Source organism: Candidatus Merdisoma sp. HCP28S3_D10, assembly GCF_052065835.1.
Lineage (GTDB): Bacteria > Bacillota > Clostridia > Lachnospirales > Lachnospiraceae > Laedolimicola.
In genome coordinates, this window is the sequence record NZ_JBQHTG010000001.1 from 745522 (window position 1) to 860864 (window position 115343).

106 protein-coding genes, 1 tRNA gene, 2 pseudogenes and 1 riboswitch (2 of these 110 only partly in view) are annotated in these 115343 nt (G+C 47.9%); of the genes and pseudogenes, 26 read left to right on the forward strand and 83 right to left on the reverse strand.

What is annotated here, in order from left to right; translation table 11 throughout:
* A protein-coding gene (coaBC, locus tag ACTNCH_RS03390) for a bifunctional phosphopantothenoylcysteine decarboxylase/phosphopantothenate--cysteine ligase CoaBC (protein ID WP_441014761.1) crosses the window boundary here: on the reverse strand, nucleotides 1-1122 show its 5' portion. Its footprint begins 90 nt before the window's first position; only the first 1122 of its 1212 coding nucleotides appear in the window; it begins with the start codon at nucleotides 1120-1122; the stop codon falls past the left edge of the window.
* A 174-nt stretch (nucleotides 1123-1296) separates the two neighbouring features.
* Here coaBC and ACTNCH_RS03395 point away from each other — a divergent pair, with 174 nt between their 5' ends.
* Together ACTNCH_RS03395 and ACTNCH_RS03400 are read left to right on the forward strand one after the other, a co-directional pair.
* Entirely contained in the window at nucleotides 1297-1905 is a 609-nt protein-coding gene (locus ACTNCH_RS03395) for an ECF transporter S component (protein WP_441014759.1), read from the forward strand.
* A gap of 151 nt (nucleotides 1906-2056) precedes the next feature.
* Nucleotides 2057-2827, forward strand: a complete 771-nt coding sequence (locus tag ACTNCH_RS03400; protein ID WP_441014757.1) for a type III pantothenate kinase — start codon at nucleotides 2057-2059, stop codon at nucleotides 2825-2827.
* A gap of 168 nt (nucleotides 2828-2995) precedes the next feature.
* Here the strand turns inward: ACTNCH_RS03400 and ACTNCH_RS03405 are convergent, their stop codons facing one another.
* On the reverse strand, nucleotides 2996-4669 hold the full coding sequence (locus tag ACTNCH_RS03405; RefSeq protein WP_441014755.1) for a DUF2142 domain-containing protein: 1674 nt from the start codon (nucleotides 4667-4669) through the stop codon (nucleotides 2996-2998).
* A gap of 111 nt (nucleotides 4670-4780) precedes the next feature.
* Between ACTNCH_RS03405 and ACTNCH_RS03410 the strand changes: the two genes are divergently transcribed.
* Entirely contained in the window at nucleotides 4781-6235 is a 1455-nt protein-coding gene (locus tag ACTNCH_RS03410; RefSeq protein WP_441014753.1) for a GDSL-type esterase/lipase family protein, read from the forward strand.
* A gap of 71 nt (nucleotides 6236-6306) precedes the next feature.
* Here the strand turns inward: ACTNCH_RS03410 and ACTNCH_RS03415 are convergent, their stop codons facing one another.
* The 3 genes from ACTNCH_RS03415 to ACTNCH_RS03425 form a co-directional block, all read right to left on the reverse strand.
* Entirely contained in the window at nucleotides 6307-6540 is a 234-nt protein-coding gene (locus ACTNCH_RS03415; RefSeq protein WP_087163641.1) for a polya polymerase, read from the reverse strand.
* A gap of 94 nt (nucleotides 6541-6634) precedes the next feature.
* A complete protein-coding gene (locus ACTNCH_RS03420; RefSeq protein ID WP_441014751.1) occupies nucleotides 6635-7471 on the reverse strand; it encodes a CvfB family protein in 837 nt (278 codons plus the stop codon).
* Nucleotides 7472-7637: 166 nt separating this feature from the next.
* Nucleotides 7638-8339: an acyl-ACP thioesterase domain-containing protein gene (locus tag ACTNCH_RS03425; protein WP_178039974.1), complete on the reverse strand. Its 702-nt coding sequence runs from the start codon at nucleotides 8337-8339 to the stop codon at nucleotides 7638-7640.
* Between the two features lie 187 nt (nucleotides 8340-8526).
* On the opposite strand from ACTNCH_RS03425, the gene ACTNCH_RS03430 reads away from it, so the two are divergent.
* Genes ACTNCH_RS03430 through ACTNCH_RS03445 form a run of 4 tightly spaced genes read left to right on the forward strand, consistent with a single transcriptional unit; the run spans nucleotide 8527 to nucleotide 11218 of the window.
* Nucleotides 8527-9273 carry an energy-coupling factor ABC transporter permease gene (locus ACTNCH_RS03430; RefSeq protein WP_441014748.1) on the forward strand — a complete coding sequence of 249 codons (747 nt, stop codon included), beginning with the start codon at nucleotides 8527-8529 and terminating at the stop codon, nucleotides 9271-9273.
* On the forward strand, nucleotides 9274-9573 hold the full coding sequence (locus ACTNCH_RS03435; protein WP_441014746.1) for an energy-coupling factor ABC transporter substrate-binding protein: 300 nt from the start codon (nucleotides 9274-9276) through the stop codon (nucleotides 9571-9573).
* On the forward strand, nucleotides 9570-10346 hold the full coding sequence (cbiQ, locus tag ACTNCH_RS03440; RefSeq protein ID WP_441014744.1) for a cobalt ECF transporter T component CbiQ: 777 nt from the start codon (nucleotides 9570-9572) through the stop codon (nucleotides 10344-10346). The genes ACTNCH_RS03435 and cbiQ overlap by 4 nt, the downstream gene beginning before the upstream one ends.
* Before the next feature lie 32 nt (nucleotides 10347-10378).
* On the forward strand, nucleotides 10379-11218 hold the full coding sequence (locus tag ACTNCH_RS03445; protein ID WP_440320802.1) for an energy-coupling factor ABC transporter ATP-binding protein: 840 nt from the start codon (nucleotides 10379-10381) through the stop codon (nucleotides 11216-11218).
* A gap of 211 nt (nucleotides 11219-11429) precedes the next feature.
* On the opposite strand, the gene ACTNCH_RS03450 is transcribed toward ACTNCH_RS03445, so the two are convergent.
* The 16 genes from ACTNCH_RS03450 to ACTNCH_RS03525 all read right to left on the reverse strand — a co-directional run bounded on the left by ACTNCH_RS03450 (nucleotide 11430) and on the right by ACTNCH_RS03525 (nucleotide 25289).
* Nucleotides 11430-11837, reverse strand: a complete 408-nt coding sequence (locus ACTNCH_RS03450; protein WP_441014742.1) for a HEPN domain-containing protein — start codon at nucleotides 11835-11837, stop codon at nucleotides 11430-11432.
* A complete protein-coding gene (locus ACTNCH_RS03455; RefSeq protein WP_441014741.1) occupies nucleotides 11834-12166 on the reverse strand; it encodes a nucleotidyltransferase domain-containing protein in 333 nt (110 codons plus the stop codon). The genes ACTNCH_RS03450 and ACTNCH_RS03455 overlap by 4 nt, the downstream gene beginning before the upstream one ends.
* Before the next feature lie 42 nt (nucleotides 12167-12208).
* On the reverse strand, nucleotides 12209-12592 hold the full coding sequence (locus tag ACTNCH_RS03460) for a nucleotidyltransferase domain-containing protein (RefSeq protein WP_441014740.1): 384 nt from the start codon (nucleotides 12590-12592) through the stop codon (nucleotides 12209-12211).
* Nucleotides 12573-12746 carry a hypothetical protein gene (locus ACTNCH_RS03465; protein WP_441014739.1) on the reverse strand — a complete coding sequence of 58 codons (174 nt, stop codon included), beginning with the start codon at nucleotides 12744-12746 and terminating at the stop codon, nucleotides 12573-12575. The genes ACTNCH_RS03460 and ACTNCH_RS03465 overlap by 20 nt, the downstream gene beginning before the upstream one ends.
* A gap of 107 nt (nucleotides 12747-12853) precedes the next feature.
* Complete coding sequence (locus tag ACTNCH_RS03470; RefSeq protein ID WP_441014738.1) at nucleotides 12854-13195, reverse strand: nucleotidyltransferase domain-containing protein; 342 nt, start codon at nucleotides 13193-13195, stop codon at nucleotides 12854-12856.
* A 120-nt stretch (nucleotides 13196-13315) separates the two neighbouring features.
* Nucleotides 13316-14092, reverse strand: a complete 777-nt coding sequence (locus ACTNCH_RS03475; protein WP_441014737.1) for a hypothetical protein — start codon at nucleotides 14090-14092, stop codon at nucleotides 13316-13318.
* 50 nt (nucleotides 14093-14142) lie between these two features.
* Nucleotides 14143-16392 (reverse strand): AAA family ATPase, encoded by a 2250-nt coding sequence (locus tag ACTNCH_RS03480; protein ID WP_441014736.1) that lies wholly within the window; start codon nucleotides 16390-16392, stop codon nucleotides 14143-14145.
* 146 nt (nucleotides 16393-16538) lie between these two features.
* Nucleotides 16539-16715 (reverse strand): hypothetical protein, encoded by a 177-nt coding sequence (locus ACTNCH_RS03485; protein ID WP_441014735.1) that lies wholly within the window; start codon nucleotides 16713-16715, stop codon nucleotides 16539-16541.
* A gap of 49 nt (nucleotides 16716-16764) precedes the next feature.
* Nucleotides 16765-18129, reverse strand: coding sequence for an AAA family ATPase (locus ACTNCH_RS03490; RefSeq protein ID WP_441014734.1), 1365 nt, complete (start codon nucleotides 18127-18129; stop codon nucleotides 16765-16767).
* 164 nt (nucleotides 18130-18293) lie between these two features.
* Complete coding sequence (locus tag ACTNCH_RS03495) at nucleotides 18294-19193, reverse strand: DUF5688 family protein (RefSeq protein WP_441014733.1); 900 nt, start codon at nucleotides 19191-19193, stop codon at nucleotides 18294-18296.
* A gap of 11 nt (nucleotides 19194-19204) precedes the next feature.
* The gene (locus ACTNCH_RS03500; protein ID WP_441014732.1) at nucleotides 19205-19897 is read right to left on the reverse strand and encodes a hypothetical protein; all 693 of its coding nucleotides are present in this window, start codon (nucleotides 19895-19897) and stop codon (nucleotides 19205-19207) included.
* 20 nt (nucleotides 19898-19917) lie between these two features.
* Nucleotides 19918-20850 (reverse strand): DUF932 domain-containing protein, encoded by a 933-nt coding sequence (locus tag ACTNCH_RS03505; RefSeq protein WP_441014731.1) that lies wholly within the window; start codon nucleotides 20848-20850, stop codon nucleotides 19918-19920.
* Nucleotides 20851-21153: 303 nt separating this feature from the next.
* Nucleotides 21154-22713: a hypothetical protein gene (locus ACTNCH_RS03510; protein ID WP_441014730.1), complete on the reverse strand. Its 1560-nt coding sequence runs from the start codon at nucleotides 22711-22713 to the stop codon at nucleotides 21154-21156.
* 24 nt (nucleotides 22714-22737) lie between these two features.
* On the reverse strand, nucleotides 22738-24054 hold the full coding sequence (locus tag ACTNCH_RS03515; protein WP_441014729.1) for a hypothetical protein: 1317 nt from the start codon (nucleotides 24052-24054) through the stop codon (nucleotides 22738-22740).
* Nucleotides 24055-24065: 11 nt separating this feature from the next.
* Entirely contained in the window at nucleotides 24066-24872 is an 807-nt protein-coding gene (locus ACTNCH_RS03520) for a hypothetical protein (protein ID WP_441014728.1), read from the reverse strand.
* A gap of 9 nt (nucleotides 24873-24881) precedes the next feature.
* Entirely contained in the window at nucleotides 24882-25289 is a 408-nt protein-coding gene (locus ACTNCH_RS03525) for a hypothetical protein (RefSeq protein WP_441016150.1), read from the reverse strand.
* Between ACTNCH_RS03525 and ACTNCH_RS03530 the strand changes: the two are divergent.
* Nucleotides 25243-25512, forward strand: a pseudogene (locus tag ACTNCH_RS03530) (transposase); the annotation flags it as partial. The gene ACTNCH_RS03525 and the pseudogene ACTNCH_RS03530 sit on opposite strands and share 47 nt — an antisense overlap.
* 163 nt (nucleotides 25513-25675) lie before the next feature.
* Here the strand turns inward: ACTNCH_RS03530 and ACTNCH_RS03535 are convergent.
* The 7 genes from ACTNCH_RS03535 to ACTNCH_RS03565 all read right to left on the reverse strand — a co-directional run bounded on the left by ACTNCH_RS03535 (nucleotide 25676) and on the right by ACTNCH_RS03565 (nucleotide 32325).
* Nucleotides 25676-25879 (reverse strand): hypothetical protein, encoded by a 204-nt coding sequence (locus ACTNCH_RS03535; protein WP_441014727.1) that lies wholly within the window; start codon nucleotides 25877-25879, stop codon nucleotides 25676-25678.
* A 518-nt stretch (nucleotides 25880-26397) separates the two neighbouring features.
* Nucleotides 26398-27222, reverse strand: coding sequence for an amidohydrolase family protein (locus ACTNCH_RS03540; protein WP_441014726.1), 825 nt, complete (start codon nucleotides 27220-27222; stop codon nucleotides 26398-26400).
* Nucleotides 27223-27234: 12 nt separating this feature from the next.
* Nucleotides 27235-28188: an ABC transporter permease gene (locus tag ACTNCH_RS03545; RefSeq protein WP_441014725.1), complete on the reverse strand. Its 954-nt coding sequence runs from the start codon at nucleotides 28186-28188 to the stop codon at nucleotides 27235-27237.
* Between the two features lie 13 nt (nucleotides 28189-28201).
* The gene (locus tag ACTNCH_RS03550) at nucleotides 28202-29680 is read right to left on the reverse strand and encodes a sugar ABC transporter ATP-binding protein (RefSeq protein WP_441016113.1); all 1479 of its coding nucleotides are present in this window, start codon (nucleotides 29678-29680) and stop codon (nucleotides 28202-28204) included.
* Between the two features lie 113 nt (nucleotides 29681-29793).
* Nucleotides 29794-30807 (reverse strand): ABC transporter substrate-binding protein, encoded by a 1014-nt coding sequence (locus ACTNCH_RS03555; protein ID WP_441014724.1) that lies wholly within the window; start codon nucleotides 30805-30807, stop codon nucleotides 29794-29796.
* 69 nt (nucleotides 30808-30876) lie between these two features.
* Complete coding sequence (locus ACTNCH_RS03560) at nucleotides 30877-31905, reverse strand: LacI family DNA-binding transcriptional regulator (RefSeq protein ID WP_441014723.1); 1029 nt, start codon at nucleotides 31903-31905, stop codon at nucleotides 30877-30879.
* A gap of 87 nt (nucleotides 31906-31992) precedes the next feature.
* Nucleotides 31993-32325 carry a hypothetical protein gene (locus ACTNCH_RS03565; protein ID WP_441014722.1) on the reverse strand — a complete coding sequence of 111 codons (333 nt, stop codon included), beginning with the start codon at nucleotides 32323-32325 and terminating at the stop codon, nucleotides 31993-31995.
* A 257-nt stretch (nucleotides 32326-32582) separates the two neighbouring features.
* Between ACTNCH_RS03565 and xylB the strand changes: the two genes are divergently transcribed.
* The 5 genes and pseudogenes from xylB (at nucleotide 32583) to ACTNCH_RS03590 (ending at nucleotide 38881) form a co-directional block, all read left to right on the forward strand.
* A complete protein-coding gene (gene xylB, locus ACTNCH_RS03570; RefSeq protein WP_441014721.1) occupies nucleotides 32583-34085 on the forward strand; it encodes a xylulokinase in 1503 nt (500 codons plus the stop codon).
* A 29-nt stretch (nucleotides 34086-34114) separates the two neighbouring features.
* Complete coding sequence (locus ACTNCH_RS03575) at nucleotides 34115-35746, forward strand: FAD-dependent oxidoreductase (protein WP_441014720.1); 1632 nt, start codon at nucleotides 34115-34117, stop codon at nucleotides 35744-35746.
* 13 nt (nucleotides 35747-35759) lie between these two features.
* A complete protein-coding gene (locus tag ACTNCH_RS03580) occupies nucleotides 35760-37475 on the forward strand; it encodes a C-GCAxxG-C-C family (seleno)protein (protein WP_441014719.1) in 1716 nt (571 codons plus the stop codon).
* 326 nt (nucleotides 37476-37801) lie between these two features.
* A pseudogene (locus tag ACTNCH_RS03585) lies at nucleotides 37802-38044 on the forward strand (IS1182 family transposase); the annotation flags it as partial.
* 345 nt (nucleotides 38045-38389) lie between these two features.
* Nucleotides 38390-38881: an ExeA family protein gene (locus tag ACTNCH_RS03590; protein ID WP_441016110.1), complete on the forward strand. Its 492-nt coding sequence runs from the start codon at nucleotides 38390-38392 to the stop codon at nucleotides 38879-38881.
* A 323-nt stretch (nucleotides 38882-39204) separates the two neighbouring features.
* Here the strand turns inward: ACTNCH_RS03590 and ACTNCH_RS03595 are convergent, their stop codons facing one another.
* The 7 genes from ACTNCH_RS03595 to ACTNCH_RS03625 form a co-directional block, all read right to left on the reverse strand.
* Nucleotides 39205-40464 carry a tyrosine-type recombinase/integrase gene (locus tag ACTNCH_RS03595; RefSeq protein ID WP_441014718.1) on the reverse strand — a complete coding sequence of 420 codons (1260 nt, stop codon included), beginning with the start codon at nucleotides 40462-40464 and terminating at the stop codon, nucleotides 39205-39207.
* Nucleotides 40465-40511: 47 nt separating this feature from the next.
* Nucleotides 40512-40685, reverse strand: a complete 174-nt coding sequence (locus ACTNCH_RS03600) for a helix-turn-helix domain-containing protein (protein ID WP_441014717.1) — start codon at nucleotides 40683-40685, stop codon at nucleotides 40512-40514.
* A 5-nt stretch (nucleotides 40686-40690) separates the two neighbouring features.
* Entirely contained in the window at nucleotides 40691-42742 is a 2052-nt protein-coding gene (locus ACTNCH_RS03605) for a hypothetical protein (RefSeq protein WP_441014716.1), read from the reverse strand.
* 91 nt (nucleotides 42743-42833) lie between these two features.
* Entirely contained in the window at nucleotides 42834-44213 is a 1380-nt protein-coding gene (locus tag ACTNCH_RS03610; protein ID WP_441014715.1) for a hypothetical protein, read from the reverse strand.
* A 317-nt stretch (nucleotides 44214-44530) separates the two neighbouring features.
* Nucleotides 44531-45049, reverse strand: a complete 519-nt coding sequence (locus tag ACTNCH_RS03615) for a hypothetical protein (protein WP_441014714.1) — start codon at nucleotides 45047-45049, stop codon at nucleotides 44531-44533.
* A gap of 588 nt (nucleotides 45050-45637) precedes the next feature.
* Nucleotides 45638-45709, reverse strand: a tRNA-Gln gene (locus ACTNCH_RS03620).
* Between the two features lie 87 nt (nucleotides 45710-45796).
* Nucleotides 45797-46975 (reverse strand): cation diffusion facilitator family transporter, encoded by a 1179-nt coding sequence (locus ACTNCH_RS03625; RefSeq protein WP_441016107.1) that lies wholly within the window; start codon nucleotides 46973-46975, stop codon nucleotides 45797-45799.
* A 276-nt stretch (nucleotides 46976-47251) separates the two neighbouring features.
* On the opposite strand from ACTNCH_RS03625, the gene ACTNCH_RS03630 reads away from it, so the two are divergent.
* On the forward strand, nucleotides 47252-48706 hold the full coding sequence (locus ACTNCH_RS03630) for a nicotinate phosphoribosyltransferase (RefSeq protein WP_441014713.1): 1455 nt from the start codon (nucleotides 47252-47254) through the stop codon (nucleotides 48704-48706).
* A 42-nt stretch (nucleotides 48707-48748) separates the two neighbouring features.
* Here the strand turns inward: ACTNCH_RS03630 and ACTNCH_RS03635 are convergent, their stop codons facing one another.
* Nucleotides 48749-49684, reverse strand: a complete 936-nt coding sequence (locus ACTNCH_RS03635; protein ID WP_441014712.1) for a LysR family transcriptional regulator — start codon at nucleotides 49682-49684, stop codon at nucleotides 48749-48751.
* Between the two features lie 136 nt (nucleotides 49685-49820).
* Between ACTNCH_RS03635 and aspA the strand changes: the two genes are divergently transcribed.
* Both aspA and ACTNCH_RS03645 read left to right on the forward strand, forming a co-directional pair.
* Entirely contained in the window at nucleotides 49821-51248 is a 1428-nt protein-coding gene (gene aspA, locus ACTNCH_RS03640) for an aspartate ammonia-lyase (protein ID WP_441014711.1), read from the forward strand.
* Nucleotides 51249-51378: 130 nt separating this feature from the next.
* Complete coding sequence (locus ACTNCH_RS03645) at nucleotides 51379-52752, forward strand: sodium-dependent transporter (RefSeq protein ID WP_441014710.1); 1374 nt, start codon at nucleotides 51379-51381, stop codon at nucleotides 52750-52752.
* 151 nt (nucleotides 52753-52903) lie between these two features.
* On the opposite strand, the gene malQ is transcribed toward ACTNCH_RS03645, so the two are convergent.
* From malQ to ACTNCH_RS03695, 10 genes are all read right to left on the reverse strand, one after another.
* Complete coding sequence (gene malQ / locus ACTNCH_RS03650) at nucleotides 52904-54370, reverse strand: 4-alpha-glucanotransferase (RefSeq protein WP_441014709.1); 1467 nt, start codon at nucleotides 54368-54370, stop codon at nucleotides 52904-52906.
* Between the two features lie 6 nt (nucleotides 54371-54376).
* Nucleotides 54377-54616, reverse strand: coding sequence for an HPr family phosphocarrier protein (locus ACTNCH_RS03655; protein ID WP_158362543.1), 240 nt, complete (start codon nucleotides 54614-54616; stop codon nucleotides 54377-54379).
* Between the two features lie 34 nt (nucleotides 54617-54650).
* On the reverse strand, nucleotides 54651-55748 hold the full coding sequence (locus ACTNCH_RS03660; protein WP_441014708.1) for an ABC transporter ATP-binding protein: 1098 nt from the start codon (nucleotides 55746-55748) through the stop codon (nucleotides 54651-54653).
* Nucleotides 55749-55836: 88 nt separating this feature from the next.
* Nucleotides 55837-56847: a LacI family DNA-binding transcriptional regulator gene (locus tag ACTNCH_RS03665; RefSeq protein WP_441014707.1), complete on the reverse strand. Its 1011-nt coding sequence runs from the start codon at nucleotides 56845-56847 to the stop codon at nucleotides 55837-55839.
* Nucleotides 56848-56855: 8 nt separating this feature from the next.
* Nucleotides 56856-57698 (reverse strand): carbohydrate ABC transporter permease, encoded by an 843-nt coding sequence (locus tag ACTNCH_RS03670; RefSeq protein ID WP_349164351.1) that lies wholly within the window; start codon nucleotides 57696-57698, stop codon nucleotides 56856-56858.
* Between the two features lies 1 nt (nucleotide 57699).
* Nucleotides 57700-58551: a carbohydrate ABC transporter permease gene (locus tag ACTNCH_RS03675; RefSeq protein ID WP_158362550.1), complete on the reverse strand. Its 852-nt coding sequence runs from the start codon at nucleotides 58549-58551 to the stop codon at nucleotides 57700-57702.
* A gap of 87 nt (nucleotides 58552-58638) precedes the next feature.
* Nucleotides 58639-59985: an ABC transporter substrate-binding protein gene (locus ACTNCH_RS03680; RefSeq protein WP_441014706.1), complete on the reverse strand. Its 1347-nt coding sequence runs from the start codon at nucleotides 59983-59985 to the stop codon at nucleotides 58639-58641.
* 190 nt (nucleotides 59986-60175) lie between these two features.
* Entirely contained in the window at nucleotides 60176-60445 is a 270-nt protein-coding gene (locus ACTNCH_RS03685; protein WP_441014705.1) for a hypothetical protein, read from the reverse strand.
* Nucleotides 60446-60468: 23 nt separating this feature from the next.
* Nucleotides 60469-61017: a stage V sporulation protein T gene (gene spoVT, locus ACTNCH_RS03690; protein WP_441014704.1), complete on the reverse strand. Its 549-nt coding sequence runs from the start codon at nucleotides 61015-61017 to the stop codon at nucleotides 60469-60471.
* Between the two features lie 90 nt (nucleotides 61018-61107).
* Nucleotides 61108-62079, reverse strand: coding sequence for a 2-hydroxyacid dehydrogenase (locus tag ACTNCH_RS03695; RefSeq protein ID WP_441014703.1), 972 nt, complete (start codon nucleotides 62077-62079; stop codon nucleotides 61108-61110).
* A 203-nt stretch (nucleotides 62080-62282) separates the two neighbouring features.
* Here ACTNCH_RS03695 and ACTNCH_RS03700 point away from each other — a divergent pair, with 203 nt between their 5' ends.
* A complete protein-coding gene (locus ACTNCH_RS03700; RefSeq protein WP_441014702.1) occupies nucleotides 62283-63470 on the forward strand; it encodes an acetate/propionate family kinase in 1188 nt (395 codons plus the stop codon).
* Nucleotides 63471-63556: 86 nt separating this feature from the next.
* On the opposite strand, the gene ACTNCH_RS03705 is transcribed toward ACTNCH_RS03700, so the two are convergent.
* The 9 genes from ACTNCH_RS03705 to ACTNCH_RS03745 form a co-directional block, all read right to left on the reverse strand.
* Nucleotides 63557-65566, reverse strand: coding sequence for a GH25 family lysozyme (locus ACTNCH_RS03705; protein ID WP_441014701.1), 2010 nt, complete (start codon nucleotides 65564-65566; stop codon nucleotides 63557-63559).
* A gap of 126 nt (nucleotides 65567-65692) precedes the next feature.
* Entirely contained in the window at nucleotides 65693-66232 is a 540-nt protein-coding gene (locus tag ACTNCH_RS03710; protein ID WP_441014700.1) for a DUF3877 family protein, read from the reverse strand.
* Between the two features lie 7 nt (nucleotides 66233-66239).
* The gene (locus ACTNCH_RS03715; protein WP_441014699.1) at nucleotides 66240-67301 is read right to left on the reverse strand and encodes a hypothetical protein; all 1062 of its coding nucleotides are present in this window, start codon (nucleotides 67299-67301) and stop codon (nucleotides 66240-66242) included.
* Between the two features lie 135 nt (nucleotides 67302-67436).
* Nucleotides 67437-68483: a peptidylprolyl isomerase gene (locus tag ACTNCH_RS03720; protein ID WP_441014698.1), complete on the reverse strand. Its 1047-nt coding sequence runs from the start codon at nucleotides 68481-68483 to the stop codon at nucleotides 67437-67439.
* Nucleotides 68480-71833 carry a transcription-repair coupling factor gene (gene mfd, locus ACTNCH_RS03725; protein ID WP_441014697.1) on the reverse strand — a complete coding sequence of 1118 codons (3354 nt, stop codon included), beginning with the start codon at nucleotides 71831-71833 and terminating at the stop codon, nucleotides 68480-68482. The genes ACTNCH_RS03720 and mfd overlap by 4 nt, the downstream gene beginning before the upstream one ends.
* Before the next feature lie 34 nt (nucleotides 71834-71867).
* Nucleotides 71868-72446 (reverse strand): aminoacyl-tRNA hydrolase, encoded by a 579-nt coding sequence (pth, locus tag ACTNCH_RS03730; protein WP_441014696.1) that lies wholly within the window; start codon nucleotides 72444-72446, stop codon nucleotides 71868-71870.
* Between the two features lie 380 nt (nucleotides 72447-72826).
* Nucleotides 72827-73102, reverse strand: a complete 276-nt coding sequence (spoVG, locus tag ACTNCH_RS03735) for a septation regulator SpoVG (protein ID WP_158362572.1) — start codon at nucleotides 73100-73102, stop codon at nucleotides 72827-72829.
* A 71-nt stretch (nucleotides 73103-73173) separates the two neighbouring features.
* Nucleotides 73174-74292, reverse strand: a complete 1119-nt coding sequence (gene glgD, locus ACTNCH_RS03740; RefSeq protein WP_441014695.1) for a glucose-1-phosphate adenylyltransferase subunit GlgD — start codon at nucleotides 74290-74292, stop codon at nucleotides 73174-73176.
* On the reverse strand, nucleotides 74292-75563 hold the full coding sequence (locus tag ACTNCH_RS03745) for a glucose-1-phosphate adenylyltransferase (protein ID WP_441014694.1): 1272 nt from the start codon (nucleotides 75561-75563) through the stop codon (nucleotides 74292-74294). The genes glgD and ACTNCH_RS03745 overlap by 1 nt, the downstream gene beginning before the upstream one ends.
* A 335-nt stretch (nucleotides 75564-75898) precedes the next feature.
* On the opposite strand from ACTNCH_RS03745, the gene murC reads away from it, so the two are divergent.
* The 4 genes from murC (at nucleotide 75899) to ACTNCH_RS03765 (ending at nucleotide 80875) form a co-directional block, all read left to right on the forward strand.
* On the forward strand, nucleotides 75899-77278 hold the full coding sequence (murC, locus tag ACTNCH_RS03750) for a UDP-N-acetylmuramate--L-alanine ligase (RefSeq protein ID WP_441014693.1): 1380 nt from the start codon (nucleotides 75899-75901) through the stop codon (nucleotides 77276-77278).
* A gap of 354 nt (nucleotides 77279-77632) precedes the next feature.
* Nucleotides 77633-78676, forward strand: coding sequence for a DnaD domain protein (locus ACTNCH_RS03755; RefSeq protein WP_441014692.1), 1044 nt, complete (start codon nucleotides 77633-77635; stop codon nucleotides 78674-78676).
* Between the two features lie 14 nt (nucleotides 78677-78690).
* Entirely contained in the window at nucleotides 78691-79665 is a 975-nt protein-coding gene (locus ACTNCH_RS03760) for an ATP-binding protein (protein WP_441014691.1), read from the forward strand.
* Nucleotides 79666-79684: 19 nt separating this feature from the next.
* Nucleotides 79685-80875, forward strand: a complete 1191-nt coding sequence (locus ACTNCH_RS03765) for a ribose-phosphate pyrophosphokinase (RefSeq protein WP_441014690.1) — start codon at nucleotides 79685-79687, stop codon at nucleotides 80873-80875.
* An 82-nt stretch (nucleotides 80876-80957) separates the two neighbouring features.
* On the opposite strand, the gene ACTNCH_RS03770 is transcribed toward ACTNCH_RS03765, so the two are convergent.
* From ACTNCH_RS03770 to ACTNCH_RS03790, 5 genes are all read right to left on the reverse strand, one after another.
* Nucleotides 80958-81647, reverse strand: coding sequence for a response regulator transcription factor (locus ACTNCH_RS03770; protein ID WP_441014689.1), 690 nt, complete (start codon nucleotides 81645-81647; stop codon nucleotides 80958-80960).
* On the reverse strand, nucleotides 81644-83140 hold the full coding sequence (locus tag ACTNCH_RS03775; RefSeq protein WP_441014688.1) for an ATP-binding protein: 1497 nt from the start codon (nucleotides 83138-83140) through the stop codon (nucleotides 81644-81646). The genes ACTNCH_RS03770 and ACTNCH_RS03775 overlap by 4 nt, the downstream gene beginning before the upstream one ends.
* A gap of 21 nt (nucleotides 83141-83161) precedes the next feature.
* On the reverse strand, nucleotides 83162-84886 hold the full coding sequence (locus tag ACTNCH_RS03780) for a hypothetical protein (protein WP_441014687.1): 1725 nt from the start codon (nucleotides 84884-84886) through the stop codon (nucleotides 83162-83164).
* The gene (gene gatY / locus ACTNCH_RS03785; protein WP_441014686.1) at nucleotides 84883-85734 is read right to left on the reverse strand and encodes a tagatose-bisphosphate aldolase subunit GatY; all 852 of its coding nucleotides are present in this window, start codon (nucleotides 85732-85734) and stop codon (nucleotides 84883-84885) included. The genes ACTNCH_RS03780 and gatY overlap by 4 nt, the downstream gene beginning before the upstream one ends.
* 151 nt (nucleotides 85735-85885) lie before the next feature.
* Entirely contained in the window at nucleotides 85886-87688 is a 1803-nt protein-coding gene (locus tag ACTNCH_RS03790) for an L-fucose isomerase (RefSeq protein ID WP_441014685.1), read from the reverse strand.
* Nucleotides 87689-87887: 199 nt separating this feature from the next.
* Between ACTNCH_RS03790 and ACTNCH_RS03795 the strand changes: the two genes are divergently transcribed.
* Together ACTNCH_RS03795 and ACTNCH_RS03800 are read left to right on the forward strand one after the other, a co-directional pair.
* Nucleotides 87888-88811, forward strand: coding sequence for an AraC family transcriptional regulator (locus ACTNCH_RS03795; RefSeq protein ID WP_441014684.1), 924 nt, complete (start codon nucleotides 87888-87890; stop codon nucleotides 88809-88811).
* 14 nt (nucleotides 88812-88825) lie between these two features.
* Nucleotides 88826-89305 carry a DUF402 domain-containing protein gene (locus ACTNCH_RS03800; RefSeq protein WP_441014683.1) on the forward strand — a complete coding sequence of 160 codons (480 nt, stop codon included), beginning with the start codon at nucleotides 88826-88828 and terminating at the stop codon, nucleotides 89303-89305.
* A gap of 93 nt (nucleotides 89306-89398) precedes the next feature.
* On the opposite strand, the gene ACTNCH_RS03805 is transcribed toward ACTNCH_RS03800, so the two are convergent.
* The 6 genes from ACTNCH_RS03805 to ACTNCH_RS03830 all read right to left on the reverse strand — a co-directional run bounded on the left by ACTNCH_RS03805 (nucleotide 89399) and on the right by ACTNCH_RS03830 (nucleotide 96965).
* Nucleotides 89399-89884 carry a deoxycytidylate deaminase gene (locus ACTNCH_RS03805; protein ID WP_441014682.1) on the reverse strand — a complete coding sequence of 162 codons (486 nt, stop codon included), beginning with the start codon at nucleotides 89882-89884 and terminating at the stop codon, nucleotides 89399-89401.
* 186 nt (nucleotides 89885-90070) lie between these two features.
* Nucleotides 90071-90700: a uracil phosphoribosyltransferase gene (gene upp, locus ACTNCH_RS03810; protein ID WP_441014681.1), complete on the reverse strand. Its 630-nt coding sequence runs from the start codon at nucleotides 90698-90700 to the stop codon at nucleotides 90071-90073.
* 30 nt (nucleotides 90701-90730) lie between these two features.
* The gene (rpiB, locus tag ACTNCH_RS03815; RefSeq protein ID WP_441014680.1) at nucleotides 90731-91165 is read right to left on the reverse strand and encodes a ribose 5-phosphate isomerase B; all 435 of its coding nucleotides are present in this window, start codon (nucleotides 91163-91165) and stop codon (nucleotides 90731-90733) included.
* A 124-nt stretch (nucleotides 91166-91289) separates the two neighbouring features.
* Nucleotides 91290-92033 (reverse strand): N-acetylmuramoyl-L-alanine amidase, encoded by a 744-nt coding sequence (locus ACTNCH_RS03820; protein ID WP_441014679.1) that lies wholly within the window; start codon nucleotides 92031-92033, stop codon nucleotides 91290-91292.
* A 67-nt stretch (nucleotides 92034-92100) separates the two neighbouring features.
* Nucleotides 92101-94299: a YhgE/Pip family protein gene (locus ACTNCH_RS03825; protein WP_441014678.1), complete on the reverse strand. Its 2199-nt coding sequence runs from the start codon at nucleotides 94297-94299 to the stop codon at nucleotides 92101-92103.
* Nucleotides 94296-96965 carry a YhgE/Pip family protein gene (locus tag ACTNCH_RS03830; RefSeq protein WP_441014677.1) on the reverse strand — a complete coding sequence of 890 codons (2670 nt, stop codon included), beginning with the start codon at nucleotides 96963-96965 and terminating at the stop codon, nucleotides 94296-94298. Before ACTNCH_RS03830 ends, ACTNCH_RS03825 begins: the two co-directional genes overlap by 4 nt.
* A 161-nt stretch (nucleotides 96966-97126) precedes the next feature.
* Here ACTNCH_RS03830 and ACTNCH_RS03835 point away from each other — a divergent pair, with 161 nt between their 5' ends.
* On the forward strand, nucleotides 97127-97690 hold the full coding sequence (locus tag ACTNCH_RS03835; RefSeq protein WP_441014676.1) for a TetR/AcrR family transcriptional regulator: 564 nt from the start codon (nucleotides 97127-97129) through the stop codon (nucleotides 97688-97690).
* An 83-nt stretch (nucleotides 97691-97773) separates the two neighbouring features.
* Here ACTNCH_RS03835 and ACTNCH_RS03840 read toward each other — a convergent pair whose 3' ends face one another.
* The gene (locus tag ACTNCH_RS03840; RefSeq protein ID WP_441014675.1) at nucleotides 97774-99561 is read right to left on the reverse strand and encodes a glycosyl hydrolase family 18 protein; all 1788 of its coding nucleotides are present in this window, start codon (nucleotides 99559-99561) and stop codon (nucleotides 97774-97776) included.
* A gap of 581 nt (nucleotides 99562-100142) precedes the next feature.
* Between ACTNCH_RS03840 and ACTNCH_RS03845 the strand changes: the two genes are divergently transcribed.
* Nucleotides 100143-100892, forward strand: coding sequence for an adaptor protein MecA (locus tag ACTNCH_RS03845; protein WP_441014674.1), 750 nt, complete (start codon nucleotides 100143-100145; stop codon nucleotides 100890-100892).
* 78 nt (nucleotides 100893-100970) lie between these two features.
* Here ACTNCH_RS03845 and ACTNCH_RS03850 read toward each other — a convergent pair whose 3' ends face one another.
* From ACTNCH_RS03850 to ACTNCH_RS03865, 4 genes are all read right to left on the reverse strand, one after another.
* Nucleotides 100971-102698: a carbon starvation CstA family protein gene (locus ACTNCH_RS03850; RefSeq protein WP_441014673.1), complete on the reverse strand. Its 1728-nt coding sequence runs from the start codon at nucleotides 102696-102698 to the stop codon at nucleotides 100971-100973.
* Between the two features lie 2 nt (nucleotides 102699-102700).
* The gene (locus ACTNCH_RS03855; protein ID WP_441014672.1) at nucleotides 102701-103225 is read right to left on the reverse strand and encodes a hypothetical protein; all 525 of its coding nucleotides are present in this window, start codon (nucleotides 103223-103225) and stop codon (nucleotides 102701-102703) included.
* A 221-nt stretch (nucleotides 103226-103446) separates the two neighbouring features.
* Nucleotides 103447-104634, reverse strand: a complete 1188-nt coding sequence (gene metK, locus ACTNCH_RS03860; RefSeq protein ID WP_441014671.1) for a methionine adenosyltransferase — start codon at nucleotides 104632-104634, stop codon at nucleotides 103447-103449.
* A 93-nt stretch (nucleotides 104635-104727) separates the two neighbouring features.
* Nucleotides 104728-104829, reverse strand: a riboswitch (SAM riboswitch).
* A 63-nt stretch (nucleotides 104830-104892) separates the two neighbouring features.
* On the reverse strand, nucleotides 104893-106185 hold the full coding sequence (locus ACTNCH_RS03865; RefSeq protein ID WP_441016104.1) for a UDP-N-acetylglucosamine 1-carboxyvinyltransferase: 1293 nt from the start codon (nucleotides 106183-106185) through the stop codon (nucleotides 104893-104895).
* 352 nt (nucleotides 106186-106537) lie between these two features.
* On the opposite strand from ACTNCH_RS03865, the gene ACTNCH_RS03870 reads away from it, so the two are divergent.
* A complete protein-coding gene (locus ACTNCH_RS03870) occupies nucleotides 106538-107338 on the forward strand; it encodes an HAD family hydrolase (protein WP_441014670.1) in 801 nt (266 codons plus the stop codon).
* 62 nt (nucleotides 107339-107400) lie between these two features.
* On the opposite strand, the gene ACTNCH_RS03875 is transcribed toward ACTNCH_RS03870, so the two are convergent.
* The 12 genes from ACTNCH_RS03875 to ACTNCH_RS03930 all read right to left on the reverse strand — a co-directional run.
* Entirely contained in the window at nucleotides 107401-107805 is a 405-nt protein-coding gene (locus tag ACTNCH_RS03875; protein ID WP_441014669.1) for a hypothetical protein, read from the reverse strand.
* Nucleotides 107806-107901: 96 nt separating this feature from the next.
* Nucleotides 107902-108303, reverse strand: a complete 402-nt coding sequence (gene atpC / locus ACTNCH_RS03880) for an ATP synthase F1 subunit epsilon (protein WP_441014668.1) — start codon at nucleotides 108301-108303, stop codon at nucleotides 107902-107904.
* Between the two features lie 12 nt (nucleotides 108304-108315).
* Nucleotides 108316-109710 carry a F0F1 ATP synthase subunit beta gene (gene atpD, locus ACTNCH_RS03885; RefSeq protein WP_441014667.1) on the reverse strand — a complete coding sequence of 465 codons (1395 nt, stop codon included), beginning with the start codon at nucleotides 109708-109710 and terminating at the stop codon, nucleotides 108316-108318.
* Nucleotides 109711-109768: 58 nt separating this feature from the next.
* Nucleotides 109769-110626, reverse strand: coding sequence for an ATP synthase F1 subunit gamma (gene atpG, locus ACTNCH_RS03890; RefSeq protein WP_441014666.1), 858 nt, complete (start codon nucleotides 110624-110626; stop codon nucleotides 109769-109771).
* Nucleotides 110627-110645: 19 nt separating this feature from the next.
* Nucleotides 110646-112175: a F0F1 ATP synthase subunit alpha gene (gene atpA / locus ACTNCH_RS03895; RefSeq protein ID WP_441014665.1), complete on the reverse strand. Its 1530-nt coding sequence runs from the start codon at nucleotides 112173-112175 to the stop codon at nucleotides 110646-110648.
* A 36-nt stretch (nucleotides 112176-112211) separates the two neighbouring features.
* A complete protein-coding gene (atpH, locus tag ACTNCH_RS03900) occupies nucleotides 112212-112751 on the reverse strand; it encodes an ATP synthase F1 subunit delta (protein ID WP_441014664.1) in 540 nt (179 codons plus the stop codon).
* Nucleotides 112748-113251 (reverse strand): F0F1 ATP synthase subunit B, encoded by a 504-nt coding sequence (atpF, locus tag ACTNCH_RS03905; protein WP_441014663.1) that lies wholly within the window; start codon nucleotides 113249-113251, stop codon nucleotides 112748-112750. Before atpF ends, atpH begins: the two co-directional genes overlap by 4 nt.
* A gap of 46 nt (nucleotides 113252-113297) precedes the next feature.
* On the reverse strand, nucleotides 113298-113576 hold the full coding sequence (gene atpE / locus ACTNCH_RS03910) for an ATP synthase F0 subunit C (protein WP_158363459.1): 279 nt from the start codon (nucleotides 113574-113576) through the stop codon (nucleotides 113298-113300).
* Between the two features lie 46 nt (nucleotides 113577-113622).
* Nucleotides 113623-114381 (reverse strand): F0F1 ATP synthase subunit A, encoded by a 759-nt coding sequence (locus ACTNCH_RS03915; protein ID WP_441014662.1) that lies wholly within the window; start codon nucleotides 114379-114381, stop codon nucleotides 113623-113625.
* Nucleotides 114382-114432: 51 nt separating this feature from the next.
* The gene (locus ACTNCH_RS03920) at nucleotides 114433-114849 is read right to left on the reverse strand and encodes a hypothetical protein (protein ID WP_441014661.1); all 417 of its coding nucleotides are present in this window, start codon (nucleotides 114847-114849) and stop codon (nucleotides 114433-114435) included.
* Nucleotides 114850-114864: 15 nt separating this feature from the next.
* Nucleotides 114865-115137 (reverse strand): AtpZ/AtpI family protein, encoded by a 273-nt coding sequence (locus tag ACTNCH_RS03925; RefSeq protein ID WP_441014660.1) that lies wholly within the window; start codon nucleotides 115135-115137, stop codon nucleotides 114865-114867.
* 102 nt (nucleotides 115138-115239) lie between these two features.
* Nucleotides 115240-115343, reverse strand: the 3' end of a protein-coding gene (locus tag ACTNCH_RS03930) for an O-antigen ligase family protein (RefSeq protein WP_441014659.1). The gene runs 1123 nt beyond the window's last position; only the last 104 of its 1227 coding nucleotides appear in the window; its start codon lies beyond the right edge, outside the window; it ends in the stop codon at nucleotides 115240-115242.

Below are 115343 nucleotides of genomic sequence, written 5' to 3' on the forward strand. Positions count from 1 at the left end.
CAGCACCGTCACGCAGTTGGTGTCGGTTCCGAAGCCCGCGCCCGTCTTCCGGAGGCTGTTGGCGCAGATCAGATCGCAGTGTTTGCTCTCCAGCTTTTTCTTCGCGTTGGCCAGCAGATCCTCTGTCTCCATGGCGAAGCCGCAGAGCACCTGGCCTTCCCTTTTGTGCTCGCCCAGATATTTTAAGATATCCCGGGTTCTGGTAAGCTCGATGGAAAGTCCGCCCTCGGCCTTCTTTATCTTATGGTCTGCGGTGGTCGCCGGCGTATAATCCGCCACTGCAGCGGCTTTGATAATCACATCAGACTCCTCCGCACGCTCTTTCACAGCCTCGAACATATCCTGCGCTGAGGTTACACGCACCACATTCACCAGCAGTGGCGCTTCCGCCTCCGTGTGGGCTGCCACCAGCGTCACCTCCGCGCCCCGGAGCATGGCTGCGTGGGCCAGGGCAAAGCCCATTTTCCCGGTAGAATGATTGGTGATAAAGCGTACCGGATCGATGGCTTCCCGGGTGGCTCCCGCAGTCACCAGCACCTTTTTCCCTGCCAGATCCTTCTCGCAGGCAATTTCCTTCAGAATATATTCCAGCAGCAGCCTTTCGTCGGGCATTCGTCCGTCGCCGCTGTCCCCATTGGCCAGCATACCGGTCTCCGGCGGAATGATCTCATAGCCGAAGCGGGCCAGCTTCTCCAGATTATCCTGGACGATCGGATTGTGGTACATATTGTGGTTCATGGCCGGGGAAATGATTTTTTTGCAGGGACAGGCCATGACCGTAGTAGTCAGCATATCATCGGCAATGCCGTTCGCGATCTTGCCGATCACGTTGGCAGAGGCCGGAGCTACCAGCACCACGTCCGCCTGCTTTGCCAGCGCCACATGCTCCACACTGTACTGGAAATTCCGGTCAAAGGTGTCGATGAGGCATTTATTGCCCGTCAGCTGCTCAAAGGTCAGCGGCGTGATAAATTCCGTAGCGTTTTTCGTCATCAGTACCTGCACGTTGGCCCCCAGTTTCCGGAGCATCCGCGCCAGATTTACGATTTTATATGCAGCGATACTTCCTGTTACGCCCAGTACCGCGGTCTTTCCTTTTAACGTATTTTTATCCAATGTCATCTGTCATTCCTCCCGTTTTATTCCCCTTGATTATAGGGGAATTTCGCATTTTTTTCAATACAAAGGCCCCCGAACTTTTTATTTGCTTGAATTACGGATTTTCCTATGCTATCATTACCCCGTAATTGTATTGTATCCGCGTATGCGGAATAATAACAAGGAGGAAAACTGAATATGAAAACATCTAACAAAACACGGCAGCTAACCATTCTCGGACTGCTGACCGGCATCTTACTTCTGATGGCTTATACGCCTCTGGGATACCTGAACATCGGGCCTCTGGCTATCTCGTTCAATGTGATCCCTGTCGCACTGGCTGCCATTACCCTGGGACCTGCAGGCGGAGCTGCCGCGGGAGCCGTATTTGGACTGACCAGCTTTTTACAGTGCATCGGTGTGGGCGGTGTAAGCGCCATGGGTGTCGTACTCTTCGGCATCAATCCCGTACTGGCATTTATCCAGCGTTTTATTCCCCGTCTCCTGGACGGACTTCTGCTGGGTTATATCTTCCGCGGTGTAAAGAAGGCTTCCAACGCGCGCGTAGGCTGCTTCGTAACCGGCTTCTTCTCCGCATTTTTAAATACGCTGTTTTTCATGACCGCACTGGTTGTCCTGTTCGGCAATACCGAATATATGCAGGGACTCATCGGCGGTAAAAATATCATTCTGTTTGTCTGCAGCTTCGTAGGCATCAACGCCGTCTGCGAGATGGTTTCTTCTACCATTATTACAGGCGCCGTGGGCTTCGCCCTTCTGAAGGCAGGCCTCATTAACCGCGATTAAACCCTTTCTATTTAAACTATATCACAGCCTGAAGCACTTGCTGCTGAAGGCGTATAAAAATGATTTGAGAGTGCAAAATCCCATCGACGAAGTCGATTCTCATGGATTTTGCATCATAACTGCGAAGGCACTGAGCAGTTAGGAGGAAATGATGATACTCACCATTGATATCGGAAATACGAATATTGTCATGGGTTGTTTTCACAAAGACCAGCTTCTCTTTCTGGAGCGTTTTTCCACAGAGCAGGATTCTACCTCGCTGGAATACGCTACCATTATCCGGGAAATGCTGGATCTGCATGAAATCGAACCCTCCCGGATCCGGGGCGGCATTATTTCCTCCGTGGTACCTTCCGTGACCAATACAGTCCGGGAGGCAGCCGAGAAATTCACCGGCGCCCGGATGCTGGTGGTGGGACCCGGTATCAAAACCGGAATCAAACTGGCCGTAGACGACCCGGCCCAGCAGGGCAGCGACCTGATCGTAGGCGCGGTGGCAGGCGTCCACAGCTATCCTGTCCCTCAGATTATCATCGACATGGGTACGGCTACCACCGTCTCTGTCATCAACCGGGATAAGGCCTATATCGGAAAAATGATTCTGCCCGGCGTGGCCGTTTCTCTGAACGCCCTGTCCGGGAAGGCGGCCCAGCTGCCCTATATCTCTCTGGAGAAGCCGAAGAAGCTCATCGGAAGCAATACGGTGGACTCCATGAAAAGCGGCATTCTCTACGGAAATGCCGGAGCTCTGGACGGTCTGATCGACCGGATCAACGAGGAGCTTGGAACCACCTGTACGGTGGTCGCCACCGGAGGTCTGGCAGGCGTCATCGCGCCCCTGTGCCGACACCACATGATCCTGGACGATGATCTGCTGCTGAAGGGGCTGCTGATTCTATATTACAAAAATTGCTCAAACTAAAGATATTGTTGCAACAAAATGCGGGCAGATTTCCATATCCCATGTTCGCCCGTTTCTCGTTACATCGGTATGCCTGGCCCGGACTCAAGTCCGTTCCATTCATACCGATGTCTCGAAAAGGCGGACATCTGGATATAGGAAATCTGCCCGTGTTTTTACGCCAACTTTTTATGGTTTTCGCAGCACCACCGAGGTTCCCAGATCTGTCATCTCGTAGCCTGCGTCCAGGTATCTCTGCATCAGCTCCGGCTTTTCCCGCATACTCTCCTCATAATCTGTACAGTACACTACCGTGGGCGTCTTTCGGGGAAAGAAAAACTGATAGACGTCATACAGGGAATCGTAAAACTCACCCCAGCAGGTATAATTGGCCACTGCCGCGTCCGTGCAGAGGTACGCCCATGGCTCCATATTCATGACCAGCAGGACATCCTGCTCTGTCAGCTGCAGAAACTCCAGCTCCCGCACGCGTTCCGAATGAAATTCTGCCATGCCGGAGGTCGTATAGAGGCCTTTGGCAGGACCGTCCGTCACTTTTTCAGTCAGCTCGGACAGCGGCGCTTCATTATAAAAAAACGCAATTCTTAAGCTTCCTGAAATTCCCAGTTGAAGCATTAGAAGCAGCGCAGCACAGACCGCCGCACCGCGGCCCCATTTTCCAAGAGCTTCCCTCTGCTCCTGAATGAACTGTGCCAGAAACAGCGCGCTGACGGAGCTGCTGAGCACGTAACAGGAGGTAATGCAGAGAATTCCCGTATCCGAAGCGAAATGGGAGCACAGGGAATAGAGGATTCCCGGCACAAACCACAGTCCGAGATATCGGTAGTCCTTCTTTCTCAGCAGACGGAAGCACAGAAGTCCTGTCAGGGACAGAGGCACCATGCAGAAGTTTGTCGGCACCCGCTGCTGTAAAAAACCGTGATACCAGAGGTAGAAGCCCGCCAGCGCCGCCACCGGAAGCACATAAGCAAACGCGTGCTCCCGGCACTTCCGATCCAGACAGGAAAGCAGCAGCGCCCCGCCGGTTACCCAGAAGAGATACCTATATTCCGGATATAATTTTCCGAAATAAGAGGTAAATTTCCGCATCCACTGACCCGCGTTCTGCTCGTAGCCGGGAATGTGAAAATTGTAAGAAAATGTCAGCCGCAGCTCACCCAGGGACGCTCTCTGATACAGCATCAGACAGAAAATCAGAAATACTGCGAAGGCTCCCACGCTCATCCAGAAGAACGGAACCAGAAGCTTCTTTTCCCGTCCTACAGCCACCCGTAGTATCTGAACCGCGCCATACAGGAGATACAGCACCAGGGCAAAGGGATTGGCCAGGATACAGAAGGCGGCGCAGATACCGCAAAGCAGCGGATCTCTCACCGGGTGCTTTTCCTCTTGCGTACATAGTATGCAGAAGGAAAGCAGGGCAAAGCCGATTCCCAGTGTATTGTAGGACAGGGACGCAATGTTAAAGGGCGTGAAAAGCAGATAAACCAGGCTCACGAGAAGCGCGCCCCTTTCCCGCTTCCGAAGCCGCAGATACACAAAGCAGGCCACTGCCGTCTGAAAAATCACATACAGAATCCGCAGATACAGGATCACGCCTTCATTGGATTCTCGCACCAGCCGGAACAGCACATAAAACGGATACACCGGGATCATGGACATCAGATGCATCTGCCAGTCCTGCACCAGATACACGTCCCCCCGGTACAGACGGTAAAGACAGTCTGCGTAATACATTTCATCATTATAATTCACGCCGTAAAATGCCCGCCAGATAAGAACCAGGCCCAGAAGCGCCAGCAGAACCGCCGGGGCGTACGCGGCGTATTTTGATTTCTTCATGAATGTGTTTCCTCCCTTAAAGCTTGCCATATTATAACAAAAAAAGAGCTTGAAGTAAACCCGGACGCCCCCTATAATAAAACTCATATCATAGAAAAAGAGGTACTGAATTTGCATCCGTTTTTCACCTGTCTTTTAACCGCGGGACTGACCGTTTCCTCTCTGGGCGCTCCGGCTCTGACCGACGGCAGCGTGCTGGGCTTCTGGGGAGACAGCATTACCCATGCGGAATACTCAGAAATCAATTACACACACGTTTTATATAATTATTATGTAACCCATATGCCGGATACGAAGCTGGAGCTCCGTAATCTGGGCGTGGGCGGCGCGCGGCTGACCCACGCTCTGGATCTGTATCAGGTGGATCCGGCTGCCCGTGGCCTGACGGACGCCGTGGTAGAATACGGAATCAACGATCTGCAAAAATACCTGTACGAGGATCCGGATCTGTATCCGGAAGGAAGCGACGCCCGGGAAGAAAATCTGGTGGATTACCAGGCCAACCTGGAAGCCTTCCTGCATACCCTGGAGCAGGGCGGCGTCCTCGCCGATCACATCGCCATCGCAACCCTCCCTGTTCCGGACGGGCTCCGTTTCGGAACAGACGATGAGGACTACCAGTCCAAAAATGAAGCCCGAGCCCGGGTAGAAGAGGGCTTTACCCGTATCTCTGATGTTATCCGTGATACTGCGGCAGAGGAACAGGTTCACCTGCTGGAGCTGCAATATCCCTTAAATAAACTGGCCGCTTCTCTTTCTGAAGAACAGAAAGCTTCCGATATCATGCTGGAGGATCTGCTTCACCTGAACACTGCGGGACAAATCTATCTGGCTTATCTCATTCTGGAAGAGCAGGGCGCTCTGACGGAGGTTTCACAGGTAAATATTCAGAAGGGAAGTCTCCTTTCCTCCGACGCGGAAGTGTCCCATTTACATTATAAGGACGATTATCTGTATTATGATTACCGTGCAAACCGTCTTCCCATGGGCGTTTCCCACGAATACTTTGAAGCCGACGAGACCCTGCATATTCTGGATCGGATGAACCGGGAAATGATCCGGGTTTCTGATCTGGATCCGGACGCAACCTATGATCTCTATATGGACGGCCGGATTCTTGGCAGCTACACCGGCTCCGATTTTGCTTCCGGCGTCAATATCGCCAATCTCCGGGAGAATCCGACCCAGGAATACGCCCGGGCCATCGAGCAGCTGAACCGGGGCAGGCGGGCCGAAGAGCTCTCTTACCGTAAGCTTGTGCAGAATTATACCGACTGCGGCTCCGGCGCAGTCACCGCCGAAGATATCGCTGCCGGATACGCAGACTGGCAGCCAAAGGACACTGAATACCGGGAGGCTATGTACACCTCAGCCCGGACCTGTATCCAGGCTGTCCACCGGGTGGCCATTGTCCGGCAGGGCATCACGCCCCCGAAAGCGGCTCTGTCCGCGCCGGGCGGTTCTTCCCGGAAGCTGCTTTTTGTAGGCGTCGCAGGAGGATTTGCAGTTATCGTTCTTGTTGTTGGAATTTTCCGGACTGTATATCGGAAACGAAAAACAGATTAACGGGATTTCGTAAAAAAGGGCAGAAAAAAGCGAGGTATTGTTCCAGCGGAACGGATACCTCGTTTTATTCTTTAACCATTGATCATAAATGAAACTAATTTGTCGATGTCTTCCTTCTCGTATGCGATGATCTCAAGCTCCGGAATCTCTCCGTTGGAGAAGATGTTTGCCATAGATACATACTGGGAAAGCTTTGACTTCAGGTTCAGTCTGTCGCCCTCGCCTGTAACCAGCTCAACCTTACCCTTGCAGCTGTCTACTACCTTGAAGAATTTATCGATATCGGTAATGTTCTGTACTTTCATTCTGATTCACCCCTTTCTTTTCTTTCCCTATTATAACCGCAAAATCCGGCTTTGGAAAGCACTATTTTAATTTTTAAAGATTTTTTAACAATTTTTACATTTTTCTGCGGATACTCTTTTCCGTTATCTCTATTTTGCCCTCTTTTAAGAGTCTTCCCACCGCTCTTTTAAACGCATTTTTGCTTAAATGCAGTTCCCGCTCGATCACTTCCGGTGACGCTTTGTCTGTAAAGGGCAAGACTCCGTCAAATTCATCGATCACCTTCAGCACATTTTCCGCGTCCGCATCCATCTGCAGATAGGCTTTTTCCCGGAGACTTAAGTTCAGCTTGCCGTCCTCATGGACGCCGGTCACCCGGGCTTCTACGATATCGCCGATTTTCGCGTCCCCATGGAAATCCTTCCGGGGCACCAGACCGGAATAACGGTTATCTACCGCTACGAACGCGCCGAACTCCTCGCTGATCTCGTAGACGGTTCCTGTGACCCGATCGTCCTTCTTATAAGGAGACGAAAGCTCCAGATATTCGTATACATTCATGGTCGCGCAGAGCCGGCTGCTCTTGTCGATATAGAGGGCCACCAGAACTTCCTGCCCCTCATGTACCCGTCGGGTCTGCTCCCGGAAGGGCAGCAGCAGATCCTTTTCCAGTCCCCAGTCCAGAAAGGCGCCGATTTTCCCTACCTGGGCCACCTTCAAGACCGCCAGTCCGCCCAGCTCCAGTTTTGGCTCATGGGTGGTGGAGATCAGACGATCCTTGGAATCCTTGTATACAAAAACAGTCAGCCGGGAACCGATTTCCGTCCCCTCCGGCACCTGCTTCTTCGGCAGCAGTACGCGCTCCTCCGCGCCCTCCTGCTCTCCGAGATAGACGCCAAACTCTACTCTTTTTATTACGGTTAATTCCTGTTTCTTTCCTAATTCAATCATGTGTGTTTCCGTCCTCCTGTTCTCTTCGTTCACAGGAGACCGCTCCGTAATGCACAGAGATTATGCTATACGCATAATCTCGCGCTGGCATAACTCGGGATTTTGGCATATACATGCCAAAACACCTCGCGGAACAGTGTCCTGTTGAAGTTTACTTAAGTAATATTTACGATAGTTCTACGACCGCGTAGGGCCGGCCCAGCTCGTCGCAGAGCCCCACCGTATAGCGGCCGTCCTCCAGGGCCGTCACCGGGTAAATCATATCCCCCAGCACCGCTGATTTCTTATATTCCGCCCGCAGCTGATGGATCGGGAAATCCTCGGGAATATATTCCCGGGCCATCTGGATATACTGACCGTTGTTCACATGATGGTTGGTGTCCAGATGGTGCTTCTGCACGGGAAACGGCTCTCCGGTCTCTCCCTCCTTCGGCATGGGAACCTTCCGGGAAGCGTACTTCATATCCAGCTTCTCCTCCAGCACGTATGCCTTCTCGATATCCTCCGGCACCCGGACCGGCAGTCCCGTATCTGTGTCCAGGAAGCTCCAGAGACTGTTTCCGTAGGCAAGCCGCTTTCCCTCCTTGTCCTGCATGACAAAATTGCGATAGCCCATAAAATTTTTGAAATGATAGGGCCAGGTGCCTGTCTCGATCTCCTCGCAGAGATCCGGATAACGCTCAATGACGATCTGCCAGGAAGAAAGTACCCAGACCCGGTGCAGCTTCTCCAGACGCTCCACTCCATTGTTCAGCTCCTCCGACTGAAAGGTGCTGCAGTCCTGGAAATAATTAATGATACTGTTCAGCGACAGCTTTTTATCCTCGCCCACCTCGCTGTAGCGGACCCGGCTTTTAAATGAATACATATATTACGCTCCTTCTTATCCGTCTGCGTTTCGTATTTATTATAGCGAAACACCCGCGAAAACACAAGCGCTTCCTCTGTCCCTATACCCCTACCCCTATGGCTTATTGACAAAAATTATCAGTAAGATATACTGGAACAACAGCGTTTCAAAGACATTATTTTATGCTAAAGGAGAACTTTGTGTTATGAAGAAAAGTACCAAACGCTACATTGCCGCTTCCGCAGCCTTCATTCTGGCCTTCGGAATCGCGCCCAGCGCAAATGCCATGCACATCATGGAGGGCTACCTTCCCGCAGGCTTCTGTGTAGCCTGGGGCGTTGTCTGTCTGCCGTTCCTTCTGGCAGGCTTCCGTTCCATCCAGAAGACCTTAAAGGCTGACCGGAAGGCTCTTCCACTGCTTGCCATGGCAGGCGCCTTTGTATTTGTCATCTCATCTCTGAAGATTCCGTCCGTAACCGGAAGCTGCTCCCATATGACCGGAACCGGTCTGGGCGCTCTGCTCTTCGGACCCTCTGCTGTCAGCATCTTAGGTATTATCGTACTGTTATTCCAGGCGATTCTGCTGGCTCACGGCGGACTGACCACTCTGGGCGCCAACACCTTTTCCATGGCTGTTGCCGGCCCCTTCGTGTCCTTCGGTATCTATAAGCTCTGTCAGAAGATAAAGCTGAACAAGAATGTAAGCGTATTCCTGGCTGCAGCCCTGGGTGACCTGTTTACCTACTGTGTAACCGCTTTCCAGCTGGCGATTGCCCATCACGCAGATACTACCATTGGTACCGCCTGCCTGAAATTCCTTGCGGTCTTCGCTCCTACCCAGATTCCGCTGGCAGTCATCGAGGGAATCCTGACCGTTCTCATCATTTCCGCCCTGGAATCCTATGCAAAGCCGGAGCTTCGCGCCATCGGATTTTTAAAGGAGGACAAGTAAATGAAAAAGAGTACCGTAATCGCACTGATCCTTGCAGTCATCCTGATTGCCTTTATTCCGCTGTTCGCGCTGAAGGACGCCGAGTTCGGCGGCTCCGACGACGCCGGAAGCACGGTTGTTGAGGAAGTGGATTCCTCCTATGAGCCCTGGACTGAGCCCATTCTGGAGCGTCTCATCGGCGGCGAGCTGCCCGGAGAAGTAGAAAGCATGCTGTTCTGTGTCCAGACCGGTATCGGCGTAGGCATTCTGGCCTTCTGCATGGGCCGTTTTGTAGAACGTAAGAAATGGGAAAATAAATGATCGTCATTGATAAGCTTTGCTATAATTCCCGGCTGCGCTACGTAAATGCCGGAGAAAAATTTATCTTTGCAGTGCTCACGCTTCTGGCGTGCGTCATCAGCCGCTCCATTGCCGTGGCCTGCATTGTGCTGGCTGTTACAGGGATTCTCACCGTAAAAAAGGGTGGAATCCCTTTTTCCCGTTATCTCCACTTCATGACCGTACCGTTGGTTTTCCTGTTTTTCAGCACTCTGGCCATTGTCCTGAATTTTTCCCGGACGCCCCTTGATCTTTTTGCCTGGAAAATCGGCTCTGTCTGGCTGACCGGAAGCAGGGCTTCCCTCCACTATGCCATACAGCTTATCCTGACTGCCCTGGCCAGCGTATCCTGCCTGTATTTTCTTTCTTTCAATACGCCCATGCCGGATATCTTAAATGTACTGCGGGTTATGCGCTGTCCGCGCATTATCCTTGAGCTGATGCTTCTGATTTACCGTTATATCTTTGTATTGTTGGAGATTGCGTCCAACCTGCGCACCTCCCAGAATTCCCGCCTGGGCAATAAGGATTACCGGACCTCCCTGAAATCCTTCGGCGCCCTGGCCTCGGCTCTCTTTATCCGTGCAATCAAGAAATCCAACGCCCTCTACGACGCCATGGAATCCCGCTGCTACGACGGCACGATCCGGGTGCTCAATGAGACCTATCCGCCCGCAGGAAAGGAAATTACAGCCATTGTGCTTTTCGAGCTGGCCCTTTACGCTTTTTTGCTGGCAGAAAAATTCTGCTTCTAAGCCTTCCATATTAGGAAAGGAATTTCGATACCATGAACGATATTATTTTGAAAGCGGAGAATCTGTACTTCTCCTATGATGATGAAAAAACACATTCCCTGAACGGTCTTTCCCTGGAAATCGGCCGCGGGAAAAAGATTGCCTTTATGGGAGCCAACGGCTCTGGAAAGTCCACCTTTTTTCTCTGCTGCAACGGCATTCACCGTCCCTCTAAGGGAATGCTTTATCTGAACGGCGAACCCTATGACTATTCCCGGCAGGGGCTTTTAAAGCTCCGCCAGAAGGTAGGCATCGTCTTCCAGGATCCGGACAACCAGCTCTTCTCCGCCAGCGTTTATCAGGAAATTTCCTTTGGTATTCTGAACCTGGGCGTTTCCGAAGAACAGGCAAAGGACGAGGTAGAGCGTGTCATCGATTACCTGGAAATCACGCCCTTCCGCCACAAGCCGACCCACGCCTTAAGCGGCGGCCAGAAGAAGCAGGTATCCATCGCCGATATCCTGGTTATGCACCCGGATATCATCATTCTGGACGAGCCTGCAGCGGCCCTGGATCCCAAGCATACCGCCATGGTGAACCACATCGTAGACGAGCTGACCGCCCAGGGTATCACGGTACTGATGTCAACCCACGACGTCAACTATGCCTTCGCCTGGGCCGATGAAATCTTTTTATTCAAGGATGGAAGGGTTCTGAAATCCGGGACGCCGGAGGAGGTCTTTACCGACACCTCTGCCCTTAAGGAGACCAACCTCACCCAGCCTGCCGTGCTGGAGCTGTTCGACAGTCTCTGCGCAAAAGGAATTTTAAAGAAAGAATGGAAAATCCCCAGGAACTTAAAGGAACTGGAAGCCTATATCAGCGCACTGTAAACAGTGCGCTGTCATTTGGCTATATACAACAAAAAAGGAACCTCACAAGAGATTCCTTTTACCAGGGCTACAAGGATTCGAACCTTGAAATGACGGAGTCAGAGTCCGTTGTTCGAGGACCTATCAGCCGTGGATTTTCAATGGTTCGTTTTTTCGGGATAGGGAAATTGACCTATGGATTGACCTATCGAGGTAAAATAACTTTCAGCAGTTATTTTTTCAACACTTCTTTATGCATTAAAAACATTTTTACCGCCTTGTTAATATAGGCGGCTGATTCGATCTGCTGGTGCGCTTCCTCAGCAGATGCTATATAAAAATCATCATAATCGCTTGCTTCCCTCTTTTTCTGCAGCTTAGCAAGCTTCCGTCCACATTCTTTTTCAAATATTTCCGTTGCCACATAATGCTGATTAAAATATGCCACCACATCTTTATGACGCTTAAAATCCACATCCGAAATTGCCAAAACCGCTTTCACCGCATAGAATGCGGAGTAATAGGCTCTGTTAATAGCGTCTTTATAAAACTTCATATTTTCACACAACTGCGCACTCTGTAGTGTTTCCTCTGCCTGTGAAAATCTGTAAACACTTAAATCTCTTTGCTTATCTGTCATGCCACCCGTACTCCCTCTCTTTTAATATTCCGGTAAAACGGCAAGGTATCAGACCAATAATCGAATATTTCCTGATTTTTAATGATCGGAGAAAGGCATTTACCATATTCCAATTCCAAATCAAATGCATAATCTATAACCTGATCTTCGTACTTCTTAATCTCCGTTTCAGAAAGATTGACCAATATCAGAATATCAATATCAGAATTCTCATTATAATCGCCTCTTGCATAAGAGCCAAATACAATCATGCTATTTACGCTGCTTCCCAAACAGCTCTTTACATCTGTTACAAATTGCTCAATAACATTCTTTGTTTCATCTGACAAAACAGCTTCCTCCTTTCCCTTTATCATCCAATTAGCTTATTACTAAATTTGAAAATCAAGTCTATCCGCCCTAAAATAAGGCACTGCATATATCTTTCCTTCTGCTTCAATGTTTTTAAAATAAGGATACCATTCTTTTTTCTCTTCAAATTCCCCATATGGAATACAGATAAAATTTACCACCGCAAAATACTCCATTGCAAATTCTGTTGCAATAGCTGCAAGTCCATCATTATATTTCTGTGACTCTATTCGATTACTCTTTGTAAGAAGGGCTATATCCACATCGGAATCCTCTGTATAATCGCCTCTGGCACAGGAACCATACAGTATTACTTCCACGAGATCGTCTTTCATAAGCTCTTTTACCGCTTCTGTGGTTTCCCACATAATATTATCAATTATTTCAGCAGTTAATTTTCGCATCTTCCTTTTCTTTTTTCATCCTTCCCCGTATATACTCCATCACCTCAGCATGAGAATATACTCTCTCTTGTTCCAAATCATCTATTCCTTTATCCAAATTTAAAAGCAGAACTTTTTCTTGTTCTTTATATCTCTCTTTTTCTGCTGATTCCACCAATACCGCCTCTTCCAATGAGCCTAAAATTAAATTCAATAATAGTATATCATCTTTTTATCCTTTACGCACTTATTTCTGAAAATTGGGGCATAAAGTTTTCCCTTTTATGTCGCATGGAATAACTTTACTCCCTCTTTCATTACATTCGCATAAAATGGATATGTATCCATCCACTTTTCAAAATGAACTTTACTTTTTGCTATAGGCTTAATATCTATATCGTATTTCAAATTAAAATCGTAGGTTACACTGGACAGTTCATGCCGAAACTGCTTAATCTCCATGTCATCCAAATCAAGCAGAATCATAATATCTACATCTGAATCTGTGGTGTAATCACCTCTGGCATAGGAGCCATATAAGATAACTGACTTCAAAAGATTTCCGTATATTTTTTCAATCTCTTTTGTGTACTGCTTTAACAGTATCTCCATTTCTGCAGACATACTATCACTTATCCTTCTGCTTCAATTTTGTGGAAATAAGCATCCAATACTTTTTTCCACACATTCTTCATATGAACTGGAATCAATCAGTATTTCCCTATATGAAGTTCACATTTTTCTTTAAATCAACTCTGAAAATAAACGAGTCATTAAAATTTGAGCATGGTATCCTCCGTTACTCCCTACGCCTTTAACTAATATGTAATCTTTTTTTAATATATCAAACAAATTTGTCATCTCAAAACATGAGTGTTTTTCAAAGTTCATAAGATTATATATGAATTTGTTATCGGATAACTCATATACAACTCCCTCTTCAAACTCTATTTTTCCAGTCTCAATATCCTTCATTCCCATGAGGTCACTACTAAAATCCCTTTTGACAAAATATATTCTCCACCTTCCAGAATATTCTGTCGCCGATTCATTCTTAAGAAAATCAAGGAAATCAAAATTTTCATTCTTTGCTTCTGGAATCGAAATAAACTTACCAAAGATTGATTTTATTATATAAAGTTTTGTATTTTTACTAAAACCTCTTATAGCTTTTGCTTCACCATCAAGTGAAAAAAACTTTAAATATGCCTCATCGTATTTCCCTAAAAAAGTATTGCACTTTCTACAAAGTGTCCTTGCAGTGCGACCACATGGGTATAATGATTCTGCTAATTCGTTGTCAAATATTTCGCCCGAAATCCGTTCAATACTTTCACCATTAGAAAGTTTATTTATTATTCTTTCTCGCATTTCTTCAGATTGTAAAGAGTCAAGCATTTTGGTAATATTAAGTGCAACAATATCTTCATTACCAACACTCCGAGCAGGATAGTGTTCTTCACTCATTTCTTTGTCATTAAAAAATTCTCCACACAATTTACACTTCAATTTTTTTTCCATAGAATGTTTATTTCCTTTTATGAACGCTGATTTACGTAATAACAAATCCGCTATCTATTTTCAAAATTCCTAATTTCTATTAATTTTGCTTCAATTTCGGCTATTTCTTTTCGGAGTGCTGATTTTGTAATATCAATTGCTGGTTGAAATATATTCATATTACCCTCAAAGTGATTAAACTCATTAAGAAGGGTTTTCCTGCTTGTAAAAAATACTCTAAACTCTCTCATTCGTTCGTAGTTTAGGTCTGTTTTTTGGCACCTGAATGCTTGCTGAATTATTTGATTTAACATTGTCATGTCGTTTGGGTGAAGATTGAAAATATCCACTAATTCTTTTTCAACTTTCATGCGGAGATGATAGTATACAAGTGTCTGCTCAAGTGTGTCTGCAAGTAACGGGAAACGCACTCTATCAAGCATATCCAAATTATTACAATCTATTCCAAGAACATCAGTTACGCCAATAATTTCTGAACCCTCAAACACATTTCCAAAAAGTTTATTATAGATTGGAATTATATCCAAACTTTCGGTGCCATATCCATGCATAATACCCGATAACTTTCCATAGTAATCTTCTGGATCTAAGCAGATATGAGCATATCCACGAATGAATGGAATCATAGCCATAAGAAATTGCCTTCTATTGTGAAGTGATTCTATCAATTCGTTATTATTATTCTGGAAAAATGCTATCAAATAATGAAGATTAATTAGCAATTTCTTTTCTCGTTCAGACACGGGAATAAATCCGTTTTCTCCGTCATGTACATTGTTCAAAATATAAAGATTAAAACAATTATTAAGTTGAACATCTAATAAACGGATTAAATCTGTATTATGTGTAAGAATAATCTGTTTCTTATTCTCCAAGAACTTAATAATGCAGAAAGCAATTTTATTCTTATATACAGAATCAAAACTGGAAATAGGGTCATCCATGACAATATAGTCCTTGTTGGAATGTCTTGCCAGAAGTAGCTCAAATGCTAACGAAATAAAATTCTGTTCGCCTGTGCTAAGTTCCATTTCTTTGCGTTCTGTACCGAGTAAATCTTTATCTCCTATTTTTAATTTGTAGTTTCTATCGTTGTCTTCATCTCTAACAATCGTAATATTTTTTCCAATATTTTCATTTATAACATTCTCGATAAATAAAAGTTCTTCTGAGTCGAGTTGTGGCTGCGTCTCGGCTAATTGAGCATATTCATCAAAATCATTAAATAAACTCGTACCATCAAAGCAGTGAAATAGCTCGTCTATCATTTCGTTGCCTATACTGTTGACATATGCTGTTAATTCCCGTTGTAATTCTATTAGGTATGTAGAATCTTGACCTGCAATAAATGCACCAACGATTTTTTTGATATCAAAAGGATCTGAACCAATTAGAGAACTATCACGCACGATTTTATCAAGAATATCTTTTGTTTTTTTATCGAGATTATCGTAGATATATTTTCTGTTTCCTTTTTTCCTTTCAAGAAGTGCATCACCATTAAAAGAAGGATTATCACAAACTATACAGCTATCAAGAGAATGGTATTTATTCAATATTTCAATCGCATCATCATGTCGCTCAACTAAAATGACATTTGCATCAGTTATGACCTCATCCGGGTTAATAGAAAGAATTTTTTCTATGATTTTTGCCTTTGATAAATCTGTAACAACAAATAACTTTTTTTCATCATTTAGTTCCGGTATGGTCGGTCTATTTTCATTATTACGAATAAATGTAACAAATGATGTTCTATCAATATCTTTTCCATGTTGTTTTGAATTTACAATACTGCGAATATAGGGATAAGCTGCCTGATGAATTTGGTCTGTTAAGGATTGCATCTGAATTAAAAGATAATCCTTAACTTTTGACACGTTAAATTCTTTTTTATATTTTGAAGCAAGATTCTCAAAAGCACTTTTAAATAATGAATTGATTTGATCCCTCAATTCATATTCTCTGCGAATTTGTGCTCCAATTAAGTAATCAGTGGTTTCTCCACGAATAACATTTCTATTAAGTTGATCCTGTATCACATGGAAAGATTTTGTTTCTGGTGTGATTATGTTTCCATGTTCGTCAGTAGCATAAAAAGAGCTTTTTTCTTCAGACACCTCCATGGAAAGTAGGTTAGCAAAACTGGTTTTTCCTGTCCCATTCGGAGCGTAAACAACTGCGATGCCTCCAGCCGTTTGCATTCGTTTAAATTCTATTGTTCCATTCTGTTCTGAAAGGTACATGAAATCATCCTCAAATATACCGGAATTTTTAAGTGATGAAAAAATAATTTTCATTGAATCCCTCCCAAATCGTGTTATGTATTCTTTATTTACAAATTTCGATTATCTAACTAATTAATATTTACAATATATAATTCTTTCATGCCCATTTCAAGGCATAACTATCCTTATTCAGCAGATATACAATTCCGAAAAGGAACTTATAAAATAAAGAGCTTCCTTTCAACCTCTGTCAGTTCCATGACCTTTTTCCTATTACTTCTTGCATATTTCATCATGCCTCTTAAATCCAATTTTATCCGAGGGCACTGACTGAGCAAAATCGGTTCTGATGTTCTTGCCAGACTTTCTCTATATCTCTTCATCTGTCCATTCATAATCATACATCTCCCTGCTTCTCCAATCGTTTGTTATTCTCTTTCCTTTTTACTGAATCCCAAATATAAGCCTATCTGCCAGACAAAGCGGCACTGTAAATATCTTCCCATCATCGACTCTGTCTTTTACTTCATCCTTCAAAAGATACAAATAGTCGACCTTCTTATCTTCCACCAGCTTCCTTGCAGTTTTTGCTTCTGCATCTGTACCCTTCACTTTAATACCGTAATCCTTATAATCCAGTAGACTTCTTACATAAAAATCCAGGTCTCCATGAATTTTCTCAAAAGCCGCAAACCAAGGTACGATTCCTGCAATCTCAAAGATATTTTCAATTCTGCGTCTTAGAGCGAGATATACAAAATTCTCTGCCAGAAGTCCCTTAACCGTTTCATAAGGCGCACCTGTCCTGCTTAGGAAGTAATAAGCGATTCCCATATCCAAGAAATAATAACGACTGTTATCTTTTATCTGCTTATAATCACAGTCTACAGCTTTCGAAGCATATCCGAGCATGTGTGATTCCTGCAGCCAGCTTATGGCATGATTCACCATCTTTTTCGTCATGCGTCCACTTTCTTCCTGATAAGCAATTTTGCTCAATTCAGAAGTCAGGTCGCGCACCCCCTGTTTCTCCTGTATCATCAGCAAAGCAATCGCATGAAAAAGCTTCTGGAACAGATTCACGTCTGCAATATCCGTTAAATATCTTTTGGACTCATTTTCAAAAACCTCCATGAGTCCTTTTATAATGCCGAAGCACTTATCCAGATCTTTTTCCTCTGCATAAGACACGACTACTACCGGATATCCACCGATTTTCTGATAGACCTCATAATAAGACATCAGCTTTTCATAATCTTCGGATTTTCCTTTTCCATAAAGGTCGATGGCTTCATAAAGCTTACGTTCTCCAAAAGCGTCCAGGAATTCATCAAAGGTCAGCACTTCCATTTTCATAGAATCAACGTCGCCCACAGGGAAGAAAAAATCCGACTGTGATATTTTCCCCGGATAACTTTCTGCCACAATCACATAAGCCTGAAATTCCCGTGCAAATGTACGAATCTGGTTGTAAACCTGTGCAGATTCCTGAATCTCATCTATAATAATGACTGTCTCTTTATCATCTGTAAATGTCTGGTCGTATAGTTTCAATGCTTCCTGCAGTGGATGCTCCAGATATGGCTCACCCGGTTTCCAATCTGTTGCAGTTTCTAAACATTTTAAAAAAATATCTCCAGACCATTCTGCCATGTTAATATAAATCATCTTCTGGAAATTTTCTTTTCCAAACTTCTTTAGAATATAGGTCTTGCCAACCTGCCTGGCCCCCTTAAGTTCCAGAACCCTGCCTGTATTTTCTTCTTTCCATCTAAGCAGCTTTTGGTATATATTCCGTTTCAATTCCATAACTTATATTTTCCTATCTGCTCTCATCTCCCGGATTTTCTTTTATTTTATCATATTTTTTCCATGACAACTATGTTCGTCTGTATTTATTTCAGAAATAAAAGCAATCCATAAGCCCAGCCTGCCGGAATCCATTTTCCAGCAGGCTATTCTCAATCAACGTGTTATTTACAGCTTCTTATTTCTCCTGTCTCTCCGTCATAATAATAGGCATGGTCCTGAAACTGTTCCTCGTCTGCCACTTCATCATTTGCGCTTTGCGCCATTTCATTCATGCTTTCCATATCCAGTTCCTCTGAATCCAGAATCAAAATGACTTCATGGACTGTACTGGGAAGAATATAGATGGATTTTCCACCGGATATTTTTCTAAGATACTCCTGATTGAGTATCATAGACACTCCATAATACTGGACGGAATTACTTAAAATATAGACCTTTTCTTCCTGCATTGTTTCCACCAATGGCGGTTCCATTCCAAGAAGTGTTGCTTTCAGTACACTCTCCAAATCAACCAGCCTTGCTTCCTCTTTTTTCAGATTATTCAGAGCTGTCTGATGTAATTCTTCCAGCGAAATATCCCACATTTCAAATAAGGTCTCTGTAACCCGTACCGCAATGGGGTATTTATCCTCGCCTACTCTAAGCCGAATCATATATACAACAGATAAATCCAGCATCGGTCTGGAAACCAGTGATTCCAACAGCAGCCAGTTTGCTTTTGTGGAAAGCAGAACCGGATACACCATTTCTTTTATATTTTCCCATTCTACCGTTGTTTCTTTGAAACCATAAGATTCCAGTATTTCTTTCTCTTCCAGGCAGTTTTTAACGATTGTCTCCACACATGCGGTAAATTCTGCTTCACTCATGTAAGGTCTGTAACGATTGCGTAACGTAACAACAGAGGCGACACCTGCCGCCCCTGCTAATGGCTGAATACTTATTACTTCCTGAACCAGTCCATTATTTTTTATGACTGTCTTTACCGTAACATCGTATTGTCCTTTCAACCGTTTCTTTACTTCCTGCTTTAATCGTTCTACAAATTCATTGTACTTCATATATCCTCCTGTCAGGCTGCCGCCTTGCTTCTGGACTTTCCAAGCCCATTCATCAGTGCTTCATACGTTTCAACTGTCATCTGGGTAATTGCCTGCAGCCTGTATTTCGAAAGAACCGTATTCATACCGATACCCGTTCTTTCCAGTTCTTTCTCCAGACTTTGAATTTGTAATTCATTTACCCGGATTTCTTCTTTTCCCATGGAAAATACAGTTATTCCTCTCTGATTCACAATTACTAAAGATGATATTTCCCTGTTCTGGTTATAGGAAATCTCCTTGACCACAAACTTATCACAAACAACATAGCGTCCCTCTCTTTTCTGAATATCAGTTCTCTGTGCCGGAATCCAGATAAAGGGAGCCGTATAAAGCTCCCTTCCAAGTCCCCAGTTAAAGCAGGCTCTTTTAAAGCTGTCCGAAGCCTGTCCTTTCTCTTTTTCTGAATAGCTGGTTGTTCCTACGTCCTGCTTGGCTATCCACTGCTGTTTACTTTCATCCCAGATTTCCACTGTGCAATACAGATTCCCGTCAATGCTCTGATGTGTCCGCCTCCAGCCAAACGGAGTAAAGGTCTCGTCCAGAATCTTCTGATCCACTCTGGCATCCTTGAAAAGGAGAAGGCTTAATCCCTTTTCTCCGATACTTCCTACCCGGCACTCAATTTCAGATGCCTGTAACAATCTTATTTTAACCTGTTCCATTTCTCTCCTTCCCGATGCCCTTATGCAGCAAGCACCATCTGATATGCCCGGTCAATCAGAGGATTTCCCTCTACTGTCCGGCTGAATAGATTTTCCTTGTAATTCTGTGTTTTCCGCAACGGTTCTGCATGGGTTGCAAAATCTGAAACTGCATTAATGAAGCGGTATGCGTTTCTTCCCAGATTCTTCAAATCCGGCGCACCAAAATACCTTAGCTTCATGTCATCCCGCAGTCGCTGTACATTCTTGTTCTGCTGGGGAGTAAAATCTTCCTCCTTTGGAAGAAGCAGGTCAATAAACTCCAGAACCTGCCTATCAGATACTTCCTTTGCCCGGAGAGCTTCAAACTCTGCTCCAAGATGATCCATATACTCCTGAGCCATAAAAAGCGTTTCCCTGGCTTCTGCCAATTTCCCCTGAATATCACCAGTGTGAATCATCGACCAGGAACGTTTTGCCGTATCCAGTGCCAGATTCAACGTGTTATTGCAGACCACACGAATCGGCGTCACCGCTACACGGACAGCCCCGGAACCGTCATGAGTATTGGTAAATACCAGATACGGGCTGATGCGCTCGCCTGCGATAATGTACTCATGGGGCATATGGGCCAGCAGCCAGATTCTTTTCCCCTCCTGTAGACTTCCGGCTGTCTCATAACGGACGCCCTCTCCCAGAAGCTCATCCGTAAAAGCAAAGGCTTCCTCATTCTGGATAACCTTATACCTGTCCGTAACAACTCCAAGTGTCTTTCTGTCGCTGTCTCTGATATTAGCCTTGTAGCCAGGAATCACTTCGTTTTCCCCAGTATAAATTGGCTCCTGAATAACCCTCCAGTCCAATCCCGCCAGACCAAGCGCCTCCTTGGATGACGGCGCTTCCAATACTCTGGTTCCCAAACCGTGCCACGGGGTTTCTCTCACATAAAACATACTTTCAACGTTTGCTGCCATAACTCATTCCTCCTAATCTTTTTTCCCATTGTCTTTTGTCAATTCACTCAACGCCGCAACCACACCACAGATGATTGCAAAAATCACTTTTTCCATTCCGTTCCTCCACCAATTTGTGCCTGTTACCGTACCTGTGTCTTAAAAACACTGCTTATACTACATTTACTTCCATGACCGTTTCCTCCTTTTGGACAAAATAATAGACAGCAGAGCCTTTGCCCTGCTGCCTGGTATCATGGATATAATATATGATTGAATATTTCTTTTTTTACTCTTAAATCAAATTTTATTTCTTAATATTCTCTATACATTTCCCAAAATATCTTTATGTTTATAATTAAAATCCATTGTCGTATTTATAGTTTCATTAAAACCCTGAAGCTCAGTCTCAATCTTCTCATATATTCTATTTTCAAGGAATTCTTTTTTTACACGTAACATAAACAAAGGATCTAAAAATAAATGCGATACAGTAACAATGATTCCTCCAATATCCAACATTTTGGGATTCTCTGTAAGTATTGCAGCTATGATATTACTCGTTGTTGCTATTATATTTGATATTAACAAAATTTTTCGTGTTCTTACCTCAAATAGTTCTCTTGACCCATCTTTCTGCGAATCATAATATAATCCGTGAAGTAATCCAATAATCATATCAACGAGCAAAGAAACTGTTCCAGAACTTCCTACAATCTTTAAATCTCTACTCAAACACAACATGTCATACTGACTTTTATATAATTTTCCTGCTATATCTGGGGCAAAAGTCTCAATGATTGGTACCGGAAGACCGAATTTAGTATACGTATCTGATTTTAAATGAATACACTCTGACGCAAGAGCCGCCGGCAAATTTAGCACTCCAGTTTTGCATACATCCAAACTATTCGCAAACAATTCCATCAATGTTACCCTTTGGGGCGTAATCCTCATTGGATTACGAACAACTTTATATGTAGCAAATGTATCAAATGTAATTGTATCTGTTAGAATATTAGCAGTACCAAAAATCCATCCTAAAATAGGGTCATGCCCTAGGGAATGTATTCTGTGATATCCCCCTTCCATATTGAATCCAATATCAGGAGAACCAGAAGTAATATCATATGGTGGAGTTCTATACAAAATATTTATCCATTCCCCTGACTCGTTACCCCTCTCAAATTGCTTTCTTTTAAATACCTCTTTTTCCTGCTTTTCTTTTGCCTTAATCGATTTATCATTATGATTGAGACGTTCAGACTTATCAAACCCTTGACCATATCCTGCCTTTTCTGATAACACAGAGAACAAAACTGACTTTACTACCTGCAATGCTGTAGCAACCGCTAGAAACAAAAGATCTGTTTTATGAAAAATACTGGTTTTTTTTGCAAAATCGTCATTAATCTCATTTTGCAGTTTTTCATAGTCACTTTGACTCAAAGCACCCAAAAATGGATCTTTATCTAGGTCTATTGAATTTTTAACCGCATAGCGTAAAGTGTTTTTCTTATAATTCTCCCAGCTATTTCCGGTGATAATGGCTTCTGTTCTTTTTATTTTTATCTGTATCTCGTTATCCACACTATTTCTGTCATCATCAGCAATATATGTCTTATTCTCTGTTTCTTTCAGAATTTGATTCAATTCTTCCAGAGCTAATATGCCACACGCATCCTTTATCTCTTGCTCCAATTCAAACAAATCCTGACATTTATCAAGATTACTTTGGTTCAATTCTTCCAAATCAGTAAGATGCTCTTCCATTTGGCTGCATTGTTCTTGTGCGCTGTCCATTTGGTGTCGTTGCACTTTCATAGCATCCCCCATTTCAAATAGGGTCATTTCACTAATCTTTGCTATTTTTTTCTTTTTCATAGTTATCTTCCTTGGATTTCACATTTACATCGGCAAACCATCTAACATATTCTGGTTTTTTTCCTCCTTGCTTTTCGCAACTGCAGCTCCCCGAATAATTTTTAGAATCATTTGCTGTAATTTATCAATCTTTTCTTTACTTTCCTGACCTTTCTTTAATTCTGTCTCAAGACGATCCGCCAAAAAGTTCATATCTCCGATTAGAATATTTATTGTTTTCTGAGTATTAAGAATAATTTCATGTAAGATAAGCTCTCTATTCTTATTAATGGCCTCTTGATCCATACTACTTGACCTCAGGAAGCCGCAATATGATTCAATACCATAAACAGAACCTGAGCAAAATAAATACATGGATGGTACATATCCTTTCGTATATTGTATTTCTTTCAAAAGGTCATCCCATTCTTTTCTTAACACTTTTAAATTCGCATCTTTATACATCATTTTTTCATTAAGCAATACTGCTTTTACCATCACTTCCATTTGTTCAGGGCAAAGTTTTAGATTCTCCATTAAACTTCCGATAAAACCATCCTCATACCAATTTTCTTTTCTTCCTTGAATCTTATGTATATAAAGTGCATCCTGCATAAGACTATAACGAAAAGCATTCCACACTCCTGTTTCAGTAGAAATTAACTGTCTGGCACTTTTCAAAAGAATTCCCGTCTTTTCACGATTTTCCAAGGCATTCATATATATCTGAAGCATATGTCGCATATTCGTATCTTCTAACCCCATGCGAATAGAAAAACTACCTATCGCATTATATTCTTTCGAATCAATAAGCTTATCATCTATGTAAGCATAATTGCACAAAATTTTTAAATATAATACTTTCAATTCATCTTTTAAATCACACAGAGTAATCCTTTGCTTGCTAATAGAGAACTGAATTGTTCCCCTTTGCTGCCTCTCTAAAGTTGCCAGTTCCAATATTTTTACGAACAGATCTACAAACATTTCCACACAGATTCCATCGATGCAAGCGTCTAAAAGAATCGTTTTCCCATTTTTCATTTTAACTGAAATCTGATCTGCCGAAAAATGCCCGCCTTTTTTAGCGGACAAACTTTCAATATCTTCAAACCGAATCTGTTTACCACCCCCCTGCATAAAATTATCATAGTAAATTGCATCTCCCGTTAACGAAAAACTACCTGTTTTCGCATAAGAGAAAACCAACAAATAGTCAGAAATAGCATTTCCAAACATCTCTCCATATTTCTTTTTCCAAATTTCCAGTGATTTTTCCGTGATGTCTGAGCCAATTTCAATATTCCGTGATGTTATCTTAAATCTCACAGCATATTCTTGAATCAACTGCTCTACATTCATACATTTTTCTCCTACAAATCATCAAAATTTATTTCTTCTTGTGTAAATACATTTTCTTCATTATTATTTCCATATAATCTTTCTGCATATTTAGTTGCACCATACAAGTATTCTTCCATGCTGTCTACGTAAGTAAGCTTCTGTAAAAGAGCCGGAACATCTTCACTAGTCCTTTCACATGCTTTATTAACCATTCTTTCCACAAGGGTTCTATCAGGAGTTACATGGGTGAAGCGCAGTTGGTTACAATATACCTCACTTAGCATCTTGGTAATCGTAGTACCACTTGGATTATTCACAATATACAACAGGAAATCGCGAAACCAGCCATTATACTGTATTAAATATTGTTCCTTCATTTGTTTTGCAAAGTTCTGTGTAATTTCCTCAAAACTTGTTGTATACTCCTTATTCTTATAATTCCCCAGTTTCTTTTCCCACTCTTTTGGGGGCATATATCCGAGATGAGTACACGTGCTTTGTAATACATTTTTTAAAATAATGTCATTTTCATGCGTTTCTCGCAATTTTTCTGTAATCCGCTTCTGCTCTTCAATTTGTAATTTCTCTATATTTCGTTCATGAGCGAAATTTGCAATTGATTTTCCAATATATCCAACTATAGTACCGCAAATCATCATCATTATTGCACCTGGAAAAGAACCAATAAAAAAGGCTAATATACTCAAAATTAAAATGATAATTACCGATTTCCGACCTAACAACTCTACATATACTTCCATGAATCCAATAAACTTTTCACCTAACCAACTCAATAGTCCAATTACAAGTATTCCAATAACAATCCACCAGATCATATATTCCTCCTAAGGTTTCTCAATTTCAAATATTAAATGTTCATTACCTATTTTCTCTAATGTCTCAGTTGTAAATTTAATAGATGGTATTTTTCGTGCTGCTTCTTTCTTTACTACTTTCCCATATTCATCCTTAAAAAATACTTCTACTTGAAACCAAAGTACATCATCTGATTCCCGTTCTCTCTTTACACTACATTCCCCTCCATAAAAATGCATTCCTTTTTCTTCCGCAGCTATAATAATCCGGTTCGTGTATTCCCCAACAATTTTTAAATACGTTTCCAGACTGTACTTTCCTTTTTTAGACTCCCAAAAAAATTTTAAAGACTCTATAAATTCTTTCCATGCGGAATCACATACTTCTCGGAAGGACAACTGGGATGCTGTTTCTCCAATTTTTAAGTTTTCAACCACTGTCCGGAAGGTCATTTATACAACAAATGCGATAGAATCGCTGAATTCCACATACCGGAAACTGAATCGCCAGAGAAGCGTATTTCCGAGTGATACAGCACTACTGAAAGCCCTGTATCTGGCAACCTTTGAAGCAACCAAAAAGTGGACTTCCACAATCCGAAACTGGGGAGCGGTCTATGGAGAACTAAGTATTATGTACGAAGGACGCCTTCCAGAATAGGCAATATTCCATCGCAAAACAGGCGGCAGAACCGCCTGCTCTTGACATGCGTTTTAGTAACTGTTATATATAAACAAAGGGCGAAAAGCTGATTTTTCAAGCCTTTCGCCCATCATTATCATAGAAGAATCTAATTTACAGACTTTTCTTCATAGTCTCGCGCTTACAATTCAAAAAAGATATTTTCAAATCCTATCGTTGTTCCTTTCAACACTTTCAAATCTTTATTTTTATTTGCCAAAAAATCATATGGCTTAATTGAACTTTGTTCCTTTGGCACAAGTTGCAACATTTCTCCATCATAAGTAAAAATATAACTTTTTTCTTCCAAATCTATATAACCACTTTGCATTTTACTTTTTGGCATTATAATTACTCCTCCCAACTACTACAATATAAATTCAATTTGCTATACACTACCAATATCAAAAAATATACCTCCATCTTTCATAAAATTCCATATACAGTAATACTTTATTTCCACGCACACAAAAAGTGGCCAGAGGCATCTGATACAAACACAATGCCCCGGCCGCTACTTTCTTCAAATCGTTGTATTGACTTTCGTCCCGTTTCTAAAAGTAAAGACCACCTTGCCATCTGAATAAACCGTAGCCTCGTTCCCATTAGCACAACCGGCGCAAACCCGCATAAATACTGGACTTTTCAAAAAATCTAAAGACAATTAAACAGCTCTATAATCACACTAAGACGCTTTTTTTCGTTAACGTCATATTTCCCGCCGGCGCTCGGCGATCTGATGGATATGGACTGGACAGAACTGCTTTGATTTAGAAATGCGAATAAGATAAATGAAGAAAGGGCAGCCTAAGGCAAGGGCGATGCGAGAAGGCGGCAGGTAATCGCCGCCTTCCTGATTCTGTTTCAAATAATTTGGAGAAGTTTTGCTCCATTTTTGTAAAATATCAGTTCCAATTCATCCTGCGTAAAGGGAAGGGTTTTCAAATATTCCACTTCTTCTTTCTGACTGCACCATGGCGAGTCTGTTCCAAAGAGAATTTTTTCTGTTCCGTGTTTTTTTACTATACGGACAAGCTGTTCTACCGGTATGTTCTGCAAGCAAAAAGACAGATCCATATAGTAATCTCCTCCTGCCAGCAATTCTTCCGAACGACTTTCCATACCATTTCCGCCCAGATGAGCTAAAATCAGATTCCGAGCTGCGCCGCCCTGATAAACGTCCCAAAGCATTTTCCGTATTCTTTCTGGCGTACACAGCTCCTGTCCCGGGCAGCTGGGATCTGTCCCGCAATGAAGTGTCACTAAAAGGTCCAGCTCACTGGCATAATCAATCACTCTTTCACATTCAACAGCATTTATATAGACATCCTGATAGCAGGGATGCAGTTTAATTCCTTTCAGTCCCATTTTTTTTATTTCCCGCAGTCTGTTCTTATAATCGGGATCTTTTGGGTGAATTCCGCCAAAAGAAAGGATAGACAGACCATCCTTATCCGGTTCAGCCGTTGTTATTTCCCGTGCAAAAACATTAATACTGTGGAATTGTTCTGGTCTGGTAGCCACTGGCAGGACAACGCTGTGAGTGATGCCTGCTGAACGCATGGAAGCTTTGAGGCCGTCACAACTTCCATCTGCGTAAGCATTTAATGCACCCTCACGCGTCATACAGGCCATTGTCTTTTTTACAATTTTATCAGGATAAATATGTGTATGAAAGTCGATCAGCATACCGTATACTCCTCAGCGTTTTTTCTGTTTTCCCATCTGATCAATCAGCACTGCAATTACTATGAGAGCTCCCACCGCAATATCCAGCACAAATGAATTAATACCTATCAGCTGACCGCCATTTCGAATCATGGCGATAATAAGCGTTCCCAAAATAGTTCCGAGCACGGAGCCGGAGGCACCGCTCAAAGATGCTCCGCCCACGACAGCGGCTGCTACGGCATCCATCTCCATGCCCTGGCCGGCGGTAGGTGTTCCGCTTCCCAGACGGGTTGTCATCAAAAGACCGGCTACTGAAGCGCAAAAGGCAGAGAAGGCATAAATGCCACAGGTATTGACGCCTATACGAATACCTGATAATCTGGCTGTTTCTATATTGGATCCAATCGCATAGATATTTCTGCCAAAAGTAGTATAGCGGGACATTATTATGCTGACAATTACAATTAACAGCCAGACGTAAACCATGGCCGGAATACCCAGCCAGCGGGTAACTGCAAAATCACTGAATGCAGCAGGAACAGAAATCTTATTGGCGTTGGACATCAGCATGACAACACCCCTTACGATAGACATGCTTCCCAGTGTGGCGATAAATGCCGGTACATTTCCCGCATAGATCAGCAGGCCGCATAAAGCTCCTAATGCAGTTCCTGCAAGGATTGAAATAATAATTGCCAGAGGCATCGGCATATTTTGCTGCAGCAGCATGGCAGCCAGCATCCCGCTAAAAGCCAGAACTGAACCTACTGAAAGGTCAATACCTGCCGAAATAATGACGAAGGTCATACCTACGGCAAGAATGCCGGTAATGGATGTCTGTCTCAACAGGTTTGTAATATTATGAAATGAAATAAATTTTGGTTCCACGATACAGAGAATAATTGAAAATACCAGCCAGATTAAAATCAGATTAAATTCCGGAAGCCTCCGAAAACAACTTAAAAGTCCATTTTTATTTTTCATCTTTTTCCTCATCTTATTTTTGTACATGAATACCGGAAGCCAGTTTCAAAAGCCCCCTGTCGTCATAGTCGCTTCTATCCACAATTCCCGTCTGTTTTCCTTCATGAATTACCACAATACGATCTGCTAGTCCCATAATTTCGGGTAAATAGGAAGAAATCATGATAATTGCGTTATTAGCGGCCAGCAACTCTTCCAGCAGGTGATAAATCTCTGTTTTTGCTCCTACATCAATACCGACGGTAGGTTCATCAAAAATAAAGATACTACTTTCCCTGCACAGCCACTTTGCAATCACAACTTTTTGCTGGTTTCCGCCGCTCAGATTCACCACTTTCTGATAAATGCCGGGAGTTACAATATGCAGGCGCTCCGTATAACTGTTCGCTTTTCGGGCTTCCTGTTTTGTATTAATAAAACCCAGTCTGGAAATTTTATCATAAGAAGCCAGATTGATATTCTGCGTGATGGAAGTCGCAAGTGCCAGTCCCTGATTTTTTCGATCCTCCGGCAGGAGCCCAATACCCGCCGCGATGGCCTGCCGTGGATTTGAAATCTTTTTCTTTTCACTATTTATCCATATTTCTCCGGAATCAACGGGGTCAGCTCCGAAAACGGCCCGCACTATTTCGGTTCGCCCGGAGCCTACAAGACCAAATAGCCCCAGGATTTCTCCTTTGTGCAGAGTAAAATTAATATTTTCAAATACACCTTTTCTTGTCAGATTGCGTACGTCCAATACGGGCTCCGCTGCTTTCTGATGACGGATAGAATACATATCGGAAATAGTTCTTCCTACCATTTTGGAGATAAGCAGTTCCTCGGTCACATTTTCTACCGGGACGGTGTCAATACTCTGTCCATCTTTTAAAATGGTAATTCTGTCGCAGATTTCAAAAATTTCCTCCATGCGATGAGAAATGTAAATTATAGAAGTTCCTCGTTTTTTTAAATCTCTGATGATCTGAAATAGTTTTTCCACCTCTTCATTAGCCAGTAAGGCTGTTGGCTCGTCCAGAACCATCAAACGGCTGTTTTCAAAATATTTTTTTGCAATTATCACCATTTCCTGCTGGGCAACGGAAAGATCCTTAACAATGGTCCTAGCGTCTATCTGGATATGTAATTCGTCCAGAGCCTTTTGCGTCTCCTGATTCATTCGTTTCCAGTCTACAAAGCCCAGTCTGTTCATTGGAAGCCGTCCCAGAAAGAAGTTTTCGCCTACAGAAAGATGTGGTGCAATGGTAACGTCCTGGTATACGGCAGCCAATCCAAACCGCTGCGCATCCAGAGGACTGTTAATCTCCACCTCTTTCCCATCAATGAAAATTCTTCCGCTGGTCTTCTGATAAACACCCATAAGGATTTTGATCAGCGTAGATTTTCCGGCTCCATTTTCTCCTACCAGAGCATGGATCTCTCCTTTGTTAATTGTCAGCTGCACATTCCATAAGGCTCGAACTCCCGGGAATTCCTTACAGATATTTTCCATTTTTATAAATTCTGTATTATTAGTACTCAAAGCCTTCCTCCTATGGCTATCTGGCTCGTTAGCATCAATACGCCATCCGGCCGTTCCGGATGGCGTATCAGTATCAGAGTGAATTATGACTCTACATCTTCCGGCCAGGTTACATTTACGCCTGTGTCAATAAAGGATTCCATCGTTTCCCCTTTGGCAGCTTTAACTGCATATTCTACTCCCATGTAACCCATATTGTAACTATCCTGAATAATCAGAGCTTTGATTACATTTTTTTTCAGGGCGGTTATCTCCTCCTCATCATCGTCAAAGGCAATAATAGTAATTTGATTTTCCATAGCTGCCTGTTCTACGGCTCTGGAAACACCATCTCCCATGTGATTGTTGTCTGCATAGATGCCGATTAATTCATCTCCATGAGCTGTGATTAAGTTTTCTGTAGTCTGCATAGCTGTATCAATTTCATTATCACAGTAAATAGGCTCTAAGATTTCAATATCAGGTGCGAGTTCTTTCAGTTTTTCTGTGAATCCGCTGTCACGTTCCAGAACTGTCTGTACACCGGCAACTGCTGAAACCAGAGCTATTTTACCTTTCAGCTCTTTGCCGTTATCCTGTAAAGACTTTACCATGGCTTCTGCGGCCAGCGATCCGCCAATTTTATTATCCGTGGCAAGATGGCAGGCAATGGTTTCGGAAGGTAGCTGCGTATCGATTGTAACTACTGGAATGCCAGCCGCAGATGCCTCGGCTAAAGCTGCATTGGCTCCGGAATCCGCATTTGAAGCCAGCACAATAGCATCAGGGCTGCTCAGAATTACATTTTCCAAAAGAGAAATCGACTCTTCAATATCAGCTTCAGAAGCCGGCCCCTGGACGGTTACCGTTATGCCTTCATTTTCGCTGGCATAGGCTTCCGCACCCTCGCGTACCTTCTGCCAGAAAGCCGAGTCTGTGGATTTGATTAAAACTGCAATATCCATTGTTTCGTTGTCGTTCTCAGCGGCAGCTTCTTCCTGAGCAGGAGCTGATTCCTCTGTGGGGGACGTTGTTTCTTCTGTTCCGGAATCAGAGCTGCAGGCTGTCATTGAAAATACCATGAGAGCTGCCAGTAATGCAACAATAATCTTCTTCATTTCAAAACCTCCGTTTCATAATGATTTGGGCTGCAATGCCTTATCAACTATTGGACTGGAGTGTTTATTTTATTCTGCGTGTAAATACTTGACGGAATCCGTCATATAAAGGCTTGTCTTCAGTTCTTTACATATTGCAGGATAGGCGTCCAGACCCTCCTGCATTCTTCGAACCAGCAGATCTGTAGCAGTTTTTGCGATTGCTTCTATGGGCTGGCAGATACTTGAAAATTCGGGCTGCATGCTGCGAATAAAACCAAAATAAGGCAAAGCGGACAGACGGTCAAAGGTCAGAATTGACACATCTTCTGGTATGCGTAAATGATATTCAAGTATAGCGGCAAAGCCTCCCATAGCCATATTAGCGTTAGAACAGAAAATCAGAGTAGGGGGTTCTTCCAAATTCATAAGCCTCATAAACTGTCTTTTTGAATCATCTGCATCGAGTTCAGAAAATACCACATATTCCGGTCTTACTTCAATATTGTGCTGCTTTAATGCATCTACATACCCCTGGTATCTGGGGGCGTCCGAATAAATTGTTCCACTCACACGTACAATCGCTATTCGGCTGTGCCCTCTGCGTATAGCCAAAGACAGCGCATCAAAGGTTGCCTGATAATTATCCACAACTACTACATCGCATTCTACACCTTCCACCAGACGGTCTAACAAAACCACTGGTATGCCACGCGTTATACACTCCTGAATGTGTTCTCCGGTTTTGGCGCTTGAAACAACAATAAGACCATCCGCTCTCTGGTTGCTGAGCACCTCAACCTGTTCTTTTTCTAATTCTATATCATTTCCATAATTATTAATCAGTGTTTGATATCCCTTTTTCCGCAGTTCCTGTTCCAGAAGCTTTACGATGGGTGGGAAAAACGGATCTGTTATATCCGGTATTACTACACCAACCACATGGGTTTTATTTGTTTTTAATCCACGGGCTATCGGGTTTATCCGATAGCCTAATTCCTGAATAGCTTTTTCGATACGTATCCGGTTTTCAACAGTTACATTTTTTCCGTTTAAATATCTGGAAATGGTAGATTTAGAGACACCTGATCTTTTTTCTACATCTAAAATTGTGACCATAATATATTTTACTCCTTTTACCGTGACATAACCTATTCTTCTTAATGTTATTATACAAATTATGAGTCACAATTTCAATCGATGCTTTCACAAGGTGCCGGCTGGTACTTCTCTGAGTTCTACAATTGCACCGTGATAATTGATAAATGCCATGCGGCTGACATTATCATTTGGGCTGATAAATTGAAGTAAAACTTCGGATTCGTGCAAAATCTCGTCAAAGTTATCTACAGCGAATGCAATATGTGTATTTGTCCGCAGTTCTTTTGGCACTATATTGTTTTCCGGCGGTATATAGAGAAATTCAAAATGTAAAGGATGCAAATTACAATCTGTTACATATACGCCGAGAAGTTCTACAAAATCTGCATCTGCCGGTTTTTCTTTCACGGGTATGCAATAATGCTCAAAACGATTCATTCTTTCACCTCCTCTCGATATTATTATGAGAACGTTCTTATGCAAAAACTATACTTTGTTATTGCCTGTTTGTAAATAGATTTTTGAACTATTTCTGATATTTGTAGAATATTAATAAATTTCAGCATGTCTTTTTGTGTATTTCATTCAATTGAAATGCAATGGAAATTCGTATATAATAAGAACGTTCTTATCTAAGGCGCAAAATAAAGAAAAACAATAAATGAAGATTACTATTTAAGAAAAGGAGTAAAAGTATGAAGTACTTACTGGCTCATGATCTGGGAACATCAGGCAACAAAGCAAACCTTTTTAGTACGGATGGCGTTTTGGTGAAAAGCGTTGTCAAACAGTACCCCTGTCATTATTTCAATGATACCTGGGCAGAGCAGGATCCGGAAAACTGGTTCCAGGCAGTCTGTGAAGGAACCCGGGAACTAATTGCAGACATCAATCCTTCCGACATTGCCGGTGTTTCGTTCAGCGGTCAGATGATGGGGATTACGCTGCTGGACAAAACTGGAAAACTTCTGCGCCCTGCAATTATCTGGGCAGATCAGAGGGCAGTAGAAGAACAAAGGTATATCAGCAGACAGATTACGGACGAAACTTACTATGCTATTACAGGAAACAGAAATACGTGCACTAATAGTCTTCATAAGCTCTTGTGGTGCAAAAATAATGAATCTGTCTATTCACAGATAAACGTCGTTCTAAATAGCAAAGATTACATTGCATACCGGCTGACCGGGTCGATTGCAACTGACTATTCTGATGCAGGCGGAACAGGTGCTTTTGATTTAAGAACCTTTGAATGGTCGGAGGACATTCTTCGAGAAGTCGGTATTGACCCCTGCCTGTTTCCGCCTGTTTATCCATCCACGCACATGATTGGAACGATAACGGCAGAGGCCGCTCGGCTTACCGGTTTGCTTGAAGGCACTCCTGTTTTTTGCGGCTGCGGTGACGGAGTGGCAGCCTCTGTAGGTTCGGGTATTTCTCAAGTGGGTGAAGGGTATTGTTGTCTCGGCTCTTCTGCCTGGATATCTTATCTGGACGACAAGCCTTATTTTGATCCCGGGCAGCGAACTTTTAATTTGGCCGGAATTGAGAAAGGCAAGGTTTTTCCTGTTGGAACCATGCAGGCTGCTGGCCTGTCTTATGACTGGATGAAAACAGAGCTGTGTGCATACGAAACAAGTGTGGCTGAGAAAGAACATCTTTCTGCTTATTCTCTTATAAACAAACAAATCGTTTCCTCCCCGGCAGGCGCGAATGGACTTGTTTATCTGCCATATCTTCTGGGAGAACGTGCCCCCTGGTGGAACGATAAGGCCAGAGGAGCTTTTCTTGGGCTGACAAAAGAACATACTCATGCCGATATGCTTCGTTCTGTTATGGAGGGGGTGACGCTGAATCTGGCGTTGATTTTAAATATTTTCAGAGAAAATTATCCTCTTTCTTCTCTTCGTGTAATTGGAGGCGGAGCAAAGGAACCCATCTGGCGTCAAATTATGGCCGATATTTTTAACGCCCGTATTCAAAAACTCAATCTGGTGGAAGAAGGCTGTTCTCTGGGGGCTGCTGTTGTAGCGGGTATTGGAGCTGGGATATTAAATGATTCCAGGGATATTCAACATTTCCTGGCTATAGAGGAGACCAGTGAACCAAATCCCCAAAACACGGTACTGTATCAGAATACCTTAAAGATTTTTACTCAGTATTACCGGGCGCTACAGCCGGTTTTTGATCAAATATAATGACTTTAGAGCATAGAAAGGAGATAGATATGAAAACGATTATTATAGGCGGCGTTGCAGGCGGCGCTTCTGCTGCGGCCCGTCTGAGAAGACTTTGCGAGGCGGAAGAGATTATTCTTTTAGAGAGGGGGAAATATATTTCCTATGCTAATTGCGGCCTGCCTTATCATTTGAGCGGTGTTATTGAAAAACGCTCATCTCTTACGCTACAAACTCCGGAATCCTTTTCCTCCCGTTTCCATATAGATGTGCGTACAGGGCATGAAGCTCTCTCTCTGGACAGCAGTTCAAAAACTCTGCGCATACAGGATCTTGCTACCGGGAATATCTATACGGAACACTATGATTCACTTATTCTGGCTCCCGGTGCATCTCCTGTTGTTCCTGATTTTGTAGAAAAACCGGAAGATCCTCGATTTTTCACATTAAATGATATTCCTGATATGGACAGGATTAATGATTATGTAAATTCGCATAATGTGAAACAGGCTATAGTTATCGGCGGAGGGTTTATTGGCGTAGAAACTGCAGAAAATTTCAAAAAACTGGGATTTGAAGTGCATATTATAGAACTGTCCCCTCAGATTATTCCAGCTGCAGACTGGGATATGGCCCGCCTGGCAGCCCTGGAAATGTTGAAAAACGGTGTACATCTTCATTTGAATGAAACAGTGAAAGCTGTCCGGAGTTATAACGAAACCATGCAGGTAGAAACCGATGTCAGCGCTTATTCAGCAGATATAGTGGTTTGTGCTGTTGGTGTACGTCCTGCTACTGCCTTTTTAAAAGATTCCGGACTGGTTTTTACTTCCAGAGGAGCCATTTGTGTGAATGAGAGAATGCAAACAGGCATATCGGATGTTTATGCAGTAGGTGATGCTGTTGCAGTCAAAAACTATCTTCTGAAAACAGAGGATTATGTTCCTCTGGCTGGTCCTGCCAATAAACAGGGACGTATTGCTGCCGACAATATTGCAGGTATTCCTTCCACTTACAAGGGGACACAGGGAAGTTCTATTGTCAAAATTTTTGGGAAAACTCTGGCTATGACCGGACTCAACGAACGCAGAGGAAAAAATTATGAGAAAGTTTATGTCTCTGTAAAGTCACATGCTTCCTATTATCCTGGCGCCAGTGATATGTGGCTAAAGCTTATTTTTGCAAAACATACAGGACTGCTTTTGGGCGCTCAGGGATTTGGCGTGGACGGTGTGGATAAGCGTATTGATGTTTTGGCGACTGCCATTCGAGCTAATATGACGGTATCCCAGATCTCAGAACTGGAACTGTGTTATGCACCTCCATACGGGGCTGCAAAGGATCCTGTTAACATAGCGGCTTTTGCCGCGCAGAACATAGTGATGGATTTAGTAAAGGTTACTCACGGCAGCCATATTAGTTCCCTTGAACATGAAAAAGAGATATTAGTGGATGTTCGTACGGATAAGGAATATCATGCTGGTCATATTGAAGGCTGCATTCATATTCCACTTCAGGATTTGAGAGATAGATTGGAATGTCTGCCCAAAGACAAAACGCTGATTGTCTATTGTGCCAGCGGTATGAGAAGTTACATGGCATGCCGTATTCTGCAACAGAAGGGCTTTTGCTGTTCAAGCTTGTCTGGAGGCTATAATCTTTATCACTTACTGTATGAATAAGGAGCGTGCTGATATGAAAAATCATATGAAAAAAGAAATTGTAATCTATGGTGCGGGAAAAATAGGAAGAGGTTATGCGGCGGATATTTTCTCCAGTGACGGTTATCATCTGACATTAATCTGCCATGATGAAACTGCAGCTCAGGAACTGAAAGTTAAGGGCCGATACGCCATCTACACTTATCAGAATTCTTCGGCAGAGAGTGTGAAAATTATTGATTCTTTTGATGTCATGGCGGCTTCGGATCCCAAACTACCCGAAACTCTTCAGAGAATTGGTCTTGTTGCCCTCACGCTTTTTCCTGAAGATTACCCATCTGCAGCCGCCGTCATAGCAGCTTCCCTTCAAAAAAAGTACGCAGAGCAGGATGACTCTCCCCTGAATTTCATTCTTTTTACTAATGGCCTAGATCCGCAGAAGCGGTTAAAGGAACTGGTCTACAGAGCGCTCCCTGAAAAGTGTAAAATTTTTGCGGAAAACGTCCTGGGGCTTGTCAATACTATTGTCCCCCGTACTGTCATTAAGCCTTCAGATGAATTTTTAAAAAACGAGCCCTGGTCTCTTTTCTCGGATGGGGCCCGGACTCTTCCGATTGAGGATTCGTTTAAAGGAGAAGCACCACAATGCACAGCTTTCGAATACCATTCGTCTCTGGATGCCTTAGTGGCCAGAAAGTTTTACATGAAAAACATGGCTCATGCGGCTGCCGCGTATTATGGCAGTGCGAAAGGCTGTAAAACTATAACTCAAGCTATGAATGATCCTGAAATTTTGCAGCTGATTCAGGGCGCTCTGGACGAGGTCGGAGCGGCGCTTGTTTTGGAATATAATTTCTCCGAAACTGAGGTCAGGGACTATGCGGATTCTGTTATAAATAAGCATCGAAATCAGGCATTGGAGGATACCTGTGAACGTGTCGGTGCAAACCCTGTCCGCAAGCTTGCTTACACAGAACGGTTGATTGGTGCGGCTTTGCTGGCAAGGAAACACGGGATTTATCCTTACTATCTTTTAAAAGCGGCTGCATATGCTTTCTTTTATTCTTCCGATGCGGATGTTGCTTCTATGGAAATGAGAGCCTGTATTATGGAAAAAGGCATTGACTATGCTATACGCAAATATACAGGTCTTGATGAAAGCGATGTTATCTATACCATAAAACAGCATTATAAAAAAGCAGATGGGAAATTTGTTCCTGAGAATGCCAAACGCGTAACATTTCTTCAAAAGGCGTATGCGATTGGTTTTCAGGCTGAAAAACAATATCGTGGCTGTGCCCAGGGAACCCTTGCCGCTTTGTCACAGCTTACCGGAATTGAAAATAAAGATCTGTTTCGTGCGGCCACCGGCTTTTCTGGAGGAATGGCTCTCTGTGGAGATGGAGTATGCGGAGGATACTCCGGAGGTGTGCTTTTTATGAGCTATCTGAAAGGACGCGATTTTGATCGTATTCCCGTCGATGGTGACAAGAAGAATCAATATCTGGCATATGAATGCGCTCAGCTTCTTCATGATCATTATATTAGCTGTTATGGAAGTGATATTTGTATGAAGGTGCATGAAGGAATGTTTCAAGGTGAGTACTTTATCCTTCGTACAAAAGCCAGACGGGACGAATTCGAAAAGGCGGGCGCTCATACGGTTGTCTGTACTACGGTTGTTGCCCTGGCCACTGCCTGGGTGGCAGAAATTTTATTGGATAAAAATCTGTATGTATTGCCGGAATAATGCGAAAAGCCTGAGGAGAGGGATTTTGCCTGTCGATTGAAAAGATAGGAGCCGGCCGCCCTCTCCCCGGGAACTATCGGGTAAAAGAGTGCAGCCTGGACTTGGGAAAAGATTTAATTCGGAAAATGACTCTGAGACAGGGTTAAGAAAAACCCCATCTTTGACAGTTATGTAATGCCAAAGGGGTTGTCGGGAAATAGATAACTCTAAATAGGAGCAGGCATGACTTATATGAGTCACGCCTGCTCCTAAAATTTATTTCCTAAAAAAGAAAAAGATGGCTAACAACAACCATCCTTCTCTCCGTTCCATGTTATAATGGAACTATTGATGGGACCAAAATCGAAGCAAACGCCAACCGATACACCTTTGTCTGGCGGGGGAGTCTCAACTATCATCTTGCGGGTCTGCTGGACACCATCGATACCCTTTATGTAAAATACAATACCTTCCTGCTTGAGAATGGGTATGGCTCCAAATATGATCTGGGAGATATCCATATGTTTGTGATCGAAGGAATAGACAAAGTCTGGAAGGTTATCAAAGAAAACAGGAAACGGAAACTGACAATTACAGCACAGTCCTTGGAGGTGGAGAGAATGTACACTGATTTTTATGGATTAGGTTTTAATCCTTTTGATAAACAGATGGTAAAAGAAAAAGATGCATTTGAGTCGGAAGATTTCCGTGAAATGACAGCGCGGTTAGAGTACTTGAAAGAAATCCGGGGAATTGGAGTTTTTACAGCTAGTCCGGGGATGGGAAAAACATTTGCCCTGAGATGTTTTGCAAAAGGACTGAATCCCAACCTATACCAATGTGCATATCTCTGCCTGTCAACAGTAAGTGTGTAGGAATTCTACAGGCAGTTATGCGAGGCTTTGGGATTAGAATCAGGGTTTGGAAAAAGCCAGATGTTCCGGTCGATTCAGGAGAGACTGTATTATCTGTATAAAGAAAAAAGGCAACCATTTATCTGCATTCTGGATGAAGCGCAGTATTTAAACAGTAACATCATAAGAGACTTAAAAATGTTAATGAACCAGAAATATGATTCTGTAAACTGCTTTTCATTGATTCTTTGTGGTGAGCCTTATCTGAATCACATTTTAGAGAAGCAGGTAAATGAAGCACTGCGACAGAGAATTGTAGTACATTATAATTTTCATGGACTGACAGATCAGGAAGTACCAGATTATATCAGAAAGAAGATTCGAGCAGCCGGAGGGAGTCCAGACATCATAGATACCGTAGCAATCAGTTCTGTACATAGCTACAGCCAGGGAAATCCCCGTCTGATAGACAATGTGATGACAGATGCAATGACGATCGGGAGTCAAATGGAGAAAAAAGTAATTGATGCAGATGTAATGCTTGCAGCAATCAACAACCAGACATTGAGCTGATAAAGTGCAGGAAAAGAGGCATGATTGTGTCGTTGAGATACGATTGTGCTTTTTTTCTGCAAAAGTTGGCGATTATAAAGTGCCGTGAGACTATGAGAAAATCTCTGTAAATTAGATTCTTCTATGATAATAAAGGGTGAGAAGCTCCCTGCGGAAAAACCAGATTCAAAAGAAATTTTAGACCGAATCCTCCCATCAATGGAAAAACTGAGCTATTCTCAGCTTTCTTTGGTAGAGAAATTCATTACAGATATTCTTCCCTTTACAAAATAATCTCAGACTTTATAGAATTTAACAAAAAAAATAGCAGTGGCTGTTATCCGCTATTCGTTGATAACAGCCACCTTTTCTGTAGTCATTGTATCCGGAAGCCTGACAACCTGTTTTGTACCACCTCTGGTCACCAGTTTCTTTCGGATTGCAATATAGTATTTTCGGGTTGTACTTTCCAAATCGCCAATATATGCGGCAATCTCTTCTACTCTGGCACCTTTTTCATACATCTGCGTTGCAAACGTTTTACGGAAAATATGTAAGCCTCCTTTAATTTCTTCAAGACCTGCATTTTTTAAGACTACCTTCATCCTATGTTCCAGATTCGATGCAGTGTTCATTTTCCCTGTATTTGTAGGTGTTATTAAATCATTTGGCCCTCGGCATTTACTTGCAGAATAAAGTCTTTTTAATACCTGCTCTGCTTCTGGAGTAAGCTGAATAGTCCTGGCTTTCTGGTTTTTCGTAGAATCTTCGTGCATAACATAGTTATTACCATCTCCATCTGATTTCTCCCGATTTTTAACCATGGATGCTCCTTTTTCTATTGTAAGCAGGCCATTTTCCCAGTCAACATCTCTCCAACGCAATGCTATCATTTCTCCGCAGCGCATCCCGGTATATAACAGCAACAGCAAATAATCTCCCGCTGAATATACCCTTTTGCCCTCTCTATCTACTTTTGAAGCCTCTTTGACAACTGCATTTACTTCATTTTCCTGCAGCACCATTACATCTGCTTCATCCGCATGTTTAACTGACAATTTCTTTAATTTCTTCATCAGCTTAGGCTTAACTGCTTCTACTGGATTTTTCTCTAGATCTCCCTGTAAAACAGCCCATGCAAAAGCAGCATTTAATACATCCAGTGTTTTCGTAATGGAGGATTCCGAGAGTTTACCCTCCAAAATAAGAAACTGAATGTGTCTGTCAATCTCCGAAGACGTAACCGCTTGTAACTGCATCTTTCCAATCTCATATTTCTCAATCTGATTTACAATCGTACACTCCCGCCTGTCAACAGACTTTCTTTTTAATTCCTCATTCTCCACCTGATAATCGAGATGTCGGTAGCATAATTCAGCCAGCGTATTTTTATCCTGAATATGCATAGCCTCCTTCTGCTTCTCCCAGATTTTTTCTTTCTTTCGCATCTCCCGAATACAGGCTGCTTTTGTATCTGCCGTTACGGTAAGGATTTTCCGCCGGCCATTGGATTTGTAGCCCACAGATTTCCTGTGGGTTATCGTTCCATCCGGATTTAAAGTAAAACTTCCCTCGCCTTTGGCGTTTCTTTTCTTCTGTATCATTTGTCACCTCTTCCGAACCCCCGGGGAAATCCCCCGGGGATTGTCTCTTATAACATGAATTCTTTGCCCTCGTAGCGGCTCAACCAGTGAGTAAGGGCCTCCTGAGTTACATAATACCTCCCTCCGATTTTGAGGGAAGGAAAACCATCTGCGTGCATTAGGGCGTATGCGGTATCCCGGCCTATCTTTAAGTAATTTTGCAAATCCTTTGTGGTTAACATAATATTCACCTCGTTTCATCTGAAATATATTGGATAGTATCCAGTGACATTCTGAAAAATCTCACCTTTCTCCCTGTTCCAATGTCGATTCTGGCATAATAAGTTCGTTTTTGACTACCGTTGGCAATTGGGAGAATATATCCCTCTAAAAGCAAAAACTTTGTTAACTGCTCCAAATCCGGCAGTTTACACCCTCTGGTAGCTCTTAATTCAGCATCTACCTTTCGATAAACCTTCTCCGGCAAAAGATAGAGGTAGCCGTCAACAAAACCGTCAGCATCGAACGGTAAAAGCCTCTTTTTGTCGTCTACAATTTTGATCTTCTCCGTGCTGAGCAATGTGCATAACATGCTCATAAACTGACGAGCCGGTTCTTCCTCAGATGACAGAACCTCGCTTCTCTTGACAACAGATTCCACTCCTTGTCGTGCTTTATCTTTCCACGTTCCTTCATACAATGGGTGACCACAGCAGCTATAAAAAAAACTGTCCAGCATTTCAATTAAGAGGCTCATCGTTGCAAGAGTATCTACCAGGCGGCCCGCTTTGACTGTCCTCCTAGCTTTTTTTCTCTCATCCTCGAAGTTCATTCGGATAATCGAAACCTGGCTTTTCCACGTGTTGGAAAGATAGCAAACGAAGTACCAAATTAAGGTTGTAAATATCTTGTCGTTTTCCTGAAACCAGGAAAGTGTTTCAATATCTACCATCTCTTTACAGATCTCACAGTATAAGCATCTTAAATTCGACGATAACCCGGTCCCCCGTATTTCGCCTGTAATGGCGATCATACCCTTCAGTCCTGCTCCCCGACAATCCGCCAGGTTTGCGTTTGACCGGCTCTTTGTACTTCCGTCACCTACAATCCGTATGAGCATCTCCAACTTATCTGTCATTGCTCTTTTTTGTCCAATCGTTTTGGGAGGTGCGTAATCGTCAATCAAAGTGACCGTGTCGCATCCGGCCTGGGTAAGCGCCACCTCAAGAGAAGTTGCGGTGTCAGAATCAATCCGACGCGGGGTCTTTCTGAATTGCTCCTCGCAGAGCTGTGTATAAAGAATCTTCGAAATAGATGTTTTGAAACTGCCTGTCCGCCCATGTACAAAGAGTAAAAAATGAGGGGGATATCCGGCTTCGTCAAAAACACGGTAAGCCACACCCAAAAAAGCGTACAGAATCAATGTGTGTGAAACTGCTGTATCAGAATAAATCTTTAAAAGCTTCTTAAAGACCTCGCCGACAAATCTTTTGTCCATTTCTTTCTGGAGAGGCAAATTCAACGGTGTCAAAACATTCACGCCATCTAATTCTGCACTTCGGTGAAGATAAAGGTGCCTTCCTTTTACCAGATTCCAGCCAGCATTCCTGTAAAAATATTGTTCTGAAATGCCAAACGTCTTTCGTCGAAAGTCATTTTCCAGCCATACCTTTGCCTTTGCTTTCTCAATAATGGCATAAGTAAACCGTTGACCTATGAGTGTCGCAATATTCGAAACCTCTGAACAACGAATTTCAAAATTCTCTTTGAGCTCCTGATTGTTGACACAGAATGTAATCTGCGCTACAATCGTATCGAACTCTGATTCACGGTTTCCATAACGGTCTACATGAACCTTTTTAAACAGTGGTACCAAAGAAAAATTAAGATTTTCAGCCCCCTTTTCCTCTTCCTCTTTTTTTACCTTTTCACCCGCCTTTGCACGAATAATAGCCTCTTCGAGAGTGAGCTGTCTATTTCCTGCTGATACTCCTGTGAACCTCTCCATGACCCCCACTGACATACTGGGTGGAAAAATAATCATTTTTGCGAGTTCTTCGTCGGCTACACGTACCTGCTCCATAGAACCATCTTCGCGGACCCGATTCGCGAGAAAAAATATCGCCTGCTTTGGTGCTGGTTTGCTTCTGGAATTTTCTGTTTGTTTTTCCAGTTTTTCCATGGTGTTCTCCTCTTTTTCCTCTGGATAAAAGTGCAGGGGATTATGGGGTATCGGCTTACCGTCCGGCCCATTCCCAAAGGAGATAGGGCAGCGAGGCATCTCTTTTTCATCTGACATTTTGCTTTCCTCCTTAAAAGTTATCCTCTTTATATTTATATTAAACTCCAGATCGGATAAAAAAATAGGGCTGCGTTTTCGCAGCCCCATCTCACCGATATTGCCTTAACATTTCCAATTTATACTTTATTATAATCCTATGAATAATTGCATACCTTTTACTATAACTTAACTTTGCCTGCTGTTTTTTTGATATCTCTATCCTTTGGGGAACATCAATTTCCTTAAGCATTTCTTTTTGTAAATCTTGAATAAACTCCGAAGTTATTTTTCTTTTTGATTGCTCTTTAACAAATTTTTCCTTATACGGCTTTACCTTTTTATTTTTGCTGTCTGCCAAGCAGGCTAAAACTTCACCTTCATTAGTAATTGCAATTTGGGCCAGTTCCGTCAATTCATATTCATCAAGATGGTCATCGCTAATCATATAAGTCTCATCCGGACTAAAGTAACCATTCCACCATTTCTCTATATCTTCTCTCCAATTTACTATTATATCTTTTGTATCTTTTAGTAAAAAACTATCACATGAACTTAACCAAGAGCACCACATTAGCCTACACAAATCAAGAAAATATTCTTCAATTTTACATACAATATTTTCAAGAAAATTATATACATCTTGTATACTATTTTCTTCAAACTTTTTATTATACAAATAAAATAATAAAAAGTCTGACACCATTGTACCCAGCTTAATGCATGGAATTTTACAAAGATAATGAAATATCCCTTCTAACTCATCTATCTTTTCCTTATATTCCATTTCTCTTAAATATAGATATATTTTGTTCGTTAATTTATACCCTGTTGATATTTCATAAAATAGTATATTTTCGATCTCAGTTTCTTTTAATTTTCTGAATATTCTTTTACTCTTAATAAAACCATACCTTGAAATATCCGTACTATCTTTGTCGACAGCAAAAATTTCCGCATTGTTATCACTCCCCAACATTTCATTTTGGTAATCTCTGCACCACGAACTGCATTTCCACACTTTGTACTCATTTGTTTCGCCTTTCCCCATATCATACTTGATTTCAAAAGGGAAGTTTTCCAATATTTTAGAAGAGTATCTATTTTTAGCTCCTTCTTCTTTTGATGAAGACTCACCTTTATTGTTACCTTTCTCTTCTTCTCTTATTTCATCAATCTCTGTAACTACATTTGATGCTGCACCTTTCAGCTCTTTGTTCTTACTGGTTTTATATCCCAAATACATAAATATAGCGAAAACAACATCCATTCTATAGTTTTCTGCTTCCACTATACAATTTTCTAAAATGCCCTTATCATCAAATACATCAAAAGAAAAGTTTCTTTCACTTTTCTTTCCCCATATAGCCTCTTCTATAAGTTTTATATTGTCCTCTATACTCTTAGCCTCTAAATCTACACTATATTTTTTGTAAAGATACCGCTTAGTCTTTTCATAATATCTCTTTCCATTACCAAATATCTCTTGCATATCCTTTTGTACCTCCATCCACCGAACCCACCAGAACCATCTATTTTTCACACCTATATTTATCCATCCTATCTGTCTTTATTTCGATGGGTTGGATGGTTCGTGTGGTTTATCCGTATAATCAAAATCCATAGATAAAATTTTAATTGCATCTATGATTACCATGATCTTTATTTGTGGCAGCGCTATGGTCGAGCGCTGCCACGACCGTGGCTCATGCTAATCACAGCTGCAATTAAATTTTTATCTATGTCTTTTCTAGTTTACCATTTTCTGTGGAGAATATCGAGGTATTATTTCCATAACCTAACCTAAAATCAATTCTCCTCCCGCATTTGTTCTTCCAGCTCCTCAATCCACCATTCAGAATCCAGATATCCGCTATCCCACCACTGAAGCTTTGCCGTATCATCCTGTCTGGATATAACATCATCTAATCTACTGTGATAAAAATAGCATTTGTTTTTCGGAACCACCCAGAACATAACATCTCCCAGAATTTCTTCCACGCAATACTTTTCTTCCTGTTTCGTCAGTTCTGGATAATTCCATTGCCTTGAAATTCTTTTGTAATAGTCATCCAGTTTTTGTGCATCATAAGAAAACACGTATTTTCCTGTCCAGTGCTTTTTATCCAGTCTGCCCTTCAACCGAAACCATTCCGAACGCCGGAACTGTAATTCCGGCCGTAAAAGAACTAACTGAAAACTATCCCAGAAATATTCCTTTCCCTTCACCTTCTTAATCGGAAAATAAATTATCTTAAATGGATTCGCTGCAAGTATCGCAAATGCAATCGCCAGATTGCGTAACGCCTGCCTGTTCCCGTCAATCATATAAAAGTCTTCGCCTGGATATGGGTCACAAGCCCACATATATTTTTCTGCCGGGAATACGAGTATTTCATATAACCGCTTCTTTCCGTATACCGAATACTGATTTATTTTTACCTTCTGTTTCATCATTTGCCTCCCACAAACCACACACATCCATACTCCGACCATCCAAACCACCTAACCCACCCTTTTTCTGAACCATATAATCACCATAATATCTGTTTTATTTTTGGTGGGTTGGATGGTTTCTATGGTGCAGCTCCACCACATAGGGTTTATCTACATCATACTTCTCTGCCTGGACAGCTTCTGTCCAGGCTGCATTTCTTTTACTTTTTAGAAAAAAATATTTGAAAATCCGTGAAAGCCCCGCATTTACAGGCCATACCGCCATTTCAAATTGACCTATGAATTGACCTATCCGTTCTCAAATTCCCGTATTTCGCCGTAAAAAGCAGAAAACGGGCCATTCTCCCGTTTCCCCAATCTGACGGTATCCAATTCCCCAAGAAACCAGAAAAAGCCCGGAAATCCGCCATTTCCGGGCACAAAAAAACCTCTGAAGATTTCTCTTCAGAGGCTTTGAAGCAGGGCTACAAGGATTCGAACCTTGAAATGACGGAGTCAGAGTCCGTTGCCTTACCGTTTGGCGATAGCCCTATGTCTTAGCGACGAATGTTATAATACCATAGTATTTTACAGATTGCAAGTGTTTTTTTCATTTTTTTCGATTTTTTTCTTTCTCTTTTATTCCTCCGCCATAAACGCATTGTCAAAGGTAATCACACACTGAAACCGGCTGTCCAGGGCATGTACTTTTTCCTGAATGGCTTTGCGCAGCTTCGGGCGTTCCTTTTCCCCATAAGAAAAGGGAACAACCACGTCAAAGATCAGATTTATCTGCTTCTCTCCGTCCACAATCCGGAAATCATGCAGGGTAAGCTGGGGATCCAGCTCCTGAAGCACCTTCAGTACCTCCTGTTTCAGTGCTCCTACTCTCGCGTCCTCCGTTTCTACCGGATCCATATGAATCACCAGAAAGATTCCCAGCTTCTTCACCGCGTCCCGCTCGATCCGGTCAATGATCTCATGGGACGTCTCGATATCCACATCACTCGGCACCTCCGCGTGAATAGACGCAAGACTTTTGGTTGGCCCGTAGTTATGGACGATCAGGTCATGGCTGCCCAGAATGCCGTCATAGCTTTCCACGAAATCCGAAATCTCCCGGTACACCTTGGGATCCACCGACTGTCCAATCAGCGGCTCCAGCGTATCCTTCGCAATCCCGATACCAGCCCACATAACCAGCAGAGAAACCACCAGTCCCACATAGCCGTCGATATTGATATTTGTAAAATAGAAAAACAGAATGGAACCCATGGTGGCCAGCGTGGTCACCACGTCCCCCAGGGCGTCCGTGGCTGTCGCCTGCATAACCGTGGAATTCACCCGTTTTCCCAGCGTTTTGTTAAACAGACTGAGCCACAGCTTCACCGCTACCGAGGCCAGCAGAATCAGCATGGAAACCCGGTTGAAGCTCAGTTCCTCCGGCGTCCGGATTTTCGTAATGGCGTTTTTAAAGAAGGTAAAGCCCACCTCAATCACTAGGAAGGATACAATCAGGGCCGCAATATACTCCATCCGGCCATGACCGAAGGGGTGCTCCTGATCCGCAGGCTTCTCTGCCATTTTCACGCCCACAAAACCGATCACCGAGGATGCGGCGTCCGACAGGTTGTTGAAGGCGTCTGCCATAACAGATACGCTATGAAGCACCAGGCCCACCGCCAGCTTTCCCGCAAAAAGAAGCAGGTTACAGAAGATTCCCACTATGCTGGCCAGAACCCCGTAAGCGGTCCGCACCTTCGCGTCCTCCGTATTCTTATAATCCTTCACAAATGTCTTTACCAGTAATTCTGTCACTGCTGCTTCCTCCTTATCCGCCGGGCGGGTGTTGTTGATCACTAACTCTCCCTATACAGAAACAGCACCAGAACGCAGCCTTCGCCGCATCCTGATGCCGTTGATTTTCTTTATGATTTTATCTATCATACATGATTTCACAGAAAAAGAAAAGAGGGATCTTGTTATTTTTTTGTAAATGTGCTATCTTGGTTACATCAAATTTAATGTCATGACAGCTGTCGCTTCACAAAGAAGCCGCCGCTGTCATCCAGTGCGAAGGAGCGCAATTTTATTATGAGTACAATGAACCTGACTCTGCTGACCGATCTCTATGAGCTCACTATGATGCAGGGCTATTTCAAGAATCAGACCAATGAAACTGTTATCTTTGACGCCTTTTACCGGAAGAATCCCTCCGGCAACGGCTTTGCTATTGCGGCAGGCCTTGATCAGGTCATCGACTATATTAAGAATCTGACCTTTGATAAGGACGACATCGAATATCTGCGGAGCCTGAAGCTCTTCGACGAGGACTTTCTGGAATACCTGAGCAATTTCCATTTCTCCGGCGATATCTACGCGATTCCTGAGGGAACCGTCGTATTCCCCCGGGAGCCGCTGGTGAAGGTAATCGCGCCGATTATGGAGGCTCAGCTGATAGAAACCGCTATTCTGAATATCATCAATCACCAGAGCCTGATTGCTACCAAGTGCGCCCGCGTGGTATACGCTGCCAAGGGCGACGGTATCATGGAGTTCGGTCTGCGCCGGGCGCAGGGACCGGACGCCGGTATCTACGGCGCCCGCGCTGCCATGATCGGCGGCTGTATCGGTACCTCCAATGTGCTGACCGGCCAGCTCTTCGACGTTCCGGTCAAGGGCACCCACGCCCACAGCTGGATTATGAGCTTCCCGGACGAGTATACCGCTTTTAAGAAGTATTCCGAGCTGTATCCGGATGCCTGCATTCTGCTGGTGGATACCTACGATACTCTGAAATCCGGCGTTCCCAACGCTATCCGCGTATTCACAGAGATGCGCGAAGCCGGTATTCCGCTTACCTTCTACGGCATTCGTCTGGACAGCGGCGACCTGGCTTATATGTCCAAGAAGGCCCGCAAGATGCTGGACGAGGCCGGTTTCCCGGATGCGGTTATTTCCGCTTCCAGCGATCTGGACGAGTACCTGATCAACAGTCTGAAGGATCAGGGCGCATCCATCACCTCCTGGGGTGTCGGCACCAATATGATTACCTCCAGCGACTGCCCCGCTTTCGGCGGCGTATACAAGCTGGCAGCTGTACAGGACGAAAACGGCGAGTTTATTCCGAAGATTAAGCTTTCCGAGAATTCTGAGAAGATTACGAACCCGGGCAACAAGACCGTATTCCGTCTCTATGACAATGAGACCGGCAAGATCCGCGCGGATCTGATTTCGCTGGCCGACGAGACCTTTGATCCGGAAAAGGATCTGCTGATCTTCGATTCCATAGAAACCTGGAAGAAGACCACCTTAAAGGGCGGCACCTACCATGTACGGGAGCTGCTGGTTCCGGTATTCAAAAAGGGCGAATGTGTATACACCTCTCCCAGCGTCATGGACATCCGGGATTACTGCAAGAAGGAACAGGAGACTCTGTGGGACGAGACAAGAAGACTGACCAATCCCCATCAGGTCTATGTAGATCTCTCGGACAAGCTGTTCCGGATCAAAACCGGACTGCTGGATCAGATGAGCCAGGGGAAATAGGATATCAAACAGGCGGAGCGCTAACGCAGGCTCCGCCTTATTTTATAGGGTAATCATTTTCAGAAATTCCTCCATGGCCCGCGTCCGGTATCTTCCCGCTTTCCAATAGAAGCTCAGATTCCGGCTGCGCCTGCCCTCCGGCAGCTTGAAATAGGCCACGTCGCTGCGGGCGGGAACCTCGCGGATCAGCGTATCGCTGACAAAGGCTATCCCCAGGCCGGAACAGACTACGTGATAGGAGGTCAGCTGCTGATCCAGCTCCAGGGAAATCTCCGGGCTGATTCCGGCCCGTTCCAGAATCTCCACCGCGCGCTTCCGGGTATCATTTTCCGGCTTCAGCATTACAAAGGGCGCTTCCGTAAAGAACTTTAAGGGAACCGGCTTTACCGATTTTTCTTTCCATTTCCCCGTTTCAATCATCTCTTTGCTCAGAATATAAGCCGCCGCCTGCTCCGCAGCCGGAAACTGCCTGGGAACGGCCAGAAACAGCGTTTCCTCCCGATAAACGGTGTGATCGAACAGCAGCGGATCCAGCTTGCAGTTATCCAGCATCATATCGATACGGCCCTGCTGCAGAAGCCTGGCCAGCTCGGCGGTGCTTTCCTCCACCAGCTCCACATGTACCTTGGGATAACAGGCAGAAAAGCCTCCAATCAGTCCCGGCAGTACCCAGGAAGCGAAAAGGCTGCTGCCGCCCAGCACCAGCCGCCCGGTCTTCAGTTCTCCCCAGTCATTGACGTAATCGGCAAATTCATTTTCTACGGCCATGATTTTCTCTATGGACTGAATATATTTTTCCCCGCACTCCGTCAGGGACAAAGGCTTGGTGCTCCGGTCAAAGAGCGGATACCCCACCTTTCCCTCGATCCGCTTGATATTGGCGCTTAAGGACGGCTGGGAGATACACAGGCGCTCTGCCGCCCGGGAGATACTTTTTTCCTGATAAACCGCATAGACATATTCCATTCCGCGAAACATAATTTCCCCTCCGATAGTATAGTTTTAAAGTTATATATCTTATATCAATATATGTATTTGATTATATTATAACAGCTGACTATAATGAAGGCAACAAGAGAAATAAACACAGGAGTTATGTTAAAGGAGAAGGGTTATGAGCAAAAAGATAGAATACAGAGTAGAGAAAGACTCCATCGGTTCCAAAGACGTACCGGAAGACGTATATTATGGCGTCCAGTCCCTGCGTGCCGCAGAGAACTTCCATATTACCGGACTGAATATGCATCCGGAAATCATCAACAGCCTGGCTTACATCAAGAAGGCTGCCGCTATCACCAACTGTGAGATTAACCTGCTGGACAAGAAGATCGCAGACGCGATTGTCAAGGCCTGCGACGAGATTCTGGCCGGTCAGCACCATGAGGATTTCATCGTAGACCCGATTCAGGGCGGCGCCGGAACCTCTATCAATATGAATGCCAACGAGGTCATCGCCAACCGTGCTATCGAGCTTCTGGGCGGCCAGAAGGGCGATTACTCCATCGTACACCCCAACGACCATGTAAACTGCGGCCAGTCCACCAACGACGTCATCCCGACTGCAGGCAAGATGACTTCCCTCCGTCTGCTGCAGAATCTGAAGAAAGAGCTGCTCCGTCTTCACTCCGCATTTTCCGAGAAGGCAGAGGAATTTGACCATGTGATTAAGATGGGCCGTACCCAGATGCAGGACGCGGTTCCCATCCGTCTGGGACAGGAATTCAAGGCGTACTCTGTCGCAGTTATGCGTGATATCCGCCGTATGGACATCGCCATGGACGAGATGCGTTCCCTGAACATGGGTGGTACTGCCATCGGTACCGGTATCAACGCAGACGAAGCTTACTTAAAGCGTATCGTTCCGAACCTGTCCGAGGTATCCGGTATGGACTTTATCCAGGCCTTTGACCTGATTGATTCCACCCAGAACCTCGACCCGTTCGTATCCGTATCCGGCGCTATCAAGGCCTGCGCCGTTACCTTATCCAAGATTGCCAATGACCTTCGTCTCATGTCCTCCGGTCCCCGCGCAGGCTTCCATGAGATTAACCTTCCGGCAAAGCAGAATGGTTCTTCCATCATGCCGGGTAAGGTAAACCCGGTTATTCCTGAGGTAGTCAACCAGGTTGCTTTCAATATCATCGGAAATGACATGACCATCACTATGGCTGCTGAGGCAGGCCAGCTGGAGCTGAACGCTTTCGAGCCTATCATCTTCTATTGCCTGTTCCAGTCCATCGATACTCTGGCTTATGCCGTAGAGACCTTCGTAGACAACTGCGTCATTGGAATCACTGCCAATGAGGAGCGTTGCCGTTATCTGGTAGAAAACAGCGTAGGTATCATCACTGCTATCTGCCCCCATGTTGGTTACCAGAAGGCTGCAGACATTGCCAAGAGAGCTATGAAATCCGGCGATTCCGTCCGGGAGCTGATTCTGAAGGAGAAGCTTCTGACAGAGGAAGAGCTTGACCAGATCCTGAATCCGGTACAGATGACTGAGCCGGGTATCTCCGGTAAGGATCTTCTGAAAAAAGATTAATGTCCCAACTTTAAAAGCCGTCATCCGCGTTTACTGCCATCTTTCGCGGATGACGGTCTTTTATTGCTTTTTTTCGCCCTCTGTGGTACACTATATCCTACATGACCAATCAACATAGGGGGATAGATTTATGAGTTCACACAACCACAAAAGAAGCTCTTTTTCGGGAAAACTGGGCTTCGTGCTTTCTGCTGCAGGCGCTTCCGTAGGCCTGGGCAATATCTGGCGCTTTCCGTACCTGGCTGCCAAATACGGCGGCGGTATTTTCCTTCTGGTTTATATCGTTCTGGCCCTGACCTTCGGCTACACCATGATCGTAGCTGAGACAGCTCTGGGACGTATGACAAAGAAGAGCCCGGTCGGCGCTTACCATTCCTTTGGAAAGTCTAAATGGCTGTCCTTCGGCGGCTGGATCAACGCGATTATTCCGGTACTGATTGTACCCTACTACTCCGTTATCGGCGGCTGGGTTATCAAATATCTGGTAGAATATATCATCGGAAACGGACATACCCTGGCTGCGGACGGTTATTTCTCCGCCTTCATTTCCAACGGCGTTTCCACAGAACTTTGCTTCATCGTATTTTCCCTGTGTACCCTGCTGATTATCTACGCAGGCGTCCGCAATGGAATTGAGCGGGTATCCAAGATTATGATGCCGATTCTGGTGGTATTATCCGTTATCATCGCCGTTTACTCCATAACCAGACCGGGAGCTCTGGCCGGCGTGAAGTATTTTCTGATTCCGAATGCAAAGAATTTCTCCTGGATGACTGTAGTGGCAGCCATGGGACAGATGTTTTATTCCCTGTCCATCGCCATGGGTATCCTGGTGACCTTCGGTTCCTACATGAAGAAAGACATTTCCATCGAGGATTCCACAAGAAATGTGGAGATCTTTGATACTGCTATCGCGATTATGGCCGGCCTGATGATTATTCCGGCAGTATTCGCCTTCTCCGGCGGAGATCCGGATACCCTGCAGGCAGGTCCGGCCCTGATGTTTATCACCATTCCGAAGGTATTCGACAGCATGGGAATGGGTACTATCGTCGGTATTCTGTTCTTTGTACTGGTACTGTTTGCCGCTATGACCAGCTCCATCGCTCTGACGGAGAGCGCCGTATCTACCTTTGAGGACGAGCTTGGCTGGAACCGCAAAAAGGCCACCCTTATGGTCGGCCTCGTTATGCTTGCCCTCGGAACCCTGTCCTCACTGGGCTACGGTCCCCTGGCTGCTGTGGAAATCATCGGTATGCAGTTCCTGGATTTCTTTGATTTCCTGACCAACTCTGTGATGATGCCCATCGCGGCAGTCGCTACCTGCCTGCTGATTTCCAGAGTCATCGGTGTAAAGGGAATTGAAGAAGAAGTGCTCCACGGGGAACAGTCTTTTAAGAGAAAGAAGATTTTCCGCGTCATAATCCAGTATCTTGGCCCGGTCTTTGCAGTCATTATCCTGCTCAGCTCCGTGGCAAACGCCTTTGGGTGGATTTCAATGTAAGACTTTTACATCATTCTTGTACGATTTATTTACAGATAATATATGATCTATTTTATGCTTAATTGCAGCTTTTCTATCTTTTGTAAATAATTGGATGAAAAAAACAGGACACAGCTTTTTGCTATGTCCCGTTTTTTTTATCCGTGCTTTTTTATTTTTCCAGCCTTCCGCAGGCTTCCATCTTCTCTCGAAGCTCTGCAGCCAGCTCTGGCGTAAAGCTTTCCTCTTTCGCTCTCCAGCGCCAGTTTTCGCCTACGGTGGACGGGGTGTTCATGCGGGCTTCGCTTCCCAGTCCCAGGATATCCTGCGCCTGCACGATGGCAAGCTCTGCCCGGCTGTTCCAGATGGCAGTGAGCATAGCCCGGGCTGCCTCCCCATCCTCTGTCTCATGGAGATATTCCCTGGCACAGGCCACATCCTCCGCCGGGGCCGTCTTCAGCCAGCCCAGCGCCGTGTCGTTGTCGTGGGTTCCCACATAGGCCACGCAATGCTCCGGATAATTTTCCGGCAAATAAGCGTTGCCGCCTCCGTCCCGGCTGTCAAAGGCAAATTCCAATACCTTCATTCCCGGAAAGCCGCTGTCCTCCAGAAGCTGGTGGACCGACTCGGTCAGATAACCTAAATTCTCTGCAATGATCCGCTGCGGCCCAATCTGATCCTCCACTGCCCGGAACAGAGCGATTCCCGGTCCCTGCTTCCAATGCCCGCCCCGGGCAGTTGTGTTTCCATAAGGAATCGCATAGTAGGAATCAAAGCCCCGGAAATGATCGATCCGCAGGATATCGTAGACCTTGCAGAGATACTGAATCCGTCTGACCCACCAGTCATAATTGTTCTTTTCCATATATCCCCAGTCGAATAGAGGGTTTCCCCAGAGCTGCCCGTCTGCGGAAAAACCGTCCGGCGGACAGCCGGCCACTTCCTTTGGATTCCGGTTCTCATCCAGCTGGAATAGCTCCGGATGTGCCCACACATCCACGCTGTCCAGGGACACATAGATGGGCAGATCTCCAATCAGACGGATTCCCTGCTCATTGGCATAAGCGCGAAGCTCCTCCCATTGCCGGAAGAACAGGTACTGAAGCACCTTCCAGAAGCGGATCTCCTCCGCGTACCGAAGCTCGATTTCCTCTGTCGAAAGGGCTTCCCACTCCTGCCAGGACGCTCCTCCATGAGCATGCTTCATGGCCATAAACCGGGCGTAATCTCCCAGCCAGTAATCATTGTTCGCACAGAATTCCGGATAATCCGAAGGAATCCGCGTAAGGAACCGCTCTGCGGCCTTCCGCAGAATCGGGTAACGCTTTTCGTACAGGACGCCGTAATTGACCCTATCCGGCGCGCTCTCCCAATCCACCTCTCCATACTCCTGCCATTCCAGAAGTCCGTCTGCCTCAAGCAGCTCCAGATCGATAAAGTAAGGATTGCCCGCGTAGGTAGAAAAGGACTGGTAGGGAGAATCCCCGTAGCTGGTGGGACAGATGGGAAGCAGCTGCCAGTAGCCCTGGCCCGCCGCCTTCAGAAAATCAATGAATTCCCGCGCCGGTTTTCCCATGCTGCCGATTCCGTAAGGACTCGGCAGGGAAGAGAGGTGCATCAAAATTCCACTGCTTCTCACCGGCCATCACGCTCCTTTTTCCACAAGATAGGGTTTCAGATCCTCCTGAAGCTTTTCATCCCCGTCCGTATAGGCACAGAGATCCAGCGGGTGGGTCAAATCCAGGGAAAAGATACCCATAATGGATTTGGCGTCAATGGTATAGCGTCCCGACACCAGATCAAAATCATAGGGATAGCGGGTAATGGTATTTACAAAGTTTTTTATTTTTTCAATGCTGTTCAATAAAACGGTATATTTCGTCATCGTGATTTTCCTCCTGACTGTCTGATTTTTAATCCTAATGACAGATGATAGCTTCCGTCTCCACGTCAAAGACATGAATTTTGTTCACATCCAGAGCCAGCTTCGCCATGTCCTCTGCGCGGATTCCGGTGCGGGACGGCACTCTGGCTACCAGCTTCTGTCCGAAGCAGGTCAGATACAGATAAATCTCAGATCCCATCATTTCCGCCAGGTCTACCTTCGCCTCGATATTGGAAGCGTCGGAGATAGACAGGAAGGATTCCTCCGCATGAATGTCCTCCGGGCGGATGCCCATGATAACCTCTTTGCCCACATAAGCCTGGAGCTCCGGCTTGTTCACCGGAATCCGGTAATCGCCAAATACCAGTACGGTTCCGGCTGCCTCCTTCTCCACCTTCACATTCACAAAATTCATCTGGGGAGAACCGATAAAGCCTGCCACAAACTTGTTGCAGGGATAATTGTACAGGTTCTGGGGCGTGTCTACCTGCTGGATAATACCGTCCTTCATGACTACGATACGGTCGCCCATGGTCATAGCCTCGGTCTGATCGTGGGTTACATATACGAAGGTGGTCTGCAGACGCTTATGTAACGCGGCGATCTGGCTTCTCATCTCGGTACGGAGCTTGGCGTCCAGGTTGGACAGGGGCTCGTCAAGCAGGAATACCGCAGGGTTCCGCACCATAGCGCGGCCCAGTGCCACACGCTGTCTCTGTCCGCCGGACAACGCCTTGGGCTTCCGGTCCAGATACTCCGTCAGACCCAGAATCTCGGCTGCCTCGCGCACCTTTTTGTCAATCTCGTCCTTGGGCGTGCCATGAAGCTCCAGGGCAAAGGACATATTTTTGTATACCGTCATATGGGGATACAGGGCATAGCTCTGGAATACCATCGCGATATCCCGATCCTTGGGCGCCACATCGTTCACTCTTCTGTCACCGATGTACAGGTCGCCTGAACTAATCTCCTCCAGACCCGCAATCATGCGGAGAGTCGTGGACTTTCCGCAGCCGGACGGACCGACCAGCACGATAAATTCCTTGTCGTGAATTTCCAGATTCAAATCCGGAACCACTGTATTTTTATTGTCATAGGTTTTCACCACATGCTTAAATGTAATATCTGCCATTTTTCTTCCTCCTTACCGTGTCCGCCCAGAGCGTACACCGTAATTATTCCATATCTTCACCGTTACCCATCTTATCTTCTGTTCTGTCTTAGCGGGCGATTTTCGCCGCGCTCTCTCCCTCCACGATATCGAAGGGAAGAAGCTCATGCACCGCCGGACGCTCTCCCGCAATGTCCGAGAGCAGAATTTCCAGGCTCCGGTCAGCTATTCTTTCTCTGGCCTGGCGCACCGTAGTGAGCCGCGGAGAAAGATAATTTCCCAATTCAATTCCGTCAAAGCCCATCACGGAAACGTCCTCCGGTACCCGAAGTCCCCGGTCCCGGATAGCGCGGATAGCGCCCACTGCCAGTACATCTGCCATGGCAAATACCGCCGTCAGATCCGGCATTTGCTCAAACAGCTGCTCCATGGCGTGATAGCCCTCCTCCATGGAAAAGAACGCCGACCGGTATTGCCGACCGGGCTCCAGCTTTATACCCTGCTTCGCGAAGGCCTTTTCGCAGCCCTTGTACCGGGTATGGGCCGCATGGGACTTTTCCATATAGCCGCCCAGGATACCGATGTCCCGGTGACCCAGCTTCAAAAGATGCGTTACCGCTGCCTGCGCTCCTGCCTCGTCGTCTGTACTGACACTGGAGAGATTGTCAAAGCCCAGCTCCGCCGCCGAGTTGGTAACCAGCACGCAGGGAATCTCCAGCCGGTCAAACCGCTCTTTGAAGAACTCCAGATCGCTTCCCAGAAAGAGAATCCCCAAGGGATGCCGCTCCAGGCACACCCTTTCGGCCCGCTCCACCTCATTTTCCTCCTCACCGATATAGTAGATGAAGGAAGCATACTTTTTCTCGCTCATAAGCCGCTGCAGCCGCTCCACAATGGAAGCGAACAGCATATTCTGGGAACCCTTTACGATAATCGCGATTCCGCTGCTGGCCTGCTGCTTCAGGTGCTTGGCGTTGCTGTTTAGCTTGAAATGGTGCTTTTCCACCACCGCCATAATGGTCTTTCGCGCTTTTTCCGATACGTCCGGATGATTATTGAGCACACGGGACACTGTGCCCACCGCGTATCCGGACTCCTTCGCAATGTCTTTGATTGTCATCTGTATGTTTATCCCTTAACTGCTCCCGCAGCCACTCCTTTGATAATGTGTTTCTGGCCCAGCAGATATACGATAACAATGGGTATTACGGTTAACATAATACTTGCCATCATGGGACCCATCTCTACTTTACCATAACTTCCGCGGAAATACTGGATCAACATGGGAATTGTTTTATAATTTTTGATGTCCAGTACCAGGGTCGGCAGAAGGTAATCGTTCCATACCCACATGGCCTCCAGGATTCCTACGGATACCAGGGTCGGCTTCAGCATGGGAAGTACAATCAGGAAGAAGGTCTGCAGCGGATTGCAGCCGTCGATCATGGACGCTTCCTCTACCTCCAGGGGAATGGATTTCATAAAGCCCGCAAACATGAAAACCGCCAGGCCCGCGCCGAAGCCCAGGTAGATAATCCAGATATTCCAGGGCTTGTTAAGGTTTAAGGAATCCGCTGTCTGGGACAGGGTGAACATCACCATCTGGAAGGGTACGACCATGGAAAATACAAACAGGTAATACAGAATCTTTGACAGCTTTCCCTTTACCCGGGTGATGTACCAAGCGCACATGGAGCAGCAGATAAGAATCGCCGCCACAGAGGTGATGGTAATCAGAAGGCTGTAACCTAAGCTCTGTAAAAAGCCCTTGGAGGCAATCGCGTTGGCGTAGTTCGCCAAGCCTGCGAAGGTGTCCGCCGTCGGCAGGGTGAACGCGCCGGAGGTGGTAATCGCCGTCTCCCTCTTTACAGAGTTAAAGAGAATCATGACGATCGGATAGACGTACAACAGCGCCAGAATGCTCAGAAACACTATCATGACGGTATCCTGTATCTGTTTTTTCTTTCTCATCTTACTGCTGCACCTCCCTCTTACGTGTAGCCCGCAGCTGGAGCACGGAAATTACGATAACCAGCAGGCAGAACAGTACGGCCTTGGCCTGGCCGAGACCCTTCCACTGGGCGCCTGCCCTTGCGTAGAAGGTCTGATAGATGTTCAGTGCCAGCATCTCTGTCATATGGTTCGGATCTCCTCCGGTCAGTGCCAGGTTCTGATCAAAGAGCTTGAAGGAGTTGGTCAGCGTCAGGAATACACAGATGGTAATGGACGGCATAACCATAGGAAGCTTCACCTTCCATAAAGTCTGCCAGGGCGTCGCTCCGTCGATCTGGGCTGCCTCCAGCAGGTCATCGGAGACATTCTGCAATCCCGCGATATAGATGATCATCATGTAACCAATCTGCTGCCAGCACATGAGAATAATCAGTCCCCAGTAGCCTGCGGAGCTGTTCAATGCCAAAAGCGGCTGTCCTACGATGGAAAGCACACAGTTGATCAGAATCTGCCAGATATATCCCAGCACGATACCGCCGATCAGGTTCGGCATAAAGAAGATCGTACGGAAAATATTGGTACCCTTAAGCTTCCGTGTCAGAAGCAGCGCCAGCGCAAAGGCAATGACGTTAATCAGCACAATGGAGGCCACTGCGAAGAGCACGGTAAACTTAAAGGAGCTTAAAAATGTAAGGTCGGAAAAGATTTTTTTATAATTTCCAAAGCCTGTGAATTTCGCGTTTTTTACTGTCGTGAACTGGCAGAAGGACAGATACAGTCCCTCAAAGAAGGGAATGATAAATCCAATTGTAAAAGCCAGAAGCGTGGGCAGTACAAAAAGGGGCGACCAGCGTTTGATCGCTTTTTCCATGATTCTGCACTCCTTTCTGAGTTAAAATTGAGTAGAAAAAGGGCAGGCAAGTATGAACTGCCCGCCCCTTAAAATAGTTTCTTTCTTTTACTGGCCGTTTGCCATCTGGTACTCGGTTGCCCATCCGTCAACGAATGCGGATACAACGCCTGCCCAGTTTGCGTCGGTCTGGTCTGCTGCGTATGCGGTCAGAGCCTGGCCTACGCCGTTCTTCCACTCCTCAGAGGGCATGGTGGTGAAGTTCCAGGATATCGGAGTCTTGCCTTCTGCGGTGTACTCTGCATCCTGCTTTACAAACAGGTTCTTGGATTCCTGCGCGCCCTTGAACGGAATAACGAAGCCCATCTCATCCGCCATGGTCTTGGTTCCCAGCTCAGAGGTTACACACCAGTTCATGAAGTCCAGAGTTGCCTTAATATCTGCTTCGTCTGCCTGGTTGTTCACACACCAGTAGTTCTCTGTACCGGTGCAGAGACCCTGATTTGCCTCGTCGCCAACGCCGATATAAATCGGAATCATAGCCAGGTCGTCATCGGTATAACCGCCGTCGCCTGTCAGGTTCGCGTACTCCCAGGAACCATTCTGGAAGAAGACTGCGTCGCCTGCCAGGAACTCGTTTCTGGAGTCGTCACCGGTCTTAGCGGAAAGCTCCTTCGGATCGCAGGTGCTGTTGTTGATGTACAGATCCCACATATCGCGGTAGTTGTCCAGGTAGGTTCCCTTGATGGCGTCTGTGCTGCTGATACCATCGGTCTGATACTCAAAGTAAATCGGCAGGTTTGCCAGATGGGTCTTGAATCTCCAGTCAGAGGAGCCGTCCATACCTGCAGAGGTAAATGCCGCAAAGCCAAGCTCAGAGGAGCGTGCTGTGATATCCTCGGCTACCTTTTTCAGATCCGCGAAGGACTGGATATCGTCGATAGTGTAGCCTGCCTTCTCCAGCAGTGTCTTATTTACAATCAGTCCGTAGGACTCGATTACATATGCGATGCCGTATACGGTGTCGTCTTCCTTCAGCGCGTAGTTATCGCTGGTCAGCTGTCCGTAGATATCGGAGCCTGCCAGATCGTAGCAGTAATCCTTCCAGTTTGCCAGACCCACCGGTCCGTTTACCTGGAACAGGGTCGGAGCGCCGCTCTTGCCCATCTCACTCATCAGAGTGGTCTCATAGTTACCGGATGCTGCCGTTACAACGGTTACCGGTACGCCGGTCTCGTCGGTATAAGCCTTTGCCAGGTCCTGCCACTGCTGATCCTGCTCCGGTTTGAAGTTCAGATAGTATACAGAGCCTTCTGCTCCGCTTGCTTCTGTGGTATCTGCCTTCGTGTCTGTAGATGTAGAGGTGTCTCCTCCGTTGGAAGATCCGCCGCAGCCTGTCAGCATGGAAACTGCCAGAGCGCCGCTCAGTGTCAGGGCTAAGAGTTTCTTGTTCATAATGATTTCCTCCCGTTCATGGTGGAATTCCTTATTGGAATCCGTTTTGGAAACGTTTCATTGGAAACGTTTCCAGTTCTTATGCTTCTATCACAGTCTCTTTCACGAAAAAAAGCAAGAAGTATTTTCCACTTCCTGCTTTTTTCGTCAGTTTTACAGATTATTAGGTCTGCTTTTTGTGCAATTTTCACTAGATCCACTCGCAATCACCGCCGGTGACTGCCAGGCTTAAGAGTCCGTCCATTCTTTCTATCTCTTCCTCGCCCTCCAGCTTATCGATCAGCTCTGCCGTATCCGTCATATCCTCCATAGATTCGTCCGGTCCGATCTCATAATCGATATCCATCGCGCAGTCCGGGCATGGGATCCGCTGCATGGTCTGCAGGGATAAAAAGCGGTTGCCACATTTTTTACATTCATAGAATCCGCATTCTTTGGTTCCTTCCGGTACATAGTACATATTTATCTGCCTCCCAGTTTCTTTTAATTTTCCATCTGCCGTCCCAGAAAATTCGCTGCGGTCAGGGCCAGCTTTAATTCCATATCACCCATTTTCACCTTTGGATCGCGGGAAAACAGAATCACAGCGCCGATGGCGTCGCCTTCGGCGATGATGGGGCAGATAGTTTCACTTCCCATCTGCTCTGTGTCTTCCTCCACAAGTCCTACAAATTTTTTATGCCCAGCTTCCGCCTGCTGATTTTCCCGGTTTTCAATCAGCCTTTCCAAACCGTGGCTGATGGCTTTTCCCTGATACTCCTTCTTTGCCCCGCCTGCAGCCGCGATCACCGTATCCCGGTCACAGATACAGACCGGAAGCCCCAGAACCTGTCCCAGGCTGTCCGCGTACTCCTTCGCGAAGGTTCCCAGTTCGCCGATGGGCGAATATTTCTTCAGGATAATCTCGCCCTCCCGGTCTGTAAAAATTTCCAGGGGATCTCCTTCCCGGATCCGGAGCGTCCTTCGTATCTCTTTGGGGATTACCACCCTTCCCAGATCGTCAATCCTTCTTACGATTCCCGTAGCTTTCATAATCTCTGTTCCTCCTGCATATCATACCTGCCCTGATTACTGTATTGCGTGTTTTATGGGTAGTATGTGGAAATGCAGGAGAAATATACACTATTTTATTTCATTTACCAGGTTGTTGTTCTGGAAAAATTCCTTCACATTATGCAGCGTGGTCTCCGCGATATTGGACAGTGCTTCCTCCGTCAGAAACGCCTGATGGGAGGTTAAGAGCACGTTCGGCATGGATACCAGAAGCTGCAGGGTCGCGTCGTCCACGATCTCACCGGAGCAGTCCTCGAAGAAGTAGTTGGCCTCCTCCTCGTATACGTCCAGTCCTACGGCCCGAAGCTGCTTGTTCCACAAAGCCTCTACCAGGGCTACGCTGTCTACCAGGGCTCCACGGGAGGTGTTGATCAGAATCGCGCTGTCCTTCATGATGGCAAAACGCTTTTCGTCCACCATATGATGGGTCTCGTCGGTCAGCGGGCAGTGCAGGGAGATGAAATCACTCTCCCGGAACAGGGTATCCAGATCCACGTAGTCAATTCCCTCAACCGGATACATATCGTATGCGATCACCTTCATACCGAAACCCCGGCAGATATCGATGAACATCCGGCCGATTCGTCCGGTTCCCACGACGCCGACGGTCTTGCCGTACAGATCCACGCCTGTCAGGCCATTCAGGCTGAAGTTGAACTCACGGGTACGGTTATAAGCCTTGTGAGTTTTCCGGTTCAGAGTCAGCAAAAGCGCCATGGCATGCTCTGCCACTGCATGGGGGGAATATGCCGGAACGCGGACTGCCTTCAGATCTCCCAACGCCTTCAAATCCAGGTTGTTATAGCCTGCGCAGCGCATAGCTATCAACTTCACGCCCAGAGCCCTCAGCTCTTCCAGCACCTCCGCGTCAATGGTATCGTTTACAAAGGCACACACCACGTCGCAGCCCCTTGCGGAGTCTACGGTCTGCGCATTCAGCTTATGCTCCATATATCGGATCTCGATTTCACCATCGCTGTTCCACTTTTTAAACGCCTCCATTTCATAAGGTTTTGCATCGAAAAACGCCATTTTAATCATAATAGTTCCTCCTGTCCTAAGCCGCTCCTGTTTCCTTTTCCCCATTACATCTATTTGAAACGGCTGTTTTTATTGTGTATGCTTTTTGTTTTTGCTATACTAATAACATAACAGCAGTTTCTTATTTTGACAAGATATTAAGTGATATTTTTTTAACAATATTGTGTATTTTTTAACGAACAATTTTTACAGGGAGGTTTTACATGAAAATTCTGGTATGCAACGCAGGGAGCACGTCCCTCAAATTCAAGCTCTTCGACATGCCTGCGGAGGAGGTTCTCGCAGAAGGAAAGGTCGAGCGGGTAGGCACAGACACTGCTATTTTCCATTTTTCCAAGCCGGACGGCTTCCGTATCTTCCGGGAAAATCTTCATGTCCCGACTTATACGGAAGGGATTCAGCTTTTCCTTGATCGGATTCTCGATCCGGAACAGGGAGTGTTATCGGATCTGTCAGAGCTCACACGTGTGGGCTTCAAGACCGTACTTTCCAAAGACCATTACGGCATTCATGAACTGACGCCGGAGGTGCTTCAGGGCATGGAGGATTATATGGTTGTGGCTCCCGCCCACAATACGCCTTATCTGGAGGCTATCCGCCAGTTCCAGAAGCTGACGCCGGATGCTATGCTGGTCGGCGCTTTTGAAACCGCCTTCCACCAGACCATTCCAATGGAGCGCCGAATCTACGGAATCCCCTGGGAATGGTATGAACAATACGGAATCCAGCGTCTGGGCTATCACGGCGCTTCCCACAGCTATGTGGCAGAAACCCTGACAGAGCTGTACGGCTCCACCGGAAAGGCTATCTCCTGCCACCTGGGCGGCAGCGGCTCCCTCTGTGCCATTGACGAGGGCAGAAGCGTAGACACCAGCTTCGGTATCTCCCTGCAGGTAGGCATTATCCAGTCCAACCGCTGCGGCGATATCGATCCTTTTATTGTCCCCTTTCTGCAAAAGGAAGGACTGTCCCTGGACGAGGTTCTGGAGGGACTGACAAAGAAGGGCGGACTTCTGGGAATCTCCGGCGTCAGCAATGATCTCCGGGACGTACTGGAAGCCGCTGACGCCGGGAATGAACGGGCGCAGCTTGCCATCGATGTCTTCTGCAACGGCATTGTCCGTCATATCGGCACCTATTACGCAGAGTTGGGTGGCCTCGATCATCTGGTCTTCACCGGCGGGATCGGCGAACACGGTACCCGGATTCGTGAAATTGTCTGCCATCAGCTGAAGCATATGGGGATTCTCTTAGATGATAAGAAAAACCAGAGCTGTACCGGATCCAACACCGTCATTTCCTGTGACGCTTCCCCGGTTATGATCCACGTCATCCCGGCTAATGAGGAGCTGGGCGTAGCGAGGAAAACCTATGCCTGCGGCAGAGCCTGAGCGATTCGTAAATAGAATAGCCCATCGATTTTCCAGAAAAAAAGGGACTTCGTCCAATCCGGACGAAGCCCTTTTTTTCTGTTCCATTAAATGGAACTGATATTCATATCTACATTACCCGGAACGCCGTCTACCGAACCCTTGGAGGTATTCTGCCAGATGTCATAGCGTCCGCTGTAACCGCATTTTTCTGCGTAATGCGCTACCCAGATCCGATAACTTCCGAACTTGGATACATTCAGATGAGAGGAGAACCAGCTCTTACTTGCGTATACCATGGGCTTATAACCGGAGTTCGCCACGGTATTACAGAAGGCTACAGTAATCTTGGTTCTCTCTGATTTGGAAAGTCCGTCCGCGCGGCCTCTTCCGCCGGCTGCATACTCGCTGTCGATGGCAATCGGCATATTGATGCCGTACTGGTTCGCCAGCTTCACTGCCATACTTGCTTCCTCTACCGCCTCTGCCTCGGTAATTGCCTGGCTGAAGAAATAGATACCTACCCGAAGGCCTGCTGCCTTGGCGCCTGTAATATGGGAAGCGAACTTTGGATCCTGAACCAGAACACCGGAGCCGTATCCACGGTAGCCACAGCGGATAATCGCGAAATTGATACCCGCGTTCTTAACCTTCTGCCAGTTGATGCCGCTCTGATATTTGGACACATCGATTCCGATGGTGCCGGAGCGCACGCCGTCGCTGCTGAAGGTATACTGGATGCCCTGGATAACCTGGGTTCCTGTGACCTTATTGCCGTTTTTATCGAAATAATAGGTAGCTCCGTCGATGGTCTGCCAGCCGGTGTACTTCACGCCTGACACGCCCTCTTCGTAAACCGGCTCACTGCTGGTATCATAGATCGGAGCGCTGCTGGTATCATAGACGATCTTCTCTGTGGGCGCTGCCTTCAGAAATCTCAGACCGCGCAGAATCACAGATGCCGGTGTGAGGGGCTGTCCCTCCACAGCTTCGTTGATGGTGCCGCTCTCTGTACTACTTCCGCCTTCCGTACCACTTCCGCCTTCTGTTCCGCCTCCGGGCGTTTCTTCCTTCTTATCGTCCGGCTTTGTGGTTTCCAGAGCTGCGCCGCAGCGGTCGCATGTTCCGTCCTTATCCTCGTCGGTATGACCCAGGGCGTCCAGGGTTCCCTTCTCGCCCTCTGCACCGTCCGCAGGACAAACCATCACATAGGAGCCTGCCTCTGTACAGGTTGCCTCTTTTGTAATCTTCTTCTCGGTATAAGCGTGGGTATGGGCCGGAGTCAGATCCGCGCCGCAACGGTCACACTTATTATCTTTATTCTCGTCCACATGATCCGCCGCCGGCTCAGAGATAATCTTTGCGTACATGGGAGTTCCGTATTTATCCAGCTTCTGCTTGGAATATACCTTCTGTCCCCACTGATCCACCTTCTGCTTCGGTTCTGTCTTGGTGGAAGCCACATACTCTACCGTATCTGTCAGCTTCTGTGCGGTACCTGCGCTGTCGTTGCCGGAGGTGTTGGAATCCTCCTTGGATACATTGATCTGGCTCTCGCTCTTGATCTCCGCGCTGACATCTACTGCCTTATATTCAATATTGGCTTTAACATTTGCCGTGATATCAGCCGGCGCCGCGTATCCGCCGGACGCCTTCATGGAAATGGTACACTTACCGGGCGTCATGGACTTCACATAGATGATACCGTCCTTATCCTTATCCGTATACTTCTCAGACTTATTTCCGGAATCCTTTACGGTCACCTCAAAGGCTGTACCTGTGATAACCTTTCCGCTGGCTTTATTGACGATCTGCACTTTCAGATCCTTATCCACAGAAGTTGCTTTCAGTACCACCTGTATCTCCTTGGCTGATACCTTTGCCTTCTCTGTGTTGTCCCCGTCCAGACGGGTCAGCTCTGCCACATAGGACTTGTTCATAGCCAGTCCGATGACACTGGCTGTCGTTTCTTCTGCATTTTCATCGGAATCCGCCTGCAGATCCGTAACCGTCGGAATCATATCCTCCGCCACCTGGCTTCTGGCTCCACAGCCGCTTAAAAGCGACACGGTCAGAACTGCCGAGAGCAGTAACGCCCCCACTCGTTTTGCTTTCATAATGCCTCCTCATTCGTTTCCTGCCCTCTTCGGGCTTTATTTCTGCTGCCTTCGCAGTCGTTTTCCTTTATAATATAACACCTGGAATTTCTGTTTTCAACTGCTCTGACTTAATTTTTTCTTAATTTATTCCAGCAATTTCTGGTAATCCTCCTTCAGGAAACGATGATAGATAAGATGACCCATCTCCTGCTTCACACAGTAATAATATTCGTCCACAGATGGATCCTGAAAATACAGCACCTGGTCAAAATCCGTTCCCTCCGGCATCTGTCCACACACATAAGTCCCAAACCGGCCAAAGACCTGTTTCACGTCCTCCACGCTCTTGTCATGGGGATTGCTGAATAAATCAATGATGGCCTTCAAAAAGGCTACGTCTCCCATATGCTCATGCACATACCTGGCTCCATCCGGCGGCACACTGATCTCAATTCTTCCGGCGCTGACCCGGAAACCCAGGGTCCCCAGCACGCTTGTCCCCTCCGCAAATAACTGCTTCAGCTGCTTCACCATTTCTGCCGGCCTTTCACAGGCTGTTCCCAGTAAAAGATTCAAGGAGGCCACGGGGTAATAAAGCCTCATGGTCTCCTCTTCAAATCCCAGCTTCAGCTGGGCCTCTTTCATCTGGTCAATGAGATTCTGTTCCAGTCTCTCTTTTCCCATAATGTGATTATTCCTCCGTACTTCCGCTGTTTACCTTGTAAATCCGGTCAAAGGTCAGCTGGGCCAGGATGTCGTCCTTTGTCTCAAAGGAATGCTTTTCCTCAAGCTCCGCGCACTTCTCCTGATACAGGGTGTTCTTGCGCTCCGTTACGATAGATTCCTTCTTGCTGTCCGTAGCCTCCTGATCGAAAGTGCTGATCATCTGCACTGCGTAATATCCGCTGTCTGTCTCAATCATGGACGCCAGTTCGCCGTCTTTCAGGGCGTCTGCCGCGGTGCGTACCTCCTCTGCCGGTGTGGTGCTGTCTGCCCCATAGGTAGCCTCGCTTGCAGTCAGCTGGGAATTCTCATCACGGTTTTCATTGGCTGCCTCCACGGCCGCCTTCAGATCTCCGCTCTCCTTCGCCGCGTCCAGAATATCCTGAAGCTCCTGTTTCTTCGCTGCTTTCTCTTCCTCTGTCAGGTCGATGGTATTGCCGTCTTCATCCTGCTCGGTACCTGCAGTGGATACATAGACATAAGCAATGTGCTTCTGGGCTGCTTCCTCATCCGAAACCACCGTATCCACATCTGTAGTCAGAGGCGCGTACATCTTCTCCTGAATGGTCATCAGCGTCAGCACATGCTCTACCACAGCTTCGTCTACGCCCAGGATCTTCTGCACCTCTGCGGAATTCTCTTTCATAAATTTCGCTGCCGCGTCAGAAATAGCTGTCTTCTCCTCATCTGTCAGCTCCACGCCATAATCTGCCGCCTCTGCCTCCAGCACATACATCTGGTTGAACTGCTCCATCAGGCTCTGCTTTGCAGTCTCTCCGTAAATCGTTCCGGTACCGGACAGATCCTGTCCGTATACATTGGTCATGCCCAGCATGGATCCGTAATAGGACTCCATCTGTGCCTGCTGATACCGAAGCAACAGACTGACCTCTCCCAGAGGCACGTTGGTTGTCTCGTCCATCACGGCCACGGTCTGTGTGCCGTCCAGGGTGTTGCCCTTTCCGCATCCTGTCAGTGTTCCTGCAAGCATCAGTCCTGCTGCCAGAACCGCAATTCCTTTTTTCATCATTTTTCTAAATCCTTTCCTGCCCGCTTCTGCCAAAAGCGGAGTATTCTGAAATCATCTGGATTTATTATAGACTTTTTTCCCGCTGTGGGCAAGTTTTTCTTGATTTTCCGGACAGATTTCACGGGGTTTTCACAACTATGCTCCGGCCACCCCGGTAAGCAGCCCGTCTACCTGTACCGTATCCCACACTTTTTCATCTGTCACCAGAGGTGTTTCTTTCGCCCAGGTCTCCTCCAGCTTTTCCAGATGCTCCTGTTTTGCCTGGTCCTGCAGTTCCTCCAGCCGATCCCCGGTAGCGTCCTCATCAAGCTCCGACACGTGCTGCACCACATACCAGCCCTCCTCCGTGGTTATCACCGCGGACACGCCGCCCACAGGAAGCTCCCTGGCCTTCTGCGCCACATCCGGGTGGGCTCCACCGTCGGTTTCCCCATTGAAGTACACATCAATGACCGTGTGGGGAAACTGTTCCCCGGCGGCAGAGATATCCCCAAGCTCTGCCGCCAGCGTGGCAAAGTCCTCTGCCTGCTTCTGAATCCCGGTCAGCTCTGCTTCCGTAAACGGCGTGTAATTGCCCTCGATATCATATAGGCCGGTATTGGAAAAAAGCGCGTAGGTCAGCTTTCCGACTTCCGCCTCCTCCCGGGGAATCTCCGGCTCATAAGCGTTCAAAATGGCCTCTGCAACTTTTCCGGCCAGCTCGTTCCGGGCCAGATAACGCTCCACGCTTTCCCGGTCTGCCCCGGCAGCCTCCAGCACCTCTTTCGTATTTTGTTCCATGAAGCTCTGCGCCCTGCGGGCGATGGTTTCCTGTTCCTCGTCTGTGAGGCTGACGCCATACTCTGCGGCATGGGCACATAAAAGATGCAGCTCCGTCACCGTATCCATCACGCTGTCCTTCAGAAGCTCCTCCAGGGTCTGTCCGCTATCGTCGCCTGCCTCCTGCTGCCACATGGTTTCCCCAAAGCTCTCATAATAGGCATATTCCCACTGTTCCTGCAGCATCCGGGTATAAAACCGGGCTTCCTCCAGATAGATGGTATCCTCTCCCAGAGTAGCAAGGGGCGTTCCACTCTCCTGCTCCAGCGCCCTGGGAAGAGCGGTCTCCTTCTTTCTACAGCCTGCCAGTAAAAGCAATGCTATTATCACCAGAATTCCCAGCTTTTTTCCGTTTTTTCTCATGTACGATCCTCCAGCAAATCCTGCATGTTGTCGAGGATACTCTCCGCCAGCTTCAGGGGATCCGCTTCCTCTCCCCGGCTGTTCTTCTGTCTGCGATAATACAGCGCCGGCTTTTCGCCCCGGGTGAATTTCATCCGGCCCTCATAACGGGCCAGAAATTCCGGGAACGCAGCCGGATTCAGTTTCGCCTTCTCATACAGGATCAGCCGGATCTCATCTGATTTTTCCACAATCTCTTTAACATAAACGCTGTGGGCCCTGATTTTCAGACAGGCTACCGCAAGAAGATTCTGAACCGCCTTCGGCAAATCGCCAAAGCGATCCAGCAGCTCATCCTGCATATCCTCGCTTTCCTCGAAAGTCTCGATTCCGGCGATCCGCTTATAGATATCCAGCTTCTGGCTTTCGCTGCGGATATAGGTTGCCGGAATATAGGCGTCGATATCCATATCCACGGTGGTCTGGAATTCGTCCTCTTCCACGTCCAGCCCCTTTTCCCGCTTCACGGCTTCGTTCAGCATTTTGCAATACAGATCGTAACCCACGGCCTCCATATGGCCGTGCTGCTGTTCACCCAGGAGATTTCCGGCGCCGCGGATCTCCAGATCCCGCATAGCGATCTTAAAGCCGCTTCCCAGCTCGGTAAATTCCTTAATCGCGCCCAGACGCTTTTCCGCCACCTCTTTGAGCATCTTATCCCGCTTGTACATGAGGAAGGCGTAAGAGGTCCGGTTGGAACGACCCACCCGGCCCCGGAGCTGATAGAGCTGGGACAGTCCCAGATTATCCGCGTCGTGAATGATCATGGTATTGGCGTTGGAAATATCCAGGCCGGTTTCAATGATGGTGGTAGACACCAGCACATCGATTTCCCCGTTGATGAAGTCGAACATAATGCGCTCCAGCTCATGTTCCCGCATCTGTCCATGGGCAAAGGCCACCGTCGCCTCCGGAACCAGCTCCGCCACCTGTGCCGCCACCTCCGCAATATTGTTGACACGATTGTATACATAATACACCTGACCGCCCCGGGCCAGCTCCCGGCTGATGGCAGCCCGGACCATCTCTCCGTCATATTCCATCACATAGGTCTGGATCGGCAGACGATCCTGCGGCGCTTCCTCCAGCACGCTCATGTCACGGATCCCGATAAGGCTCATGTGAAGTGTTCGGGGAATCGGCGTTGCCGTCAGGGTCAGGACGTCCACATTTTCCTTCAGCTTCTTGATCTTTTCCTTGTGTGCCACGCCGAAGCGCTGCTCCTCATCGATGATCAGAAGCCCCAGATCCTTAAATTCCACATCGGAGGACAGAACTCTGTGGGTTCCGATGACGATGTCCACCAGTCCTTTTTTTAAATCCGTAAGAGACTTTTTTATCTCGCCCGGAGTCCGGAAACGGGAAAGCAGATCGATCCGCACCGGGAAATCCTTCATTCTCTGGACAAAGGTATTGTAATGCTGCTGGGCCAGAATGGTCGTGGGCACCAGATAGACCACCTGCTTATTTTCCTGCACAGCCTTAAAGGCCGCCCGGATCGCGATCTCCGTCTTGCCATATCCCACATCGCCGCAAATCAGCCGATCCATGATTTTGGTGCTTTCCATATCCCGCTTGGTCGCTTCGATGGCCAACTGCTGATCCTCGGTCTCTTCAAAGGGAAACAGCTCCTCAAATTCGGTCTGCCAGACCGTATCCGGGCCGTAGACGAAGCCCTTCTTCTCCTGACGGGCCGCATAGAGCAGCACCAGATCCCGCGCCACCTCCTGTACGGCTCCCCGGACCTTCGATTTGGTCCGGCTCCATTCGCTGCCGCCCAGACGGTTCAGCTTCGGCTTTTTGGCGTCCGATCCGGCGTATTTCTGGATCATTTCCAGCTGGGTAGCCAGAATGTACAGATTGCCGCCCTTGGCGTATTCGATTTTGATATAGTCCTTCATGACCTTATCGACTTCTACCTTTTCAATTCCCCGGTAGATTCCCAGGCCATGATTTTCGTGAACCACATAATCCCCGGGCTTCAGATCCGAGAAGTTCTGAATCTTCTGCCCTTCGTAGGTTTTCTGTTTCTTCCGCTTTTTCTTTTCCCTGCCGAAAATATCCGTCTCCGACAGTACGGCAAAGCGAAGCATGGGATACTCGTAGCCCCGGTGGAGATTGCCGTGTACCACCATGATTTCGGAGGGATTTACCACCCGCTCCGGATCCTCGCTGTAAAAGCTGTTCAGCTCCTCGTCCTGCAGATCCGCCGCCAGCCGCCTTGCCCTTGTGCCGGAAGCGCACATAAGGATCACCGCGTACTTTTCCTTTTTCCAGCGCTTCAGATCCTTTACCAGGGTGGGAAAGCTGCTGTTGTAGGGGTTGATGGAGCGGGCGTCAATCTGATAACGGCCCGCGATCTCCCACTCCGGCGCTTTCTGCTCCAGCAGGCTTAAGGCTACGCAGCTTCTGCGGTTCAGACGGGCCACAATCTCGTCGCTTCCGTACAGAAGGCAGGCCTCCTCCGGCATGGCTTCGCCTTTGGCCGCCCGGTTGGCCATACTCTCCTCAAATTCCTTTTCAACAGTACGTCCCTTTTCCAGAATCCGGGTGGGCTCATCCAGGAAAATCAGGGATTTTGCCGGATCAAAATAATCCAGAAAGCTCACCGCCTCCTCTTTCTCGTCAGGGATCGGTTCTGCCGCCGGATAAATTACAATTTCTTCCAGATTTTCCATGGAACGCTGGCTTTCTACATCGAAGCTTCGAATGGAATCTACCTCGTCGTCCCAGAACTCCACGCGCCAGGGAGCCTCCTCGGTCAGGGCAAAGATGTCCACGATACCGCCCCGGACCGCGAACTGTCCCGGTGCTTCCACCTGAATGACCCGCTCATAGCCCAGTCTGGCCAGCTTTTCTGCCAGAGCGTCTATCTGCACGACGCTTTCCCGGCCGATACACAGGATCGAAGCCTCTGCCTTTTCCAGAGGACGCAGGCGATCCATCAGTCCGTCGAAGGTGGTGATGACCGTCACCTCCTCCTGGGTCAGCAGAGCCTGCAGGGCACGGATCCGCTGCTGTACCAGAAGATTTCCCTGCATATCCGCATGAAAAAAGAGGAAATCCTTTGCCTGATAGAGTACGGCCTTCCGGTCGAAGTACCGACAATCCTCGTAGATTTCCTTTGCCTTCTGCTCGCTGTAGGTGATAATCAGTCTCTGCTTAGTCCCCTGCCACAGGGCGCAGGCTGCGTGGACCTTCTGGGAATCTACGCAGCCTGAGAGCCAGAGAATGCCTTTGTTTTTTTTCAGTTTTCCGGCGATCTCTTCATATGCGCTGAGCTGCTGAAAGGGTTTGATAAATGCTTTCATGCTGCACCTCTGTTTTTCTCCTGCTACTTTATATCTATGCTTCGCGTTTTTTCTTATTATACAGGTTCATAGCTTCGTCAACCCGCTCCTGCACCATCAGCTCCGCAGCGTCTGCCGCCTGGGCGATGGCTTCCTCTACCTTTTTCCGGTCTTCCGCTGTGAAATGACCCAGAACGTAGGCTGCCAGATCGTATTCCTTGGGTTTTTCTCCCACGCCCACGCGGATACGCTGGAATTCCTGGGTTCCCAGGTGTGCGATGATGTCCTTGATTCCATTGTGTCCGCCGGCGCTGCCTTTCTTGCGGACACGGATATAACCGGGCTCCAGGGCAATGTCATCGTAGATAATGATGACCTCGGTGGCCGGATCCAGTTTATAGAAATTGACGGCTTCTCCAATGCTGTTGCCGCTCAGATTCATGTAGGTCTGGGGCTTCATCAGAAGAACCTTCTGTCCTTCGATGACGCCTGTCCCACAGATAGCCTGGAATTTTTTAGTGTTCATAGGGATATGATGGCGATCGGCCAGATAGGTGATGGTGTCGAAGCCGATGTTGTGACGGGTGTGTTCGTATTGCTGGGTGGGGTTGCCAAGGCCGGCGATGATATACATGGGGTGTTCTCCTTTTTAACGTATAGATGAACGAGCTACTGCCTTCGGAAATCGTGTGTTCGGACGTTTCACGGACGCTGTACGCCCGGTTCGGACAAGTCTGTCCGTCCCGGACGCACACCATCCGTGAAAAGCCGGACACCCTGATTTTCCGAAGTCTGTAGCTCTGATTATCTGGAACACCTGGGCGGTCACTGCGGCCATTGGTCACAATTCACCGCCTGGGTGTATCAATCGATAGGGTCTTTTCATATAATACAAGAGTTTCCCGGGATTGGCAAGGGGTTCCGCCGCAGTGCAATCCCCCGAAGGAACTCTAAAAAGGCGCCGCCCTTCCGGACGACGCCTCTTTTCTCTCATGCTATAAAGCGATTCTCTGGTCAGGCCTCTTCTTCTGCCTCTACCAAAGCTGCCTCGTATTTATCCAGAATGATCGTCTGAATGTGATCTCTGGTTCCGGAGTTGATGGGATGTGCGATATCCCGGTATTCTCCGTCGGATGCTTTTCTGCTGGGCATCGCGATAAACAATCCCTTTTCGCCCTCAATCACTTTGATATCATGAACTACAAATTCATCATCAATGGTGATTGACACCACAGCCTTCATCTTACCTTCTTTTGACACTTTCCGTACGCGTACATCTGTAATCTGCATACTTCCTGCCCCTTTCCTCTGACCTCCCGGCCAGTTTATCATTTTTGTTCTTTCTTATGGGCCGTCAGTCGTTACAGCACGTAACGCTCGTTTTTCTCGACGACTACCTTAACTCCAGGCTCACCGACATAACGGGAGTTGGCACGAATTGTATCACGACTTTCCACGATGCAGTTCTCTATGTAAGTGTTGTCGCCGATATACGCTTCATTGAGGATAATGGAGTTTTTGATCACACAATTATTCCCCACGAATACTTTTTTGAATAAGATAGAATTCTCTACGGTTCCGTTGATGATACAGCCGCTGGATACCAGTGAGTTTTTCACATCTGCGCCCGGATTATATTTTGCAGGCGGAAGATCCAGTACCTTGGAATATACGTCCGGATAGGTCTTAAAGAAATACTTGCGGACCTCCGGCTTCAGGAAATCCATGTTTGTCTCATAGTAGGACTCTACGGAAGCGATATTGCTCCAGTAATCCGTGGTACGGTACGCAAACATTCTCTTCAGGTTCTTGTAACGGATCAGGATATCGCGCACGAAATCGTAGCGATCCTCCTGGGCGCATTTCTCGATCAGCTCAATCAGCTGTCTTCTACGGATGACATAGATACCGCAGGAAATGGTGCTTTCCTTTGTCTCTACCGGCTTCTCCTCGAATTCGATAATCCGTCCTTCTTCATCGGTTTTCAGGACGCCAAAACGGGATACGTCGATACCGGCCGGCATGTCCTTGCAGACTACGGTAATATCAGCCTTTTTCTCAATATGGTACTCCAGTACCTTATTGTAATCCATCTTGTAGACTGCGTCGCCGGACGCGATCACTACATACGGTTCATGGCTCTTCTTCAACCAGTCCAGATTCTGATAGATGGAATCCGCGGTTCCGCGATACCAGGAGCTATTCTCCGCCGTAATCGTCGGTGTAAAGATATACAGGCCTCCCTGCTTTCTTCCGAAATCCCACCACTTGGATGAATTCAGGTGCTCGTTCAGAGAGCGCGCGTTATACTGTGTCAATACCGCTACCCTCTGGATATGAGAGTTGGACATGTTGCTGAGCGCAAAGTCGATACTTCTGTAGCTTCCTGCCACGGGCATAGCCGCTACCGCACGCTTGTTGGATAACTCTCTCATTCTGTGATTATTGCCGCCTGCCAGTACAATTCCTATTGCTCTCATTACCTCTCACCTGCCTTTATCAATGACTCTCCGCTTGCCAGTACGCCTTCATCGTAATCATCCGGCGTAGTATCTCCGGAAATCGCGGTATTCTTTCCAATCTTTACATTGGGCGGTATGTAGGAATTCTCGCCGACCGTCACTAGTCCGAAGGAATAGATCTTCGGCTGTACCTTATTCGGGACTTCCTCTCCGATTCCCATCACTACACCGTCGGATACCTCTACCTCTTCCGCGATAATCGCCTTGTCGATGGTACAGTTTTCTCCGATGGTGGTATTCTTCATGATAATGGAATCACGGACTACCGTGCCCTTTCCAATGGTAACACCGGCGCCAATGACGGAATTGTATACATCTCCGTATATCTCTGCCGCGCCTGTAATCAGGCACTTCTCAATCTTGGAATCCGCGGAGATATACTGAGGCGGCACTGCGTCGCTCTTGGTATAGATCTTCCAGAATTCTTCATAAAGATTGAACTCCGGAATGATATCGATCAGCTCCATATTGGCCTCCCAATAGGATCCGAGAGTTCCTACATCCTTCCAGTAGCCATTGAACTCGAAGGCAAACAGACGGTTGCCGTTCTCATGGCAGTACGGAATGATGTGCTTTCCAAAGTCACAGTTGGGCTGGCTGGAAAGCTGAATCAGCGCGTTGCGCAAAATCGGCCAGCTGAAGATATAGATACCCATGGACGCCAGGTTGCTTCTGGGATGCTCGGGTTTCTCTTCAAACTCTGTAATCTGGCTATTGTCATCGGTGATCATGATGCCGAAACGGCTGGCTTCTTCCATGGGAACCGGCATAACGGCAATCGTTACATCGGCATTATTCTCCTTATGGAAATCCAACATTACTTCGTAATCCATCTTATAGATGTGGTCGCCGGAAAGAATCAGAACATAATCCGGATTGTAGGTATCAATGTAATCCAGATTCTGATAAATGGCGTTCGCCGTTCCGGTATACCATTCACTGTTTGTACTCTTTTCATACGGCGGGAGTACAGTTACGCCGCCCACGTTGCGATCCAGATCCCACGGCATTCCAATTCCGATATGGGTGTTCAGACGCAACGGCTGATACTGAGTCAGTACACCGACCGTATCCACACCTGAATTGATGCAGTTGCTCAATGGGAAATCAATAATTCTGTACTTTCCACCGAAAGATACAGCGGGTTTTGCGACCTTTGCGGTTAAAACCCCAAGACGGCTTCCCTGACCGCCAGCCAACAGCATGGCTATCATTTCTTTCTTAATCACCTAATCACCTCTTGCCCAAGTTTTTCCTTATGTCCTATTTCATTGTTCAATCAGCGCCAGCTTTAACCTCCCGTTCTGTCACTGGTTTCTTACATATTATAACATAGTATTTGTAAATAGTGAACATGAAATTGGGAAAATTTGATTTTATTTTAAACATTTTGCGACAGATTTTTTATCGCATTTTTAACATATTATCTATAATATATTAAAATCCGGTTAATTTCTTGTTTATTTTTCCCACACCACAAGCCAACCTTGCCAACTTTCCCCGCTAATGCTATACTATTGCTGTAAAAATGAGATAAAAACCATAAAATAAGGATGTGTATTCTATGTATCAGCTTCATTTTCATAATCCGGTTCCCATTCATTTCATCGGCATCGGCGGCATCAGCATGAGCGGCCTGGCTGAAATTCTGCTGAAGGAGGGCTTCTCTGTGTCCGGCTCCGACAGCCACGCTTCTGAGCTCACAGAGCACCTGGAAAAACTGGGCGCCAAAGTTTCTATCGGGCAGAAGGCTTCCAACATTCCCGCGGACTGCCAGGTTGTTGTATACACGGCAGCTATCCATCCGGACAATCCGGAATTTGCCGCAGCAAAGGAACGCGGGCTCCCTATGCTTTCCCGGGCAGAGCTTCTGGGACAGCTCATGCGCAACTATAAGGAAGCCATCGCCGTATCCGGAACCCACGGCAAGACCACGACTACTTCCATGATTTCCACCATCCTGCTGGCCGCGGGCACAGATCCCACCATCTCCGTAGGCGGTATTCTGCCTGCTATCCGCGGAAATATCCGCGTGGGAAATTCCGGGACCTTCCTGACGGAAGCCTGTGAGTACACCAACAGTTTTCTACATTTTTTCCCAACGATTGGAATCATATTAAATATAGAAGAAGACCATCTGGATTTCTTCAAGGATCTGGCTGACATCCGTCATTCCTTCCACCGGTTTGCGGGACTTCTGCCCGAATCCGGTCTGCTGATTATCAATCACGATATTGACAATTACCGGGAAATCACCGAGGGTCTGGCCTGCCGTGTCGTTACCTTCGGCTCCGCGCCGGATGCGGATTACTATGCGGATGAGGTAACCTATGATGAATTCGCCCACCCGACCTTCCGGGTTACGAAGCATGGCGAAGCAGGAAGCATCTATCACCTGAATGTGCCGGGTGAGCACAACGTGCTGAACGCGCTGGCTTCCATTGCCCTTGCGGATTCCCTGGGTATCCCTGCAGAGACGATTCAAAAGGGCCTGATGAACTTCTCCGGCACCGACCGCCGCTTCCAGTATAAAGGAGAGGTCAACGGCTTCACCATCATTGACGACTACGCCCACCATCCAACGGAGATTCAGGCGACCCTTCAGTCGGCCCGACATTATCCCCACAGAGACATCTGGTGCGTATTCCAGCCCCATACGTACACCCGGACCAAGGCCTTCTTCGATCAGTTTGCCGAAGCGCTGACCCTGGCAGACCATGTGGTACTGGCAGATATCTACGCGGCCCGGGAAACCGACACCCTGGGCATCAGCTCCAAAGACCTGGCTGAACGCGCCCGGCAACTTGGAGCCGACGCTTACTATTTCCCTTCCTTTGAGGAAATCGAAAAATTTTTATTGGAAAAATGTATCCCCGGCGACCTGTGTATAACTATGGGAGCCGGAAACGTGACAGATATCGGCGAAAACCTGATTCGCAAATAAGTTATCCACATTATCCACATGCTTTCCCTGGATTTTCCACAGAAAAGCATGTGGATTTTTTTGTGGAAAATCTGTTGACATAAGAATCCCTTTATTTTTTATGTAAATCACCCATTTATGCCGTTTTTACAGGCATTTCGGGCTTTTTTGGCTTCTGTCTCCGGTTGCAAATAATTTTTTTCCACAAAGTTATCCACATTATCCACATTTTTAATTATACACATGCCGCAAAAGCCCCTGTCAAAAAAGCCTGTTCTCTTTTTGGGGATTCTATGCTACAATACAAGGGTGTAAAAAATACCGGCAAAACCGGTTTTTCGCGGATTTTTCGCGATATCTAAAAGAGGGATTGCTATGAGCGGATTTGTATTATGCGGAGACGGCGACCGGGGCCACACCTTGGTTCCGAATCTCTTTCTGGACAACTATATGCCGGAGGCCAACGGCGAATATGTGAAGATTTATCTCTATCTTCTGCGCTGTCTGAAAGCAGACACCCGGGAACTGTCCATCGAGCTCATTGCCAATAAATTCGAACATACGGAAAGCGACGTGAGGCGGGCCCTGAATTACTGGGAACGCATGAACCTTCTGAAGCTTCAGTATGACAATGCCCGGAATCTGACCGGAATCCAGATTGTAACTGACCCGGAAAATCCTTCCGACAACCGTGAAGCTTCCGAGCAGTCCGGGCAGCCTGTCCGGACTGCTCCCGAGACTGCCACGGAGCCTGCCTCCCAAAGTCTTCCAAAGGAACCGCTGACGCCGGAGGAAGCGCAGCAGCTTCTGTTTATCTGTGAGCAGTATCTGGGCAAGCCCTTAAGCTCCACGGAGGTCAGTAAGCTTCTCGATCTTCACGATATCTTCGGCTTTAGTCCTGCCCTGATTGAATATCTGGTGGAATATTCCGTATCCGGCGGACACAAAAGTATTCACTACATAGAAGCTACGGCAAGAGCCTGGCATCAGGCCGGCTGCACCACCGTTACTCAGGCCAAAGAGCAGACCACCATTTACAACCGGGCTTATTTTAAGATTCTGAAGGCCTTCGGCGTCACCGGACGTCATCCCGTGGAGGCAGAGATTGCCTGCATGGATAAATGGATGAAGGACTATGGATTTTCCCTGGAGCTGATTCAGGAGGCCTGCAGCCGCACCATGGCCGCTATTCACCAGCCCAGCTTTCCCTACACGGATAAGATTCTGTCCTCCTGGCAGAAGCAGGGCATAAAAACCCTGGAGGAGGTACAGCTTTCTGACCAGAACCGGAATGTCCGGAAGGCCCAGCCCGAAACGGCAGCTGCGCCCAGGAAAGCAGCCGCACCCAACCGTTTCCACAATTTTCAGGAACGGGATTATGATTTTAAGGAGCTGGAAAAGCAGCTCATTAACCAATAACCGGAGGACGCCTTATGTCTCTTATGAATACCCAATACGATTCCATCATGCGCATGTACGCGGCCCGGCAGGCCAGAAGCCGTCAGGAGTACGAGGAGCGCATGGAGCAGATTCAGAGGGATGTCCCTGAGCTTTCCGCTCTGGAGGCCGATATTACAGCCTGTCAGGCCGCTCTGGTGCGTTCTGCCATAGAGGAGAACCCGGCAGGCCAGACATCCCTCAAAAGCCGTCTAAAGGCCCTTCAGGCACAGCGTACCGACCTTCTTTCCGCGCACGGACTGACTCCGGAATCCCTGAAGCCCGTTTACGTCTGCCCGGATTGTAGGGATACCGGTTACATCGGCACAGAGAAATGTCACTGCTTTCTCCAGGCTGAGATCAACCTTTTATATCATCAGTCTAATTTAAATGAAATTTTAAAGCAGGAAAACTTTGACACATTCTCTTATAACTGGTATGATGGCGATGACAGGGAATCCATGCGGCGCACCGTAGCGGAAGCCCGGCTTTTTATTGAGCAATTTGATACGCAGTTTCAGAACCTGCTCCTTCTGGGTGCTGTCGGTACCGGCAAGACCTTTCTGTCCAACTGTATCGCAAAGGAACTGATGGATCGCTGTCATTCCGTAGTCTACCTGACTGCCTTTCAGCTTTTTGATCTGCTGTCCAAGGCAGCCTTCGGAGCGGACCGGAACGCCTCGGATTACTCGCAGACTTATCCTTATCTTTTTGACTGTGATCTGCTGATCATCGACGATCTGGGAACAGAGTTACCCAACTCCTTTACCGTATCCCAGTTCTTCCTCTGCATCAATGAGCGGATCCTCCGGAAGAAGTCCACGCTGATTTCCTCCAACCTGGATATGGAAGCCCTGCGGAGCGTTTATTCGGAGCGTACTCTGTCGCGTATCATCAGCAGCTATACCATCCGGCAATTACCCGGAAGCGATATTCGTATTAAGAAAAAATTATATAATACCAATTTATAAATTTACGGAGGTAACTATTATGTTATTGCAGCGCAGCCAGCGTGTTCTTGAAACTATTCCTGTCGGATCTCTGGGTCTGATCCCCTTAAAGAGCTGTGAGGAGCTTGGCAAAAAGGTCAACGACTACCTGGTAGACTGGCGTCACAGCAATGATCTGGAGCACAAGTCCAACATTGCGTTCACAGGATATGAGCGGGACTCCTACCTTATTCAAGCCAACACGCCCCGTTTCGGTTCCGGCGAGGGCAAAGGTTCTATCAAGGCTTCTGTCCGTGGAAATGACCTGTATCTGATGGTAGACGTGTGCAACTACAGCCTGACCTACAACCTGCATCATTATACCAACCATATGTCCCCGGATGACCATTTTCAGGATCTGAAGCGTGTCATCGCTGCCATCGGCGGAAAAGCCCGCCGTATCACGGTCATTATGCCTTTCCTCTACGAGAGCCGCCAGCATAAGCGTAGCTCCCGTGAGTCTCTGGACTGCGCGCTGGCCCTGCAGGAGCTGGTTGCCATGGGTGTCGAGAACATCATTACCTTCGAGGCACACGATCCCCGTGTACAGAACGCTATCCCCCTTCACGGCTTTGAGACCGTAACCCCGGCTTATCAGCTTGTCAAGGGACTCTTGAACAGCACTCCGGGACTGACCATCGACAGCGATCATATGCAGGTTATCAGCCCGGATGAGGGCGGTATGTCCCGCGCTGTCTATCTGGCCAACGTTCTCGGTCTGGATATGGGTATGTTCTATAAGCGCCGTGATTACACCCATGTGGTAAATGGCCGTAACCCCATCGTAGCCCATGAGTTCCTGGGTTCCGACATCCAGGGTAAGGACATGATCATCGTGGATGATATGATTTCCTCCGGTGAGAGCATGATCGAGGTTATGAGAGAGCTGAAAAAGCGCGGTGCCAACCGTATCTTCGTCTTCTGTACCTTTGCTCTGTTCACCAACGGTCTTGCCGAATTTGACAAGGCACATGAGGAAGGCCTGCTGACCAAGCTGTTCTCCACTAACCTGGTATATCAGACTCCGGAGCTCTTAAGCCGTCCGTATTATGTAAACTGTGATATGAGTAAATACATTGCGTTGCTCATCGACACCCTGAACCACGACGTTTCTATCAGTGATCTGCTGGATCCCTACGACAGAATCCAGGCGCTGCTAGCACGTTACCGGAAGGGTGAGCTGGAGCGATAAGATAATACAAAAAACGCCGCATGATTTTTACAAATCATGCGGCGTTTTTCCTGCGGAGCAGGACGATATGGGGCACACACCCCTATACTTTAAACCGGTAACCAACGCCCCATATCGTCTCAATATACTGGGGCTTCGCGGAATTCACTTCTATCTTCTCACGAATCTTCTTAATATGCACCGTCACCGTCGCAATATCTCCCACGGAATCCATATCCCAGATTTTCCGGAACAGTTCTTCCTTGGTAAATACGTGGTTCGGATTCTCCGCCAGGAAGGTCAGCAGATCGAATTCCCGGGAAGTGAAGTTCTTTTCTTCCCCGTTGACCCAGACACGGCGGGCCGTTTTGTCAATCTTGATGCCGCGAATCTCGATAATGCTGTTCTCCTTTACATTGCTGCTCACCAGGCGCTCATAACGGTTCAGGTGGGCCTTTACCCGGGCCACCAGCTCGCTGGGACTGAAGGGCTTGGTCATGTAATCGTCCGCACCCAGACCCAGACCCCGGATCTTGTCGATGTCGTCCTTCTTGGCAGAGACCATAATAATCGGAATATTTTTTACTTCCCGAATCTGACGGCAGATTTCAAAGCCGTCCACGCCCGGCAGCATCAGATCCAGAATCACCAGCTGGAATTCCTCCTCCAGCGCTTTCTTAAGACCGAGAGTGCCGTCCGACGCGATTTCAACCTCAAAGCCGCTCAGCTCCAGATAATCCTTCTCCAGATCCGCAATGGCCTCTTCGTCCTCTACAATCAAAATTTTACTCATGTTGCCGGTACCTCCTGATATTTTCTAAGAACAAAGTACATGACTGTTCCTGTATGTTCCTTGCTTGTAGCCCACACTTTGCCGCCGTGATCCTCGATAATCTTCTTTACGATGGACAGGCCGATACCGCTTCCTCCCTTGGAGGAATTGCGGGACGCGTCGGTCCGGTAAAAGCGGTTGAAAATCAGCGGCAAATCCTTGGTGGCAATGCCCTTACCGTTATCCTCAATCTCTACCTGGATAAAATCGCCCACGTCCTTCACGCGGATGTTGATATAGCCCTTGGGCTTGTCGATGTATTTAATCGAATTGCTGACAATATTGTTGATGACCCGCTTAATCTGCTCCGCGTCCGCGATGACCTGCACATTCTCGTCCACATAATTGAAGTAAGCCAGTTCAATATTCTGCTCCTCCAGTTCCAGGGAAAGCTCCTCCACGCAGTCCGCGAAGTAGGCGTTCACATTGATGTGGTCGAAGGTGTAGGGAATGCGGTTTGTGTCGATCTTGGAATAGAAGGTCAGCTCGTTAATCAGCCGCTCCATATCATTGGCCTTATTGTAAATGGTACGAATATACTTCTCCTGCTTCTCCGGCGTATCCGCCACGCCGTCCATGATTCCCTCCACGTAGCCCTTCACAGCCGTAATCGGCGTCTTCAGATCATGGGAAATATTGCTGATCAGCTCCTTATTCTGCCGTTCCGATTCCAGCTTTTCCTCAGAAGACTCCTTCAACCGACGCCGCATTTCCTCAAAATCCGTACAGAGCTCGCCAATCTCGTCATCGCCTCCGGCCGGCATTTCAAAATCCAGATTTCCATCCGTAATCTTCTTAGTAGCCACCTGCAGATGGTGGATGGGCGTTACAATGCTCTTATAGATCCAGGCCGTCAGAATCAGGCTGGTGAAAACCAGAATGATAACCAGCACCAGGACGCTGTCTACCACCATAGATTCCACCTCCGGAATCATGCTGCCGATAGAGGTCACGATAAAGGCCGTTCCCCGGGTTCCGTCGCTGAAGGAGAAATCCAACTGCTTCACCAAAGCCTGCAGATTCCCGCCGATATAAGTCCCCACATCCTGATCCGAATTACGGGTCCGGTAATCCGGAAGGCTGTCCAGCAGCTCCTCCTGATCGAAGTCGTTATCATTTCCCACAAAAATATACGTATCTGCCTTTCTTACCACGAGAAAGGAATATCGCGCTTCCAGATCCAGATTCAGAGAATCCAGATATTCCGCATCCAGAAAGGCGTCCGGATCGGTTCCCGCCTTGGCCTTCATTCCCGCATAGGCGTCTCTGGTAATCCGGCTCAGCATGGCCGGCGTATTGGACAGGGTCTCATAGCTGGTATTCTCTATACCATAGAGCCTCTTCACCGCGCTCATCTGGTAACGGCTGATGCCGAAAAAAGCCAGTGAAGTAAACATAATCGGCGCCAGAATCAATATCAGAAAAGTAATCAGAAGTTTCGTCTTCAATTTCATGGGAATTCCTCTTTTTGTCGCCTAATTTTCAAAAACAGCCGCCCGCTCCGGGGACATCAGCACAGTTCCGGTTCCCCGATACACAACGGTGTAATCCTTGTCCGTAAACAGCTTTGCCAGATCACAGGCCAGAAACTCTTCCGCCCAGTGCGCCATATAGACCACGTCCGGGAATTTATCCGGGTGCAGCGCGTAATAATCGTGGAGCTGGGTACTTCCCTCATGGACCTGCCAGGTGGAATAATTGCCGCAGCCTGCGTCCGTGTAGAGATAGATCCACGGAGCCACGCCTACCACCATCAGCTCATCCTCTGCTGTCAGCTTAAGCTCGTCCAGCTCCGCCAGGACTTTCCCATACCACTCTGCCGTCTCCGGCGTCGTGTATACACCCTTCAGGGGTCCCCGCTTCATCTGCGCCGTCAAATCCCAGCTCCGCTCGTCGCCCCAGTCGTAGGTCATCCGAAGCCAGAAGGTTCCCGCAAACTGCACCAGCACCACGCAGGCCACACACAGAATCACCGCCCGGTAACGCCCTCGCTGTCTCTGCCGTTCCTCCTTCACCCAGTCCGCCACAAAAATCAGTCCCACGCAGGAGCACATCCCGTAGGCTACGCTCAGGGTTACGATCCCCGTATTGGTGGCATACTGTACAATCATGGTAAATAGCATAGCCGGAAGATACCAGCCGTAAAACAGCCGTTTTTCCTGATGCTCCGTCACCAGATAAGCCTCCAGACACCAGAAGGCCAGGGGCAGCATCTGATAATTCACGGTAATATGCTCAAACACAAAGCCATAGTAAATCAGATAGGGTACCACGCAAAGGGTGGCCAGAAGCATATAGAGCCAAGCATGCTCACAGCGTTTTTTATCCAGCCAGGTCGCCCCATATAAGAAGGCCAGCCCCACGAACATCCAGCGGTAATTCTTAAAGCACAGGTAAAAATATCGTCCGGTCTTATAGAGATATCCCTCCTGGTGCTCTGAGTCTCCTACGATATGCGGCACATTGGCCAGCACCTCTGCCAGGGTTCCGCGCTGAAATACAAAGGCAAGGAACAGCACCAGGATCATTCCTGCTCCCAGAGTCATCCAGAGGAAGCTCTGAAACTGCAGCGCGCCTTCCGGTTTCGTCCCGCGCCTTCCGGCCCGCACCGTGACAATCAGGCAAAGCAGTCCGTAGCCTGCGTACATCAGCACCGCGAAAGGATTGGCCAGCACGACCACCGCCATCAGAATTCCGCACAGGATATATTCCGGCACCGAATGCTCCATATCTGCCGAAAGCACCGCCAGCAGAACCGGCAGAACCCCAAACTCAATGGAATTGTAGGACATGGCGCAGATACTGAAGGGCGCGAAAATTCCGAACAGCAGCGCCGGGCCAAAGGACGCGTACCCTCTTCTCTGAAACCGCAGATAAAAAAACAGAGTCAGCACGCCCGCATACGCCAGATACAGAAACCGGCTTGCCATAACGATTCCTTCCGTGGAGCCCAGCCCCGTCCGGATCAGGCTGTAGATGGGATGCAGCAGAAAGGAACAGAGCTGCTGGGTCGGATTCCATTCGTCAATGAGAACCTTCTCGCCCCGGAAAATCCGCTCAGAACAGCCGATGAAATACATTTCATCGGCTGTATTAAAGCCCCAGAAGCTCCTTATGATAAAAATAACCTGTAGCAGAAGAAACAGACCTATAAAAATCAGGTGCTGACGCCTGCGGTCTGTCTGTGCGGCCCGAATCATGCCTTACCTGCGCAGCCGCACATCTTCATGCGTGTTTCTACAATCTCTTTTACATGCTCCATCGCTACCTTACCGTATTTCTTCGGATCAAAGGCATCCGGATTGGCTGCCAGGAATTCCTTTACGCCGTCGGTATAAGCGATACGAAGCTCAGTCGCGAAGTTTACCTTGCAGATACCGCGCTTAATGCTCTCTACCACAGCCTCCTCGGAAAGTCCGCTTGCGCCGTGCAGTACCAGCGGAATATCTACGACCTTCCGGATCTCTGCCAGACGGTCCAGATCCAGCTTTGGTACTCCCTTGTATACGCCGTGGGCAGTTCCGATGGCTACCGCCAGGGAATTCACACCGGTGCGCTCCACGAATTCCTTTGCCTCCAACGGATCCGTGTAGCCATTTCCGGTACCTCCGTCCAGATCGTCCTCTTTTCCGCCGACCTTGCCCAGCTCAGCCTCCACCGGAATTCCGGAAGGTCTGCAGGCATCTGCCACAGCCTTTGTTATCGCGATATTTTCTTCAAACACATTGTGGGAACCGTCAATCATGATGGATGTATAGCCTGTCCGCAGGGCGCGCATAGCCAGGTCAAAGCTGTCGCCGTGATCCAGATGCAGACACACCGGAACGCTTGCCCGCTCCGCTGCCGCCTTTACATTTGCCAGATACATATCCAGTCCCGCATACTTGATGGTGGACGGCGTGGTCTGCATCATCAGCGGCGCCCGAAGCTCCTCTGCTGCAGCGATAACCGCCATTACCATTTCCATATTCTCCACATTGAAAGCGCCTACTGCGTAGCCGCCCTTCTGTGCGTCTAAAAGCATCTTTTCTGATGTAACAAATGACATGATCGTTCCTCCTCGTGATGATTTTCTTTTTTATATCCTATATCATACCCCGTATTCCAAAAAAGTGCAATCATTTCCGCGTTTCCTGTAGACTCAAAAGAGGCACAGCGCTTTTGCGCCGTGCCTCCTGAAACAACATTTTTTAATCGGATTAACGGATGGTCTTGTACAGCGGTCCGTATGCCTTGCATGCGCGGAAATCCTGTCCCTCTTTGTCCATACCGAATGCATTCCATGCTGCCGGACGGAAGATCTCCTCCTCCGGAACGTTGTGCATGCATACCGGGATTCTTAAGATAGAGCAAAGGGTAATCAGGTCTGCTCCGATATGGCCGTAGCTGATAGCGCCATGGTTTGCGCCCCAGTTGTTCATCATATCGTAAGCGGTCTTGAATGCGCCCTCGCCTGTGCAGCGCGGTGCGAACCATGTGCAGGGCCATGTATAGTCTGTTCTCTTCCACAGAGTATCGGATACATCATCCGGCAGGTTGATGGTCCAGCCCTCTGCAATCTGCAGAACCGGTCCAAGTCCCTTTACCAGGTTCAGACGAATCATGGTAGCCGGCATCTCAGCTCTGGTCAGGAAACGGGAGGAGAATCCGCCGCCACGGAAGTAGCCGTTGTCAGCTGCGTTCCAGGTGGTTGCTTCCATAATCTTCTTCTGATCCTCTTCGGTTACGTCCCACCACTGCTTCATGGTGCCGTTGCCGTTCTCATCCTTTACTTCGCCGCAGGCGTCCAGACAGCATGCGCCGGAGTTGATCAGATGGATAAAGCCGTCAGCCTCTTTTGCCTTGCCTTCCAGATCATAGCCGGTAACTCTCTTTACTGCGTCTCCGCTCCAATAGGTACGAACATCTGCGAACATCTGAGCACGGCCGGTCAGAAGCTTCATGAACATCATGCCCAGTCCGTTCAGTACGTCGTTCTCGGTAGCCAGGATGTACGGCTCTCTTGCGCCTTCCCAGTCGAAGGAGGTGTTCAGCATTGCCTCTGCAAAGTCACCGTTGGGATAGAAGTCTGTCCACTGTCTCTGTCCCTGGAAGCCTGCTGCCAGAGCGTTGTGTCCGATAGCTTCCTCGGAGAACTTCGGATCCAGGTTATCGCAGCCGTTCATCAGCTCTTTGATGATCACTGCCATCTTCACTACGAACTCAAACTGCTCTTCCTTCTGCTCCTCGCTCATCTGAAGCTCGGGCGGGTTCTTGTCAAAGCCGATGGTACAGGTCTCTTTTGCCCACTTCAGAGCCTTCTCAAACTCTTCGTGGTCATAGATACCCTCTGTCATACGACGGATAATTTCAACCTCATCTACAGACTCCACACGCATTCCCAGGTATTCCTCGATGAATTCCGGGCTGATGATGGATCCGCCGATACCCATGGTAACGGAACCAATCTGCAGATAGGATTTTCCTCTCATGGTAGCTGCTGCAACTGCCGCGCGGCCGAAGCGGATCAGCTTTGCCTTTACGTCCTCCGGGATGGTCTCATCATCAGCATCCTGAACGTCATGTCCGTAGATACCGAATGCCGGAAGTCCCTTCTGTGCATGGGTAGCCAGTACGGAAGCCAGGTATACAGCACCCGGTCTCTCGGTAGCATTCAATCCCCATACGCCCTTGATGGTCAGCGGATCGGTATCCATGGTCTCGGAACCGTAGCACCAGCAGGGAGTAACAGTCAGGGTAATATCTACGCCTGCCTTGCGGAACTTGTCTGCGCATGCTGCCGCCTCACCTACACGTCCGATGGTGGTGTCTGCGATCACAACCTTTACCGGCTCGCCGTTGGAATAACGGATATTTTCCTCAAACAGCTTTGCTGCTGCTTTTGCCATGTTCATGGTCTGCTCTTCCAGAGATCCTCTTACATCAAGAGTTCCTCTTCTTCCGTCGATGGTAGGACGGATACCAATTACCGGATAATCCCCAATTAATCTGCTTTTTGCCACTTTTTTAACCCTCCATTTTTTGTAAAATAGATTTTCACGTTTCTGATAATCACATTATATAACACTTTATAAAAAAATGCACGTAATTTTCTGTTATGATATGGACATTTTTTGTGCTAATTGTTATACTTCTTCTATATAAAAGAAACTTCTTTTATCACATTCGACCGACAATTCACGTGGCAGGAGATTATTTATTATGAAAGCTTTCCATGAGGTACGAAATTACGACTCTGACTATATGGTCTGGCACTCCCGGTATGACAATATCGGATTTCTGGCTCACTGGCATAAGGAAATCGAGCTGATCTATGTTCGCTCCGGTTCCTGTTCCCTAAGCATTACCGATCAGACCTTTCTGGCCCGGGCCGGGGATCTGGCCATCTGTGAGAGCGGCATGATTCATTACAGCAATTCCCACGGCATGGACAATTCTCTGGATTTCATCATTTTTGACACCTCAATTCTGGGACCGATTTTTCAGAATCCCGGCTTTACGCACCCTCTGGTCACCCGGGATGAGTTGGAGGCCTGCGGGCTGTCAGAACGTCTGCGCGCGCTCATCGACACGGTTTCCCGCGAATTGGAACAGAAGCAGCCCTTCTATCAGGAAGTGGTCAGTTCTTCCCTCCAGACCTTCTGGGCACTGCTGAAACGCTATCATCCCCGGAATGAGCCGGGGCAGCTGCCGGACGACCGTCGTTCCCGTACTCTGGGGGAATTGCAGGAGTTGCTTTCCTACATGGACACACACTATGCAGACAACATCACTCTGGAATACGCCGCTTCCCGGATGAATTTCAGCAACAGTCATTTTTCCAAGACATTCAAGAAACTCATGGGTATCAATTTTGTGACCTATCTGAATCTGGTTCGTGTGGAGCAGGCGGCGTCACAGCTTCGGAACACTGAAAACAAGATTACCGACATCGCCCTGTCCTGCGGTTTCAATAACATCCGCACCTTCAACCGGGTTTTCAAGGATATCACCGGCTGCACCCCTTCCGAGTTTCTGCTGCTGGCTGATCCAAATGTATATAAAAGAACCTACTATAACCGTCGTTCAGGGGAAAAGGAATATGTGAAAAATGATTCCTTAACCCTTGTGAAAAATCATCCGTAAAAGGAGGTCCCACTATGGCAGAACACCCCACTCTGATTCGTAAACGTCTGATTCCTCTGGAAACCCTTCGTCTGGAGAAAGATGTAATCGTCCATCAAAGCGACCGGCTGCTGGTCACCCGATGGACCACCATCAAGCCGAAAAAAGAGCTGCATCACGGCGCTTCCTGTTTTCTTTTGAAAGAAGGCTGGAAGGTCAGCCGTTTTCTGGACCACCAGGGCAATCTGATCTGCTGGTACTGCGATATCATTGCCACGGAATACGACAACATTACCGATACCTTCACCTTCACGGATCTGCTGGCAGACGTACTGATTTATCCTTCCGGCCTGATCAAGGTGGTGGATCTGGACGAACTGGCCGAGGCCGTCGAGAAAAAGCTGATTACTACAGAGCAGCTTCTGGATTCCCTTCGGAAGCTGGACGCTTTGCTTCGGCTGATTTACGATGGATCCCTGCTTCCGGTACTGGAGAAATACTGGCCGGAGGACTGAAATTTTTACAAGAAAAAAGTGTCAATATGCGAAAAAGAAGTTTTTATTATCCTCATTTCACATATTGACACTTTTTATTTTATCTCTGCTTTCTTACACTTCCAACATAATCTGCCGCCCTGTATGATGATAGGGCACCAGCTCCACGCCTGCGGAACGGAACATCCGCTTGGACGCCAGCGTAGCCGGTGTATCCGCATATTTGTCGCAGGCATAGACTACCGTCTTCAGGCCCGCCTGAATGATGGCCTTGGCGCACTCGTTGCAGGGGAACAGCGCCACGTAGATCTTGGCGCCCTCCAGGCTTCCGCCCCGGTAATTGAGAATCGCGTTCAATTCCGCATGGGTCACAAAGGGATACTTGGTCTCATTGCTTTCCCCGGCTCTTCCCCAGGGAAATTCATCGTCATCACAGCCCTTGGGAAAGCCGTTATAGCCCATGGACAGAATCTTATTGTCCTGGCTGACGATACACGCGCCCACCTGGGTATTAGGATCCTTGGAACGCATTCCCGAAAGCAACGCTACGCCCATAAAATACTCATCCCAGCTGATATAATCCTGCCGTTTCTCTCCCATGCCTTTACCTCCCATACTATAAAATATATTATAGTATTTTTATAACAACCCTCACATTTCACTATTCCGCGAGGGTTTTGACATATACATGTCAAAATCCCGAGTTTTTCACGCGCGAACTTATGCTGACAGGCATAAGTTCTGTGCACAGCCAAGTGAATTGCCGTGAACTAAGTGAGCGGCAATTTACTTGGTTCCGAAAATTCTATCTCCGGCGTCTCCCAGACCCGGAACAATGTAACCGTTCTCATTCAGATGTTCATCCAGGGCTCCGATATAGATATCTACGTCCGGATGCGCCTCCTGCAGCTTCTTTACGCCTTCCGGAGCGGCAATGATGCACAGGAAACGCATATTCTTTACGCCACGGTTCTTCAGCATCTGGATAGCTGCAATAGCAGAACCGCCAGTAGCCAGCATCGGGTCTACCACAAATACGTCTCTCTCATCACAGTCCTTCGGAATCTTGCAGTAATACTCTACCGGCTCCAGAGTCTCTTCATTTCTGTACAGTCCGATATGGCCTATCTTTGCGGACGGAATCATGGTCAGAACGCCTTCTACCATACCCAGGCCTGCCCGGAGAATCGGAATTACTGCCAGCTTCTTTCCTGCCAGTTCTTTTACTGTGGTTGTACAGATAGGAGTATCCACCTCCACATCCTGAAGCTTCAGATCCTTGGTTGCCTCATAGGTGATAAGAGAACCGATCTCACTGATCATGTCACGGAATTCTCTGGTACCGGTTTCCTTTCTGCGGATAATACCGATTTTATGCGCTATCAGCGGGTGATCCATAACTACTACTTTTGACATTTCTTTCGTCTCCCTTTTTTATAATAATTTTTATTCGTGCTCAATCTTTGCAATTCTTCTGGCGTGACGCTCTGCTCCGGAAAACGGCGTATTCAGGAAAGTATCCACAATCTTAACCGCCAGCCCCGGCCCTACCACGCGGCCGCCCATAGCCAGAATATTGGCGTCATTGTGCAATCTTGTAGCCTCCGCGCTGAAGCAGTCGGTACACAATGCCGCACGGATTCCCTTATAACGGTTCGCGGTAATAGAGATTCCGATTCCGGTTCCACAAATCAGAATTCCCTTTTCACACTCTCCACTCAGGATGGACTCTGCCACCATTTTCGCGTAATCCGGATAATCCACTGCGTCTTTCGCATTATCGCAACCGAAGTTTTTGTATTCCAGACCGTTTTTATCCAGATACGCAATCACTTCCTGCATCAGTTCATATCCGCCATGATCACAGCCTAATGCTATCATTTGTCTGTCCTCCTATGATTTTTTCATTTAGCAGGCTGCTATCTCTGTCAGCCCGCAGTTCTGAATAAATTATATCACCTTTTGTCAGGAATGGCAATGAATTGTTGTCCGTATTCGTTCTATATTATGTAAACCTATTTTCGTTCAGATATTTCAAAATTCCCAGCTGAACCGCCCACATCAGTTTTCTCTGATATTCCTCGTCCTGAAGCTTCCCACACTCCTCCCAGTTGCTTAAGAACCCACATTCCACAATGACGGTAGGCGCCTCTGTCTTCTTCAGCAGATAGTAGGTATCGTTGGCTTTCGCCTGTCGGTGATTGGAAGGATCCGCTACCCGGATCAGCTCCTTTTGCAGGATTTGGGCCAGCCTCTCACTCTCCTTTGAGGTCTTGTAATAGAATACCTGGGCGCCGTGAATCTCCTCCCCGTGATAGCTGTTCTGATGAATGCTCACCACACAGGCCGGCTTTTCCCGGTTAATCAGCTCGCAGCGCCGCCGCATATCCTGCACCTTTTTATTGGAGGTATGCTCATCGTACAGGCCGCCTGCGTCCTCTCTGGTCATCCGTACCTCCACATCCTGCTGCTCCAGCATTTCCCGCAGGGAAAGGGCCATTTTCAGGTTCAAATCCTTCTCCTCCGTCCCGTCCACCCCGATTTTCCCGGGGTCGTCTCCTCCATGGCCTGCATCGATGATCACCAGCCGGGTCTGCACTCCTGCCGCCCGTCCGGACGCCGCCTCCCACATACCAACGCTTCGCCCGCATATTATCGCAGCGACCAGCAGCACGCCCGCCATCACAAGCCCTGTCCCATGCTCCTTTCCGGCAAACAGCTCCCGGAGCTTTTTTCGAAAAAAATCCATGAAAAATCCGCCATACATTCTGTTTTTAGAATATATGACGGATTTCCTTTATTCTTTCCCGTCCCCGTTAAAACAGGTGGGTGCTTTCCAGCTTTTCCTCAAAATGCTCATTCCATTTGATTATCGGCATCCGGAGAACCAGCCCCAGAAGCAGCGACGGAATCAGGTACAGAAGCAGGGTTCCCAGCTGTTCCCAATAGAAATTGCCATAGAAGCCTGCCACCGTCTCACGCATGGCGTTCATGCTGTACACGAAGGGCAGGGCATGATACAGCTTCTGGAAGAAAGCCGGAGCCAGCTCGATGGGGAAGTTGCCGCCGGTACCCGCCACCTGGAGAACCATCAGAATCACGCTGATCGCTTTTCCGATATCTCCAAAGGAAACACAGAGGGTGTAAACGATATTTACATACACCAGGCTGCTGACCCAGCCTGCCAGCAGGAACAGCAGCGGGCTCTTGCACTGGATTCCCAGGAAATACAGATCGCCCAGACAAATCAGGGTCGCCTGCAGCAGTCCCAGAATCAGGAACAGCAGATATCTTCCCAGATATTTCTGGTAATTTTTTACATTCGTCAGGCCAATCAGCTCTTTTTCCCGGACGCCTGCTTTCAGCATGGCAGCCATCACCACGCCGCCGACCCAGATAGCCAGCGTCGTATAGAAGGGAGCCATGGAGGAACCATAATTTTCTACCTCATAGACCTGCTCCTTCGTGATTTCCACCGGTGTGGAGATAAAGCTGCCTACCACATCCAGATCCTCGTCCAGCAAAGCGTCGATGATATCCAGGCTGTCACGGCTCTGCTCATCCCGCAGACGGTCTGCCAGATCTGTCAGATCCGCCGCGCCCCGGCTCAGAAGCTGACCGGAGGTCTGCAAGGTCTTCTGCAGCTTTGCCAGATCAGACTCTGTGGAATCCGAGAGCTTATAGATACCGTCCAGGCCATCGTCCATGGAATCCAGAAGCTTGGATACCCGGGAGTCTGCCTTTGCCACAGAACCGGACAGATCGTCCAGCGCGCCCTTCACATTATCCTCATAGTCCTTCTGGACAGCGGCCGAATTTTTGGCCATTTCCGCAAGGATTCCGTCCAGCTCCTTCTGGGCTGCCGCCGCATCGGTTGTCATACTGATCACAGCGGTGACTGCCTCTCCCAGACCGGATTTCAGCGTCTGCATCAGCACTACCGTATTCCTTAAGTCCGAAATGACAGTTCCAAGACCCACATCCAGCCCCTGGGCTGCCAGGATTGTATTGGCTTTGGTCAGATCGTCTGCCGCTGCGCTGTAACCGGTAATAACCAGATCGAGCTTTGTATTTGCCTCATTCAGGGTTGCCTTCAGCGCATTCATATCGTCGGAGGTCATAGCAGACTGAATTCCCTGCTGCACAGCCTTCGTCATTTCCTGATACAGGGCCGCACTGGATTTCAGCGCCTCATTCAGCTTCTCCGTCGTTCCGTCCATGGCGCTCTTAACGTCATCCACGGTTCCTTCAAGGGTGCTCAGGGAATCCAGATCCCCATCGGAACGGGTCTGGGTATCCTTCAGGAACGTGGACGTGGTATCCAGCATAGTCTGTGTCGCAGAGGCCATACTCTCAAAGGCGTCCAGTGTTCCCACCGCCGCTGTCAAATCCGAAGAAATATCATCCAGATTGGCGATCAGGTTATCCACCAGATCCGACTGTTCCGCTTCGTCTGCCACGTTCACGACAGTCTTCATGGCTTCCAGAACCGACTTGGCTACCGCCTTTACAAACTTCTCGCTGACCTCGCTCTGTACCGTATCCGCCCGCTTCTCCGTCACAATGGAAGCAATGGCGTTTTTCTTACCGTTGGCGTAATACTGAAGCTCCGGATTTTTCAACTCCTTGTCCACGGAAAATAAGGTCATCATATCCTCGCTGAAGCTCTCCGGTACCACGATAGCCGCGTAATATTTACCGGATTTGGTACCCTCCACTGCCTCCTTGCTGTCTGTGAACACCCAGTCCATCTCGTCATTTTCATGGAAATAGGTCAGGATCTTATCGCCCAGATTGATATCCAACGCCCGCAGCTCGCCCTGATAGCCTGCGTCGTCACTGGCCACCGCAATCTTAATTCCGGAGGTATTCTCATAGGGATCCCAACTTCCGCCGATATTAAACCAGGCATAAAGCGTCGGCACCACCAGAATACCGATCATAATAATCAGAGCAATCGTGTTTGTTTTAATTTTTCGTACATCTCTTAAAAAAATCTCTATGATGTTTTTCATGCCCGATCCTCCTTCAGTGCTGCCAGCAACTCTCCGTCAGAAAAGCCCTGCAGCTTCAGCTGCTTCTGCATCCGCTCGTGGTGATATTCCAGCCAGATCAGATACAGGGACACCCCGATCAGCGTGCAAATCCAAAGCACCAGGAAGATCAGCTTGGATTCTACGCTGAACATCAGAACCAGGAAAATCAGCGGCATCACTGCCATGGCAAGGAAGCCAAACCGCTTCCGTACGGGATACCGCTTCTCAAAGCGTGCCGCGCGTTCACAATATGCTTCCCGGGCTTCTCTGTCGCTTTGCAGCGCCCTCGCAATCAGCTCCGGCGTCAGATCACTGGTCTTATTATTTTCTTCATAAATAATTAAATCCGCCTCTGCAAGCTTCCGGTCAAACAGCGCGTTCAGGTTCAGAAGCAATGGCCGCAGCCCCACGCCGATAAACAGGGACAGCAACAGATACGCTGCCAGGATTCCCATATCCCTAAGCCAGGTGTTGTAATACAGGCCGCCGATGCACTCACGCATGGCACCATTGCTGTAGGTAAAGGGCATCAGCCGGTAAATGGCCTTGTAGAAGCCGCCCATCATTTCCACCGGGAAGGTTCCCGTAGCACCCGGAATCTGAATGATAACCAGGAACACGAAAATCGCGCGGCCGATATGCTTAAAGGCTGATGTAACAGCGTAAATCAGACTCAGGTAAATCAAGCCTGCCACCACGCCTGTCAGGACAAAAAGTCCCGGATGCATACACTGCACCTTCAGAAGATACACATCTCCCAGACAGATAATCAGGGACTGTATCACAGACAGGAGGATAAAGATCAGCTTCCGGCCAAAATACGCCTGATTCAGAGTGAACTTTTTCACCTTCTCGTCCTCATCCACCTCCTGCTTCAGCAGCGCGATCAGAACCATACCGCCTACCCACAGCGCCAGATTCGTATAGAAGGGCGTCATGCCGGAGCCGTAATCCTCCACCTCATAAAAGGTGGTCGTGGTCAGCTCGATGGGTGAAGTCATAAATTCGGAAACTGCATCCGGATCGATTTCCTGCAGATCCAGAATATCCTTATACGCGTCAGAAGCACGCAGGGTCTCCAGATCGTTCTGGATTCCGGCCAGACGCTCATCCAGGTTGGACAGGGTATCCCCGGTCTTACCCAGGGCATCGGATCCCTCGTTCAGGCTCTTGCTCAGCTGATCCATAACGCCCTGCATCTGATCCGCTGTGGCGGACGCATGCTCCAGTGTAGACTTCAGATCCCCGCTAACGCCGGATACGGTATCCAGAGCGGAATGAAGTCCCGGCATCAGATTGTCGTTCAGACCGGAGCGTAAATCACGAAGCGTGGTTTTTCCCTGCGTCAGAACCTTATCCATCTGCTCCTTGGAGGTTTTAATTGTTGTCATCACTTCCGTCAGTTCTGAGCTGCTGGTGTTGAAATTATCCAGCGCCGTGCCTAGCACCGCGTTCTGTGCCTGTAAATTGGTCAGACCGTTCTGAAGCTGGGTCAGTGCGTCCGCGCTGCTCTGCAGATCCTGCAGCCCCTTTTCGATAGCCGCCTTCTTAGCCAGCAGTTCCGCATTGTCAGGAGTTGCCGCAAGCATTCCCTCTACCGTAGTAAGCTTTGCCTGCAGATCTGCCTTCTGCGCCTCCAGCTGCGGTCCCAATACCGCCACGACACCGGCCAGATTATCCAGCGCCGCCTGACTGTCTGTATTGATCTTGTCACTATAAGTCTTTCCTGCCGTGATCAGCTGCTGTGCCTGAGAAGCCGTTGTCTCCAGACCGGTCAGCTTCACAGAAGCCGTGCCATATACGCTGTTGAGCAGGCTTTCCCCATCGCTGAGACTCTGATCGAAAGCAGTGCCAAAGCTTCTCACATTCTTCCGGCTGCTCTTCAGCAGATCCTTCGCGTCCTGCAGTGCCGTGCTGCCTGCGTCTGCCGCCTTCACCGCTTTTACCAGCGTTCCCTGGCCATGCTCAATCTGCGTGGTTCCCTGGCTGATGGTTGCCTGGAAATCTGCCAGAACCTTCTGGTACTCGTCAAAATTGTCCCGGGCGTCCGCGATCATGCCCAGAATATTGTCGTTGGTGGTTTCCAGATCGTCGGACAGGGAGACGCCCAGATCCTGCAGCTCCTCTGCGATGGTTTCCGAAGCCACCTTATAGAATTCCTCTTCAATCTTACTCTGGATCGTGGTGGATCCCGTATTGGTGATCTTCGGCGCTACCGCATTCTTCTTCTCGTTTACATAATATGTTATCTCCGGAGAACCGAGGGTTCCGTCCTCGATCTGCAAAAGATCCGCGCTGAAGGTCTCCGGGATCACAATCGCCGCGTAATATTTGCCGGATTTGACGCCCTCCACAGCATCCTCCTCATCGGTAAATACCCAGCCCAGATCGTCGTTATCCTCCATCTGTTCCAGAATCTGCTCTCCCGCCTTCAGGGTACGCTTTCTGTTTTCCGCCCCCACGTCATTGTTGGCCACAGCGACCTTAATGTTGGCCGTATTCCCGTAGGGATCCCGGTTTGCCGCGATATTAAACCAGGCGTACAGAGCCGGAATGATACACATTCCCACCGCTACTATGATCGCCGCCGGGCTCTTTCCAATCCGGCGGATATCTCTTTTGAAAATTTCCATCATTTTTCTCATCGAACTCCGTCTCCTCTTGCAAAATAAAACCAAATCTCCGTTAATACTCGTTGATCTTTCACTAAAGAATATATTATAATAAAAAAAAATCAAAGAGCAATTACCAGTATGTCCCGTTTCGTAACATACTACACAGCTGAGAATAAAGTGAGTAAAGATAAATGGATAAAAGAGTGACAAAAACACGCGACGCTATCATGGACGCCTATCTGGAACTGATTGTAGAAAAAAAAGATCAGAAGATTACCGTTTCCGAGCTGGCTCAGCGGGCCAATATTGCCCGCAAAACCTTCTATCTCCACTATGAATCCCTGGAGGATGTCATGCGGGACGCCACCCGGCGCAAGATCGATGAGCTGCTTCATATTCTGGACAAAAAAAGATTCTTTTCCAACCCCTTCGAGACAGACGTATTGTTCCAGTGTCTGAATCAGCTGATGGAACCGGATATCGAATTCTATCGTTTTATCTCCATTGAAAATCCGGAAACCTTCTTCTGGACAGAGGTAAAGCGCATTGTGGTTCATGAAACCGTAGCAGTCTACAAAGACAAGGTGGATTTTCCGGTACAGGAGCTGCGCCTTTACGCAGAATACTTTGTATCCGGAGTCATGGCTGTCTATGTGGCATGGCTCCGTGGCGAGCTTACGCTCCCCCTGTCGGAGCTGGCCCGCATCTCCGGCGAAGCCACCGCCCACGGAATCCGAAAACCGGAAAAGCTCTAGGCCTGATTTACGGACGAAAAAAGACAGAAAAGCTTGACAATCACGCTTTTCTGTCTTTTTTATGCTGTTCTGGTTAATAACACTTAATTCACATACTTCAAAATCGTATCCCAGATATCCTGCCGTTCGAAGCCCAGCTTCCATGCAGAGATACCTGCCAGATTATATTCCTTCATCAGAGCCGCCTTCAGCGCGATGGACTCCTCTTCCTCCAGCCAGACCTTATAGGTCTTACCGTCTGCCACATACTCGGCGTAATACTGGCCTGTGGTCTCGTCCCAGGTCTTCTCCGCCCCGTTGGCAGCCAGAATCTTGTCAATGGCGTCCATGCCATAGGCCTTGCTGCTCACCACATTCGCCACATACTCGTCCGTATCGGACTCCTGCGCCAGCTCCTCCGCTGTCTTCGGTCGCTCCTCCCACAGTCTGGTATAGAAGGGAACCGCATTGATTACCCGCTCTGCCGGAACAGATTTCAGGGTTTCCTCGATGCCTTCACGCACCCAGTTCAGGCTGGCCACGCTTCCGGCTTCCTCAGAGCCTGCGTAGTGCTCGTCATATCCCATGATAACCACGTAATCGGCTACCACGCCCTGCTCCTCCAGGTTATAGAAGCGGTTGTGGGCTGCCGGGCGGTAATTGTCCACCGAAAGAATGATCCCATTCAGACGGCACATGATAGACAGCTCCCGCAGGAACTCCACATAGCCCTTGGCAGAATCTTCCTTAATATACTCAAAATCCACATTGATACCGTCCAGATCAAACTCAATGGCCTTGGCAATCAGATTGCTGACCAGCCGCTGTCTGGAAGAAGTCCGGGACAAAATCTCCTGATCGGTAATCGTATCCTTGTGGGTGATATCCTCCACAAGCGCCCACACCTCAATATTATTCTGATGGCAGTAGTTTACATAAGTCTGACTGGCCAGGGAATCGATATTGCCGTCGTCGTCCTTCAGGAAGAACCAGGTGGGGGAAATGGTAGTCAGCCCCTTGGTATTGGCGATGGTCTCCAGCACCTTGCTGTTGGCGTCCGCATTGGTCACCTGATGCCATGCCATATTGATGGTGTAATCCTTGGAAATATGCGCGTACTCCGGCTCCGTATAGTTGGACTCGGTAGTCTCCTGACCCTTCTGTCCCAGATACTTGTTGCGGATATAGCCGATAAAGCCGTCCGCGGTGCGGACCTTGGTCCAGTCGCCCACATCCTCCGTCTCTTCCAGCAGATACAGGGTATCTCCCTTGGATACGTCAGTCAGGATCGGACTCTTAATGCCTGCCCGGTAACGGACATTGCCGTTTTTCTTTACCGTCGCCGTATCGGCTGCGCCAAACTTCGTCCGGATCACCACGCGGTTTACCTGATCCGTCAAAAGCTCATACTGCATACCGGTATACTTCTGAATGTATTGCAAAGCCACATACGCCGTATCGCCGTCCACCTTCACCGGAGTGTAATTCTCCGTATAAGACTGCTTGGCCACCGTGTAGGAATTGCTTCCCACGGAAGCCGTAATCAGCTCGGTCGGCGTCGTATACAGCAAAAGATTCTCCTGGGAGTCCCAGTAAAAACGGGAATTCAGGTAATCATACAGGGTATCGGTGGTCACATAGGGCTCGCCGTCAATCACCCTGGCCTTAAAATCCATCATCTGATCATTTAAAATCACTGCCGCTTCGTCGTCGGTGGTCACCTCATAATAGGTATTCCAGCTCATACGCTCCTTGGAAGGGCTATATTTCTCATACAGGAACGCGAACAGCACGCCTGCCAGAATCAGTACTATCAGCACAAATATGGCCAGCATCGGCGCTGCGCTTCTTCTGCGCGATCTTCTTCGTCTCTTTTTTCTTGTCGTTGCCATAGCAGAAACCTCCTATTGGCTCTATCATAACAGAATTTTTTCTTCCCGTCACCCATTTTCGACACATTGCCGCAATTTTTCTGCCCGTTACCCGGGCGGATATTTCTGCGGTCCGATCTGTCCGGCTCGGAGGGGCCTCGCCTGTTTTTCTGCTTCGGACCGCAGCCATCCGCTCCCCAAAAGGAGTTCGTGATATATTATTCCGGAAAAGACCGCGCCTTCCTCTTTCTGAAACTCTTTTATCTGTCAATCGTGGAAATCGCGTCGACTTGACGCCTGAAAAATACAGTTACCCAGATGGTAAAAGCCCGGCTTACACAGGCCTGTGATAAAATAAAACACTTTGCTGCCTCCCTTCCTCCGGGCGGCTTTTCCGTATTCATTATAACCTGATTTTTCCGGTCAGCGCAAGCTTTTTGGAAAATTTATGAAATTTTCATAAAAAAACAACTTTTTTCATATTCAGATGGGAGATTCATTCTTGTATATCCCAGAGAATATGTATATAATAGAAGCGAAACCTTTTTACGGTCATCTGAAACCGTCAGATGATGAAAGTAATAAAAAGGATGTGAGGATATATGAAGCTAGAAAAGATAAACGATAACCAGATACGCTGCACCCTGACCAGAGATGACCTAAACAACCGTCAGATCAAGCTCAGTGAGCTGGCCTACGGTACAGAAAAGGCCAAGGAGCTGTTCCGGGATATGATGCAGCAGGCAGCCATCGAATTTGGTTTCGAGGCCGACAATATTCCGCTGATGATTGAAGCGATCCCCCTGCCCAACGAATGTATCGTCCTGATCATTACCAAGGTAGAGGATCCGGAGGAGCTGGATACCCGCTTCGCGAAATTCGCGCCGGGCGGCGACAGCGCTTCGGAAGAGGTCAGCGACTTAGGCGATCTCCTGCCGGAGGGCGCCGACAATGTGCTGGATATATTTAAGAAGCTCATTGATAAAAAACTCAAAGAGGTTACCACCTCCAGCAAGGAGGAAGAAGCAGAAAAAGCGGTCTCTCTCGCTTCCGAGATTGACCTGACCCGCCTGTATTCCTTCCCGGATCTGGATACGGTCATTGACGCGGCCCATGTGCTTCAGGGCTTCTACCAGGGACAGAACTCCCTCTACCGCATGAAGCGCGGCGGCGACTACTGCCTGATTATCCACAAGAGCAGCCATACGCCGGAGGAATTCAACAAGATTTCCAACATTCTCTCTGAGTACGGCACCAATGAAAAGTACTCCTCCGCCGGAGAGGCTTATCTGTCCGAGCACGAGGAACTGATGGTCGCAGGCGAGGCTTTGCAGAAGCTGGCCGGACTGTAAAACCAAACTTTAAAACAGAACGCCAAAAAGGAATCCCGTAAAAAGGATTCCTTTTTTGTACATTCTTTTCAAAAAGTTTTATGCCGCCACTTTCTTCGGGTTCTTCAATGTCTGAACGCCCTCGATTACCAGGACGATTGCCAGAATAATCAGAAGGATACCAAAGATGATCTGCGCCCAGGGACCCCAGTCTGCGCCGCCTGCCGCAATCATGCCGATCTGGTTCTTTACCGTCAGGCACAGAGAGCAGATGGTTACGACAATCATGAAGGTCATCGGGATCAGGAACATCTTATTGTTCTTGCCTGCGTTGCCAAGCCAGGTAGCTACGGCCAGAAGACCGATGCCGGCCAGAAGCTGGTTAGCGGCTCCGAACAGACCCCAGATTTTTGCGTAGCCTGTCATACCAAGCAGGATACCCAGAACTACTGTCAGGATGGTGGCGAAGTAGGGATTTACCATAACCTTCTTCCAGCCTTCCTTTACATCCTTTGCGGTCTCGCCAGGCTCAAGCCAGAACTCCTGGAACATGAAACGTGCCAGACGGGTAGCCGTATCCAGAGAAGTCAGACAGAACGCGGAATAGGTCAGCACCAGAAGGGAATTCAGGATACTGTAGCTTCCCGGGATTACATCATCGATCATGTGGGCGATACCGCCGCCGAAGATAGCGGTTGCTCCGGTCAGAGCTGCATCCGGATGGGCTGCGTTCCACTTATAAGCATAGCCGATAGCGCACAGAGTCAGGATTGCAAGCACGCACTCCAGAAGCATTCCGCCGTAAGCGATGGGCTTTGCGTCTTTTTCTCTGTCCAGCTGCTTGGATGTAGTTCCGGAGGATACCAGAGAATGGAAACCAGAAATCGCGCCGCAGGCAACCGTAGTGAACAGAACCGGGAACATATACTGCACACCATTTCCATTATCTACAGCGAAGCTGGTCACTGCCGGGAAGGTGCTGTCAAAGGTCGGATGCGCCACAACGACACCGAAGAACGCCACTGCCAACATTGCGTAAAGCAGGAAGGAGCTCAGGTAGTCACGGGGCTGCAGCAAGATCCATACCGGCGTTACAGAAGCGATGGCGATATAGATGCCTACAATCCACATCCATGTCTTAGTGGACAGGTAAATCGGATGGAAATTCATACCGACTGCCATGATAAGAACGATAGCCAGTACGCCGACTACGGAAGCGATACCCATGGGCATATTCCGGCGGTATACACAGAAGCCAAATACAATCGCAATGACGATGAACAGCATGGAGATCATGGCTACAGTAGCCGGAGTCTCGGACGCCGCCAGATTCAGGGCGCCGCTTTCATCGTATACAGCGCCGAAGGTAGACGCTACGATCGAAGCAAAGGCTGCCACCACCAGAATCAGGGTCAGGTAGGAGAAGATGATGAACAGCTGCTTTGCGCGCTTGCTCATATTGGAGGAGATAATCTCACCGATGGACTGTCCTTTGTTGCGGACAGACGCAAACAGCGCGCCGAAGTCATGGACGCCTCCGAAGAAAATACCGCCAACCAGAACCCAGAGGGTTACCGGCAGCCAGCCGAACATTGCCGCACCAATGGGGCCTGTAATAGGGCCTGCGCCTGCGATAGAAGAAAAATGATGTCCCATCAGAACCGGAGCCTTTGCCGGAACGTAGTCTACGCCGTCCTCCATGGTGTGAGCCGGAGTCTCCGTTTTGCTGTCACCTACGCCCCACTGCTTACAGAGCCAGCCGCCGTAGCAGATATAGCCTGCAATCAGGATTGCGACACAGATGATAAGAAGTACCAGTGAATTCATGATTACATACTCCCTTTCTTTTTCTTAGGATATAAAATATTTTTCAAAATTTTCGCTGTCTGACGGCCGCTTCCATTGGCGTCTATCTGTCCTGTGGAAACCTGGATTGCCGCAGTGCGGTGCTCCATCCAGCCATGCAGTGAAAAATGAAAACTTTTGGAAATGCGGCATTTCTTCAATGCCCTTCTCGCGTCCTCGTCGCAGGTATCGCAGACGAATACCGGCGTGATATAAGAAGCCATATGCCCCGGCCCCACCTGAATCCGCTGCATCCCGTCCTCCTGGATATAGGCTCTCCACTTCTCGTAAAGCTCCAGGGTCAGGTGCGGAATATCCACCAGGTAAAGGAACTCCTCATTGTCTGCCGACCAGAGCTCCGCCTTCTTCGACAGCACGTATCGCTCCGAATGCTCGAAGTAATCGCAGCGGGCTGTCACAGGGGTGCCGTCCTCCGGCAGGTGGATATCATAATAAGTCTGATAGCTTTTTAGCAGCCGTTCAATGGCCGCCTCTCTTGTATACTCCATAAGCTGCTAACTCTTTCGTAAATTCTAAAAAATTGATAAACTTTCTAAAAAACTTTTTACAGTATAATACTTTTTAAGTATCGTTGCAATACTTTTCAAGTAATTTTTTCCACTTTTTTTCATGAACTTGTCTGGTTTTCAACAAAAAATGGCAAAAAAAGGATCACAGCAGAGCTTCTGCCGTGATCCTTTTTGTTACACTTTTTTATTTTTCCGATGCTTTACAGATATTTTTTCAGAGCTTCTGCCTTGTCGGTCTTCTCCCAGGGCAGATCCAGATCGGTCCGTCCGAAATGACCGTAAGCTGCCGTCTGCTTGTAGATCGGTCTGCGCAGATCCAGCATACGGATAATGCCTGCCGGACGCAGATCAAAGTTCTCGCGGATAATCTCCACCAGCTTTGTGTCAGACAGTTTTCCGGTACCAAAGGTCTCTACGTTGATGGAGGTAGGACGGGCTACGCCGATGGCGTAGGAAAGCTGAATCTCACACTTGTCAGCCAGGCCTGCCGCTACGATATTCTTCGCCACATAACGCGCCGCGTAAGCCGCGGAACGGTCTACCTTGGTACAATCCTTACCGGAGAAGGCTCCGCCGCCGTGGCGCGCCATTCCGCCGTAGGTATCTACGATGATCTTACGGCCGGTCAATCCGCTGTCTCCATGGGGTCCGCCGATCACGAAACGTCCGGTGGGGTTGATGAAGAACTTGGTGTTCTCGTCTACCATCTCTGCCGGAAGGATCGGATCAAAGACATATTTCTTAATATCCTCATGAATCTGCTCCTGGGTAACCTCCTCGCTGTGCTGGGTAGACAGAACCACAGCGTCCAGACGGAAGGGCTTGCCGTTCTCGTCATACTCTACGGTTACCTGGGTCTTGCCGTCGGGGCGAAGGTAGGTCAGAGTGCCGTCTTTACGAACCCTGGTCAGCTGAAGAGCCAGCTTATGCGCCAGCGCAATGGGATAGGGCATCAGCTCCGGAGTCTCATTAACCGCATAACCGAACATCATACCCTGATCGCCTGCGCCGATGGCCTCGATCTCGTCCTCGCTCATGAGATGCTCCTTCGCCTCCAGGGCCTTATTGACGCCCATGGCGATATCGGTGGACTGCTCGTCAATGGCGGTGATAACTGCACAGTTGTCTGCGTCAAAGCCGTATTTTCCACGGTCATAGCCGATCTCGCGAACGGTGTCGCGAACGATTTTCTGAATGTCTACATAGCCCTTGGTGGTAATCTCACCCATGACAAGCACCAGGCCTGTGGTGGTAGAGGTCTCGCAGGCTACGCGGCTCATGGGATCCTGCTCCAGCAGGGCGTCAAGAATGGCATCGGAAATCTGATCACAGATTTTGTCCGGATGGCCTTCTGTTACAGATTCTGAGGTAAATAATAATTTTTCCATGGTCTCTTCCTTTCTTCTTCTGATTTGTTTTTTTGCAAAAGTTAAGGTCCGCTGATGTTCAAGCGGACCTGTTTATATCACGATAACCAAATCCTCTTATTGTTCGATTCAACTCGCTCAGGTTGGCACCTTCCGCGTCCGCGGGGTTGCCGTGACTTCACAGATCCTTTGTATCTCCATCACTCTGAATAAGAGAAAGTAAGACAATATTCAATTTGTTTATCTCGTGCTATACATTACACTACTCCGGGTGTTTTGTCAACCCACTCTCAGGCGAAATTTCTGAATTTCCCTCTCATCGCCAACCTTCTCCATCTCTGCTCCCAGAGAACGGAGCTTTTCATCGAAGCGCTCGTATCCGCGCTCGATATAGTGAATGTCGTCCACGATGGTGATACCGTCCGCTGCCAGGCCTGCGATAACCAGCGCCGCCCCTGCACGGAGATCCGGACTGGACACTCTTGCGCCTGTATAGCGCTCCACGCCGTCGATAATAGCCGTATTGCCCTCCACCTTGATATTGGCTCCCATACGGGCCAGCTCGTCTACATATTTAAACCGGTTTTCGAAAATGCTTTCGGTCACAATACTGCTGCCCTTGGCCAGCGCCAGAGTTGCCGTGATCTGGGGCTGCATATCCGTCGGAAAGCCCGGATAAGGCAGTGTCTTTACATTGGTGCTGCGAAGTCCCTTGGAACAAACTACACGAACCGCGTCGTCCAGCTCTTCGATCTCACAGCCAATCTCCAGCAGCTTGGAGGTGGTAGCCTCCAGGTGCTTCGGAATCACATTCTTTACAGTCACATCGCCGCGGGTTGCCGCTGCGGCAAACATAAAGGTGCCGGCCTCAATCTGATCCGGAATGATGGAATACTCGGTGCTGTGGAGCTTCTCCACGCCTTTGATACGGATTACATCGGTACCCGCACCCTTGATATTGGCTCCCATACTGTTCAGGAAGTTCGCCACATCTACCACATGGGGCTCCTTGGCCGCATTTTCCAGGACCGTATTGCCCTCTGCCATCGCCGCCGCCATCATAATATTGATGGTCGCTCCGACAGAAACCACGTCCAGATAAATATGGCTTCCGTGCAGTCTCGCCGCCTCTGCCATAATGGAACCGTACTCAATCTTCACCTCAGCGCCCAGGGCACGGAAGCCCTTCAGGTGCTGATCGATGGGTCTGCTGCCGATATTGCAGCCGCCGGGAAGAGGAACCTCCGCCTTCTTATACTTGCCAAGCAACGCGCCCAGAAGATAATAGGAAGCACGGATCTTCTTGATATATTCATAATCCACGCTGTAGTCGCCAATATTGGATCCGTTAATCTTCGCCGTATGACGGTCCAGGCGCTCCACCTGCGCTCCGATCTGCTGCATGGCCTCCAGCAGGACATTGATGTCCCGTACATCCGGAAGATTCTCTATCAAAACTGTTTCATCTGTCATAATCGCTGCGGCAAGAATCGCTAGCGCCGCATTCTTTGCTCCGCCAATCTCTACTTCGCCTACCAGGGGGTTGCCACCTTTAATCACATACTGATCCATAATAACTCCCATTTCTCCGTTTTCTTACTGTCGCCGCTTCAAGCGGCCTGGTTTTATGTTCTGTGTTTATTGTCTGGGGACGCATACCTGTCCCTCTTCTAGCTTTCCTGAAATCATAGTTCTTTATACATGATGGAGAATCCTGCATGTCAGGATTCTCCGCTACAAGTCTTAGTTAAGTATACCACAAACTTTTTATTTGTAAATACTGTATATTTCACGAAAAATGCCTGTTTTACGGGAAAAACTCTCTATCACTTATACGATTTTCCACTTGTATTCTTTTCTTCCCTTTCCAAATACACTATAATGTTTTTATATGATCTGACATTCTATAAACGAGGAGATTCTGATGAAACCTGTATTCTTTATTGATTATGATAACACGATTTTCAGCCACCAGACCTGGAGTATTCCGGAAAGTGCCGTAGCTGCCCTGGAACAGCTGCAAAAGGACGGCTATAAGGTCGTTCTGGCCAGCGGCCGCGCCTTTCGAAGCTCCGATCTGCCTCCGGAATTTGAGGGCCGCTTTACGCCGGACTGTCTGGTCAGCTCCAACGGCGCCCTGATTGAAATCGAGGGAGAGCTGGTCTGGGAAAAATATTTTGATCCGGATCTGCAGAAGCGGATTCTGGACTATGTGCTGGAAAAAAATTACTGTCTGATGTCCGGCTACGATGGAACCTGGTACGTCTCGAATCTGGAACGCCTCCTGGAAAATGCTTCTCCCCTGCGCAGGGCTCTAATGCCAAAAAGCGGGGAAGCCTTTCTCGAACTCTATCATAAACGGCTGCCCGCCTTTTTCATCGCGGATTCCAAGGAGGTTATCGCGGATATGCAGACTCAGTTTCCGGAGACCAAGCTGCTGTATATGGGCGATAATCTGGGCGGTGCGGACATTATTCCCCGGGAAAATGGCAAGGTCATGGGCGCCAGGCGGATTCTGGAGCACTATCACACCACTCTTGAAAACTGTGTCGCCATCGGCGACAGCATGAACGATGTGGAGCTCATCGAAGCCGCCGGCTTCGGCGTCGCCATGGGAAATGCCATGCCGGAGGTACAGGCTATGGCAGATTATGTGACTGCCGATATCGATCACGACGGGCTGGCGCAGGCTATCCGCAAGGCACGGGAGCATTTCGCAAACTAAAAAATTGTCTCAGAAAAGGCTTCACACCCTGCCCTATTACGCACGGTGTAAAGCCTTTTCTTCTAAAACAATCCGCCGCACCGCCGCTCCCGTCTCCGGCACCTGCGGCTGTACATCTCATTCAGCAGCATGACCGTTACGAAATCCTCCAGCCAGTTACGTCCATTTACCTCCTGCATCATCAGATCGTCCTGATAAGCGCTCTTATCCAGCTGATCATAAATTTTACGGCTCAACCGGCGCAGCATCAGCTGATCCGGATACTCGTCGAACATAAAGCTGCCCTCGTATTCCTGCATATCGCAGGCCTTCTCTACCAGCGGCTGGATACGTCTTGCAAGCGCCGGATACAGCTCCCGAAAGCGTCTCTGATCCCGCGTCTTTTCATCCTCCCATGGCAGGAAAGGGTAAAACGGATACGTCTGATACATTCCGAAATCGGATCCCGGCTCCTCATAATATCTCATGGGAATATCCTTTTTGTAGTAGTATATGAAAAAACCGGGTGTTCGTGCGCCTGCACTCCACAGACACCCGGACATCCGGTTTTCATCCATTCATCCTTACCCTTTTACATCCAGACGGAGCAACGCCCGTTTCAGGCGCGCTTCCGCAAGGCGGTAATCGCGTTCGTCAAGATTCTTATTCTCCAGAAGCTTCTCAGCGCGGGCCTTTGCTTTCTCCGCACGTTCCTCGTCGATATCCTCTTTCCACTCCCAGGTAGTCGCCATGACACGACATGTCCCGTTCATCATAGAAAGCATACCGCCGATGCAGGCTGCCTCCCGGACACTTCCGTCCGGAAGCGCCACATGGGCGTGTCCCATACCGAGAGCCGTACAGAAATTACTGTGTCCGGCCAGAATCGCCTGATCTCCGGTCATCGTCCTGCACACGATCCGCTCTGCCTCTCCTTCGAAAAGCAGTCCGTCCGGCGTTCCGATTCGTAATGGAAAAGTCTTCATAGACATCCTCCTTTACAGATTCTTCGCTCTCTCAAATACATCGTCGATGGTACCTGCCATCAGGAAGCAGCTCTCCGGAATCTCGTCGCACTCGCCGTCCAGAATCATACGGAAGCCACGCAGGGTCTCCTTCAGCGGAACATAGCTTCCCGGCATACCGGTAAACTGCTCTGCCACAGAGAAGCTCTGGGACAGGAAACGCTGTACCTTACGCGCCCGGTTTACGGTCTGCTTATCTTCTTCAGACAGCTCGTCCATACCCATGATGGCGATGATATCCTGCAGCTCCTTATAACGCTGCAGTACCTGCTGTACCGCACGGGCAACCTCATAATGCTCGGTTCCTACGATCTCCGGGGACAGAATCCGGCTGGTGGAATCCAGCGGATCAACGGCCGGATAGATACCCTGGGCACTGATCTCACGGGAAAGTACCGTGGTCGCGTCCAGATGGGTAAAGGTAGTAGCCGGAGCCGGGTCAGTCAGGTCATCCGCAGGCACATATACGGCCTGAACAGAAGTGATGGAACCCTTTCTGGTGGAAGTGATACGCTCCTGCAGCGCACCCATCTCCGTAGCCAGAGTCGGCTGGTAACCTACTGCGGACGGCATACGTCCAAGCAAAGCGGACACCTCGGATCCTGCCTGGGTAAAACGGAAAATATTGTCAATAAACAGAAGCACGTCCTGATTCTTCACATCACGGAAATACTCTGCCATCGTCAGTCCGGAAAGACCCACACGCATACGCGCTCCGGGGGGCTCGTTCATCTGACCATAGACCAGGGCGGTCTTGTCGATAACGCCGCTCTCCTTCATTTCGTTATAAAGGTCGTTACCCTCACGGGTACGCTCTCCTACACCGGTAAATACGGAAATACCGCCGTGAGCTGTCGCTACGTTGTGGATCAGCTCCATGATCAGGACGGTCTTACCTACTCCCGCACCACCGAACAGACCGATCTTACCACCCTTTGCGTAGGGGCAAATCAGATCGACAACCTTGATACCGGTCTCCAGAATCTCGGTAGCCGGTACCTGCTCCTCGTAAGCCGGAGCCTGACGGTGAATGGACCAGTGCTCCTTTGCCTCCGGAGCCGGCTGATTGTCTACCGGATCGCCCAGAAGATTGAATACACGGCCAAGGCATTCCTCTCCTACCGGAACCTCGATGGGCTTGCCGGTATCCAGGGCCTTTGCTCCTCTGACCAGACCGTCAGTGGAGTTCATGGCGATACAGCGGACCGTATTGTCACCGATCTGCTGTGCCACCTCAACGGTCAGCTTCGTACCGTTGTTATCGATTTCAATGGCGTTCAGCAGTGCAGGCAGCTCGTCATGGGCGAACCGGATGTCCAGAACCGGTCCGGTAATCTGCACTACTTCACCAATGTGTTTTTCACTCATTCCTGAATCTCCTTATTTTGATTCCTAGTTCAGGTTGCAGGCTTTCGCCCGCACCTCATCAGATGCCTTCCGCACCTCCAACAATCTCTGTGATTTCCTGCGTTATGCTGGCCTGACGGGCTCTGTTATAAAACAGGTTCAGGTTTTCGATCATTTCCTCCGCATTGCCGGTAGCGGCCTCCATGGCCATTCTCCGGGCCGCCAGCTCGCTGGCCTGGGCCTCGCAGACGCCGCCGTAGATCAGTCCCGCCAGATACTCCGGCACGATGGCGTCAAAGACCTCCTCCGCGCTGGGATCGTAGAGAATCAGGTTCCGCACCGGTTCCTTCTTCTCTTCCATTCTGCTCAGATCTGCCAACGGCAGCATGGATATAATATCCGGCTGCTGTGACAGCATAGATACGAACTTTGTATAACAAAGCTCGATATGACCGAATTCCTTGTTTTTGAATTCCCTGCAAAGCATATTTGCCATCTCAAAGCAGTTGGCTACCGAGACGTCCTCGATCTCCGCGTACTTCTCTGTGATACAGGGAATTCCCTTTCTCCGGTAATGCTCCACAGCCTTCTTGCCGATGGGCAGCACCACACAATCCTTTCCTTCCATGGCCGCTTCCACAGCCTTGAACATATTGGAATTGTAGCCGCCGGCCAGTCCGCGGTCACCCGCCAGGACTACATAGCAGCATTTCTCAGAATCTGCCTCCCGCACATATACAGATGTGAAATCCGTATTGCCGTCGGCGATATCCTGCAGGGTCTCATGAAGCTCCCGGAAATAAGGACGGCAGGTTTCTGCTCGTTCCTTTGCTTTACGCAGTTTGGAGGATGCTACAAGTTCCATCGCTTTGGTGATCTGCATGGTGCTCTGCACACTTCGGATACGCAGCTTCACCGCTTTCATATTTGCAGCCATATGCTTCCTCCTCTATCACTTATTTTTCAGGCTTTGTATTCAGAAACTGCTCTGTATAAGCCTCCAGAGCGCTCTTCAGCTTCTCCTCTGTATCCGCCTCCAGCTTACCTGTAGAACGGATCTCCTGCATAGCCACAGCGCCTGTGGCGTCGGTATCCAGGTAGGTATAGAGACCGGCCTCGTATGCCTTTACATCCTCGGTATCGATCCGAATCAGGATTCCCTTGGTAACCGCATACAGAATCGCTACCTGCTTCTCTACCGGAACCGGGGCGTTCTGGTTCTGCTTCAGAACCTCTACGATACGGGCTCCCTGCTCCAGACGCGCCTTGGTATCCGCATCCAGGTCAGAACCGAACTGGGCAAAGCTCTGCAGCTCGCGGTACTGGGAATACAGAAGCTTCAGGGTTCCGGCTACCTTCTTCATCGCCTTAATCTGAGCGTTGCCTCCTACTCGGGATACGGAGATACCCGGGTTTACCGCCGGCATAACGCCGGAGTGGAACAGCTCGGTCTCCAGGAAGATCTGTCCGTCCGTGATGGAGATTACATTGGTCGGAATATAAGCGGATACGTCTCCGGCCTGGGTCTCGATGATCGGCAGAGCCGTCAGGGAACCGCCGCCATGGGCGTCATCCAGCTTCGCCGCACGCTCCAGAAGTCTGGAATGCAGATAGAATACATCACCCGGATAAGCCTCACGGCCGGGCGGACGGCGAATCAGCAGGGAGAGTGCACGGTACGCAACCGCGTGCTTGGTCAGATCGTCATAGATGATCAGCACATGCTTTCCCTGATTCATAAAGTACTCGCCCATGGCACAGCCGGAATAGGGCGCGATATACTGCAGCGGGCTTGCCTCGGATGCAGTCGCGGCTACAACCATGGTGTAATCCATGGCGCCGTTTTTCGTCAAAGTCTCTACCAGATTGGCTACGGTGGAACGCTTCTGACCGATGGCTACATAGATACAGATTACGTCCTGTCCCTTCTGGTTAATAATGGTGTCTACCGCAATGGCAGTCTTACCGGTCTGACGGTCGCCGATGATCAGCTCACGCTGCCCTCTTCCAATCGGCACCATGGAGTCGATTGCCTTGATACCGGTCTGCAGCGGCTCGGATACGCTCTTTCTCTCACAGATTCCGGGAGCCGGGCTCTCAATCGGGCGGAAGGTATCCGTCACAATGGGGCCTGCGCCGTCGATAGGCTGTCCCAGGGCGTTGACAACACGTCCGATCATTGCTTCGCCGACCGGAACGGATACGACCTTGCCGGTACGTTTTACAGTCTGACCCTCGCTGATGTTCTCATCGGAACCGAACAATACGATGGACACGCTGTTTTCTTCCAGGTTCTGCGCCATACCAAAGCTGCCGTCCTCAAATTCCAGCAGCTCGCCGGCCATACAGTTGATAAGCCCGCTTGCTCTGGCAATACCGTCACCAACCATCAAAACCGTACCGGTTTCGTTCTGCTGGATAGCATTGTCATAGTATTTGATCTGGCTGCGGATGACCTTGGAGATTTCTTCTGGTTTTAATTGCATGTTTCCATTCCCATCCTTATAAACAGTTTTTTAGGTTTACACTACTACTTCGTTCAATTTTCTGGAAATTCCTGACATTCTGGCCTGAACCGTTCCGTCAAGCTGCTTTCCTTCCAGTTCCACACGCAGGCCCGCCACCACAGAAGCATCCAGCTTCTGTACCAGCTCCACGGTCTTGCCGCTGAGCTTCTGAAGCTTGTCCTTCAAGGCTGCAAGCTGGGCATCGCTTAAGGCAACCGCACTGGTCACCACCGCTTCCGCGATTCCATGCTCCGCGTGATAACGCCGTGTAAATTCTTCGCAGCAGCCTGCGAATTCTCCAAGAAGATTCCGTTCACACAGCAGTTTCATAAAATTCACCAAATAACGCTCTGCCTGGCCGCCAAAGGCTTCCTCGATAAGCTTTGTCCGCTCGCCCTTCGGAACGGAGGGCTCGGAAAGCAGCTTCACATAATCGGGATTTTCCCGGAAAATAATCCGGATTTCCTTCATCTGTTCCCAGATGACGTCCGTAAGATTTTCTTCGGCAGCGAGGTCATAGAGACTGCCGCCATACAATCTGGCGTACTGTGTCATGATGCCTCACCTACATTCGCGATAAATTCGTCAATGAGTTTCGTGTGATCCTCTTCACTAATCTCCCGCTCGATTACCTTTCCGGCAATCTCCACGGCAATGCCGCCAATTTCATCCTTGATTTCATTGACCGCTTTTCTCTTCTCCTGGGCGATGTCGCTTTCTGCCTTAGACTTGAGGGCTGCTGCCTGGGAAGCAGCCTCCTTCAGCATCTCTTCACTCTGAAGCGCCGCCGTTCTCTGGGCGGTGGTAAGGATCTCATTTGCCTTCTCCTTCGCTTCCTTCATGTTCTGCTCGTACTCCGTCTTAATCGCGTCCGCGTCCGCCTTTGCCTTCTCGGCCTCACGAATCTGGGCGTCCGCCAGAGCCTTTCTTTTTTCGAGCATCTCATTTACAGGCTTAAACAGAAATCGCTTGATCAGATATACCTGAATAAACAGGTTACAAATCTGCGCGACAAACGTCCACGGCACAAGACCAACTAATTCCTGTACATCCATATCTGTAACCTCCTGATTTTCTAATGATCCGGCAACGTAACGCGGATTATCCCAGGAAGTTCATGAACATACCCGGCGCAACGAAGATCAGAAGCAGACCGGTTACGAAACCGTAGATACCTGTGGTCTCTGCGATAGCACAGCCAAGCAGCATGGTAGAGGTTACGTCGCCCTTGCACTCCGGCTGACGTCCGATAGCCTCGCAGGCCTTGGATACGGCGTTACCCTCTCCAATACCAGGTCCGATACCGGCGATCAGCGCCAGTCCTGCTCCAATTGCACATCCTGCTAATGCGATACCTTTTGCAAGTAACTGAAATTCCATATTAATTTCCTCCTAAAATGGTTTTTAGTTTTTAAATGATTTCGTTTTATTCTTCTGCCGCATTGGCGATATACATCACCGTCAGCATACAGAATATAAATGCCTGCATCACGCCGGAGAACCAGTCGAAGTATACCGACGTAATCGCCGGGAGACCTACCGACAGGATCGGGATCTGCGACAGCACACCTCCGAGCACACCCGGAAGCAGTCCCAGCAGCTTACTGCTGGCCAGAGCCAGGGCTCCGTAAATCAGCGCGTTGATAACCACGCCGGAAAGAATATTACCGAAATGACGGCAGGCCAAGCTAATCGGCGTAGCCAGCTCAGACAGCACATTGAACGGCGTCATGACGGCAATCGGCGTCGTAAAACCCTTCAGATACCCGCCAATACCGCTTGTCTTAATCTTCTGGGCGGTAATCATAATGAATACCACGATCGCCCAGGCAGCCTCTGTGGAAAGATCCGCCGTCGGGCTTCGAAGACCAATTAAACTGATAAGGTTCGAGACCACGCTGGTCGCAAACAGTGCCGCCACAAAGGGAATCAGCTTCCGGAACTTTTCCCCTGCATTTCCGATCACGAATTTATTGGCCATCTCTACCAGCATCTCCGCAACCGCCTGACGTTTGGAGATCTTCTCCACCTTCAGATCATGGGTCAGCCAGATACAAAGTCCCGTAATCAATGCCATGACAATCCAGCTTACCACCAGCGTCTCGCTGATCTGCAGATCTCCCAATAACGGAATATTCGTCGGTATGGTGAAAAAGACTCTTGCGCCTGAAATATCCACCTCCATGCATTTTCACCTCCTATCTTCTGAAATTCCAACAGTTCCAATTTGATTGCCCTATTTCTTCAAAATCCCCGCAATCTTGATTCCGGTTCCCGGAAACAGAAGCGGGATAATACCCGCCGCGTAATGAAAACAGGGAGCTGCAATCGCTATAATTATCCAGAGCATTTGAAACAGCATTCTCTGGGAATAGCTTCCTTTTACCAGGGTTCTGACCGCGTCCTGATCGCCCGCCTTCGCGGCAGCCTTCTGTACCATCAGACCCATCCACAGAAAATTCAATACGGCAACCGTGCCGCCACCCAGACCGCCGAGAATCACCCTATAATCAAACGATACCTTCTCCGGCATACACAGATGCAACACCAGAAACGCCAGCCACATGAGGACCAGGCCCACCACCGTGTAAAGCATCACATGCTTTGTCTCCTCTTTGATCGCGGGCTGCATTCCGTCCCAAATCTTACTCATATCATTCCACCTTTTCTACTCGTGCCGGTTGAAGGAAAGGTGCTTTTTCCGTTCTTCCTTCTTCTCCTTCGCCGTCACAGATATGTAAAGCTTCCAGGCCACCATTCCGGAGCCTCCCAGACCAAAGAAAAATCCCGGGATATAGACCCAGCCGCCAAGTCCCGCCTTCGCGCAGAGCAGCCAGCAGAGTCCCAAACACATCAGAAGCGGCGTCACCAGAGTGAAGCTGAACTGGGTCAGCAGGGTCAGATTTTTCACAATATCCATCCACCACTTCATCTCTTTCATTTCCCGATTCTCCGTTCTTTCCTTGCGTTTTTCTTTGTATACACACTTTTGATATTACTATTTCCCGGGGCTCAAGTCAATTTTTTTATGGATTTTTAACATTTAGAAATCCTGTTTATTCCTATTAAAAATGGGGCTTCTGTACCTGCTCACCAGCCACACAATCAACAGCAGCAGAGCCAGCTCTGTGCTCATCAGAGCATAGT

What these genes read in the sequence shown, in the direction of transcription:
- pth (WP_441014696.1), bottom strand. Translation starts at nt 72,446, where the DNA reads ATGTATATCATCGCCGGCCTTGGCAACCCCACCCAGCAATACGAACAC.
- murC (WP_441014693.1), top strand. Translation starts at nt 75,899, where the DNA reads ATGTATCAGCTTCATTTTCATAATCCGGTTCCCATTCATTTCATCGGC.
- ACTNCH_RS03645 (WP_441014710.1), top strand. Translation starts at nt 51,379, where the DNA reads ATGAGTTCACACAACCACAAAAGAAGCTCTTTTTCGGGAAAACTGGGC.
- ACTNCH_RS03395 (WP_441014759.1), top strand. Translation starts at nt 1,297, where the DNA reads ATGAAAACATCTAACAAAACACGGCAGCTAACCATTCTCGGACTGCTG.
- ACTNCH_RS03510 (WP_441014730.1), bottom strand. Translation starts at nt 22,713, where the DNA reads ATGAAAAAGAAAAAAATAGCAAAGATTAGTGAAATGACCCTATTTGAA.
- ACTNCH_RS03925 (WP_441014660.1), bottom strand. Translation starts at nt 115,137, where the DNA reads ATGAAAGAGATGAAGTGGTGGATGGATATTGTGAAAAATCTGACCCTG.
- ACTNCH_RS03550 (WP_441016113.1), bottom strand. Translation starts at nt 29,680, where the DNA reads ATGGAAAATATCTGTAAGGAATTCCCGGGAGTTCGAGCCTTATGGAAT.
- ACTNCH_RS03400 (WP_441014757.1), top strand. Translation starts at nt 2,057, where the DNA reads ATGATACTCACCATTGATATCGGAAATACGAATATTGTCATGGGTTGT.
- ACTNCH_RS03695 (WP_441014703.1), bottom strand. Translation starts at nt 62,079, where the DNA reads ATGATTAAAATGGCGTTTTTCGATGCAAAACCTTATGAAATGGAGGCG.
- ACTNCH_RS03705 (WP_441014701.1), bottom strand. Translation starts at nt 65,566, where the DNA reads ATGAAAGCAAAACGAGTGGGGGCGTTACTGCTCTCGGCAGTTCTGACC.
- ACTNCH_RS03835 (WP_441014676.1), top strand. Translation starts at nt 97,127, where the DNA reads ATGGATAAAAGAGTGACAAAAACACGCGACGCTATCATGGACGCCTAT.
- ACTNCH_RS03415 (WP_087163641.1), bottom strand. Translation starts at nt 6,540, where the DNA reads ATGAAAGTACAGAACATTACCGATATCGATAAATTCTTCAAGGTAGTA.
- gatY (WP_441014686.1), bottom strand. Translation starts at nt 85,734, where the DNA reads ATGTCATTTGTTACATCAGAAAAGATGCTTTTAGACGCACAGAAGGGC.
- ACTNCH_RS03535 (WP_441014727.1), bottom strand. Translation starts at nt 25,879, where the DNA reads ATGCCAAAAAGTAAAATGCAAAGTGGTTATATAGATTTGGAAGAAAAA.
- metK (WP_441014671.1), bottom strand. Translation starts at nt 104,634, where the DNA reads ATGGAAAAATTATTATTTACCTCAGAATCTGTAACAGAAGGCCATCCG.
- ACTNCH_RS03870 (WP_441014670.1), top strand. Translation starts at nt 106,538, where the DNA reads ATGAAACCTGTATTCTTTATTGATTATGATAACACGATTTTCAGCCAC.
- ACTNCH_RS03515 (WP_441014729.1), bottom strand. Translation starts at nt 24,054, where the DNA reads ATGAATGTAGAGCAGTTGATTCAAGAATATGCTGTGAGATTTAAGATA.
- ACTNCH_RS03595 (WP_441014718.1), bottom strand. Translation starts at nt 40,464, where the DNA reads ATGATACAGAAGAAAAGAAACGCCAAAGGCGAGGGAAGTTTTACTTTA.
- ACTNCH_RS03700 (WP_441014702.1), top strand. Translation starts at nt 62,283, where the DNA reads ATGAAAATTCTGGTATGCAACGCAGGGAGCACGTCCCTCAAATTCAAG.
- ACTNCH_RS03660 (WP_441014708.1), bottom strand. Translation starts at nt 55,748, where the DNA reads ATGGCAGATATTACATTTAAGCATGTGGTGAAAACCTATGACAATAAA.
- ACTNCH_RS03820 (WP_441014679.1), bottom strand. Translation starts at nt 92,033, where the DNA reads ATGGATTTTTTTCGAAAAAAGCTCCGGGAGCTGTTTGCCGGAAAGGAG.
- ACTNCH_RS03770 (WP_441014689.1), bottom strand. Translation starts at nt 81,647, where the DNA reads ATGAGTAAAATTTTGATTGTAGAGGACGAAGAGGCCATTGCGGATCTG.
- ACTNCH_RS03600 (WP_441014717.1), bottom strand. Translation starts at nt 40,685, where the DNA reads ATGTTAACCACAAAGGATTTGCAAAATTACTTAAAGATAGGCCGGGAT.
- ACTNCH_RS03540 (WP_441014726.1), bottom strand. Translation starts at nt 27,222, where the DNA reads ATGCTGATCGACTTTCATACACATATTTATCCTGATAAAATTGTAAAA.
- ACTNCH_RS03435 (WP_441014746.1), top strand. Translation starts at nt 9,274, where the DNA reads ATGAAAAAGAGTACCGTAATCGCACTGATCCTTGCAGTCATCCTGATT.
- ACTNCH_RS03460 (WP_441014740.1), bottom strand. Translation starts at nt 12,592, where the DNA reads ATGCGAAAATTAACTGCTGAAATAATTGATAATATTATGTGGGAAACC.
- ACTNCH_RS03920 (WP_441014661.1), bottom strand. Translation starts at nt 114,849, where the DNA reads ATGAGTAAGATTTGGGACGGAATGCAGCCCGCGATCAAAGAGGAGACA.
- ACTNCH_RS03480 (WP_441014736.1), bottom strand. Translation starts at nt 16,392, where the DNA reads ATGAAAATTATTTTTTCATCACTTAAAAATTCCGGTATATTTGAGGAT.
- ACTNCH_RS03715 (WP_441014699.1), bottom strand. Translation starts at nt 67,301, where the DNA reads ATGATGAAAAAAGGAATTGCGGTTCTGGCAGCAGGACTGATGCTTGCA.
- ACTNCH_RS03765 (WP_441014690.1), top strand. Translation starts at nt 79,685, where the DNA reads ATGTTATTGCAGCGCAGCCAGCGTGTTCTTGAAACTATTCCTGTCGGA.
- ACTNCH_RS03565 (WP_441014722.1), bottom strand. Translation starts at nt 32,325, where the DNA reads ATGAATCGTTTTGAGCATTATTGCATACCCGTGAAAGAAAAACCGGCA.
- ACTNCH_RS03630 (WP_441014713.1), top strand. Translation starts at nt 47,252, where the DNA reads ATGAGTACAATGAACCTGACTCTGCTGACCGATCTCTATGAGCTCACT.
- ACTNCH_RS03915 (WP_441014662.1), bottom strand. Translation starts at nt 114,381, where the DNA reads ATGGAGGTGGATATTTCAGGCGCAAGAGTCTTTTTCACCATACCGACG.
- ACTNCH_RS03670 (WP_349164351.1), bottom strand. Translation starts at nt 57,698, where the DNA reads ATGAGAAAGAAAAAACAGATACAGGATACCGTCATGATAGTGTTTCTG.
- ACTNCH_RS03555 (WP_441014724.1), bottom strand. Translation starts at nt 30,807, where the DNA reads ATGAAGAAGATTATTGTTGCATTACTGGCAGCTCTCATGGTATTTTCA.
- ACTNCH_RS03720 (WP_441014698.1), bottom strand. Translation starts at nt 68,483, where the DNA reads ATGAGAAAAAACGGAAAAAAGCTGGGAATTCTGGTGATAATAGCATTG.
- atpC (WP_441014668.1), bottom strand. Translation starts at nt 108,303, where the DNA reads ATGAAGACTTTTCCATTACGAATCGGAACGCCGGACGGACTGCTTTTC.
- upp (WP_441014681.1), bottom strand. Translation starts at nt 90,700, where the DNA reads ATGTCAAAAGTAGTAGTTATGGATCACCCGCTGATAGCGCATAAAATC.
- atpE (WP_158363459.1), bottom strand. Translation starts at nt 113,576, where the DNA reads ATGGAATTTCAGTTACTTGCAAAAGGTATCGCATTAGCAGGATGTGCA.
- ACTNCH_RS03865 (WP_441016104.1), bottom strand. Translation starts at nt 106,185, where the DNA reads ATGGATCAGTATGTGATTAAAGGTGGCAACCCCCTGGTAGGCGAAGTA.
- ACTNCH_RS03830 (WP_441014677.1), bottom strand. Translation starts at nt 96,965, where the DNA reads ATGAGAAAAATGATGGAAATTTTCAAAAGAGATATCCGCCGGATTGGA.
- atpD (WP_441014667.1), bottom strand. Translation starts at nt 109,710, where the DNA reads ATGAGTGAAAAACACATTGGTGAAGTAGTGCAGATTACCGGACCGGTT.
- ACTNCH_RS03685 (WP_441014705.1), bottom strand. Translation starts at nt 60,445, where the DNA reads ATGTACTATGTACCGGAAGGAACCAAAGAATGCGGATTCTATGAATGT.
- ACTNCH_RS03675 (WP_158362550.1), bottom strand. Translation starts at nt 58,551, where the DNA reads ATGGAAAAAGCGATCAAACGCTGGTCGCCCCTTTTTGTACTGCCCACG.
- ACTNCH_RS03710 (WP_441014700.1), bottom strand. Translation starts at nt 66,232, where the DNA reads ATGGGAAAAGAGAGACTGGAACAGAATCTCATTGACCAGATGAAAGAG.
- ACTNCH_RS03655 (WP_158362543.1), bottom strand. Translation starts at nt 54,616, where the DNA reads ATGACGAAATATACCGTTTTATTGAACAGCATTGAAAAAATAAAAAAC.
- glgD (WP_441014695.1), bottom strand. Translation starts at nt 74,292, where the DNA reads ATGAGAGCAATAGGAATTGTACTGGCAGGCGGCAATAATCACAGAATG.
- atpA (WP_441014665.1), bottom strand. Translation starts at nt 112,175, where the DNA reads ATGCAATTAAAACCAGAAGAAATCTCCAAGGTCATCCGCAGCCAGATC.
- ACTNCH_RS03665 (WP_441014707.1), bottom strand. Translation starts at nt 56,847, where the DNA reads ATGACAATCAAAGACATTGCGAAGGAGTCCGGATACGCGGTGGGCACA.
- spoVG (WP_158362572.1), bottom strand. Translation starts at nt 73,102, where the DNA reads ATGCAGATTACAGATGTACGCGTACGGAAAGTGTCAAAAGAAGGTAAG.
- ACTNCH_RS03475 (WP_441014737.1), bottom strand. Translation starts at nt 14,092, where the DNA reads ATGGAAAAAAAATTGAAGTGTAAATTGTGTGGAGAATTTTTTAATGAC.
- ACTNCH_RS03420 (WP_441014751.1), bottom strand. Translation starts at nt 7,471, where the DNA reads ATGATTGAATTAGGAAAGAAACAGGAATTAACCGTAATAAAAAGAGTA.
- ACTNCH_RS03490 (WP_441014734.1), bottom strand. Translation starts at nt 18,129, where the DNA reads ATGGAATTGAAACGGAATATATACCAAAAGCTGCTTAGATGGAAAGAA.
- ACTNCH_RS03605 (WP_441014716.1), bottom strand. Translation starts at nt 42,742, where the DNA reads ATGTCAGATGAAAAAGAGATGCCTCGCTGCCCTATCTCCTTTGGGAAT.
- ACTNCH_RS03610 (WP_441014715.1), bottom strand. Translation starts at nt 44,213, where the DNA reads ATGCAAGAGATATTTGGTAATGGAAAGAGATATTATGAAAAGACTAAG.
- ACTNCH_RS03805 (WP_441014682.1), bottom strand. Translation starts at nt 89,884, where the DNA reads ATGGGAGAGAAACGGCAGGATTATATCAGCTGGGATGAGTATTTTATG.
- ACTNCH_RS03485 (WP_441014735.1), bottom strand. Translation starts at nt 16,715, where the DNA reads ATGAATGGACAGATGAAGAGATATAGAGAAAGTCTGGCAAGAACATCA.
- ACTNCH_RS03450 (WP_441014742.1), bottom strand. Translation starts at nt 11,837, where the DNA reads ATGACAGATAAGCAAAGAGATTTAAGTGTTTACAGATTTTCACAGGCA.
- ACTNCH_RS03795 (WP_441014684.1), top strand. Translation starts at nt 87,888, where the DNA reads ATGAAAGCTTTCCATGAGGTACGAAATTACGACTCTGACTATATGGTC.
- atpH (WP_441014664.1), bottom strand. Translation starts at nt 112,751, where the DNA reads ATGACACAGTACGCCAGATTGTATGGCGGCAGTCTCTATGACCTCGCT.
- ACTNCH_RS03635 (WP_441014712.1), bottom strand. Translation starts at nt 49,684, where the DNA reads ATGTTTCGCGGAATGGAATATGTCTATGCGGTTTATCAGGAAAAAAGT.
- atpG (WP_441014666.1), bottom strand. Translation starts at nt 110,626, where the DNA reads ATGGCTGCAAATATGAAAGCGGTGAAGCTGCGTATCCGAAGTGTGCAG.
- ACTNCH_RS03680 (WP_441014706.1), bottom strand. Translation starts at nt 59,985, where the DNA reads ATGAACAAGAAACTCTTAGCCCTGACACTGAGCGGCGCTCTGGCAGTT.
- rpiB (WP_441014680.1), bottom strand. Translation starts at nt 91,165, where the DNA reads ATGATAGCATTAGGCTGTGATCATGGCGGATATGAACTGATGCAGGAA.
- ACTNCH_RS03425 (WP_178039974.1), bottom strand. Translation starts at nt 8,339, where the DNA reads ATGTATTCATTTAAAAGCCGGGTCCGCTACAGCGAGGTGGGCGAGGAT.
- ACTNCH_RS03430 (WP_441014748.1), top strand. Translation starts at nt 8,527, where the DNA reads ATGAAGAAAAGTACCAAACGCTACATTGCCGCTTCCGCAGCCTTCATT.
- ACTNCH_RS03755 (WP_441014692.1), top strand. Translation starts at nt 77,633, where the DNA reads ATGAGCGGATTTGTATTATGCGGAGACGGCGACCGGGGCCACACCTTG.
- ACTNCH_RS03495 (WP_441014733.1), bottom strand. Translation starts at nt 19,193, where the DNA reads ATGAAGTACAATGAATTTGTAGAACGATTAAAGCAGGAAGTAAAGAAA.
- ACTNCH_RS03775 (WP_441014688.1), bottom strand. Translation starts at nt 83,140, where the DNA reads ATGAAATTGAAGACGAAACTTCTGATTACTTTTCTGATATTGATTCTG.
- ACTNCH_RS03760 (WP_441014691.1), top strand. Translation starts at nt 78,691, where the DNA reads ATGTCTCTTATGAATACCCAATACGATTCCATCATGCGCATGTACGCG.
- spoVT (WP_441014704.1), bottom strand. Translation starts at nt 61,017, where the DNA reads ATGAAAGCTACGGGAATCGTAAGAAGGATTGACGATCTGGGAAGGGTG.
- aspA (WP_441014711.1), top strand. Translation starts at nt 49,821, where the DNA reads ATGAGCAAAAAGATAGAATACAGAGTAGAGAAAGACTCCATCGGTTCC.
- ACTNCH_RS03445 (WP_440320802.1), top strand. Translation starts at nt 10,379, where the DNA reads ATGAACGATATTATTTTGAAAGCGGAGAATCTGTACTTCTCCTATGAT.
- ACTNCH_RS03875 (WP_441014669.1), bottom strand. Translation starts at nt 107,805, where the DNA reads ATGAGATATTATGAGGAGCCGGGATCCGATTTCGGAATGTATCAGACG.
- ACTNCH_RS03580 (WP_441014719.1), top strand. Translation starts at nt 35,760, where the DNA reads ATGAAAAATCATATGAAAAAAGAAATTGTAATCTATGGTGCGGGAAAA.
- ACTNCH_RS03855 (WP_441014672.1), bottom strand. Translation starts at nt 103,225, where the DNA reads ATGGAGTATACAAGAGAGGCGGCCATTGAACGGCTGCTAAAAAGCTAT.
- ACTNCH_RS03840 (WP_441014675.1), bottom strand. Translation starts at nt 99,561, where the DNA reads ATGGCAACGACAAGAAAAAAGAGACGAAGAAGATCGCGCAGAAGAAGC.
- mfd (WP_441014697.1), bottom strand. Translation starts at nt 71,833, where the DNA reads ATGAAAGCATTTATCAAACCCTTTCAGCAGCTCAGCGCATATGAAGAG.
- ACTNCH_RS03405 (WP_441014755.1), bottom strand. Translation starts at nt 4,669, where the DNA reads ATGAAGAAATCAAAATACGCCGCGTACGCCCCGGCGGTTCTGCTGGCG.
- ACTNCH_RS03505 (WP_441014731.1), bottom strand. Translation starts at nt 20,850, where the DNA reads ATGGCAGCAAACGTTGAAAGTATGTTTTATGTGAGAGAAACCCCGTGG.
- ACTNCH_RS03500 (WP_441014732.1), bottom strand. Translation starts at nt 19,897, where the DNA reads ATGGAACAGGTTAAAATAAGATTGTTACAGGCATCTGAAATTGAGTGC.
- ACTNCH_RS03545 (WP_441014725.1), bottom strand. Translation starts at nt 28,188, where the DNA reads ATGAAAAATAAAAATGGACTTTTAAGTTGTTTTCGGAGGCTTCCGGAA.
- ACTNCH_RS03845 (WP_441014674.1), top strand. Translation starts at nt 100,143, where the DNA reads ATGAAGCTAGAAAAGATAAACGATAACCAGATACGCTGCACCCTGACC.
- cbiQ (WP_441014744.1), top strand. Translation starts at nt 9,570, where the DNA reads ATGATCGTCATTGATAAGCTTTGCTATAATTCCCGGCTGCGCTACGTA.
- atpF (WP_441014663.1), bottom strand. Translation starts at nt 113,251, where the DNA reads ATGGATGTACAGGAATTAGTTGGTCTTGTGCCGTGGACGTTTGTCGCG.
- ACTNCH_RS03850 (WP_441014673.1), bottom strand. Translation starts at nt 102,698, where the DNA reads ATGAATTCACTGGTACTTCTTATCATCTGTGTCGCAATCCTGATTGCA.
- ACTNCH_RS03590 (WP_441016110.1), top strand. Translation starts at nt 38,390, where the DNA reads ATGTTCCGGTCGATTCAGGAGAGACTGTATTATCTGTATAAAGAAAAA.
- ACTNCH_RS03800 (WP_441014683.1), top strand. Translation starts at nt 88,826, where the DNA reads ATGGCAGAACACCCCACTCTGATTCGTAAACGTCTGATTCCTCTGGAA.
- ACTNCH_RS03520 (WP_441014728.1), bottom strand. Translation starts at nt 24,872, where the DNA reads ATGATCTGGTGGATTGTTATTGGAATACTTGTAATTGGACTATTGAGT.
- ACTNCH_RS03615 (WP_441014714.1), bottom strand. Translation starts at nt 45,049, where the DNA reads ATGATTGACGGGAACAGGCAGGCGTTACGCAATCTGGCGATTGCATTT.
- ACTNCH_RS03575 (WP_441014720.1), top strand. Translation starts at nt 34,115, where the DNA reads ATGAAAACGATTATTATAGGCGGCGTTGCAGGCGGCGCTTCTGCTGCG.
- ACTNCH_RS03825 (WP_441014678.1), bottom strand. Translation starts at nt 94,299, where the DNA reads ATGAAAAACATCATAGAGATTTTTTTAAGAGATGTACGAAAAATTAAA.
- ACTNCH_RS03470 (WP_441014738.1), bottom strand. Translation starts at nt 13,195, where the DNA reads ATGTCTGCAGAAATGGAGATACTGTTAAAGCAGTACACAAAAGAGATT.
- ACTNCH_RS03780 (WP_441014687.1), bottom strand. Translation starts at nt 84,886, where the DNA reads ATGATTCGGGCCGCACAGACAGACCGCAGGCGTCAGCACCTGATTTTT.
- xylB (WP_441014721.1), top strand. Translation starts at nt 32,583, where the DNA reads ATGAAGTACTTACTGGCTCATGATCTGGGAACATCAGGCAACAAAGCA.
- ACTNCH_RS03560 (WP_441014723.1), bottom strand. Translation starts at nt 31,905, where the DNA reads ATGGTCACAATTTTAGATGTAGAAAAAAGATCAGGTGTCTCTAAATCT.